At 65.8% G+C, this 113,258-nt stretch carries 102 protein-coding genes (2 of these 102 cut by a window edge); 83 read left to right on the top strand and 19 right to left on the bottom strand.

Annotated elements, in window-relative coordinates; all coding sequences use genetic code 11:
- A protein-coding gene (locus tag AC57B5_RS15715; RefSeq protein ID WP_496399884.1) for a M20/M25/M40 family metallo-hydrolase crosses the window boundary here: on the top strand, positions 1–825 show its 3' portion. The gene continues 717 nt to the left of window position 1, outside the view; only the last 825 of its 1,542 coding nucleotides appear in the window; its start codon lies beyond the left edge, outside the window; the stop codon is at positions 823–825.
- Between the two features lie 32 nt (positions 826–857).
- Here AC57B5_RS15715 and AC57B5_RS15710 read toward each other — a convergent pair whose 3' ends face one another.
- The gene (locus AC57B5_RS15710) at positions 858–1,547 is read right to left on the bottom strand and encodes a glutathione S-transferase family protein (protein ID WP_097203783.1); all 690 of its coding nucleotides are present in this window, start codon (positions 1,545–1,547) and stop codon (positions 858–860) included.
- Between the two features lie 97 nt (positions 1,548–1,644).
- Between AC57B5_RS15710 and queC the strand changes: the two genes are divergently transcribed.
- Positions 1,645–2,388, top strand: coding sequence for a 7-cyano-7-deazaguanine synthase QueC (queC, locus tag AC57B5_RS15705; protein ID WP_179217950.1), 744 nt, complete (start codon positions 1,645–1,647; stop codon positions 2,386–2,388).
- A gap of 115 nt (positions 2,389–2,503) precedes the next feature.
- On the opposite strand, the gene AC57B5_RS15700 is transcribed toward queC, so the two are convergent.
- Entirely contained in the window at positions 2,504–3,076 is a 573-nt protein-coding gene (locus AC57B5_RS15700) for a 5-formyltetrahydrofolate cyclo-ligase (RefSeq protein WP_088166002.1), read from the bottom strand.
- A 15-nt stretch (positions 3,077–3,091) separates the two neighbouring features.
- On the opposite strand from AC57B5_RS15700, the gene AC57B5_RS15695 reads away from it, so the two are divergent.
- Entirely contained in the window at positions 3,092–5,071 is a 1,980-nt protein-coding gene (locus AC57B5_RS15695) for a lytic transglycosylase domain-containing protein (RefSeq protein ID WP_496399883.1), read from the top strand.
- 107 nt (positions 5,072–5,178) lie between these two features.
- Complete coding sequence (locus tag AC57B5_RS15690; protein WP_496399882.1) at positions 5,179–5,742, top strand: DUF4124 domain-containing protein; 564 nt, start codon at positions 5,179–5,181, stop codon at positions 5,740–5,742.
- A 14-nt stretch (positions 5,743–5,756) separates the two neighbouring features.
- On the opposite strand, the gene AC57B5_RS15685 is transcribed toward AC57B5_RS15690, so the two are convergent.
- The 4 genes from AC57B5_RS15685 to AC57B5_RS15670 form a co-directional block, all read right to left on the bottom strand.
- Positions 5,757–6,437, bottom strand: a complete 681-nt coding sequence (locus AC57B5_RS15685) for a Fe2+-dependent dioxygenase (protein ID WP_496399881.1) — start codon at positions 6,435–6,437, stop codon at positions 5,757–5,759.
- Between the two features lie 79 nt (positions 6,438–6,516).
- Entirely contained in the window at positions 6,517–8,817 is a 2,301-nt protein-coding gene (locus AC57B5_RS15680; protein ID WP_496399880.1) for a catecholate siderophore receptor Fiu, read from the bottom strand.
- Between the two features lie 237 nt (positions 8,818–9,054).
- Complete coding sequence (locus AC57B5_RS15675) at positions 9,055–10,026, bottom strand: MBL fold metallo-hydrolase (protein WP_496399879.1); 972 nt, start codon at positions 10,024–10,026, stop codon at positions 9,055–9,057.
- Between the two features lie 85 nt (positions 10,027–10,111).
- On the bottom strand, positions 10,112–11,812 hold the full coding sequence (locus AC57B5_RS15670) for an AMP-binding protein (protein WP_034390222.1): 1,701 nt from the start codon (positions 11,810–11,812) through the stop codon (positions 10,112–10,114).
- A gap of 170 nt (positions 11,813–11,982) precedes the next feature.
- Between AC57B5_RS15670 and AC57B5_RS15665 the strand changes: the two genes are divergently transcribed.
- Complete coding sequence (locus AC57B5_RS15665) at positions 11,983–12,981, top strand: esterase/lipase family protein (RefSeq protein WP_496399878.1); 999 nt, start codon at positions 11,983–11,985, stop codon at positions 12,979–12,981.
- Here AC57B5_RS15665 and phhA read toward each other — a convergent pair.
- Positions 12,930–13,826 carry a phenylalanine 4-monooxygenase gene (phhA, locus tag AC57B5_RS15660; protein ID WP_063327318.1) on the bottom strand — a complete coding sequence of 299 codons (897 nt, stop codon included), beginning with the start codon at positions 13,824–13,826 and terminating at the stop codon, positions 12,930–12,932. The two genes, AC57B5_RS15665 and phhA, sit on opposite strands and share 52 nt — an antisense overlap.
- A 64-nt stretch (positions 13,827–13,890) precedes the next feature.
- A complete protein-coding gene (locus tag AC57B5_RS15655) occupies positions 13,891–14,973 on the bottom strand; it encodes a Bug family tripartite tricarboxylate transporter substrate binding protein (RefSeq protein ID WP_081816118.1) in 1,083 nt (360 codons plus the stop codon).
- A gap of 375 nt (positions 14,974–15,348) precedes the next feature.
- On the opposite strand from AC57B5_RS15655, the gene AC57B5_RS15650 reads away from it, so the two are divergent.
- The 10 genes from AC57B5_RS15650 to rfbC all read left to right on the top strand — a co-directional run bounded on the left by AC57B5_RS15650 (position 15,349) and on the right by rfbC (position 24,940).
- Positions 15,349–15,831 carry an Lrp/AsnC family transcriptional regulator gene (locus AC57B5_RS15650; RefSeq protein WP_012203199.1) on the top strand — a complete coding sequence of 161 codons (483 nt, stop codon included), beginning with the start codon at positions 15,349–15,351 and terminating at the stop codon, positions 15,829–15,831.
- Between the two features lie 136 nt (positions 15,832–15,967).
- Entirely contained in the window at positions 15,968–16,693 is a 726-nt protein-coding gene (locus tag AC57B5_RS15645) for a GNAT family N-acetyltransferase (protein ID WP_013804260.1), read from the top strand.
- A 105-nt stretch (positions 16,694–16,798) separates the two neighbouring features.
- Complete coding sequence (locus tag AC57B5_RS15640; RefSeq protein WP_013804259.1) at positions 16,799–17,680, top strand: CorC family transporter; 882 nt, start codon at positions 16,799–16,801, stop codon at positions 17,678–17,680.
- A 73-nt stretch (positions 17,681–17,753) separates the two neighbouring features.
- A complete protein-coding gene (lnt, locus tag AC57B5_RS15635) occupies positions 17,754–19,406 on the top strand; it encodes an apolipoprotein N-acyltransferase (protein ID WP_013804258.1) in 1,653 nt (550 codons plus the stop codon).
- A gap of 178 nt (positions 19,407–19,584) precedes the next feature.
- Complete coding sequence (gene fabA / locus AC57B5_RS15630; protein ID WP_012203203.1) at positions 19,585–20,109, top strand: bifunctional 3-hydroxydecanoyl-ACP dehydratase/trans-2-decenoyl-ACP isomerase; 525 nt, start codon at positions 19,585–19,587, stop codon at positions 20,107–20,109.
- A complete protein-coding gene (gene fabB / locus AC57B5_RS15625) occupies positions 20,106–21,329 on the top strand; it encodes a beta-ketoacyl-ACP synthase I (protein ID WP_012203204.1) in 1,224 nt (407 codons plus the stop codon). Before fabA ends, fabB begins: the two co-directional genes overlap by 4 nt.
- Before the next feature lie 164 nt (positions 21,330–21,493).
- Positions 21,494–22,564: a dTDP-glucose 4,6-dehydratase gene (rfbB, locus tag AC57B5_RS15620; protein WP_065345361.1), complete on the top strand. Its 1,071-nt coding sequence runs from the start codon at positions 21,494–21,496 to the stop codon at positions 22,562–22,564.
- Positions 22,561–23,463: a dTDP-4-dehydrorhamnose reductase gene (gene rfbD / locus AC57B5_RS15615; RefSeq protein ID WP_496399877.1), complete on the top strand. Its 903-nt coding sequence runs from the start codon at positions 22,561–22,563 to the stop codon at positions 23,461–23,463. Before rfbB ends, rfbD begins: the two co-directional genes overlap by 4 nt.
- Before the next feature lie 41 nt (positions 23,464–23,504).
- Entirely contained in the window at positions 23,505–24,395 is an 891-nt protein-coding gene (gene rfbA / locus AC57B5_RS15610) for a glucose-1-phosphate thymidylyltransferase RfbA (protein WP_012203207.1), read from the top strand.
- Positions 24,392–24,940: a dTDP-4-dehydrorhamnose 3,5-epimerase gene (gene rfbC, locus AC57B5_RS15605; RefSeq protein ID WP_496399876.1), complete on the top strand. Its 549-nt coding sequence runs from the start codon at positions 24,392–24,394 to the stop codon at positions 24,938–24,940. Before rfbA ends, rfbC begins: the two co-directional genes overlap by 4 nt.
- A gap of 6 nt (positions 24,941–24,946) precedes the next feature.
- Here rfbC and AC57B5_RS15600 read toward each other — a convergent pair whose 3' ends face one another.
- Positions 24,947–25,828, bottom strand: coding sequence for a LysR substrate-binding domain-containing protein (locus tag AC57B5_RS15600; RefSeq protein WP_012203209.1), 882 nt, complete (start codon positions 25,826–25,828; stop codon positions 24,947–24,949).
- A gap of 213 nt (positions 25,829–26,041) precedes the next feature.
- Here AC57B5_RS15600 and AC57B5_RS15595 point away from each other — a divergent pair, with 213 nt between their 5' ends.
- The 6 genes from AC57B5_RS15595 to AC57B5_RS15570 all read left to right on the top strand — a co-directional run bounded on the left by AC57B5_RS15595 (position 26,042) and on the right by AC57B5_RS15570 (position 33,470).
- Positions 26,042–27,493: an NCS1 family nucleobase:cation symporter-1 gene (locus AC57B5_RS15595; protein ID WP_012203210.1), complete on the top strand. Its 1,452-nt coding sequence runs from the start codon at positions 26,042–26,044 to the stop codon at positions 27,491–27,493.
- A gap of 10 nt (positions 27,494–27,503) precedes the next feature.
- On the top strand, positions 27,504–28,253 hold the full coding sequence (locus tag AC57B5_RS15590; protein WP_012203211.1) for a GntR family transcriptional regulator: 750 nt from the start codon (positions 27,504–27,506) through the stop codon (positions 28,251–28,253).
- 162 nt (positions 28,254–28,415) lie between these two features.
- Positions 28,416–29,459, top strand: a complete 1,044-nt coding sequence (locus tag AC57B5_RS15585; protein WP_496399875.1) for a putative 2-aminoethylphosphonate ABC transporter substrate-binding protein — start codon at positions 28,416–28,418, stop codon at positions 29,457–29,459.
- Positions 29,460–29,473: 14 nt separating this feature from the next.
- Positions 29,474–30,547, top strand: coding sequence for an ABC transporter ATP-binding protein (locus tag AC57B5_RS15580; RefSeq protein WP_496399874.1), 1,074 nt, complete (start codon positions 29,474–29,476; stop codon positions 30,545–30,547).
- On the top strand, positions 30,544–32,322 hold the full coding sequence (locus tag AC57B5_RS15575; RefSeq protein WP_496399873.1) for a putative 2-aminoethylphosphonate ABC transporter permease subunit: 1,779 nt from the start codon (positions 30,544–30,546) through the stop codon (positions 32,320–32,322). The genes AC57B5_RS15580 and AC57B5_RS15575 overlap by 4 nt, the downstream gene beginning before the upstream one ends.
- 32 nt (positions 32,323–32,354) lie before the next feature.
- Positions 32,355–33,470, top strand: a complete 1,116-nt coding sequence (locus AC57B5_RS15570; protein ID WP_496399872.1) for a TIGR03364 family FAD-dependent oxidoreductase — start codon at positions 32,355–32,357, stop codon at positions 33,468–33,470.
- 12 nt (positions 33,471–33,482) lie between these two features.
- Here the strand turns inward: AC57B5_RS15570 and AC57B5_RS15565 are convergent, their stop codons facing one another.
- Together AC57B5_RS15565 and AC57B5_RS15560 are read right to left on the bottom strand one after the other, a co-directional pair.
- Complete coding sequence (locus tag AC57B5_RS15565) at positions 33,483–34,658, bottom strand: TFIIB-type zinc ribbon-containing protein (RefSeq protein ID WP_496399871.1); 1,176 nt, start codon at positions 34,656–34,658, stop codon at positions 33,483–33,485.
- Positions 34,659–34,731: 73 nt separating this feature from the next.
- Entirely contained in the window at positions 34,732–35,853 is a 1,122-nt protein-coding gene (locus AC57B5_RS15560; RefSeq protein ID WP_496399870.1) for an SPFH domain-containing protein, read from the bottom strand.
- Positions 35,854–36,211: 358 nt separating this feature from the next.
- On the opposite strand from AC57B5_RS15560, the gene glyQ reads away from it, so the two are divergent.
- From glyQ to AC57B5_RS15530, 6 genes are all read left to right on the top strand, one after another.
- Positions 36,212–37,150 (top strand): glycine--tRNA ligase subunit alpha, encoded by a 939-nt coding sequence (gene glyQ, locus AC57B5_RS15555; protein ID WP_012203218.1) that lies wholly within the window; start codon positions 36,212–36,214, stop codon positions 37,148–37,150.
- A gap of 34 nt (positions 37,151–37,184) precedes the next feature.
- Complete coding sequence (gene glyS, locus AC57B5_RS15550; RefSeq protein ID WP_496399869.1) at positions 37,185–39,296, top strand: glycine--tRNA ligase subunit beta; 2,112 nt, start codon at positions 37,185–37,187, stop codon at positions 39,294–39,296.
- A 140-nt stretch (positions 39,297–39,436) separates the two neighbouring features.
- Positions 39,437–40,006, top strand: a complete 570-nt coding sequence (locus AC57B5_RS15545) for a D-glycero-alpha-D-manno-heptose-1,7-bisphosphate 7-phosphatase (RefSeq protein WP_012203220.1) — start codon at positions 39,437–39,439, stop codon at positions 40,004–40,006.
- Between the two features lie 150 nt (positions 40,007–40,156).
- Positions 40,157–40,897, top strand: a complete 741-nt coding sequence (locus AC57B5_RS15540) for a lysophospholipid acyltransferase family protein (protein ID WP_013804242.1) — start codon at positions 40,157–40,159, stop codon at positions 40,895–40,897.
- A gap of 16 nt (positions 40,898–40,913) precedes the next feature.
- On the top strand, positions 40,914–41,849 hold the full coding sequence (locus tag AC57B5_RS15535; protein WP_496399868.1) for a M48 family metallopeptidase: 936 nt from the start codon (positions 40,914–40,916) through the stop codon (positions 41,847–41,849).
- Positions 41,850–41,939: 90 nt separating this feature from the next.
- A complete protein-coding gene (locus tag AC57B5_RS15530) occupies positions 41,940–42,380 on the top strand; it encodes a rhodanese-like domain-containing protein (protein WP_496399867.1) in 441 nt (146 codons plus the stop codon).
- Positions 42,381–42,402: 22 nt separating this feature from the next.
- Here AC57B5_RS15530 and AC57B5_RS15525 read toward each other — a convergent pair whose 3' ends face one another.
- Entirely contained in the window at positions 42,403–43,338 is a 936-nt protein-coding gene (locus AC57B5_RS15525) for a LysR family transcriptional regulator (protein ID WP_199139023.1), read from the bottom strand.
- A 105-nt stretch (positions 43,339–43,443) separates the two neighbouring features.
- On the opposite strand from AC57B5_RS15525, the gene AC57B5_RS15520 reads away from it, so the two are divergent.
- Together AC57B5_RS15520 and AC57B5_RS15515 are read left to right on the top strand one after the other, a co-directional pair.
- Entirely contained in the window at positions 43,444–44,418 is a 975-nt protein-coding gene (locus AC57B5_RS15520; RefSeq protein ID WP_496399866.1) for a Bug family tripartite tricarboxylate transporter substrate binding protein, read from the top strand.
- Between the two features lies 1 nt (position 44,419).
- The gene (locus AC57B5_RS15515) at positions 44,420–45,178 is read left to right on the top strand and encodes a maleate cis-trans isomerase family protein (protein WP_099750831.1); all 759 of its coding nucleotides are present in this window, start codon (positions 44,420–44,422) and stop codon (positions 45,176–45,178) included.
- Between the two features lie 61 nt (positions 45,179–45,239).
- Here the strand turns inward: AC57B5_RS15515 and lysM are convergent, their stop codons facing one another.
- Positions 45,240–45,710, bottom strand: coding sequence for a peptidoglycan-binding protein LysM (gene lysM, locus AC57B5_RS15510; protein WP_013804236.1), 471 nt, complete (start codon positions 45,708–45,710; stop codon positions 45,240–45,242).
- A gap of 185 nt (positions 45,711–45,895) precedes the next feature.
- Between lysM and AC57B5_RS15505 the strand changes: the two genes are divergently transcribed.
- The 21 genes from AC57B5_RS15505 to AC57B5_RS15405 all read left to right on the top strand — a co-directional run bounded on the left by AC57B5_RS15505 (position 45,896) and on the right by AC57B5_RS15405 (position 67,251).
- The gene (locus AC57B5_RS15505) at positions 45,896–46,708 is read left to right on the top strand and encodes a type III pantothenate kinase (RefSeq protein ID WP_034390266.1); all 813 of its coding nucleotides are present in this window, start codon (positions 45,896–45,898) and stop codon (positions 46,706–46,708) included.
- 171 nt (positions 46,709–46,879) lie between these two features.
- A complete protein-coding gene (gene gspE, locus AC57B5_RS15500; RefSeq protein ID WP_043819858.1) occupies positions 46,880–48,586 on the top strand; it encodes a type II secretion system ATPase GspE in 1,707 nt (568 codons plus the stop codon).
- Positions 48,579–49,796 carry a type II secretion system F family protein gene (locus AC57B5_RS15495; RefSeq protein ID WP_199137461.1) on the top strand — a complete coding sequence of 406 codons (1,218 nt, stop codon included), beginning with the start codon at positions 48,579–48,581 and terminating at the stop codon, positions 49,794–49,796. The genes gspE and AC57B5_RS15495 overlap by 8 nt, the downstream gene beginning before the upstream one ends.
- Positions 49,797–49,828: 32 nt before the next feature.
- Positions 49,829–50,269, top strand: coding sequence for a type II secretion system major pseudopilin GspG (gene gspG / locus AC57B5_RS15490; protein ID WP_043819862.1), 441 nt, complete (start codon positions 49,829–49,831; stop codon positions 50,267–50,269).
- Between the two features lie 52 nt (positions 50,270–50,321).
- Positions 50,322–50,768, top strand: a complete 447-nt coding sequence (locus tag AC57B5_RS15485) for a GspH/FimT family pseudopilin (protein ID WP_192367260.1) — start codon at positions 50,322–50,324, stop codon at positions 50,766–50,768.
- Positions 50,768–51,172, top strand: a complete 405-nt coding sequence (locus AC57B5_RS15480) for a type II secretion system protein (RefSeq protein WP_225614092.1) — start codon at positions 50,768–50,770, stop codon at positions 51,170–51,172. The genes AC57B5_RS15485 and AC57B5_RS15480 overlap by 1 nt, the downstream gene beginning before the upstream one ends.
- Positions 51,172–51,843 carry a type II secretion system protein GspJ gene (locus AC57B5_RS15475; protein ID WP_192367258.1) on the top strand — a complete coding sequence of 224 codons (672 nt, stop codon included), beginning with the start codon at positions 51,172–51,174 and terminating at the stop codon, positions 51,841–51,843. Before AC57B5_RS15480 ends, AC57B5_RS15475 begins: the two co-directional genes overlap by 1 nt.
- Positions 51,844–51,881: 38 nt before the next feature.
- Positions 51,882–52,610: a type II secretion system minor pseudopilin GspK gene (locus AC57B5_RS15470; RefSeq protein WP_496399865.1), complete on the top strand. Its 729-nt coding sequence runs from the start codon at positions 51,882–51,884 to the stop codon at positions 52,608–52,610.
- Positions 52,611–52,736: 126 nt separating this feature from the next.
- Complete coding sequence (locus AC57B5_RS15465; RefSeq protein ID WP_252651505.1) at positions 52,737–53,846, top strand: PilN domain-containing protein; 1,110 nt, start codon at positions 52,737–52,739, stop codon at positions 53,844–53,846.
- Positions 53,843–54,436 (top strand): type II secretion system protein GspM, encoded by a 594-nt coding sequence (gene gspM / locus AC57B5_RS15460; protein ID WP_192367256.1) that lies wholly within the window; start codon positions 53,843–53,845, stop codon positions 54,434–54,436. Before AC57B5_RS15465 ends, gspM begins: the two co-directional genes overlap by 4 nt.
- Positions 54,433–55,095 (top strand): hypothetical protein, encoded by a 663-nt coding sequence (locus AC57B5_RS15455; protein WP_496399864.1) that lies wholly within the window; start codon positions 54,433–54,435, stop codon positions 55,093–55,095. Before gspM ends, AC57B5_RS15455 begins: the two co-directional genes overlap by 4 nt.
- Before the next feature lie 20 nt (positions 55,096–55,115).
- Entirely contained in the window at positions 55,116–57,608 is a 2,493-nt protein-coding gene (gspD, locus tag AC57B5_RS15450; RefSeq protein WP_496399863.1) for a type II secretion system secretin GspD, read from the top strand.
- A 68-nt stretch (positions 57,609–57,676) separates the two neighbouring features.
- Complete coding sequence (locus AC57B5_RS15445) at positions 57,677–58,105, top strand: hypothetical protein (RefSeq protein WP_496399862.1); 429 nt, start codon at positions 57,677–57,679, stop codon at positions 58,103–58,105.
- Positions 58,106–58,393: 288 nt separating this feature from the next.
- Positions 58,394–59,902 carry a cell surface protein gene (locus AC57B5_RS15440; RefSeq protein WP_496399861.1) on the top strand — a complete coding sequence of 503 codons (1,509 nt, stop codon included), beginning with the start codon at positions 58,394–58,396 and terminating at the stop codon, positions 59,900–59,902.
- Between the two features lie 82 nt (positions 59,903–59,984).
- The gene (locus tag AC57B5_RS15435) at positions 59,985–60,917 is read left to right on the top strand and encodes a peptidylprolyl isomerase (RefSeq protein ID WP_496399860.1); all 933 of its coding nucleotides are present in this window, start codon (positions 59,985–59,987) and stop codon (positions 60,915–60,917) included.
- Between the two features lie 208 nt (positions 60,918–61,125).
- Positions 61,126–61,926, top strand: coding sequence for an ABC transporter permease (locus AC57B5_RS15430; protein ID WP_017405937.1), 801 nt, complete (start codon positions 61,126–61,128; stop codon positions 61,924–61,926).
- Positions 61,923–63,203: an ABC transporter ATP-binding protein gene (locus AC57B5_RS15425; protein ID WP_353178779.1), complete on the top strand. Its 1,281-nt coding sequence runs from the start codon at positions 61,923–61,925 to the stop codon at positions 63,201–63,203. Before AC57B5_RS15430 ends, AC57B5_RS15425 begins: the two co-directional genes overlap by 4 nt.
- Positions 63,204–63,257: 54 nt before the next feature.
- A complete protein-coding gene (locus AC57B5_RS15420; protein ID WP_496399859.1) occupies positions 63,258–64,154 on the top strand; it encodes a class I SAM-dependent methyltransferase in 897 nt (298 codons plus the stop codon).
- Between the two features lie 31 nt (positions 64,155–64,185).
- Complete coding sequence (locus AC57B5_RS15415; protein WP_496399858.1) at positions 64,186–65,046, top strand: SAM-dependent methyltransferase; 861 nt, start codon at positions 64,186–64,188, stop codon at positions 65,044–65,046.
- 7 nt (positions 65,047–65,053) lie between these two features.
- Positions 65,054–66,097 carry an acyltransferase family protein gene (locus AC57B5_RS15410; protein ID WP_496399857.1) on the top strand — a complete coding sequence of 348 codons (1,044 nt, stop codon included), beginning with the start codon at positions 65,054–65,056 and terminating at the stop codon, positions 66,095–66,097.
- An 11-nt stretch (positions 66,098–66,108) separates the two neighbouring features.
- Entirely contained in the window at positions 66,109–67,251 is a 1,143-nt protein-coding gene (locus AC57B5_RS15405) for an acyltransferase family protein (RefSeq protein WP_447916750.1), read from the top strand.
- Here AC57B5_RS15405 and AC57B5_RS15400 read toward each other — a convergent pair.
- Complete coding sequence (locus AC57B5_RS15400) at positions 67,174–70,965, bottom strand: methyltransferase domain-containing protein (protein ID WP_496399856.1); 3,792 nt, start codon at positions 70,963–70,965, stop codon at positions 67,174–67,176. The two genes, AC57B5_RS15405 and AC57B5_RS15400, sit on opposite strands and share 78 nt — an antisense overlap.
- Before the next feature lie 344 nt (positions 70,966–71,309).
- On the opposite strand from AC57B5_RS15400, the gene AC57B5_RS15395 reads away from it, so the two are divergent.
- The 6 genes from AC57B5_RS15395 to slmA all read left to right on the top strand — a co-directional run bounded on the left by AC57B5_RS15395 (position 71,310) and on the right by slmA (position 77,337).
- Complete coding sequence (locus tag AC57B5_RS15395) at positions 71,310–72,083, top strand: glycosyltransferase family 2 protein (RefSeq protein WP_013804212.1); 774 nt, start codon at positions 71,310–71,312, stop codon at positions 72,081–72,083.
- A gap of 5 nt (positions 72,084–72,088) precedes the next feature.
- Positions 72,089–73,192: a glycosyltransferase family 4 protein gene (locus AC57B5_RS15390; protein WP_012203250.1), complete on the top strand. Its 1,104-nt coding sequence runs from the start codon at positions 72,089–72,091 to the stop codon at positions 73,190–73,192.
- Between the two features lie 110 nt (positions 73,193–73,302).
- Positions 73,303–74,193, top strand: coding sequence for an acetylglutamate kinase (gene argB / locus AC57B5_RS15385; RefSeq protein WP_012203251.1), 891 nt, complete (start codon positions 73,303–73,305; stop codon positions 74,191–74,193).
- 121 nt (positions 74,194–74,314) lie between these two features.
- Positions 74,315–75,034, top strand: coding sequence for a response regulator transcription factor (locus AC57B5_RS15380; protein WP_012203252.1), 720 nt, complete (start codon positions 74,315–74,317; stop codon positions 75,032–75,034).
- Between the two features lie 37 nt (positions 75,035–75,071).
- Positions 75,072–76,559 (top strand): sensor histidine kinase, encoded by a 1,488-nt coding sequence (locus tag AC57B5_RS15375; RefSeq protein ID WP_496399855.1) that lies wholly within the window; start codon positions 75,072–75,074, stop codon positions 76,557–76,559.
- 82 nt (positions 76,560–76,641) lie between these two features.
- Complete coding sequence (gene slmA, locus AC57B5_RS15370) at positions 76,642–77,337, top strand: nucleoid occlusion factor SlmA (RefSeq protein WP_012203254.1); 696 nt, start codon at positions 76,642–76,644, stop codon at positions 77,335–77,337.
- A gap of 103 nt (positions 77,338–77,440) precedes the next feature.
- Here the strand turns inward: slmA and AC57B5_RS15365 are convergent, their stop codons facing one another.
- The gene (locus tag AC57B5_RS15365; RefSeq protein ID WP_496399854.1) at positions 77,441–77,953 is read right to left on the bottom strand and encodes a Mor transcription activator family protein; all 513 of its coding nucleotides are present in this window, start codon (positions 77,951–77,953) and stop codon (positions 77,441–77,443) included.
- 146 nt (positions 77,954–78,099) lie between these two features.
- On the opposite strand from AC57B5_RS15365, the gene AC57B5_RS15360 reads away from it, so the two are divergent.
- The 19 genes from AC57B5_RS15360 (at position 78,100) to AC57B5_RS15270 (ending at position 100,463) form a co-directional block, all read left to right on the top strand.
- Entirely contained in the window at positions 78,100–78,714 is a 615-nt protein-coding gene (locus AC57B5_RS15360; protein WP_496399853.1) for a S24 family peptidase, read from the top strand.
- A gap of 441 nt (positions 78,715–79,155) precedes the next feature.
- Complete coding sequence (locus tag AC57B5_RS15355) at positions 79,156–79,641, top strand: hypothetical protein (protein ID WP_486640584.1); 486 nt, start codon at positions 79,156–79,158, stop codon at positions 79,639–79,641.
- 130 nt (positions 79,642–79,771) lie between these two features.
- Positions 79,772–80,698: a phage tail tube protein gene (locus AC57B5_RS15350; protein WP_012203258.1), complete on the top strand. Its 927-nt coding sequence runs from the start codon at positions 79,772–79,774 to the stop codon at positions 80,696–80,698.
- Positions 80,699–80,741: 43 nt separating this feature from the next.
- On the top strand, positions 80,742–81,197 hold the full coding sequence (locus tag AC57B5_RS15345; RefSeq protein WP_012203259.1) for a hypothetical protein: 456 nt from the start codon (positions 80,742–80,744) through the stop codon (positions 81,195–81,197).
- A 50-nt stretch (positions 81,198–81,247) separates the two neighbouring features.
- The gene (locus AC57B5_RS15340) at positions 81,248–81,523 is read left to right on the top strand and encodes a DUF1799 domain-containing protein (protein WP_496399852.1); all 276 of its coding nucleotides are present in this window, start codon (positions 81,248–81,250) and stop codon (positions 81,521–81,523) included.
- A gap of 63 nt (positions 81,524–81,586) precedes the next feature.
- Positions 81,587–86,572: a tape measure protein gene (locus AC57B5_RS15335; protein ID WP_496399851.1), complete on the top strand. Its 4,986-nt coding sequence runs from the start codon at positions 81,587–81,589 to the stop codon at positions 86,570–86,572.
- A complete protein-coding gene (locus tag AC57B5_RS15330; RefSeq protein WP_492385802.1) occupies positions 86,569–87,510 on the top strand; it encodes a hypothetical protein in 942 nt (313 codons plus the stop codon). The genes AC57B5_RS15335 and AC57B5_RS15330 overlap by 4 nt, the downstream gene beginning before the upstream one ends.
- 5 nt (positions 87,511–87,515) lie before the next feature.
- Positions 87,516–88,727: a hypothetical protein gene (locus tag AC57B5_RS15325; protein ID WP_496399850.1), complete on the top strand. Its 1,212-nt coding sequence runs from the start codon at positions 87,516–87,518 to the stop codon at positions 88,725–88,727.
- Entirely contained in the window at positions 88,724–89,425 is a 702-nt protein-coding gene (locus tag AC57B5_RS15320) for a hypothetical protein (protein WP_496399849.1), read from the top strand. Before AC57B5_RS15325 ends, AC57B5_RS15320 begins: the two co-directional genes overlap by 4 nt.
- Positions 89,426–89,439: 14 nt before the next feature.
- The gene (locus AC57B5_RS15315) at positions 89,440–89,979 is read left to right on the top strand and encodes a hypothetical protein (protein ID WP_496399848.1); all 540 of its coding nucleotides are present in this window, start codon (positions 89,440–89,442) and stop codon (positions 89,977–89,979) included.
- Positions 89,980–90,446: 467 nt separating this feature from the next.
- Positions 90,447–91,154 carry a TetR/AcrR family transcriptional regulator gene (locus tag AC57B5_RS15310; protein ID WP_013804200.1) on the top strand — a complete coding sequence of 236 codons (708 nt, stop codon included), beginning with the start codon at positions 90,447–90,449 and terminating at the stop codon, positions 91,152–91,154.
- A 63-nt stretch (positions 91,155–91,217) separates the two neighbouring features.
- A complete protein-coding gene (locus AC57B5_RS15305; RefSeq protein WP_099734680.1) occupies positions 91,218–93,023 on the top strand; it encodes an acyl-CoA dehydrogenase C-terminal domain-containing protein in 1,806 nt (601 codons plus the stop codon).
- Positions 93,024–93,103: 80 nt separating this feature from the next.
- Positions 93,104–93,544 carry a DUF2147 domain-containing protein gene (locus tag AC57B5_RS15300; RefSeq protein ID WP_012203268.1) on the top strand — a complete coding sequence of 147 codons (441 nt, stop codon included), beginning with the start codon at positions 93,104–93,106 and terminating at the stop codon, positions 93,542–93,544.
- Positions 93,545–93,597: 53 nt separating this feature from the next.
- Entirely contained in the window at positions 93,598–96,000 is a 2,403-nt protein-coding gene (locus AC57B5_RS15295; protein ID WP_496399847.1) for a 3-hydroxyacyl-CoA dehydrogenase/enoyl-CoA hydratase family protein, read from the top strand.
- A gap of 23 nt (positions 96,001–96,023) precedes the next feature.
- The gene (locus tag AC57B5_RS15290; RefSeq protein ID WP_043789926.1) at positions 96,024–97,220 is read left to right on the top strand and encodes an acetyl-CoA C-acyltransferase; all 1,197 of its coding nucleotides are present in this window, start codon (positions 96,024–96,026) and stop codon (positions 97,218–97,220) included.
- A gap of 176 nt (positions 97,221–97,396) precedes the next feature.
- Positions 97,397–98,299 (top strand): alpha/beta hydrolase family protein, encoded by a 903-nt coding sequence (locus AC57B5_RS15285; protein ID WP_016451807.1) that lies wholly within the window; start codon positions 97,397–97,399, stop codon positions 98,297–98,299.
- A 37-nt stretch (positions 98,300–98,336) separates the two neighbouring features.
- Entirely contained in the window at positions 98,337–99,167 is an 831-nt protein-coding gene (locus tag AC57B5_RS15280) for an acyl-CoA thioesterase (RefSeq protein ID WP_198820467.1), read from the top strand.
- Between the two features lie 16 nt (positions 99,168–99,183).
- The gene (locus AC57B5_RS15275) at positions 99,184–99,978 is read left to right on the top strand and encodes an enoyl-CoA hydratase (RefSeq protein WP_013804194.1); all 795 of its coding nucleotides are present in this window, start codon (positions 99,184–99,186) and stop codon (positions 99,976–99,978) included.
- The gene (locus AC57B5_RS15270) at positions 99,972–100,463 is read left to right on the top strand and encodes a thioesterase family protein (RefSeq protein ID WP_088166039.1); all 492 of its coding nucleotides are present in this window, start codon (positions 99,972–99,974) and stop codon (positions 100,461–100,463) included. Before AC57B5_RS15275 ends, AC57B5_RS15270 begins: the two co-directional genes overlap by 7 nt.
- 40 nt (positions 100,464–100,503) lie before the next feature.
- Here the strand turns inward: AC57B5_RS15270 and AC57B5_RS15265 are convergent, their stop codons facing one another.
- Both AC57B5_RS15265 and AC57B5_RS15260 read right to left on the bottom strand, forming a co-directional pair.
- Entirely contained in the window at positions 100,504–101,883 is a 1,380-nt protein-coding gene (locus AC57B5_RS15265) for an MATE family efflux transporter (protein ID WP_071954360.1), read from the bottom strand.
- Complete coding sequence (locus tag AC57B5_RS15260; protein WP_013804191.1) at positions 101,880–102,347, bottom strand: MarR family winged helix-turn-helix transcriptional regulator; 468 nt, start codon at positions 102,345–102,347, stop codon at positions 101,880–101,882. The genes AC57B5_RS15265 and AC57B5_RS15260 overlap by 4 nt, the downstream gene beginning before the upstream one ends.
- A 218-nt stretch (positions 102,348–102,565) precedes the next feature.
- Between AC57B5_RS15260 and AC57B5_RS15255 the strand changes: the two genes are divergently transcribed.
- The gene (locus AC57B5_RS15255) at positions 102,566–103,231 is read left to right on the top strand and encodes a bactofilin family protein (RefSeq protein ID WP_065345393.1); all 666 of its coding nucleotides are present in this window, start codon (positions 102,566–102,568) and stop codon (positions 103,229–103,231) included.
- A gap of 75 nt (positions 103,232–103,306) precedes the next feature.
- On the opposite strand, the gene AC57B5_RS15250 is transcribed toward AC57B5_RS15255, so the two are convergent.
- The gene (locus tag AC57B5_RS15250) at positions 103,307–103,783 is read right to left on the bottom strand and encodes an acyl-CoA thioesterase (protein WP_012203278.1); all 477 of its coding nucleotides are present in this window, start codon (positions 103,781–103,783) and stop codon (positions 103,307–103,309) included.
- A gap of 41 nt (positions 103,784–103,824) precedes the next feature.
- Between AC57B5_RS15250 and AC57B5_RS15245 the strand changes: the two genes are divergently transcribed.
- Positions 103,825–105,651, top strand: a complete 1,827-nt coding sequence (locus tag AC57B5_RS15245) for an ABCB family ABC transporter ATP-binding protein/permease (protein WP_496399846.1) — start codon at positions 103,825–103,827, stop codon at positions 105,649–105,651.
- Between the two features lie 44 nt (positions 105,652–105,695).
- Here the strand turns inward: AC57B5_RS15245 and AC57B5_RS15240 are convergent, their stop codons facing one another.
- Complete coding sequence (locus AC57B5_RS15240; RefSeq protein WP_496399845.1) at positions 105,696–107,588, bottom strand: S9 family peptidase; 1,893 nt, start codon at positions 107,586–107,588, stop codon at positions 105,696–105,698.
- A gap of 230 nt (positions 107,589–107,818) precedes the next feature.
- On the opposite strand from AC57B5_RS15240, the gene AC57B5_RS15235 reads away from it, so the two are divergent.
- The 6 genes from AC57B5_RS15235 to AC57B5_RS15210 all read left to right on the top strand — a co-directional run.
- The gene (locus AC57B5_RS15235; protein WP_016451803.1) at positions 107,819–108,577 is read left to right on the top strand and encodes a GntR family transcriptional regulator; all 759 of its coding nucleotides are present in this window, start codon (positions 107,819–107,821) and stop codon (positions 108,575–108,577) included.
- A gap of 116 nt (positions 108,578–108,693) precedes the next feature.
- Positions 108,694–109,785, top strand: a complete 1,092-nt coding sequence (locus AC57B5_RS15230; RefSeq protein ID WP_496399844.1) for a Rieske 2Fe-2S domain-containing protein — start codon at positions 108,694–108,696, stop codon at positions 109,783–109,785.
- 98 nt (positions 109,786–109,883) lie between these two features.
- Positions 109,884–110,357, top strand: a complete 474-nt coding sequence (locus AC57B5_RS15225) for a MarR family winged helix-turn-helix transcriptional regulator (RefSeq protein WP_012203283.1) — start codon at positions 109,884–109,886, stop codon at positions 110,355–110,357.
- 296 nt (positions 110,358–110,653) lie between these two features.
- Entirely contained in the window at positions 110,654–112,006 is a 1,353-nt protein-coding gene (locus AC57B5_RS15220) for an MFS transporter (protein WP_496399843.1), read from the top strand.
- Between the two features lie 30 nt (positions 112,007–112,036).
- Positions 112,037–113,110, top strand: coding sequence for a Rieske 2Fe-2S domain-containing protein (locus AC57B5_RS15215; protein ID WP_310637343.1), 1,074 nt, complete (start codon positions 112,037–112,039; stop codon positions 113,108–113,110).
- A 33-nt stretch (positions 113,111–113,143) separates the two neighbouring features.
- A protein-coding gene (locus tag AC57B5_RS15210) for a PDR/VanB family oxidoreductase (protein ID WP_310637342.1) crosses the window boundary here: on the top strand, positions 113,144–113,258 show its start. Its footprint extends 848 nt past the window's final position; only the first 115 of its 963 coding nucleotides appear in the window; it begins with the start codon at positions 113,144–113,146; its stop codon lies off the right edge, out of view.

Here is a 113,258-nt window from a genome sequence, read left to right as displayed (position 1 = left end):
GGCAACCGGGGCATTGCCCAGGCCACGCTCACTGTCTATGGCGCCAGCCAGGAACTGCACAGCGGCCACTACGGCAACTACGCGGCCAATCCGGCCCAGACCCTGGCGCGCCTGCTGGCCAGCATGAAGGGCGATGACGGCAAGGTGCTGATCCAGGGCTACTACGACGGCATCGAGTTCGATGCGCAGGCACGCGAGGTGATGCAGGCCGTGCCCGACGACGAGGCTGCGCTGCGCAAGCGCCTGGGCATTGCGAAGGCCGAGACCGTGGGTCGCAACTACCAGGAGTCCATGCAGTACCCCTCGCTGAACGTGCGCGGCCTGCAAAGCGCCGAGGTGGGCAGCAAGGCGCGTACCGTCGTGCCCTCCGTGGCCGTGGCCGAGATCGACATGCGCACCGTGCCCGAAACGCCTCCCGAGCGGCTGGAGAAGCTGTTGCGCACCCATATCGAGGCCCAGGGCTTCCATCTGGTCGATGGCCCGCCCACGGCCGAGCAGCGTGCCAGCCACCCCAAGCTGGCCACCCTCAAGCTGGGCGGTGTATCAGCCTCCGGCTCTGCCGTTCGCACACCGCTGGATGCCCCTGTCGGCCAGTGGCTGCGCAAGGGCATGAACAAGGCCTGGGACAGCGCCCCGGTGCAGATCCGCATGATGGGCGGCACCGTGCCCACGGGCGCGGCCGTGCAGGCGTTGAAGATTCCCTTCGTCATCGTGCCCCTGGTCAATGCCGACAACAACCAGCACAGCTTTGACGAGAACATGCGCCTGGGCAACTACTTCGATGGCGTGCACAGCCTGGTGCATCTGCTGGCCGAGCCGTTCTGACAGGCGGCAGACTGGCAGCAGACAGGCGGCACTCAGCCCGCCGCAGCCGTGCGGTACGGCTCCTCGAACGGCCGGAAATCATGCTCGGCCAGTGCGCCCTGCACCCAGTCCTGCACGCCGGGCAGGGCGCGCACGCGGCGCACATAGGCGTCGATGGCCGGTGCCACGGGCAGCTCATAGGTCGCCAGGCGCATGCACACGGGGGCGAAGAAGGCATCGACAATGCTGAACTGGTCGTACAGCATGGGGCCGCTGGCCGTGGACAGCAGCGGTTGCCACAGCTCGGACAGGTGCTGCACATCGTCGCGCAGTGCGGCGTTCTCTGCCCATAGCCGCGCGCCGACCTCGGGCAGCTGGGCCTCGATGTTCATCGGGCACAGCGAGCGCAGGGCGCCGAAGCCGCTGTGCATCTCGGCGCAGAGGCTGCGCGCGCGGGCGCGGTTCAGCGCCAGCGTGGGCCACAGGTGCTTCTCAGGGAATTTCTCGGCCAGGTACTCGCAGATGGCCAGGCTGTCCCAGATGGCCATGCCTTCATCCATGAGCACGGGCACGCGGCCCGAGGGTGATAGCGCGCGGGCGCGCTGCTTGAAGGCGGACTGCTCGTCGAAGCTGTCAAAGCGCAGCATGACCTCTTCGAAAGCAATGCCGGCCTGGCGCATCAGCACCCAGGGGCGCATGGACCAGGACGAATAATTCTTGTTGCCGATATAGAGCGTGAGCATGGCCGCAACCTCCGCGATAGGCCCTACAGCTTAGCAAGCATGGCAGGAAAACCCATGTAGGAGCCGGGCGCTGCCTGGGCGCGCTCTAATGCGTGCCATGCAAAACGATAGCTCTTCTCCCCAGGCGCCAGCGGCGCGCCACACGGCTGCGCTGGTCCTGTTTTCCGGCGGCCAGGATTCGACCACCTGCCTGGCGCAGGCGCTGTCACTGTACGAGCGCGTCGAGACCCTGGGTTTTGACTACGGCCAGCGCCACAGCGTGGAAATGCAGGTGCGCCAGCAGGTGCGCGAGCGGCTGGCCAGGGACTTTCCCCAATGGGCACCCCGCCTGGGCGATGACCATGTCCTCTCGCTGGACGTGCTGCAACAGATCGGCGGCTCCTCCCTGACCGAGGACGTGGCCTTCGCCATGCAGGCCGACGGCCTGCCCAACACCTTCGTGCCCGGCCGCAACCTGCTGTTCCTGACCCTGGCGGGCGCGCTGGCCTACCGGCGCGGCCTGTCGGTGATCGTCACCGGCGTCTGCGAGACCGACTACTCCGGCTACCCCGACTGCCGAGACGACACCATGAAGGCCATGCAGCTCGCCCTGAACCTGGGCCTGGAGCGGCGCCTGCGCATCGAAACGCCCCTGATGTGGATAGACAAGGCCCAAACCTGGCAAATGGCCCACGACCTGGGTGGCGACACCCTGGTGGACCTCATCCAGCGCGACACCCACACCTGCTACCAGGGCACGCGCGAGACGCTGCACGACTGGGGCTACGGCTGCGGCACCTGCCCCGCCTGCGACCTGCGCGCCCGCGGCTGGACCCAATGGCGGGCTGCCTGCTCCCCCTGAGCGGCTTACGCCGCTTCCCCCTCTCTCGCACGCGGGAGGGGGACGACACCCTCGGTGCGGGGCGGCCCTTCCTCGGTGTCTCTGGTTCGGGTGGCGCCAGTTTTATCCGACGCAGTTAAATCGGCCAGACGACTCCGTGGTCGTTCAAGATGGCGTCCAGGGGCAGGTCGTGCGGCTCGGGCTCGAACTCGTCCACATAGCCGCAGCCGTAGCCCAGGCCCACGGTGAAGGGCTTGGGCTGCAGTTCGGCCAGGGTGCGGTCGTAGAACCCCCCGCCATAGCCCAGGCGGTAGCCGCCGGCCGCGTAGCCCACGCAGGGCACGAACAGCAGGGTGGGGGTCAGGGTTTCGGTGTCCTTGGGCTTGGGAATGCCGTAGGCATCCTCTTCCATGGGACAGCCCGGGTACCAGGCGTGAAAGCTGAGTGTCTTACGCTGCTTGTCAATCACCGGCAGTCCGATTCGGCGCCTTTGTGGGGTACCCTGTAGCTCGCCATCTTCCTTCCAGCGGTGAAGCGCGGGCAGCGGATCGAACTCTCCCTTGATCGGCCAATAGGCGCCGATCACGGTGTCGGGCCGCTGTATCAGCCAAAAGCGCATGACCTGTTGCAGCGCGTCGGCGCGCTGCAGTCGGTCAGGAAGATTGAGGCGCTGGTCTATCAAGCTGCGGCGCAGGGCTGCTTTGTCCATCAGATAATTTCCTCCATGCACTGGCTGAAGATTTTGACACCGCTTTTGGCGGCTTCCCTCTGGACCACCGCAGCCACGCCTGCGCTGGCGCAAAACCGTGGCGACGATGTCTTGCTGGAAATGCAGCAGGCCTTCCGCAAAGGCGACAAGGCCAAGCTCACGCAGCTGCTGCCTTCTGCGCGTGGCCATGTGCTCGAACCTTGGGCCGCGTACTGGGAACTCAAGGCCCGGCTGGATGAAGCCAGTGCCGATGAGATTCTGGGGTTTTTCAAGCGCTGGCCCGGCACCTACCAGGAAGACCGGCTGCGCAACGACTGGCTGCTGCTGCTGGGGCAGCGTCGCGACTGGGGCATGTTCGACCAGGTGCATGGTGCGTTTCGCATGCGCGATGACCGCTCCGTCAGCTGCTACGCCCTGCTGATCGACAGCATCAAGGGCCAGCCTGCTGCCAACCTGGGCCAGCAGGTGCGCGACCTGTGGTGGGCCCAGCGCGACGCCGACGACGGCTGCACCTACGCCGCCGGCGAGCTGTACGCGGCCAAGCAGATCAGCGAACCCGAAGTCTGGCGCAAGGCGCGCCAGGCGGCCGAGGCCAATCGCCAAAAGGCCACGCGCGATGCGGTGGCCATCGTCGCTCCCGAGGCCTTGCCCCAGGTGGCGCAGGTCTTAGCCTCGCCCGCCAAGTACCTGGCCGGGCAGACGCGCGTGCGCGGTGCCGTGCCCAAGGAGCTGGCGCTGCTGGCGCTGATCCGCATGGCCTCCAGCGACCCGGCGGCGGCGGCCACCCAGCTCGAAGGCGGCTGGGGTGCCCGGCTGACGGCCGAGGAGAACAACTGGGCCTGGGGCGTGATCGGCAAGCAGGCAGCACTCAAGCTGCAGCCCGAGGCGGCGACCTATTTCGGCAAGGTGCGCAAGGACGGCGACCTCAGCGATGAACTGCTGGGCTGGAAGGTGCGCGCCGCGCTGCGCGCCGGCGACTGGCGCACGGTGCGCCGCGCCATCGACGCCATGGGTGCCGAGCGTACCGATCCCACCTGGACCTACTGGAAGGCGCGTGCCCTGCTGTCAGGCCGCCCCAGCGAGCAGGAGCGCTCCGAGGCGCGCCAACTGCTGGAGGACATGGCCGGCTCCGGCAGTTTCTACGAGCAGCTGGCGCTGGAGGATATCGGCCAGCGCGTGGCGGCGCCACCTCCGCCTGCGCCGCCCACGGCACAGGAGAAGGCCGCCGCCCGCGCCAACCCCAGCCTGGTGCGCGGCCTCTACGCCATCCAGAACGGCCTGCGCAGCGAAGGCGTGCGCGAATGGAACTACGCCACCAACCTGCACCAGGCCGGCGGCATGAGCGACCGAGAACTGCTGGCCGCCGCCGACCTGGCCTGCCAGCAGCAGGTCTGGGACCGCTGCATCAACACCAGCGAGCGCACCCGCAGCTTTGCCGACTGGAGCCAGCGCTTTCCCATGCCCTTCCACGACACGGTGCTGGCGCGCTCGCGCTCCATCGGCCTGGACCCGGCCTACGTCTATGGCCTGATCCGCCAGGAAAGCCGCTTCATCATGGATGCCCGCTCGGGCGTGGGCGCCTCGGGCCTGATGCAGGTCATGCCGGCCACGGCCCGCTGGACGGCGCGCAAGATCGGCATGACGGACTTTTCTCCGTCCATGATCAATGACCGCGAGGTGAACATCACCATCGGCACCGCCTATCTGAAGCTGGCGCTGGACGATTTCGACGGTTCCATGGCGCTGGCTGCGGCAGGCTACAACGCCGGTCCCGGCCGCCCGCGCAACTGGCGCAACGGCCCGGTGCTCGACGCCGCCATCTGGGCCGAGAACGTTCCCTTCACCGAGACGCGCGACTACGTGAAGAAGGTGCTGTCCAACACCACCAACTACGCGGCGCTCATCACGGGCCAGCCCCAGTCGCTCAAGAGCCGCCTGGGCACTATCGGCCCCCGCGATGCAGCCACGCCCGACCCCAGCAAGGACCTGCCCTGAGCCGCACTTGACATTCCTGCGGGGTGCAGCGTCGCCTGGCGTTGCTACACTTGGTTACCGACAGGCGGGCCGCATGCCGCGGCCCGGATACCGCAGGGGTTTCAACAATGACAACAACATGGAGCCGCGCGGCCTGGGCCGCGCTGGGTCTTGCATGGGCGTGCACGGCGGCAGCGCAGCCGGTCTACAAATGGGTGGACGCGGAAGGGCGCACGCACTACGGTTCGCAACTGCCCGTCGACCAGGCCGATGCCGGCCAGATCAAGGTATCGCCCAATGGCAGCTCGGGCGCAGGCTCGGGCCGGTTTGGCGAAGAGCGCAATCCCGACGGCACGAAGAAGCTGCCCAAGCAGGTGCGCGAGATGGCGGACGGCGTGGCCAAGGGCCTGAGCAAGGTCGACTCCAAGGAGGTGCCGCTGAACTGCGCCGCCGCCGTGGACAACATCCGCAGCCAGGTGGACACCATGGTCGAGAACGGGCAGAAGAACGTCAAGGGCGGCTACATCACCCAGGCGCAGTTCGATGCAACCGCCGGCAAGTTTCGCGAGGCGCGCACCCATGCCACGGTGGCCGACTGCCAGGCCGCCACGGGCCGCTCCAAGGCCATGTACCAGTGCATGTCCAGCAGCTACAACCACCTGATCGGCTGCGCGGAAAAGCACAAGCCCTGAAGCGATCCGATTCCTCAGGTCTCCGCCCACATGCGCAGCAGGTTGTGATATTGGCCCGCGAGGCTGAGGGTTTCATCGGTCTCGCCCAGTTTTTCGCGCAGGCGCTGGATGGTCTGGTCCATCTCGAACAGCATGGCCCGGCGTGTGTCGTCGCGCACCATGCTCTGCGCCCAGAAAAAGGAGCACACGCGCTCACCCCGGGTGACCGGTTCCACGCGGTGCAGGCTGGTGGAGGGGTAGAGGATGAGATCGCCGGCCGGCAGCTTGACCTCGTGCGTGCCGTAGGTGTCCACCACGACCAGCTCGCCGCCGTCGTAGTCCTCGGGATCGCAGAGGAAGAGGGTGCAGGACACATCGGTGCGCATCCACTGCTGCGCGCCTGACAGGCGCCGCGCCGCACCGTCCACGTGCAGGCCATAGGTTTCACTGTCCGCATAGCGGTTGAACAGCGGCGACATGGTGCGCGCGGGCAGGGCGGCACTGAAGTACAGCGCATTGGCCGCCAGCGCCTGCTCGATGATGCGGCCCTGCTCCAGTGCCACGGGCGAGTCTTCGGGCAACTGGCGGTTGCGCTTGACCCGGGCGCCCTGGCTGCCTGCCGTGGCACGGCCATCCACCCAGTCGGCGGCATCGATGGCCGAGCGGATGGCGGCAACCTGCTCGCGCGTGAGCACGTGGGGAATGTGCAGCAGCATGGTGTATGTCCTTGCATCGGGAAGCCCCGGCGGGGAGAGGGGCTGACGGGGGCGATGGCCGGGTGCCCGGCCCTTGCATTCAGAACTTCAGCGTCGCGACCAGTCTGGCCGAGCGTGCCGTACCCGGGATGTAGCGCGCGCCGCCGTTGTTGAGGCTGGCCACGTATTTCTTGTCGGCCAGGTTGTAGATATTGAGCTGAAGGCGCAGGTTCTTGCTGACCTCGTAGGCCATGAAGGCGTCATACACCCAGTAGGCCTGGGCGCTGGGCATATTGGTGGTGGCCTGCACGGCGGAGTTGCTGACCAGGCGTGCCATCCTGTCCATGTAGCGGGCTCCTCCGCCCAGGGTCAGTCCGTTGCCGAAGCGGTAGGTGCTCCAGCTGGTGAAGCTCAGCCTGGGCGACCAGTTCAGGTGCGCGCCGGTCTGGGAGGACGTGCCCTGCGCTATGTTGGTGTTCATGCGCGCCAGGCCGGCCGTGATGTTCCAGGCCGGCGTGATCTGGCCGACGGCGCCCAGCTCCATGCCCTTGACCTGCTTCTTGCCGTACTGGGTGACCACGCCCGTGACGCTGTCTATGGTGCCCAGGTCATTGCGCACCGTGGTCTGGAACAGCGCGGCCGTCAGCAGCAGACGCCTGTCCAGGATGTCCCACTTGGTTCCCACTTCCAGGTTGGTGGCCTTGGAGGGGTCCATGCTGGAGTGGTTGATGTTGCCCTCTGTGGCACTGAGCGCGAAATTGCTGCCGCCCGGTGGCTGCTGCGACGTCGAGAGGCCGGCATAGATGCTGCCGTAGTCCACAGGCTTGAAGACCAGGCCCAGTTTTGCGCTGAGCAGGCTGCCCCTGCTGCTCAACTGGGTGGTGGTCTGCGCACCCGTGCCGACATTGGGGGCCGTGGTGTTGTCGTTGGCGCTGCGGTAGCGGTCCCAGCGCAGGCCGCCGTTGAGTTGCCACTGTGGACTGAACTCGATGCTGTCGAAGACATACAGTGCAATGGTTTTGGTGTTGCCTTCGCTGATCTGGCCTGTGTAGCGGATGTCCTGGCCCGTGATTGGATCGTTGACGTTGGGGTCATAGAGGTTGGCGGGCGCCATGGTGCCGGCGCCCGTGCGTCCCCTGGAGGTCTGCTTCTCGTAGATCAGTTCCAGGCCCGCGCTCAGCGCGTGCTGCAGTCCGCCGGTCTTGAAACTCGATGAAAGATTGCTCTGGTTGGTGAGCAGTTGGTTGAATTGCCAGCGCAACTGGCGCGAGCGCGAGGCAGTCCAGGTGGCGGGGTCCGGGCGACCCACGGCGCTTGCGCCGCTTCCGTCGCTGACGATGCCCGAGGTGCCCGTGAGCAACTGGTCGATCTTGCTGCGTCCCACGCGCGTGATGTTGCGCACCGTGGTGCCGGGTGACAGGTCGTGCTCGAAGCGCACGGTGGCCTGGTTCAGCTCGGTCTTGCTGAAGTCGTCCAGGCTGCCGTAGAAGTTGGACGGGTCCACGGGCCGTATGTCTTTGATGCCCAGTATGGACAATGCGCCGTTGTAGAAGCCTGGAAGTCCCACGGTGGGCACGCCGCCATCGGGACGGTTGTCGTATTGCAGCAGTTGCATGTCGGCGATGAGGCGTGTGGGCGTGCCCAGCCCCAGGGCCAGCGATGGCGCCATGCCCATGCCCTGGTCGCGCACGAAGTCGCGGCCTGCGACACCACTGCTCTGGACCATGGCGTTCAGACGCAGGGCGGCGGTGTCGCCGAGCTGCCGGTTCAGGTCTGCAGTGGCGCGGTTGGTGTCGGCGGTGCCGGTGCCAAGGCGTATCTGCGACAGATCGCCCAGCATCGGCAGCTTGGTGCGCATGTTGATGCTGCCGGAAGGCGCGCCGCGCCCGTACTCGGAACCCGAGGCGCCCTTGACGATCTCGATGTCCTCGATGTTGAAGGTGTCGCGCACCGAGCTGCCCAGGTTGCGCACGCCGTCGATGAAGATGCTGCCTGTGGTGTCGAAGCCGCGCATGAAGATGTTGTCCTTGCTGTTGGAGTTGCCGCCTTCTCCCAGCAACAGGGTCACGCCGGGCGTGTTGCGCAAGGCTTCCTGCAAGGTGGTTGCTTCCTGTTCCTCCATGACTTCCCGGCGTATCACCGACAGGGTCTGGGGCGTGTCCACCAGCGGGCGGGTGAACTTGGGGGATGCTGCCTTTTGCGCCTTGTAGCCGCCGTCATGGCGGTCGCGGACCTGGACTTCCCCGAGTGTCTGGTCCAGCGGAGCTGGCGTGGCGGGCTGCGCCTGGATCTGCATCGGCAGGCTCAGTGCCATCAGCGTGGCGGCGATGCCCACGGCATGCGGCCGTGTCGCAGCCGCGCAGTGCTTGCGGCCGGTGATGTGATTGGTGTGGTGAGCCATGCCCGCCTCCCTCGCTGTGCATGATTGGATGCTGGCTGGCGGGGCGGCTGGACGCGGAGCGCGTCATGTGGCAGGCCTGAGGCTCGCTCTGATCAGCGCAGGCACTTGGCCTGCAGTGCGATTCCCGTGGACGTCAGGAGCGCCTTTTTGCTGATCAGCGAATGCTAGTCATTGCCATTTGTGAAATCTATCAGAGCATTCTTAATTTCTTTTACGTCTATCGCAGATCTGTTTCGTTCAGGCGTTGTGAACCCATTCGCCCTCGCGCTGCGCCGCGCCCGATTGCACCAGCGCATCCACCAGCGCGCGGCTCCAGTGCTCGGCGGTCTCGTGGCTGAAATAGCCTGCATGCAGCATGCCGAAGTAGGGCGTGGCGGCCAGCCAGGCCAGCAGATCGGTGGTGCGTATGCGCTGCCAGTCCAGCAGCCGGTACTTGAGCAGCACCTTGGCCGCGTAGAGCGCGTGGCGTTCGGGTGCGCGCACAAAGCCGTCCAGGCGGCGGCGCGCCGTGTCCAGCGCGGCGGCCACGCCCGTGAAAACGCCGCCGTGGCCGGGGACGATGGTGAGCGGTGCCAGGCCTTCGATCACGTCGAGCGTGGCGGCCACCTCGTCGAAGGCGCTCAGGCCCTCGATCTCGGGGAAGACCACGCCGAAGCCGTTTTCCCAGAGCGCGTCGGCCGAGATCAGGGTGCGGCTGGCGGGCTCGAACAGGATGATGGAGTGCGGATCGTGCCCGGGCGCGGCATGGATCTGCCAGTCGCGCCCCGACAGCCGCACGCTGGTGCCGGGCTGCAGCACGCCGGTCAGCGCAAATTGCGGGCATTCCTGGCCGGTGGGCGTGTAGCTCAGTGCAGCGGGGTTCCAGTCGCGCACGAAGGCGGCCTGGCCAGGTGCGGCGTAGGTTCTGGCCTGCGGCCAGTGCGCCTGCAAGGCAGCATTGCCGCCGCAGTGATCGCTGTGCAGATGGGTGTTGAGGATGCGTGCCAGCGGTTGGCCGGCCAGCGTCTGCTCGATCAGCAGCACGGTCTGCCCGGCATGGCTGACGTAGCCGGTATCGACCACGGCAGCGCCGTCGTCCTGCGGGTCGTCCACAGGGACATCGGCATCGGCGGCGAAGACGATGTTGTTGGCCGACAGCCAGCCGCGTTCCAGCACGGTCATGCCGGGGGGCAGCGCGGCGCTGTCGCTGGTTGGGGCGGAAGTTGTCATGAGGAGGTGGGCGGCTTTTGCCCAAGGCTAACAGCCGCAGGCAGCCACGGCTGACGCGTGGGCTACAGCTGAGGCCGTGCGGGTTTCAGGCGGGATCGCGCAGGGCGCGCCTGAGGATCTTGCCTACGTTGGTCTTGGGCAGTTCGTCGCGGAACTCCACCGTGCGCGGGCGCTTGTAGCCGGTGAGCTGGTCATGGCAAAAGCGCATCACCTGGTCCTCGGTCAGTGCCGGGTCGCTGCGCACCACGTAGACCTTGATGGCCTCGCCCTGGCGCTCGTCGGCCACGCCCACGGCTGCGCATTCGAGCACGCCGGGGCACATGGAGATCACGTTCTCCAGCTCGTTCGGATAGACGTTGAAGCCGCTGACCACCATCATGTCCTTCTTGCGGTCGATGATGCGGGTAAAGCCCTCCTGGTCCATCACGCCGATGTCGCCGGTGCGCATGTAGCCGTCGGCCGTGAAGGCCTTGGCGGTTTCGTCGGGCTGGTTGTAGTAGCCGCGCATGACGTTGGGGCCCTTGATGCACAGCTCGCCGGCCTCTCCCATGGGCAGGTCTCGGCCTTCGTCGTCCTTGATGGCGATGGAGATCCCCGGCAGCGGCAGGCCGATGGTGCCGCTGAAGGAGGTGGTGATGACGGGGTTGTTGGTGCCGATGGCGCAGGTCTCGCTCATGCCCCAGCCTTCGATCATCACGCTGCCCGTGACCTGCTGCCACTGGCGCGCCGTGCCCTCGCTGGCGGCCATGCCCCCGGCCTGCGACACGCGCAGTTGCGAGAAGTCCAGCTCTCTGAACTGGGCGTTGTTGAGCAGGGCGTTGAACAGGGTGTTGACGGCCGGCAGGATGTGGAAGGGCCGTTTTTGCAGCACCTTGACGAACTTGGGGATGTCGCGCGGATTAGGGATCAGGCTCAGGCTGGCGCCCATGCGCATGGCAAACAGGCTCACCGTGAGCGCGAAGATGTGGTACAGCGGCAGCGCCGCGATGATGTGCGTGTCCTGGGCCTTCACGCGGCCATGCAGCGCGGGCGTGAACCAGGCATGGGCCTGCAGCGTGGCGGCCACGATGCAGCGGTGGGTGAGCACGGCGCCCTTGGACAGGCCCGTGGTGCCGCCCGTGTACTGCAGAAAGGCCACCGAATCCAGCCCCGCCTGGCTGGGTCGCAGCTCTTTCTGGGCGCCGCGCGCCAGCGCCTGGGAAAAGGTCGTGACCTCGCGCACCGTGCCGCCCGCGCCGTCCAGCGGCAGGCTGTAGGCCGGCACCATCTTGGCCAGGTGGCGCACGGCGAAGGTGATCCAGCTGCCGTACATGCCGCCCAGCAGATCGCCCATGGCCGTGACGCAGACATGGCGTATGGCGCTGCGCTCGATCACGTCGGCCAGGGTGTGGGCGAAGTTCTCCAGGATGATGATGGCCGTGGCGCCCGAGTCCTTGAGCTGGTGCTCCAGCTCGCGCGGGGTGTACAGCGGATTGACGTTGACGCAGGTGTAGCCGGCGCGCAGCACGGCCGCCATGCTCACGGCGAACTGCGGCACATTGGGCAGCATGATGGCCACGCGCGCATCGGGCTCCAGGCCCAGTCCCTGCAGCCAGGCGCCCAGGCGGGTGGACAGCTGGTCCAGCTCGCGGTAGCTCATCCAGCGGTCCATGCAGACCGAAAAAGGCAGGTCCGCATGCTGGGTGAAGGCCTCCTCCAGCAGGTGTGTGAGCGAGCGGTATTGCTCGGGATGCACCTCGTGAGGCACATCGGCGGGATAGTTCTTGAGCCAGGGCGCAGCGTCCATGCAGGGTACCTTGGGTTGCTGGGAAGACAGGGGGACAGCGAAGTTGCAGGCGCCGGTCGGCCGGCCACCGCTGCGGCCGATTCTGGTCAGGCGGGTGCTTTGCGGTCTACACGGGGTTGTCCTAGGGCCTGTGCTACGTTGGCTTCTTTTTTCATTGGGGACGGGCTGCCGTGAACGCACGCATTCTGCAAATGGTGGCGCTGGGCACGCTGGCGGGCGCCGCGGCCTGGCTGGCATGGTGGTGGCCGCGTTCACCCGGGCTGGCGCTGGCGGGGGCGCTGCTGGGCCTGTGCTGGCCGGGCCTGCACCTGGGCCTGCAGATGCTGCTGATGCGCCGCGTGGTGCGCAAGGCGGGCGCGCCCGTGCCGTCGTGGCGCACGGTGGCGGCAGCCTGGCTGGCCGAGTGGCGGTTGGCCGTGCAGGTGTTTGGCTGGCGGCTGCCGTTTCGCGCCCGTGCCCAGGCCGATGGCTGGCCTGACGGCGGCACCACCGGCCAAGTGGGTGCGATGGGCCAGGTGGGCGTGGTGCTGGTCCACGGGTTCTTCTGCAACCGCGCGGTCTGGGCGCCCTGGCTGCGGCGGCTCAAGGACGGCGGCATTGCCTGCGCTGCCATGACGCTGGAGCCGGCGCATGGCGCATCCATCGACGCCATGGTGGCCGACCTTGACGCCTGCGCGCGCCGCATGGCCCAGGCCACGGGGCGCGCTCCGCTGATCGTGGCGCACAGCATGGGTGGCCTGGTGGTGCGGGCCTGGCTGGGGCACCTGTCGGCGCAGGAGCGCCCGCAACTGGCGGCCCACGTGGTGACGCTGGCCACACCGCACCGTGGCACCTGGATGGCGCGCTTCGCCCATGGCCTGCCGGCGCTGCAGATGCGCACGGACAGCGCCTGGTTGCAGCGCCTGGGGCCGCCGCCCTCGGACGTGCCCTTCAGCTGCTGGTGGAGCTGCTGCGACAACATCGTCTTTCCATTCCCCGTGGCCACGCTGCCGGGGCAGGATGCGCACCGCCTGGACGATGTAGCCCACGTGCAGCTGGTGTTCGACGAGCGCGTCTGGCGCTTTTGCCTGGCGCTGCGCGAGCGGCTTCAGGCTGCAGATTCCTGCAGCGCCGATTCCTACAGAGCGACCTCGCCCGGCAGCAGCGCATCTGCCGCGACGGTGGGCTGATCGCGCAGCTGGCGGTACAGCGGCTCGAAATCGGCGGCCGTGAGGTCGAACAGCTGCTGCAGGTCGTCGATCACGAAGTAGGTGTGCTGGTAGCTGTCGATCTTGTAGAGCGTGCGCATGGCGCGCTCCAGCGACAGCGGCAGGCGCTGCGGCTCGGGGCTGCGCACCGAGTAGTTGAGTTCGCCCGATGAACTGAGAATGCCCGCGCCATAGGCGCGCAGGCCGCCCTGCTCGCGGATCAGGCCGAACTCGATGGTGTACCAGTACAGGCGCGACAGCATCTCGCAGGCGCCCAGCTCGGCCGCCTTGAGTCCGCCCTGGCCGTAGGCCTGGATGTAGTCGGCGATGACGGGGTTGAACAGCAGCGGCACATGGCCGAAGAGGTCGTGGAAGACATCGGGCTCGACGATGTACTCGAACTCCTCGGGCTTGCGGATCCAGTCCGTGACCGGGAATTTGCGGTTGGCCAGCAGCGAGAAGAAGGGCACCTCGGGAATCAGCCCGGGCACGCCGACGATCTCCCAGCCCGTGGCGCGGCGCAGGCGCTCGTTGACTTCCTCGAAGCGCGGAATGCGGTCCTTGGCGCCCAGCGAGGGCAGGGCGTCGATGAAGTGCTGGCTTGCCAGGCCCGGCAGCAGGGCGGACTGGCGCTCGTACAGGCGCCGGTAGGTGTCGTGGTCGGCCTCGGTGTAGGCGTCGTAGTCCTGCGCGCAGGTGTAGTCGTCGCTGGCGCGGCTGTAGTCGCCGCGCGGGGGGCGGTCGGCCTGGCCGTAGACCACGGGTGCCACACCGGGGGCGTGGGCGGGGGCGTGGGACGAGGTGGGGGTCGCTGCGGTGCTCATCATGGTGCTCTCCAAGGATCTTGTCATTGCCGCCCCGGGCCGGGGGCAGGCAAGGCACCTGCGCGGCTCAGAGCTGGCGGATTCGGGCGGCCTGTACCAGCAGGCCGTATTTGCTGTGCTCGGAACGCACAAAGCGCGCGAACTCCTGCAGTTGCAGTTCTTCGGGCAGCACGCCCATGGCGGACAGGGTGTCCTGCACCGGGCGGCTGCGCATGGCCTGCGAGAACGCGGCGGCATGGCGCTGCGCCTGTTCCGCGGGCCAGCTGGCCGGCGCAAACAGGCCGAACCAGTTGGCCATGTTGAAGCCCTGCACCGTGTCGTTGAGGCTGGGCACCTCGGGCAGCAGGGGCGCGCGCTCCAGCGTGGTCACGGCCAGGGCCTGCAGCCGCCCTGCGCGGATATGCGGCAGCGAAGACGCCAGGCTGTCGAACAGCAGGTCGGCCGAGCCGTCGAGCAGGGCCGACAGTGCCGGCTGCGTGCCGCCGAAGGGCAGGTGCAGCAGCGGCAGCCGCGTGAGCATCTGGTACATCTCGCCCGACAGGTGGCCGCTGCTGCCCGGACCGCCCGAGGCATAGCGCAGCGGCTGGCGGTGCTTGGCAAGAAAGCGCTGCAGGTCCAGCGGCGTGCGTATGCGCCACTGGCGTGCCAGATCGCTGCGCATGACCAGCACATTGGGCATGCGCGCCACCAGCACCAGCGGCTGGAAGTCGCGCAGCGGGTCGTAGCCCAGCTGGGGCTGCAGCCAGGGCAGCACGGCATGGGTGGCGGCCGCGCCCATCAGCAGCAAGCGGTCCTGGGCGGTGGCCTGGGCCACCATGTTGGAGCCCTTGGCGCCGCCGTCGCCCGGCACATAGAGGATCTGGATGGCTCCCAGCTTCGCGGTGCTGGCCTCGACCAGCGGCCGTGCCGTGCGGTCCAGCGGGCCGCCGGCCGCATAGGGAACGATCAGGGTCAGGGAGTCGGACTTCGCATCGCGCGTCTGGGCGGCGGATGGCTGCTGGGCCTGCGCCGCCGCAGGCAGCCAGGGCAGGGCGGCCAGTGCTGCCAGCAGGCTGCGCCGCGCCAAACGGGCCGACGGCTGCGGGCCGGCTGGCGCAGGCGCACGGGCATGGCGTGACATGGCGCGGTTGGCGTCGTGGCGGGGCGTCATGGCGTGAAGCGAAATGGAGGCGATCCCCGCAGTATAGGCAGCGTGGGCAGGCCGGAAGGCGTGGACGATGCATGTCCCGTTGGCGCTTGACTGTTTGCGCGCAGGCCTGGGCGGCAGCCTGGTTCAGCGGGGCATTCATGGGGATCTCCGGCCAGTTCAGTGCAGGACAGTCGGACGGGCGCCATGGCCGGCGCCTGCGTCTTCTCGATCGGTGCTGTCACTGTAGGCGGGAGGGGCTTCAGCTTTTTGCCGTTTGCCCGTGGAGGGAAAATGCGAAATGCATGAAAATTGCGGAATTCTTTCGTTTATCGCAATTTAACTGGTTAATTCGGGTTAACCCTGAAGAAATCCGTACTTATTTACGAGTCCACCGCCATGAGCGCCACGCACAACATCGACAAACTGGATCGGGCCATTTTGCGCCGCCTGCAGGCCAACGGCCGGGAAACCTATGACGTCATCGGGGAGCAGGTCGGCCTGTCTCCCAGCGCCGTGCTGCGCCGGGTCAAGCGCCTGGAAGACGGCGGTGTGATCGATCGCTACGTGGCCCTGGTCCAGCCCGAGACGGTGGGCCTGGGGTTGACCGCCTATCTCAACGTGCGCCTGGAAAAGTACACCGAGACCAGCAAGCGCAACCCCATGGACGTGTTCCGCGCCAGCGTGCAGACTTGGCCCGAGGTGGTGGAATGCGTGTCACTGACCGGCGAAATGGACTACCTGATGCGCGTGGTCGTGGCCGATATGCAGCACTACACGCGCTTCGTCATGGACACCTTGCTCAAGCACCCCAGCGTGCAGGACTGCAAGACCAGCTTCGTGATGGACCGGGTGAAGGTGACCACGGCGGTGCCTCTGTAGCCACGAAGGCTCGGACAGGCGCCTGGCCGTCGAGAGGTGCAGGGAGGGAAATTGGTTTGCATGCCAAAACCTTACGGTTTTGTTGCATTGCAATATCTCCGTTGCTCGACATCGGGTTTTTACCTATATTTGAGCCATGAATGCATCCAAAGACTGGTTGAAGGCGTCCTGGCAGGCCGGCCGGGACATGTTGCGTGCGAGCGCAGGCCAGCCGCACCGTCCCGATGGGCGCTCCGCGTCCATGGTGCCCATTCGCTCGCTGGGCCCGTCCCACCGCGAGCGCGTGGTGGCGCATTTGCTCAAGCTCGATGAAGGCGACCGCTACCTGCGCTTCGGCTATGCCGCCAGCGACGAGCAGGTCCGCCGCTATGCCATGCAGCTCGACTTCGAGCGCGATGACATCTTCGGCATCTACAACCGCCGGCTCGAGCTGATCGCCATGGCGCACCTGGCCTTTGCCTCGCATCCCGAGCACAAGAGCTGCGCCGAATTCGGCGTCTCCGTGCTCAAGCAGGCACGTGGCCGTGGCTATGGCGGGCGCCTGTTCAACCGCGCCGTGATCCATGCACGCACCAAGGGCGTGTCCATGATGTTCATCCACGCGCTGTCGGAGAACACGGCCATGCTCAGGATTGCGCGCAAGGCCGGCGCCACCATCAAGCGCGATGGCTCCGAATCCGAGGCCTACCTGCAACTGCCGCCCGCCGGCATCGACACGCACATGGCGTCTCTGATGACCGAGCATATCGGCGAGGTGGACTACCAGTTCAAGAAGCAGGCCAAGCAGTTCTGGGATTTCCTGGCCGACGTGCAGGAAATCCGCCGTGGCGTGCAGGATGGCCGCCATCAGGCCGGCGAATAAGCGCAAAACGCCGCAAGGGAATTGGCGCAGCGCATGCAGGGGTGACGGAGCAATCCGCTATCCTTGCAGCTTGTTTCACTACCGCACGTCCTGCACTCCAAGACAGTGTCCGACCCCCATCCTGCGCGCTCTTCCGAGAAGGAAAGCAAGCGAAGCTTCCTGCAAAAGGTGGCCGAGTTCATTCACCCGGCCCCCGACTCTCCCGACGAGCTGATCGAGACCCTGGCCGACGCCGAGGACAATCAGGTCATCGGCCCCGAGTCGCGCGTCATGCTCGAACGCGTGATCCGCATGGCCGACATGACGGCCGGCGACGTCATGGTCGCAGCCCCTCGCATGGACCTGGTCAACATCGACGCGCCGTTCGATGAATTGCTGCACCAGGTCATCACCACGGCCCATTCGCGCTTCCCGGTCTACCAGGGCGAGCGCGAGAACATCATCGGCATCCTGCTGGCCAAGGACCTGCTCAAGCTGCAGCGTTCGCCGGACCTGAACATCCGCGCCCTGCTGCGCCCCGCCGCCTTCGTGCCGGAGAGCAAGGGCCTGAACGATCTGCTGCGTGAATTCCGGGGCAACCGCAACCACCTTGCCGTGGTCATCGACGAGTTCGGCCGCGTGGCGGGCCTTGTGACCATCGAGGACGTGCTGGAGGAAATCGTCGGCGAGATCGAGGACGAGTTCGACATCCCCGAGGACGAGGGCGACATCTTCGCCCTGGCCGACAACAGCTACCGTGTGGCGGGCGACACCACCATCGAGCATGTGAACGAGACCTTCGAGGTCGCCCTGCATGCCCGCGATCCCGACGATGAGTTCGACACCATCGGCGGCCTGATCGCCCACGAAATGGGCCATGTGCCCAAGCGCGGTGAGCAGATCCATCTGGCGGGCCTGGAATTCACCGTGCTGCACACCAAGGGCGGCGCCGTGCGCTGGTTCAAGGTGGTGCGTGATCCCGCCGCCGACAGCCTGCTGCGCAGCTGAGGCTGCGCCTGAACCTGCCCTTGGCTGGACCTCTCTCACCCGAGACCTACCTCTTTTTGCGCACAACCGGCCGATGCCCCTGTCCAGTTCTTCCGCTTTCTCGCAAGACGGCCGGCGCATGGGCCGGTTCGCCCATGGCGTGCTGCTGCTTGTGGCCGGTGCAGCGCAGGCCCTGTCACTGGCCTGGCCCTGGGCGCGCGGGCAAGGTGACGGGCCGTTGAGCCTCATCGGCGGCTATGGCCGCCCGCTGTGGTGGCTGCAGATTCTGTCGCTGGCCGTGCTGGCGCGCGCCCTGCAGACGGCGCAGCGTCCGGCCCAGGCGGCAGGGCGTGCCATGCTCTTCGCCACGGCCTGGCTGGTGGCCACCTTCTGGTGGCTGTTCATCTCCATGCATGTCTACGGCGGCCTGCCTGCGCCGCTGGCCGTTGCCGCCGTGCTGGCGCTTGCGGCGTTTCTGGGCAGCTACTACGCTGTGGCCGCCTGGGGCTGGCAAAGGCTGCGCCCTGCTGGTGCGGCGGGTGGCGCGCTGCTGTTTTCCGCCGTCTGGCTGCTGGCCGAGCTGGCGCGTGGCTGGCTGTGGACCGGCTTTCCCTGGGGCGCGGGCGGTTATGCCCATGTGGAAGGCCCCTTGTCCGTGCTGCCGCGCTGGATTGGCGTCTATGGCACGGGCGCCGTGGCGGCCTGGCTGGCATATGGGTTGGCGTATGGGCTGGCTGCCTTGCTGGACAGACAGGGTCTCCGGCCCGTCCGCCTGGTGGTCACTGCAGTGGCGCTGGTCCTGGCCTGGGGCGGGCTGTGGTGGCTTCGCGATGCCGCCATCAATGCACCGTCGGCCGAACGGCCGGCGCTGAGCGTGGCCTTGCTGCAGGGCAATATCCCGCAGGATGAGAAGTTCGAGGCCGGCAGCGGCATTCCGCTGGCGCTGGGCTGGTACGGGCGCGAGCTGCGCGCGGCCACCGCGCAACTGGTCGTGGCGCCTGAGACGGCCGTACCCCTGCTGCCCCAGCAACTGCCCGAGGAATACCTGGACCTGCTGCGCGAACCGTATCTGAAGAAGGACGGCCGGCAGGCTGCGCTGCTGGGCATTCCCCTGGGGTCGGAAGAGGCCGGCTACACGAACTCGGTCGTGGGCTGGCAGCCCGGCCAGATCCAGGACTACCAATACGACAAGCACCATCTGGTGCCCTTCGGGGAGTTCATCCCGCCGCTGTTCCGCTGGTTCACGCAGATGATGAACATACCGCTGGGCGACTTCAACCGTGGCGCGCTGGGTCAGCCCTCCATGGCCTGGGCCGGCGAGCGCCTGTCGCCCAACATCTGCTACGAGGATTTGTTTGGCGAGGAGCTGGGGGCGCATTTTGGCAACGCGGCGACGGCGCCGACGGTGCTGGTGAATTTCAGCAACATCGGATGGTTTGGCGACAGCGTGGCCATCGACCAGCATCTGGCCATCAGCCGCATGCGCGCCCTGGAATTCGAGCGCCCCATGCTGCGCGCCACCAACACCGGCGCCACGGTTGCCATCGACCACCGGGGTGTGGTCACGCAGGCGCTGGTGCCTTACGAGCGTGCCGTGCTGCAGGCCAGCGTGCAGGGGCGTGAGGCCTTGACGCCATTCGCGCGCTGGGTGCACGCGGCAGGTCTGGTGCCGCTGTGCCTGGCTGCCTTGGCGGTGCTGGCGGTGGCGTGGATCAGGCGCCGCAAGCGGCCGGTCCAGGGGCTGTAGCCAAGGCCCGCGACCTGGGTCGGCGTGGCTTTTGTGGCAGAGTTTTGATGCGGCCTCGGGGTTTTGTTGCAGTCTGGCAACGTTCAACCCCGATAATGCGCGGCTGCATGGTCCGCTGCGGGCCGCACCCATTCAGAGATAGAGGTGGCGTCAGTGCCGCCGTGGAGCAAGTTAGACAATGGCCGATTCTTTTTCGTATGAGCAACTGATCGCCTCGGGCGAAGGCAAGCTGTTTTCCGCAGACAGCGGACGTCTTCCCCTGCCTCCCATGTTGATGTTCGACCGCATCACGCACATCGACACCGATGGTGGCGCCCACGGCCTGGGCAAGATCGTCGCCGAACTCGACATCAAGCCTGATCTCTGGTTCTTCGACTGCCATTTCCGGGGCGATCCCGTCATGCCCGGCTGCCTGGGCCTGGACGCCATGTGGCAGTTGATCGGCTTTTACCTGACCTGGCTGCGCCTTCCCGGCCGTGGCCGCGCCCTGGGCGCCGGCGAGGTCAAGTTCACGGGCGAAGTGGGTCCTGACGTCAAGCTGGTGACCTACGAAATCAACATCAAGCGCGTGATCAAGCGCAAGCTCAACATGGCCATCGGCGATGCACGCCTGCTGGCCGATGGCAAGGAAATCTACGTGGCCAATGACCTGCGCGTGGGTCTGTTCCTGCGCGAGGGTGAAGGCCAGGGAACGGCAGCATGACCAAACGTCGCGTAGTCATCACCGGCGCGGGCATTGTCTCGTGCATCGGCAACGACCTCGATACCGTGGAGACCTCGCTGCGCGAGGGCCGCACGGGCATCAAGGCCATGCCGAAGTTCACCGAACTGGGCATGCGCAGCCAGGTGGCCGGTGTGCCGGAGATCGACGTCGAGGCACGGATCGATCGCAAGCAGCTGCGCTTCATGGGCGATGCGGCAGCCTATGCGCAGATCGCGCTGGAAGATGCCATCGCCCAGGCCGGCCTGGCTCCCGAGCAGGTCAGCCATCCGCGCACGGGCCTGATCATGGGCTCGGGCGGCGGCTCGCCGGCCAACCAGATCGAGGCGGCCGACACATTGCGCGAGAAGGGCATTCGCCGCGTCGGTCCCTACCAGGTCACGCGCTGCATGAGCTCCACGGTGTCGGCCTGCCTGGCGACCAATTTCAAGGTCAAGGGCATCAACTACTCCATCACCTCGGCCTGTTCCACCTCGGCGCACTGCATCGGTGCTGCGGCACAGCAGATTGCCTGGGGCATGCAGGACGTGATGTTTGCCGGTGGCGGCGAAGAGCTGTCCTGGGGCATGGCCCTGCTGTTCGACGGCATGGGAGCCATGTCCAGCAAGCACAACGACCAGCCCGAAAAGGCTTCGCGTGCCTATGACGCCAACCGCGACGGTTTCGTGATCGCAGGCGGCGGCGGTGCCGTGGTGCTGGAAAGCCTGGAGCACGCCCAGGCCCGGGGTGCGAACATCCTGGCCGAAGTCGTGGGCTTTGGCGCCACCAGCGATGGCGAGGACATGGTCGCGCCCTCGGGCGACGGCGCCATCGCCTGCATGCAGCAGGCCCTTGAAGGCATCGAAGGCGGCGTGGACTACATCAACACCCACGGCACCTCCACGCCTGTGGGCGACATGCAGGAAGTGCGCGCCATGCGCGCGCTGTTCGGCGACCAGGTGCCGCCGTTCTCCTCCACCAAGTCGCTGACCGGCCACTCGCTGGGCGCGACCGGCGTGCAGGAAGCCATCTACTGCATGATCATGATGAACAAGGGCTTCATCGCAGGCTCGGTCAACGTGGACACGCCCGATCCGGCACTGGGCGACATGCCCCTGGTCACCCGCACGCGCGATGCCCAGTTGAATACCGTGCTGTCCAACAGCTTCGGCTTCGGTGGCACGAACGCCTCGCTGGTGCTGCGCCGCTGGCAGGGCCAGTGAACACGCCCTGGTGTGTAAAAGGCGTGTCCTGAAGGAAAAAGCCCGCCTCCTGCGGGCTTTTTTACTGGCGAGCGCCGACAATGCCCAGGCCGGGCGGGAGGCTGCACCCCATGCTGCTGCCGGATCCCCGCCCCAAGAACAATGAAATTTTGCAAGGTTGAACCATGATTCTTGTCACAGGCGGCGCTGGCTTCATCGGCGCCAATTTCGTGCTGGACTGGCTGGCTGCCGGCGATGAGCCGGTGCTCAACGTGGACAAGCTCACCTACGCCGGCAACCTCAAAAGCCTGGAGAGCCTGCAAGGCGATGCGCGCCATGTCTTCGTGCAGGCCGACATCGGCGACGGCCAGACCCTGGCCCGCCTGCTGGCCGAGCACAGGCCGCGCGCCGTGGTCAACTTCGCGGCCGAGAGCCATGTGGACCGCTCCATCCATGGCCCCGAGGACTTCATCCAGACCAACGTGGTCGGCACCTTCCGCCTGCTCGAGGCCGTGCGTGGCTACTGGAGCGCGCTGGATGCCGAGGCCAAGGCGGCCTTCCGCTTCCTGCATGTCTCCACTGACGAGGTCTACGGCAGCCTGGCGCCTGCGGCACCGGCCTTCACCGAAGACCACCTTTACGAGCCCAACAGCCCGTACTCGGCCAGCAAGGCCGCCAGCGACCACCTGGTGCGCGCCTGGCACCACACCTACGGCCTGCCCGTGCTGACCACCAACTGCAGCAACAACTACGGCCCGCTGCATTTCCCCGAGAAGCTGATCCCGCTGATGATCGTCAACGCCCTGGCCGGCAAGCCGCTGCCCATCTATGGCGACGGCATGCAGGTGCGCGACTGGCTCTATGTGCGCGACCACTGCAGCGCCATCCGCCGCGTGCTGGAGGCCGGCAGGCTGGGCGACACCTACAACGTGGGCGGCTGGAACGAGAAGCCCAACGTCGAGATCGTGAACACGGTCTGCGCGCTGCTCGACGAGCTGCGCCCCAAGGCCGATGGCACCAGCTACAGCGCACAGATCACCTATGTGAAGGACCGGCCCGGTCATGACCGGCGCTATGCCATCGACGCGCGCAAGCTCGAGCGCGAACTGGGCTGGAAGCCTGCCGAGACCTTCGAGACCGGCATCCGCAAGACCGTGCAGTGGTACCTGGACAATCCCGAGTGGGTGGCCGATGTGCAGTCCGGCGCCTACCGCGAATGGGTCAACCGCCAGTACACCGACGGAGCCGGTGCATGAAGCTGCTGCTGCTGGGCCGCAATGGCCAGGTGGGCTGGGAGCTGCAGCGCAGCCTGGCGCCACTGGGCGAACTGATTGCGCTGGACCGCCAGGGCGACGCCGGTGGCCAGGGCCTGTGCGGCGATCTCTCGCGCCTCGATGAGCTTGCACGCACCGTGCGCGCTCTGCGTCCCGATGTCATCGTCAATGCCGCCGCCCACACGGCCGTGGACAAGGCCGAAAGCGAGCCTGACCAGGCGCGGTTGCTCAACGCGCTGGCACCCCAGGTGCTGGCCCGCGAGGCGGCGCAGACCGGTGCGCTGCTGGTGCACTACAGCACGGACTACGTCTTCGACGGCAGCGGCAGCGCCGCGCGCACGGAGACCGAGGCCACGGCGCCGCTGTCCGTCTATGGCAGCAGCAAGCTCGAAGGCGAGCAACTGATCCAGGCTTCGGGCTGCCGCCACCTGATCTTTCGCACCAGCTGGGTCTATGCGGCGCGCGGCGGCAACTTCGCCAAGACCATGCTGCGCCTGGCCCAGGAGCGCGAGGCGCTGAGCGTGATCGACGACCAATGGGGCGCACCGACGGGCGCGGACCTCATCGCCGACGTCACGGCCCACGCCATTCGCCAGCTGCAGCGCCAACCCGGCGACCAGGGCCTGTACCACCTGGTGGCCGGTGGCGAGACCACCTGGCACGCCTATGCCAGCCACGTGATCGCCCGCGCCCGCCAACTCGCGCCCGACCGGCCCTGGAAGGTGCAGCGCATAGCTGCCGTGCCCACCAGCGCCTTTCCCACCCCGGCGCAGCGTCCGCACAATTCCCGCCTGAACACCGACCGGCTGCAGCAGACCTTCGGCCTGCGCCTGCCGCACTGGCAGGCAGGCGTGGGCCGCATGCTGCAGGAAATCATCTGAGCGTGGCTGCGCGCTTCAGCAAGAACCCCAGGATCCAGGACATGAACCAGACACGCAAAGGCATCATCCTCGCGGGCGGCTCCGGCACCCGCCTGCATCCGGCCACGCTGGCCATCAGCAAGCAGCTGCTGCCGGTCTACGACAAGCCGATGATCTACTACCCGCTGAGCGCCCTCATGCTTGCGGGCATCCGCGAAATCCTCGTGATCAGCACCCCGCAGGACACGCCGCGCTTCGAGCAGTTGCTGGGCGACGGCTCGCAGTGGGGCCTGAAGCTGGAGTACGCCGTCCAGCCCAGCCCGGATGGCCTGGCCCAGGCCTTTCTGATTGCCGAAGATTTCCTGGCAGGTGCGCCCAGCGCCCTGGTGCTGGGTGACAACATCTACTACGGACACGATTTCCCCCGCCTGCTCGAACGCGCTGATGCGCGCAGCGAAGGTGCCACGGTGTTTGCCTACCATGTGCAGGACCCGGAACGCTATGGCGTGGCCGAGTTCGATGCCCAGGGCCGGGTTCTTTCCCTGGAGGAAAAGCCCAAGCAGCCCAGGAGCAACTACGCGGTCACGGGCCTGTATTTCTACGACAACCAGGTGGTGGAGCTGGCCAAGTCCATCAAACCCTCGGCGCGCGGCGAGCTGGAAATCACCGACCTCAACCGCCTGTACCTGGACAAGGGCCAGCTCAATGTGGAGCTCATGGGCCGTGGCTATGCCTGGCTGGACACGGGCACGCATGACAGCCTGCTGGAGGCAGGCCAGTTCATCGCCACGCTGCAGCAGCGCCAGGGCCTGAAGGTGTCATGCCCCGAGGAGATCGCCTTCCGCCAGGGCTGGATAGATCGCGCCCAGCTCGAGACGCTGGGCCAGGCCTTGGCCAAGAATGGCTACGGCCAGTACCTGCTGCAGATCCTCAAGGAAAAGGTGCACGCATGAAGGCAACACCCCTGGCCATCCCCGAGGTGATGCTGATCGAGCCCAAGGTGTTTGGTGACGATCGCGGCTTCTTCCTCGAAAGCTTCAACCAGCAGGCCTTCAACCAGGCCACCGGCACGGACCACCAGTTCGTGCAGGACAACCACAGCCGCAGCAAGAAAGGCGTGTTGCGCGGCCTGCACTACCAGCTGCCTCCCCATGCCCAGGGCAAGCTCGTGCGCGTGGTGCGCGGCGCCGTGTTCGACGTGGCCGTGGACATCCGCAAGGGCTCGCCGACCTTCGGCCAGTGGGTGGGCGCCGAGCTGACGGAAGACAACCACCGCCAGCTGTGGGTGCCCCCAGGCTTTGCCCACGGCTTCGTGGTGCTCAGCGACAGCGCCGACTTCCTCTACAAGGCCACGGCCTTCTACGCGCCCCAGGCCGATCGCGGCATTGCCTGGGACGACCCGGCCATCGGCGTGCAATGGCCGCAGCTCGATGTGGTGATGTCGCTGTCGGACAAGGATCTCAAGCAGCCGCTGCTGGCGGATGCCGAGCTGGCCTGAGCCGGTTCACATCTGGTCCGGCAGCACCCCGCCCGGCACGGCTTCCTCCAGAAAGCCGGCGATCAGCCGGGCCTGGCGGCGTTCGCGCAGGCAGTACAGGTATTCGGGCAGGCGCGGCACGGGGCCTGCGAAGGGCAGGACGACGATGTCGGGGTGGGCCGAGGCTTCATGCCGGGCGAAGACGCTGATGCCCATGTCGCGGATCACGGCCTCGCGGATGGCTTCGCGGCTGGCGATTTCCATGATGTGGCGCGGTGCCAGGCCGGCGGCGGCCAGCATCTGTTCGGTGAGCTGGCGCGTCATGGAGCCGCGCTCGCGCAGGATCAGCGTGTCGTGCACCAGATCGGACGCCTGCACCATGGTGCGCTGCGCCAGCCGGTGGCTGCGGTGCACCAGCAGGGCCAATGGGTCCTGGCCCAGCTCCACGCGCAGCAGGCGCGGATCACCTTCCAGGTGCGATGAGGTCGCCAGGTCCACCTGGTAGTCCACCAGCGCCTGCACCATCTGGCGCGAGTTGCCGCCCACGATGGCCACTTCCACCCGCTCGAAGCGCCGTTGGTAGCGCTTGACGATGTCCAGCACGTAGTAGGGCGCCGTCGCGCCTATGCGCAGCTGGCCCTGGCTGGCATCGCCCGAATGGCGCAGCGCCGACTCCAGCTGGATGGTCTGCAGCAGCAATTGCTCGACCTGGGGCAGCAGGCGCAAGCCGGCATCGGTGATGGACAGCCGTCCGCCCTGGCGATGGAACAGCTCCACGCCGTAGTGCTCTTCCAGCGCGCGGATCTGGGTGGTCACGGTGGGCTGGCTCAGTGCGAGCTGGCGCGCGGCTTGCGTGATGCTGCCAAGGCGGGCGACCCAGAAAAAGGACTTGAGCTGCGTGACGAACATGGCGGGGTTGGAGGGAGGGTAGGTCCGGCTCCATATTTCACCATGTCGCCGCAGCCTGAAGGCCTGCGGTGGCCGGGTATGTCCCGGGAAAAAACTCCTGCGCCGAAAGGCACACTTCTTGCATACCAGTTTGCGTGCCAGTTTGTGTGCCAGCTGATCATGGGTTTCGGCTGGTCTTGTGTCAGTGATTACTCGTGGTCAAGGAGCGCATCAATGGACATCCGCAACCCCTCGCCAGGTCTCTACAACGAAGATCTGGCGCCCACCAGGGACCGCCGCTGGGGCGCCTTCAGCATCTTCAACGTCTGGACTTCGGACGTGCACAGCCTCTGGGGCTACTACCTGGCGGCCAGCCTGTTTCTGCTGTGCGGCAGCTTCGTCAATTTTCTGATCGCCATCGGCATCAGTTCCCTGGTCATCTTTTTTCTGATGAACCTGGTGGGCTATGCGGGCGAGAAGACCGGCGTGCCCTATCCGGTGCTGGCGCGCGCCTCGTTCGGGGTCTGGGGCGCGAATCTGGCGGCGCTTGTGCGCGCCGTCGTGGCCTGCTTCTGGTATGGCGCGCAGACGGCGGCCGCCTCGGGCGCCATGGTGGCGCTGCTGGTGCGCAATGACGCCCTGCTGTCCTTCCACCAGACCACGCACTGGCTGGGCCATTCGGGGCTGGAGGTGATCTGCTACGTGGTCATCTGGGCCTTGCAGCTGCTGATCATCCAAAGGGGCATGGAGACCGTGCGGCGATTCCAGGACTGGGCCGGGCCTGCCGTGTGGATCGCCATGCTGGTGCTGGCCATCGGCCTGTGCGTGAAGGCCGGCGGCTTCAGCTTCGACCACGGCATTCCCATGGACGTGCTGCTGGACAAGACCAAGGATGCGGGGGTGAGCGGCGCGCCGGGCAGCTTCTGGGCGCTGATGGCCGTGGGCGCGACCTGGATCACCTACTTTGCGGCGCTGTACCTGAACTTCTGCGACTTCTCGCGCTATGCGAAGAACAAGGAAGCGGTCGCCAAGGGCAACCTCTGGGGCCTGCCCGTGAATCTGATCGCTTTCTCGCTGGTGGCCGGCATCACCACGATTGCGGCCTTCAAGGTCTATGGCGAGGTACTGCTGCACCCCGAGCAGATCTCGGCCAAGTTCGACAGCTGGGTGCTGGCCCTGCTGGCCGCCGTCACCTTTGCCGTGGCCACGCTGGGCATCAACGTGGTGGCCAACTTCGTCTCGGCGGCCTTCGATATTTCCAACGTGTTTCCCAAGCGCATCGATTTCAAGCGCGGCGGATACATCGCCGCACTGATCGCCCTGGCTCTCTACCCCTTTGCACCATGGGAGGGCGGCGCTGCCCACTTCGTGAACGCCATCGGCGCCACCATGGGGCCGCTGCTGGGCATCATCCTGGTGGACTACTACCTGGTGGCCAAGGGCAACATCAACGTGGCCGCGCTGTATGACGAACATGGCGAGTACCGCTACGAGGGCGGCTGGAACGTCAACGCGCTCATCGCCACGGGCATCGGCAGCGTGTTCTCCACCATCCTGCCCAACTTCACCAGCCTGCTGCCGGTCTGGTGGGGCACCTACGGCTGGTTCTTCGGCGTGCTGATCGGCGGCGGCGTGTACTGGGTGATGGCCACGCTGCGCCCGCGCCGCATTCCGGCCGCGGCCTGAGGAGGCCGCCATGTCCGAGCCGCAGGATGCGCCGGCCACCGGGCCGGCCTTGATCGCAGAGCGTGTCATGCGCTCCATCGTCGAGCGCAAGCTGCGCCCTGGCGAACGCCTGGGCGAAAAGGAACTGGCCGAGGTCTTCGGCGTGAGCCGCACCATGGTGCGCGAGGCGCTGATGCAGCTGCAGGCGCGCGGCTTCGTCGAGGTGCGCTCGCGCCAGGGCTGGTACGTGGTCGAGCCCTCGTTCGAGGAAGCCCAGGAAACCTATGCCGCGCGCCGCGTGCTGGAGTCCGGCATGCTGCGCGACGCGGGCCGGCCGCTGCAGGCGGCCATACGCACGCTGCGCGAGCATGTGGCACAGGAGCGCGGCGCCATCGCCGAGGCCGACAACGCCGGCCAGCGCAGCGTGCTGCTGGCCGACTTCCACGTCTGCCTGGCCGAGCAGATGGGCAACCGCTTTCTCACGGCCATGATGGCCGACCTCTCGGCGCGCACCACCCTGGTGTCTGCGCTGTACCAGTCGCAGACCGAAGCCCAGCACTCCAATGCCGACCACGAGGCCATCGTCGATGCGCTGGCGGCCGGCGACATGGCGCGCGCCGAGCAACTGATGCGCGAGCACATCGACGCGCTGGCCGCGCGGCTGGATGAGAACCTTGCCCACCGCGCGCGCCTGCAGGACCGGCTGCTGGATGCGCTGCAGCCCCAGGCGGCCCAGGCCGCCCAGGCAACGCGCACAGGCAGGGGCAAGCCGCGCGGCTGAAGAGACGGGGTGGGCGATGGGTGGGGCACCCAAATCCGCCAATACCCGCTTCGCCAAATTTCCGTTGTGTGACACGGGCGTTTCACCTGCGCTTCCTAAAGTGGGTGTCAGAGGTGGTGAACCTGCCACCTGTCCACGAACCCACAACGGAACTGCCACGCCATGCGCCACACCCTTGCCTCCCTGGGCCGCCGCCTCGCCATTGCCTCTGCGGCGCTGACCGTCGCCTCCTTCGCATCCCTGGCCCACGCGGCCAAGACCGAGCTGCTGGTCTACAGCGCGCTGGAAGCCGACCAGATCAAGGCCTACAAGAGCGGCTTCGAGAAGGCCCATCCCGAGATCGAGCTCAAGTTCGTGCGTGACAGCACGGGCATCATCACGGCCCGCCTGCTGGCCGAAAAGGCCAATCCCCAGGCCGACGTGATCTGGGGCGTGGCCGCCACTTCGATGATGCTGCTGGACAAGCAGGGCATGCTCCAGCCCTACGCGCCCAAGGGCCTGGACAAGGTGCGCGCCAACATGCGCGATCCGCGCGCCCAGCCAACCTGGGTGGGCATGGACCTGTGGTCCTCGGCCATCTGCTTCAACACCGTGGAGGCCGGCAAGCGCAAGCTGCCCGTGCCCGCCAGCTGGGCCGACCTGGTCAGGCCCGAGTTCAAGGGCACGATCACCATGCCCCACCCGGCCTCCAGCGGCACGGGCTACCTGATGGTCGCGGCCTGGCTGCAGATCATGGGCGAGGAAAAAGGCTGGGCCTACATGGACGGCCTGCACCAGAACATGGGCGTGTACACGCACAGCGGCTCCAAGCCCTGCCGCCAGGCGGGGGCCGGCGAGTTTCCCGTGGGCCTGAGCTTCGAGTACCGCGCCAGCAAGACCAAGAAGGACGGCGCGCCCATCGACATCGTCTTCCCGCAGGAAGGTCTGGGCTGGGACGTGGAGGCCACGGCCATCCTCAAGACCAGCAAGAAGCAGGAAGCCGCCAAGGCCCTGGCCGACTGGGCCGTGACGCCAGAGGCCAACAAGCTGTACGCCGCCAACTTCGCCGTGCTGGCCTTGCCCGAGGCGCAGGAGAAGCTGGAGTTCATTCCCGCCGATCTGGAAAAGCGGTTGGCGAAGAACGATTTCAACTGGGCCGCCGATAACCGCGACCGCATCCTGGCCGAGTGGAGCCGCCGCTACGAAGCCAAGGCAGAGAAAAAGTAAGCCGGAGCCACGCCATGCTGCGCATAGACCATATCGCCAAGCGCTACCGCGAGCAGCAGGTGCTGCGCGGCATTGACCTGAACGTGGAGGCGGGCGAGTTCGTCAGCCTGCTCGGCCCTTCGGGCTGCGGCAAGACCACGCTGCTGCGCATCGTCTGCGGCATCGACATGCCTGACGAGGGCAGGGTGCTGTTCCAGGGCGATGACATCACGTGCTGGCCGGCCGCACGCCGTGGCTTTGGCGTGGTGTTCCAGAGCTATGCGCTGTTTCCCAATCTCACGGCCGCGCAGAACGTGGCCTTCGGGCTGAACGGGCAGCCTGCGGCGCAGGCGCGCGAGCGTGTGGCCGAGATGCTGTCCCTGGTGGGCCTGGGCGCGCAGGCCCAGCGCTACCCGGCCCAGCTGTCGGGCGGCCAGCAGCAGCGCGTGGCCCTGGCCCGTGCGCTGGCGCCCCGGCCGCGCCTGCTGCTGCTCGACGAGCCGCTGTCCGCGCTGGACGCCCAGGTGCGCACCGAGCTGCGCAGCGAGATCCGCCAGTTGCAGCGCCAGCTGGGCATTGCCTCCATCATGGTCACGCACGACCAGGAAGAGGCCTTGTCCATGGCCGACCGCGTGGTGCTCATGCACCAGGGCCGCATCGAGCAGCAGGGCTCGCCCGAGCAGCTCTATGCCCGGCCCGTGAGCCAGTTCGCGGCCGGCTTCGTGGGCCGCATGAACCTGCTGCCGGCCACGGCCCAATCGGCGGACCAGGTGCGCATTGGCGAGGCCAGCCTGCGCTGCGCGCTGGCCGGTTTCGAGCCTGGCGCTGCCCTGCTGGTGGGCGTGCGGCCCGAGAGCGTGGTGCTGCACCCGGCCCAGCCCACGGCATTGGCCAACCTGTTCCGCGCCCGTGTGGTGGAGACCTCCTTCCTCGGATCGATGGCCCTGGTGCGCCTGTTCAGCCCCACGCTGCAATGCCAGGTTGACGCCCAGTGGCCCCTGCGCCACGACGTGGGCCTGCCCGACTGGCTGCAGGGCGAGGTGCTGATGGAACTGCCCGCCGCCGCGCTGCAGCCGCTGGCGGCGCCCGATGCGAGGAAGGCCGCATGAGCGCGCATCCCATGGACACGGCCATTTCCGTGCCTGTGCCCGTCCCCGTGCCGGTGGACCGCTCCGTTCCCGCCCGCCGCAGCGCGCCTGCAGGGCCCGCGCGTCCGCAGGGGCGCAGCGCAGGCTGGGAGCGCTGGTGGCTGGGAGCCCTGGTGCTGGGCGCACTGGCCTGGCTGCTGGCCACCATCGCCCTGCCGGTCGCCAGCCTGCTGGGCAGGAGTTTCTGGGACGACACGGGCCGCTTCACGGGCCTGGCCCAGTTCATCACCTATGCGCGCATGCCGGGCGTGGCGCAATCGCTGTTCAACAGCCTGTGGCTGTCGGCCGTGAGCAGCACGGTCTGCGTGCTGCTGGCCTATGTCTACGCCTATGGCGTGGTGCGCAGCTGCATGCCGCTGGCGCGCTGGTTCCGGGGCCTGGCCCTGGTGCCGCTGCTGGCGCCTTCGCTGCTCATGGCCATCAGCCTGATCTACCTGTTCGGCAGCCAGGGCCTGCTCAAGGGCTGGCTGCAGGGGGGCTCGGCCTACGGGCCCTTCGGCATCATCGTGGGCTCGGTGCTCTGGACATTTCCGCATGCGCTGATGATTCTGTGCACCACGCTGGCCTCGGGCGATGCGCGCCTGTACGAGGCGGCCGCCACGCTGGGCGCCAGCCGCTGGCGCAGCTTCCGCCAGGTCACGCTGCCGGCCAGCCGCTACGGGCTGATGATTTCCTGGATCGTGGTCTTCGTGCTCGTGGTGACCGACTTCGGCGTGCCCAAGGTCATTGGCGGCAACACGGCCATGCTGGCCACCGATATCTACAAGCAGGTCATAGGCCAGCAAAAGCTGTCCATGGGTGCCGTGGTGGCCATGCTGCTGCTGGTGCCTGCGGGCCTGGCCTTTGCGGCAGAGCGCCATTTGCGTGCGCGTCAGGCGGCGACCATGGGCGTGCGCTCCGTGCCGCTGGTGCCCCAGCCCCATGCGCCGCTGGACCGCGCGTTGCTTGCGTACTGCGCGCTGGTGGCGCTGGCGCTGCTGGCCGTCATGGGCACGGCCGTGCTGGCCTCCCTGGTCAGCTACTGGCCCTACAACCTCACGCTGACATTCAAGAACTACCGCTTCGACATGATGGACGGCGGCGGCTGGGCCAGCTATGGCAACTCGCTGTCCATGGCGCTGGCCACGGCCGTGCTGGGCGCGGTGCTGAGCTTTGTGACTGCCTACCTGGTGGCCAAGCCACAGCGCTGGGCACGCACGCGCCAGTGGCTGCATGCCGTGGCCACGCTGCCCATGGCCGTGCCGGGGCTGGCGCTGGGCCTGGGCTACATCCTGTTCTTCAATGCCCAGGGCAATCCGCTGCATTTTCTGTACGGCAGCATGGCCATCCTGGTGCTGTGTTCGGTGGCGCATTTCTTCTCGGTGGCGCACATCACGCAACTGGCCGCGCTGCAACAGCTCGATGCCGAATACGAGCGCGTGGCCGATTCCCTGGGCGTGGCCTTCTGGACGCTGCTGTGGCGCGTGCACCTGCCGGTGTGCATGCCCGTAGTGATGCAGGTGGCCGGTTACTTCTTCGTCAACGCCATGACCACGGTATCGGCCGTGGTGTTCCTCTACTCGCCCGAGACCACGCTGGCCTCGGTGGCAGTGCTGGCCATGGACGACGCGGGCGACACCGCGCCGGCCGCCGCCATGGCCACGCTGATCTTTGCCACCGCCGCCACGGGCCGGCTGCTGATCGCGGCGCTGGATGCCTGGGTGCAGCGGCGCACGCAGCGCTGGCGCCAGCGCTGATCCCTTCTCTCTTCCTCCCTCCGTTTTTTCCCATGAAGAACTACGACCTGATCGTGGTGGGGGCCGGCATTGTCGGCCTGGCCCACGCCTATGCGGCTGCGCGCCGTGGCCGCAGCGTGCTCGTCATCGAGCGCGACGCGGCCTGCATCTCCGCCTCCATCCGCAACTTCGGCTTTGTGACCGTCACGGGCCAGCAGGCCGGTGCCCACTGGCGGCGTGCCATGCGCTCGCGCGACACCTGGGCCGAGATCGCGCCGCAGGCCGGCATCGAGGTCGTGCACCGCGGCCTGTGGCTGACGGCGCGCCGCCCCAGCGCCGAGGCCGTGCTCCATGCCTTCCTGAGCACCGCCATGGGCGAGCGCTGCGAGCTGCTCACGCCGGCCCAGGCCGCCGAGCGCCATCCTGCACTGCGTACCGGGGATTTGTCCGCCGTGCTCTACAGCCCGCATGAACTGCGCGTGGAGTCGCGCACGGCCATTGCCCGGCTGGCGCAGTGGCTGGAGCAGGCCATGGGCGTGGATTTCCGCTTTGGCGAGGCCGTGCTTGACGTGGCCGCGCCCCGGGTGCGCAGCACGCGCGCCAGCTACCACGGCGAACGCGTGGTGGTCTGCAACAACGCCGACCCGGGCGGCCTGTTCGCCGGCCTGTGGGCGCCGCACCGCATCCAGCTGTGCCAGCTGCAGATGCTGCGCGTGCGGCCGCAGCCGGGTTTGCAGCTCAAGGGCTCGGTCATGGGAGACCTGAGCATGGTCAGATACGAGGGCTACAGCGCCCTGCCCGAAGCTGCCGCGCTGCGCGCCGAGCTGGAGCGGGAGGAGGGCGAGAGCCTGGCCCACGGCATCCACCTGATCGCCGTGCAAAGCGCGGACGGCAGCCTGGTGGTGGGCGATTCCCACCACTACGGCGCAGCGCCCCAGCCCTTTGCCAGCGAAGCCGTGGACCGCCTGATGCTGCGCCACATGAACGAGGCCCTGAACCTGCGCGATGCGCAGGTGGTGGAGCGCTGGGTGGGCGTCTACCCGAGTGCGCAGGACGCGCCCTGCGTGGTGCATGCGCCCGACGAGGCCACACGCGTGGTCGCTGTCACGGGCGGGTCCGGCGCCAGCACGGCGTTCGGTCTGGCCGAGGAGGTCTGGAGCGCGTGGTGAGCGGCAGCCGGCCTACTTGCCGAACATCACCCACAGCAGCGCCAGCACCATGATCGTGGCCAGCACGGCCAGCGTGATCTTGAGGGCGCTGTAGGGGCGCTCGCCCGCGATCTGGCCGGTGTAGCCGTTGGCGATGATCTGGAAGGTCTTGCTGCCGTAGGTGTAGCCCACCAGCCAGACCGGCACGAGGATGTGCTTGAAGGTGCGGCCCTGGTACTCGCGCTGCATCTGCAGGTTGCGGTAGGTGTCGCCGGGCACCTGGCGCGCACACAGGGCGCGCAGCTGCTCGTCCATGTCCTGCACGTTGACCTGGGCGGCCTTGCCCAGGTCGATCTGGTAGCGCTCCACCGTCCAGCCGCGCACGAACTCGGGCGTGTAGGGCTTGAGGTCGGTGGTCGTGGGAAAGGGCTCCACCTGGCGCAGCAGGTTGGCGTGCACGCCCACGGTGCCGGGCACCAGTTCGTCGTCGAAGAAATGGGCGAGGCTGCCCGAGGCCGGCTCCCAGCGCACATGGCGCACCTGGCGCGTCTGCACGTTGCCGTTGCTGTCGCGGTAGGACTCGGTGGTGTAGTAGTAGAAGCCCGCCTCGGCCTGCCAGTCGGCGCTGGCGTGGGCGTCGAAGGTCCAGTAGGGCAGGTAGACGCCGTGCAGCGTGTCGGTCAGCGCGGCGGACTTCAGGCGGTTGGGCGCGAACCAGCGGCTGCCGTACCACTGGCGGATGCGGTCGCGGATCTGGCCGTCGCTGATCTTGAAGGGCAGGATGCTCTGCGGCGTGATGGCATCGCCCTGCTCCTCATGGGCGACGATGGAGGGCGAGCCGCAGAAGTCGCAGCGCTGGGCCACGGTGCGGTTCACGAAGACCGAGATCGCGCGGCAGTTCTGGCACTGGACCTCGTAGCGGTCCTCCGTGCCCCAGCCCCGGCCGGACTTGGGGTTGCGCAGCGCCTCGGCTAGGTCCTGCTCGACCACATCGCGGCCCAGTTCCTCGCGCGTTTCCTCGCTCCAGGACACCGTGGTGCCGCAGTACGGGCACTTGAGCGCCTGGGCCTGGGCATTCCATTCGAGGTTGGCGCCGCATTCGGGGCAGGGGTGCTTGCGCACCATGGCCGGCGCGGCGGCTGCGGCCTCCCAGGAACCGGAGGCGGGGGAAGTCGAGGTGCTGGAGGAACTGGAGGAGGGCGCGCTCACGGCATCGGTCCTGGAAAACGGGACGCGGCGCCAGGCAGGGCCTGGCGCCGCAAAGGGTCAAGACACGGAAATGTCAGCCGCGCAGGAACTCATCGAGTGCGGCTTGCGCAATGCGCCACTGGCTGCCGATCTGGCGCGCCTTGAGGTTGCCGGCCTGGATCTCGGCCAGCACATCGGCCTCGCTCACACCCAGCACCTGGGCCGCCTGCGCCGGGGTCAGCACCTGCAGTCCACCGGCGGCGGGCGCTGCGGGGGCCTGGGCCGCCTGTGCGGCAGCGGGCGAGAACGGATCGGACGCCTGGCCCTGGCCGGCCGGTGCGCCACCGCCGCCGCCGCCACCGCTTTGCATGCTCTTCATCATCTCCTGCGCCATGCCGAAGCCCATGGCCATGGTGGCGGGCAGGGTGGCTGCGGCAGCGCCTTCGCCGCCCGTGGTCATGGCCTGGCCCATCTGGTATTTGACGTAGTCGTTGAGGTTGCCGATGGCCGTCATGCTGGAGCGCTTGTCGATGGCCTGCTCCACCTCGGGCGGCACGGACACGTTCTCCAGCACGAAGCTGGTGATCTCCAGGCCGTACTTGTCCGTCATGGCCGGGTTGATCAGCGGCAGCAGCGCATCGCCCAGCTCGCCATAGCGCTGGGCCACGTCCAGCACGGGCACCTGGGCCTTGGCCAGCGACTCGGTGAACACGCTGATGATGCGCGAGCGCATGGTGTCGGCGAACTCGTCGATGCGGAAGTTCTGGTCCGTGCCCGCCACTTCCTTGAGGAACTTGGCCGGCTCGACGATGCGGAAGTCGTAGGTGCCGAAGGCGCGCAGGCGCACGGCGCCGAAGTCCTTGTCGCGCACCATCACGGGGTTGGAGGTGCCCCACTTGTTGCCCGTGAACAGGCGCGTGTTGATGAAGTAGACATCGCACTTGAACGGCGAGTTGAAGCCGTACTTCCAGCCCTGGATGGTGGACAGGATGGGAATGTTCTGCGTGGTCAGCGTGTGCTTGCCGGGGCTGAACAGGTCGGCGTACTGGCCAGCCGAGACGAACTGCACCTGCTGCGACTCGCGCACGATGAGCTGGGCGCCGTTCTTGATTTCCTTGTCGTCGTCGGGCCAGCGGTAGGAGAGCGTGTCGCGCGAGTCATCGGTCCACTCGATGATCTCTATCAGTTGCTTGGTGATGATGTTCATCAGGTTCATGGCAGGCTCCGGGGCGGTGGTGGTCCACGACAAAAAAGGTCAGTGGGCCATTCTAGGGGGCGTGCATGGCGGCGTGGCGATCGGCCACCGGCCGCTGCCCTGGTGAATTGTCAAAAAATGATCCTGCCGGGCCTTGCAAGGCCTGTTTCCAGGCGGTCACGCGCCATGGCCTTTGCCTGTATGCACTGCGTGCTCCGTTTTTTGATGCAGATCGCGTGGCGGCGCTGCCGGCGTGGGGCCGCAGGCCGGCAGCACGGCGCAGGGCCGGGCGGCGCCTTAAAATCGTCGTTTGCGCGGCGCGAGCCGCCTCTCATTCACCGGCGCGGCCCCGGCCTGCGTGCGACGCCTGAAACAAGTCATGCTCACTTTCCAACAAATCATCCTCAAGCTGCAGTCCTACTGGGCCGACCAGGGCTGCGCGCTGCTCCAGCCCTATGACATGGAAGTGGGCGCGGGCACCTCGCACACCGCCACCTTCCTGCGCGCCCTGGGCCCCGAGCCCTGGAAGGCCGCCTACGTGCAGCCCAGCCGCCGCCCCAAGGACGGCCGCTATGGCGACAACCCCAACCGCCTGCAGCACTACTACCAGTTCCAGGTGGTGCTCAAGCCCGCGCCCGACAACATCCTGGAGCTGTACCTGGGCTCGCTCGAAGCCCTGGGCTTCGATCTGAAGAAGAACGACATCCGCTTCGTCGAGGACGACTGGGAAAATCCAACGCTGGGCGCCTGGGGCCTGGGCTGGGAAGTCTGGCTCAACGGCATGGAGGTGACGCAGTTCACCTACTTCCAGCAGGTCGGCGGCATCGACTGCAAGCCCGCCACGGGCGAGATCACCTACGGCCTGGAGCGCCTGGCCATGTACCTGCAGGGCGTGGACAACGTCTACAACCTGACCTGGACCGACGGCCTGAGCTACGGCGACGTCTACCACCAGAACGAGGTGGAGCAGTCCACCTACAACTTCGAGCATTCGGACGCCGACTTCCTGTTCACCGCCTTCGGCGCCTACGAAAAGCAGGCCAACCACCTGATCGGCGAACAGCTGGCGCTGCCGGCCTACGAGCAGGTGCTCAAGGCCGCCCACACCTTCAACCTGCTCGATGCGCGCGGCGCCATCAGCGTGACGGAGCGTGCCGCCTACATCGGCCGCATCCGCAACCTGGCCCGCGCCGTGGCCAAGGCCTATATGGACAGCCGTGCGCGCCTGGGCTTCCCCATGGCGCCCAAGGCCCATGCCGACGAAGTGCTGGCCGAGCTGGCCAAGGCCGCCGAACAACAGGGCAAGAAGGCCGCCTGAGGCGGACACCGCTGCACCGAGAGAACACCAGACCATGAACGCATCGAATCTTCTTGTTGAACTGTTTGTCGAAGAGCTGCCCCCGAAGGCGCTGCAAAAGCTGGGCGGCGCCTTCGCCGGCGTGCTGTTCGAGCAGCTCAAGGCCCAGGGCCTGCTGGCCTCCAGCGAAGCGCGCCTGACGGCCTATGCCTCGCCGCGCCGCCTGGCCGCCCACATCACCGAAGTCCTGCCCCAGGCCGAGGACAAGGCCGTGTCGCAAAAGCTCATGCCCGTCTCCGTGGGCCTGGACGCCGACGGCAAGCCCACGCCCGCCCTGATCAAGAAGCTGGCCGCCCTGGGTGCCGGCGAAGAAGCCGTTGCCGGCCTGACCCGCCAGGGCGAAGGCAAGGCCGAGGCCCTGTTCCACGCCTCCACCGTGCGCGGCGTGATGCTGGCCGACGGCGTGCAAAAGGCGCTGGACGAAGCCATTGCCAAGCTGCCCATCCCCAAGGTCATGCGCTACCAGCTGGCCGACGGCTGGAGCAGCGTCCATTTCGTGCGCCCGGCCCACGGCCTGGTGGTGCTGCACGGCACCGAGGTGCTGATCGGCGTCAAGGCCCTGGGCCTGACGGCCGGCACGGCCACGCATGGCCACCGCTTCGAGGCGGCGGTCGATCCCGTGGTCATCCGCTCCGCCGATGACTACGCCGCGCAGCTGCGCGAGGAAGGCGCCGTCATCGCCAGCTTCGCCGAGCGCCGTGCCGAGATCGCGCGCCAGCTGCAGGCCGCTGCCGAGCGCGTGGGCGGCGGTGTCCGTCCCATCGAGGACGAGGCCCTGCTGGACGAAGTCACGGCCCTGGTCGAGCGTCCCAATGTGCTGGTCTGCGAGTTCGAGAAGGAATTCCTCGACGTGCCGCAGGAATGCCTGATCCTCACCATGAAGGCCAACCAGAAGTACTTCCCGCTGCTGGACGCCGCCGGCAAGCTGACCCACCAGTTCCTGGTGGTCAGCAACATCAGCCCCCAGGATGCCAGCGCCGTCATCGGCGGCAACGAACGCGTGGTGCGCCCGCGCCTGGCCGACGCCAAGTTCTTCTTCGACCAGGACCGCAAGAAGACCCTGGCCTCGCGCGTGGACGGGCTGGGCAAGGTGGTCTACCACAACAAGCTCGGCACCCAGGGCGAGCGCGTGGAGCGCGTGCGCTCCATCGCCAAGAGCATTGCCCGCCAGCTGGGCGACACGGGCCTGGCCCAGCAGGCCGACCTGGCCGCGCAACTGGCCAAGACCGACCTCGTGACCGACATGGTGGGCGAGTTCCCCGAACTGCAGGGCACCATGGGCCGTTACTACGCGCTCAACGACGGCCTGGACGTGGCCGTGGCCGATGCCATCGAGGACCACTACAAGCCCCGCTTTGCGGGCGACGAACTGCCGCGCGGCAACGCCGGCGTGGTTGTGGCCCTAGCAGACAAGCTGGAAACCCTGGTCGGCATGTTCGGCATCGGCAACCTACCCACGGGCGACCGCGACCCGTTCGCGCTGCGCCGCCATGCGCTGGGCGTGATCCGCATGCTGGTCGAGAAGGACCTGGCGCTGGACCTGGAAACCCTGCTGGTCAGCGTGCTGCCTGCCTTCGGCGACAAGATCGAGGACGCCACGCCCCAGCTGGCCGACTTCATCTACGACCGTCTGGCCGGCAACCTGCGCGAGCAGGGCTTCTCGGCCCAGGAAGTGGACTCCGTGCTGGCCCTGCGCCCGCAGCGCCTGTCCGACGTGCAAAAGCGCCTGGAGGCCGTGCGCGCCTTCGGCGAGCTGCCCGAGGCACCGGCCCTGGCCGCCGCCAACAAGCGCGTGGGCAACATCCTCAAGAAGGCCGACCAGGCCGTGCAGGCCCAGGTCGACGCGGCCGTGCTGGCCGAGGTGGCAGAGAAGGACTTGTACGCGGCCCTGCAATCGGTGGCGCCCAAGGCGCAGCAGCAGTTTGCTGCCGGCGACTACACGGCCAGCCTGCAGACCCTGGCCGCGCTGCGCGCCCCGGTCGATGCCTTCTTCGAGCATGTGATGGTCAACGCCGAAGACCCGGCGCTCAAGGCCAACCGCCTGGGCCTGCTGGCCACGTTGCACGAAGCCATGAACCGCGTGGCGGACCTTTCGCGACTGGCGTAAATGGAGCACCCCCTGAGGCGCTTTGCGCTACTTGCTTCGCAAGGGAGGGGGACGACACCCTCGGTGCGGGGCGGCCCTTCCTCGGTGTCCCTCGTCTTGGGACGCGCGCAATTGAGTTCTGACATTCTTGGGACCCGACCATGAAAATTGCGATCCTGGACCGTGACGGAACCCTCAACCAGATCGGTGAGGAGGGCTTCATCGGCTCTGCCGAGGCCTGGAAGGCCCAGCGCGGGGCGCTGGAAGCCGTGGCGCGCCTGAACCGGGCGGGCTGGCATGTGGTGGTCGCCACCAACCAACCGGGCCTGGGCCGGGGCCTGTTCGACGTGACCGAGCTCAATGCCGTGCACGCGCGCATGCACCGCGAAATGGCGGCGGCAGGCGCGCGCGTCGATGCGGTTTTCTACTGCCCCCATGCGCCGGACGAAGAATGCCATTGCCGCAAGCCCGGCACGGCGCTGTTCGAGCAGATTGCCGAGCGCTTCGGCGTCGAGGGGCACCAGCTGTGGGTGATTGGCTCCTGCGTGGCCCACCTGCAGGCCGGCGCCGCCATGGGCGCGCGCCTGCACCTGGTCTGCACGGGGGCCAGCGCCGGAGTGTCTCTGGACGGGGCGCTGCCGCCCGGACTGCCGCCCGGCACCCAGCGCCATGCCAGCCTGGCCGCGCTGGCCGATGCGCTGGTTCCGGCAGATGCCGCACCCGCGCCCTGAGCGCCTGAACGCCCGAACGGCGCTTTGCCCATGCGCCGCCGGCCTGCCGTCCTGCGCACAATGCTATCTTTGTGAATTCCGATTCCTGAGGGCGCAAGGCCCGGGCCTGCCGCCCGGCCGCTGCGCCGCTTTCTGCACCACACTGCCGCCATGTCCCTGATCCGCTCCACCCTCCACATGCTCTGGATGGGCATCACCGTGATCCCCTACACCCTGGCCGTGCTGCTCACGCGCTGGCTGGGCGGCGGGCCGCGCCGCGTCTATGCCGTGGCGCGCGCCTGGCTCAAGCTGTCGGTGGACAGCGCCCGCGTCATCATGGGCGTGCGCCACCGCGTGCAGGGCATGGAGAACCTGCCCACCGACCCCAAGCAGGGCGTGGTGCTGCTGGTCAAGCACCAGTCCACCTACGAGACCTTCCTCATGCCGGCGATCATGCCGCGCCCGCTGGCCTATGTGTTCAAGAAGGAGCTGCTCATGGTGCCCTTCTTCGGCTGGTCCATCGGCAGCATGGACATGATCCACATCGACCGCAAGCACGGCTCGCGCGCCTTCCACAAGGTGGTCGAGCAGGGCAAGCGCCTGTTGGGCCAGGGCACCTGGGTGATCATGTTTCCCGAAGGCACGCGCATCCCGCGCGGCCAAAGGGGCGAGTACAAGACCGGCGCCACGCGCCTGGCCATCATGACCGGCGTGCCCGTCGTGCCCGTGGCCGTCACCTCGGCCAAGTGCTGGCCGCGCAAGGCCTTCATCAAGACGCCGGGCGTGGTGGATGTCTCCATCGGCAAGCCCATTCCTTCCGTGGGCCGCAAGCACGAGGAGCTGATGGTGGAAGTCGAAAACTGGATCGAGGCCGAAATGCAGCGCCTCGACCCCGAGGCCTACCGCGCCTGAGGCGCCGGAGAGCGGCATGGCGGACCCGGCACAGCGCAGTTGGGATTGGCTGCTGCCACCTGCCGTGCAAACGCAGGACGGCGGGCTGAAGCCGCGCCGTGACAGGGCCGCTTCCCCCGCGCAGCCTTCGTCCGCGCCTCTTCTTCCTTCTCCTCCATCTCTCCCACCTCCATCCACCATCCCCGAGCCCAGTCCCCGCATCCACCCGGAGGCCAACCAGCAGGCGGTCCTCCAGGGGCAGGTGCTGCATTACCGGCTGCAGCGCTCGCGCCGGCGCACCATAGGCTTCACCATCGGCGCGCAGGGGCTGGTGGTCAGCGCACCTGCCTGGGTCAACTTGGCTGCCATCGCGCAGGCGCTGGAGGCGAAATCGGGCTGGATACTGCGCAAGCTGCATGAGGCCGGCCAGCGCCAGCAAGCCCAGCATGCGGCACGCATCCGCTGGGAGCACGGCGCAGAGATCGGCTATCTGGGCCGCCCCTTGCAGCTGTGCCTGACCGGCGGCGAAACCCAGCCGCTGCGCACGCGCCAGGTACACCGTGAACAGGCGGCCGACGGCAGCCAGTCCCTGCACCTGCCGCTGGCGCCCGGGGCATCGGCCGCCGAGGTGCGCGCCTGCGTGCAGGCCTGGATGCTGCGCGAGGCGCGCTCCTGGTTCACGGCCAGCCTGCAGCGCCACGCGCCGCTCCTGGGCGTGCAGTGGACCAGCCTGAGACTGACCAGCGCAAGCACGCGCTGGGGCAGTGCCAACACGGCCGGCGCCATCCGGCTGAACTGGCGGCTCATGCAGCACGCGCCCGAGGTCATCGACTACGTGGTCGTGCACGAGCTGTCCCACCTGCGGTACATGGACCACAGTCCGCGCTTCTGGGCCACGGTGGCCAGCGTGATGCCGGGCTGGGAGGCGCAGCGCCAGGTGCTGCGCGACAGGCTGCTGCCTCCCTGGGAATAGGCGATTCGGGCACCGGCGAGCCGGCGCCAGTCGGGCTGGACGGTTATTCTTGCCGGGCACACAACCGCGTCCTATCAAGAAAGCCAATCCATGTCCGCAAGCGCTCCCGTTCCCCCAGCCATTCCCCTGACCGTCCAGCCCGCACCGGGCTATGCAGGCGACATTCCTCCCGAACTTGCCTGGCAATGGCTGCAATCCGGCGAAGCCGTGCTCGTCGATGTGCGCACCGATGCCGAGCGCGACTGGGTGGGCCGCGTACCGGGTGCCGTGGCCGTGGCCTGGAAGCAGTGGCCGTCCATGGCGATGAACCCCGATTTCGACAGCCAGCTGCGTGCCGCCGTGCCTGAAGGCGGCAAGGTGGTCCTGCTGTGCCGCAGCGGAGTGCGCTCGGTGGCCGCTGCCCAGCGCGCGGCGCAACTGGGCATCGAGGCCTACAACATCCTCGAAGGCTTCGAGGGCGATGTGGACGCCAACGGCCAGCGCGGCCATGTCGGCGGCTGGCGCCTGCGCGGCCTGCCCTGGCGCCAGTAAGCCGGCGCCGACCTGGCGTCGTTCAGAGCTGCGGCTCCGCGAATCCCAACGCCGCCGCCCGGGCAGCCACCATGTCCACCAGGGCCTGGGCCGGTCCTGACAGCGTGGCCTGCGAGCGCATGGCCAGCAGCAGCCGGCGCCGGGTATTGAGCGCCCCCAGCGGGCGCAGCCGCAGTGCCCGCGCGGCCAGGTGCGGCGCGGTGGCCGCGCGCGGCAGGATGGCCAGGCCCAGGCCCACCGAGACCATGTGGCACATGGCGTCGAAGCTGCGCACCTGGATGCGGATCCGCACGGGCCGGTTGATGGATTCGGCCTCGGCCGCAATGCGCCGCATCAGCGAGGTGGAGCGGGCCAGGCTCACGAAGTCGTGGTCCAGCACCGTGGCCAGGGGCACGGGTGAGGCGTCGTCCGTGTCCAGCGCATGGCCGCGCGGCATGACCAGCACCAGCTCGTCCACATCGCAGACCTGGGTGCTCAGCCCTTCCAGGGGCGTGTTCTCCCCGATGATGGCCAGCTCGGCCACGCCGCTGAGCACGGCGCGCACGGACTCCTCGCTCAGCGCGTCCTCCAGGTCCACCGACACACCCGGGTGGGCGGCCATGAAGTCGGCCAGCAGCCGGGGCAGAAATCCCGCAAATGCGGAGTTGTTGGCCCACAGGCGCAACTGGCCCGTGGCGCCGCTGCGAAAGTCGTCCATGGCCAGGGCCAGATGCTCCAGCCGGGCCACCACGTCCACGGCATGGTGGTACATGCTCTGGCCGGCGGGCGTGGGCGTGACGCCGCGCTTGCTGCGCACCAGCAGGGTCACGCCGCAGTGCTGTTCCAGCTCGGCTACGCGCTTGCTGGCGGCTGCCAACGACAGCCCCAGCGTGCGCGAGCCCGCCGTCAGGCTGCCGGCATCGACCACGGCCACATACAGGCGCAACGTCAGCAGATCGAATCGGTGCAGGTTGATCATTCCCATCCTCCACCGCAGACGAAGGATGGATCAACGAGATACGGCTGTTCGGCCGCGTGCAGGCCCGCAAGAATGCGCCGGTACAAAGAGAACATGGAGACAAGCATGAATCGACGCATTGTGCTGCAGGCCGCCGGCCTGGCAGCGGCCGCCCTGCTGGGCGCAGGAACCGTCCAGGCCCAGGCCTTTCCAACCAAGTCCATCACCCTCGTGGTCCCCAACCCGCCCGGCGGCGTGGTGGACACGGCGGCACGCCTGGCGTCCGACCCGCTGTCGCGCCTGCTGGGGCAGTCGGTCGTGGTGGACAACCGGGGCGGCGCCAGCGGCAACATCGCCTACCAGATGGTGGCCCGGTCGCCCAAGGACGGCTACACGCTGCTGGCCTCGTATTCGGCCTACCACGTGGGCAATCCGGCACTGTTCCCCAAGCTGCCCTGGGCGCAGTCCGAGTTGGCGCCCGTGGGGCTGATCGTGGCCGCCACCAATGTGATCGCCGTTCATCCTTCGGTGCCGGCGAACAATCTGCAGGAGTTCATTGCCTATCTGCGCAAGAACCCTGGAAAGGTCAATTACGCGTCGCAGGGCAATGGCTCACTGTCCCATGTGGGCACGGCCGTGTTCGCCCAGGTGACCCAGACCCAGATCACGCATGTGCCCTACAAGGGGTCCGGCCCTGCCATCCAGGACGTGCTGGGCGGCCAGGTGCAGATGTTCATCACCACGCCGCCTTCGGTGCTGGGCCATGTGCAGACGGGCAAGCTCAGGGCCCTGGCCGTGACCAGCAAGACGCGCCATCCCATGCTGCCCGATGTGCCCACCACGGCCGAAGCGGGCCTGCCGGGCTTCGAGCTGGAAGCCTGGGTCGGCCTGTTCGCACCTGCGGGCACGCCGCCCGACGCCATCGCCAGGCTGTCGGACGCGCTCAAGACCTCCCTGGAGTCGCCCGACGTGCAAAAGCGCGCGGCCCTGCAGGGCGTGGAGCCGCGATTCCTCGGCCCGCAGGCGCTGGCCGCCCTGGTCCAACGCGAGACGGACCACTGGGGTAAGGTCATCAAGGCCAACCACATCACGGTGGATTGACATGACAGCCAAAACCCATTTCCGCATCGGGCAGATCGTGCCCAGCTCCAACACCACGATGGAGACCGAGATCCCCGCCATCCTGCGCGCCCGCGAGGCCCTGGCGCCCGAGCGTTTCACCTTCCACTCCAGCCGCATGCGCATGAAGCATGTGACCAAGGAGGAACTGGCCGCCATGGACGGCGACAGCGACCGCTGCGCGCTGGAACTGTCGGATGCGCGTGTCGATGTGCTCGGCTATGCCTGCCTGGTGGCCATCATGAGCATGGGGCGCGGCTACCACCGTGTCTCGCAAGCGCGCCTGCACCAGCGCACCGTGGACAACGGCGGCCCCGCGCCCGTGGTCACCAGCGCCGGCGCCCTGGTCGATGGCCTGCACGCCATCGGCGCGAAGAAGGTGGCGCTGCTGGCGCCCTACATGAAGCCGCTGACGCAGCTGGTCATCGACTACATAGAGAACGAAGGCATCGAAGTGGTGGACAGCATCTCGCTGGAGATTGCCGACAACCTGCAGGTGGGCGCCCAGGATGCGCGCGCACCCATCGAGATCACGCGGCGCCTGAACACGGCCAACGCCGACGCGGTCATCGCCTCGGCCTGCGTGCAGATGCCCTCGCTGGCCTCGGTGCAGCCCATCGAGGACCGCGTGGGCCTGCCGGTACTGTCTTCCTCGGTGGCCACGACGTTCATGATGCTCAAGCGCTTGGGCTTGCCGACAGCCGTTCCGGGATTCGGTGCGCTGTTGAGCGGTAAATACTGACTACTGACTGAGCCCACGAAAAAACCGCCCGAAGGCGGTTTTTTTCACGGAGGCAAAGAGATCACAGCGCCGGAATGCGCAGCTTCTGGCCGGGATAGATCTTGTCGGGGTGGCTCAGCATGGGCTTGTTGGCCTCGAAGATCACCGGGTACTTGTTGGCATCGCCATAGAACTTCTTGGCAATGGCCGACAGCGTGTCGCCGCGCACCACGTCGTGGTACTGGGCCTCGGGCTCGGGGTTGGTCACCGTCATCTGGTTGTCCACCGACTGCACGCTGGAGACGTTGCCGCAGCACAGCGTCACCTTTTCCTTGACCGCCTGGGTGGGGGCCGTGCCCAGCACCGTGACCTTGCCCTGCGAGCCGTCGAACTGCACCTTCACGTCGCTGACGCCCAGGTTCTGCGTGCCGATATAGGTCTCGATGGCCTTGGCGGCCTTGGCATTCAGGTCTTGCGCAGGCTCGGCTGCCTGTGCGGCGCTGCCGCCGAACAGCTTTTCGCCGGCTTCCTTGATGAAACTGAAAAGTCCCATGGGTGACTCCTGTTGGTGGGTGGAAAAACGGAAAGGCCAATGTAACGCCTAACAGTGGCAGCGCGCGCTGCCGGGCAGGAGCGCTCCCGGATTTTTGACATTTGCGCCATTCTTGCGTTCACGTCCTCACTCAGTTGTCGTCCATGGCTGACGCTATCCTCCGGAAAACTCCGATAATCGCGCCCATGACTTTTTTGGCCATAGACATCGGCAACACCCGCTTGAAATGGGCGATGTACGACGCGCATCGGCCTGGCGCCGCTTTGCTGGCGCACGGCGCGGAGTTCCTGGAGCACATCGAGCACCTGGCCGAAGGGCCGTGGAGCGACCTGCCCACGCCTACGCGCATGCTGGGCTGCGTGGTGGCCGGCGACACGGCGCGCCGGCGCGTGCACGACCAGATCGACATGATGCTGGGCTGGGATTTCGAGCCGCAGTGGGCCGTGCCCGGCGCGGCCGAGGCCGGAGTCACCAATGGCTACGACTTCCCCTCGCGCCTGGGGGCGGACCGCTGGGTGGCCATGATCGGCGCGCGCCAGCACATCCTGCAGCGCGGGCCAGAGCGGCCCCTGATCGTGGTCATGATCGGCACCGCCGTCACCGTGGATGCGCTGGACCAGCACGGCCACTTCATGGGCGGCCTGATCCTGCCGGGGCACGGCATCATGCTGCGCGCCCTGGAAAGCGGCACGGCTGGCCTGCACGTGCCCACGGGTGCGGTCACGCCATTCCCCACCAACACCAGCGACGCGCTGACCAGTGGCGGCACCTACGCCATCGCCGGGGCCGTGGAGCGCATGTACCAGCATCTGTACATGCACTGCAGCATGGAGCCCGCCTGCGTCATGGCGGGCGGTGCAGGCTGGAAGATGGTGCCCAGCATGACGCGGCCCTTCGAGCTGGTGGACAACCTCATCTTCGAAGGCCTGCTGGTCATGGCGCAGCGCCGCTGGGGCGATGCCAGCGGCCTGCCTGCCGACGCGGTCAAAGCGGCCTGAAGCCACTTCGATCGTGCGGCGCAACATCGCGCCGTTATATCCGTTGCGTAACATTTGATGACAGCGCTGGTGCCGGGTGCAGGGGCGGCCGTGGACCCCGCATCCGGAGCCTTTCGCGGGGGATGCGGCGACAGTGGATAATCCGCGGCAATGTCTTCCACCAATCACGTCATGGAACCGATTGCCGGTGTCGAAGCCCCGATCAAGGGGCGGCTGGGCGAACGCCTGCTTTCCGCCGGCAAGCTGAACGAGCGCGATCTGCAAAACGCCCTGCAGGCGCAGCAGGAGCTGGGCGGCTACCTGGGCCAGGTGCTGGTCCAGCTGGGCGTGGTGGCGGAAGCCGACGTGGCCCAGGCGCTGTCCGAGCAGCTGCACATGCGCTGGCTGCGCGCGGAAGAGTTTCCCGACCTGCTGCCCGATGTGCCGGGCCTGCTGGCCAGCTTTCTGGATGCGCAGTGCGTCTGCCCCATTTCGCTGCAGGACGGCGTGCTGGAAGTGGCCATGTCCGTGCCGCAGGATCCCTTCATCACCAAGGCGCTGCGCCTGGCCACGGGTCTGCAGATCAAGCCCGTGCTGGCGCTGGAAGCCGACATCCGCAAGGCCCTGTCCGAAGCCGGCCAGGAACCCGAAGGCGAAGAAGGCCAGGACTGGGAGTCGGACGCCACGGGTGGCGACTTCGTCGAGCACCTGAAGGACCTGGCCAGCGAGGCGCCGGTCATCCGCTTGGTCACAGGCATCATTTCCCGCGCCATCGAGCTGCACGCCTCCGACATCCACCTTGAGCCCTTCGAAGCCGGCCTGCAGGTGCGCTACCGCATGGACGGCGTGATCCATGCGGCCGAACTCGTGCCGCCCCGGCTGAGCGCAGCCGTGGGCTCGCGCGTCAAGCTGCTGGCTCATCTGGACATTGCCGAGCGGCGTCTGCCGCAGGACGGCCGCATCAAGACCCGCGCCAAGGGCCGCGAACTGGACCTGCGTGTCTCCACCGCACCCACGGTGCATGGCGAGAGCATCGTCATGCGGGTGCTGGACCGCGCCAACGTGCGCCTGCGCCTGGAAAGCATGGGCTTCGAGGTCGATACGCTGGAGCGCTTCAACACCTTGCTGGCCAAGCCGCACGGCATCGTGCTGGTCACTGGGCCCACGGGCTCGGGCAAGACCACCACGCTGTACGCGGCCCTGTCCAAGATCGACGCGGTTTCCAACAAGATCATCACCGTCGAGGACCCGGTCGAGTACCAGCTCGACGGCATCAACCAGATCCAGGTCCATCCGCAGATCGACCTCACCTTTGCCAACGCCCTGCGCTCCATCCTGCGCCAGGACCCGGACATCATCATGATCGGCGAAATGCGTGACGGAGAAACCGCGCAGATCGCCGTGCAGTCCGCGCTGACGGGCCACCTGGTGCTGTCCACGCTGCACACCAACACGGCCGCAGGCGCCGTCACCCGCATGCGCGACATGGGAGTGGAAAGCTACCTGATCACGTCCTCGGTCAACGGCGTGCTGGCCCAGCGCCTGGTGCGCACGCTGTGCTCGCATTGCAAGCAGCCCGACACGCTGCCGGCCGCCGCCGTCGAGGGCAGTGGCCTCAAGCGTTTTTTGCGCGAAGGCTCGCCCATCTACCGCGCCGTCGGCTGCGAGCATTGCCGGGGCACGGGCTACAAGGGCCGTACCGGCATCCATGAACTCATGGTCATCGACGAGCCGCTGCGCCGCGCCATCATCGAAGGCCAGGACGCCAACGCCCTGCATGCCATGGCGGCCAAGAGCGGCATGCTGAGTCTCTACGACGACGGCCTGCGCAAGGTGGCCTCGGGCGCCACCACGCTGGACGAAGTGCTGCGCGTGACCCAGGACCAGAGCGATGCCTGATTACAGCTGGGAGGCCGTGGACAGCCGCGGTCAGATGGTCAAGGGCACCTATTCCGCCGCAGCCGTGGCCGAGGTGGTGGTGCACCTGCGCAAGAGCCGCCTGTCGCCCATCAAGGTCGAGGAAGCCGCAAGCCTGGGCAACGTGCCGCTGGCGGCGCGTGCGCTCAAGAAGGGCCGCATCAAGGCCGACGACATCCAGGGCATGACCACCGAGCTGGCCATCATGATGCGTGCCGGCCTGTCGCTGGACAACGCGCTCAAGGTCCTGGTCGAGATGAGCCACAAGGTGCAGATGCAGGCCATGCTCCAGTCCGTGCTCGACAGCGTCAAGGCCGGCATGCCGCTGAGCCAGGCACTGGGCAAGCACCATGACCTGTTCGGCGACTTCTATATCAACATGGTGCGATCGGGCGAAGCCAGCGGCCAGATGTCGGGCGTGCTCAACCGGCTGGTGGAACACATGGCGCGCCAGCGTGCCCTGCGCGACAGCGTGGTCTCGGCCACCATCTATCCGGCCATCCTGCTGGGCGTGGCTGTGCTGTCCCTGGTGGCCATGCTGGGCTTCGTTGTGCCGCAGTTCGAGCAGCTTTTCAACGACATGGGTGACGCGCTGCCCCTTCCCACGCAGTTCGTGATGGGGCTGGGCCATGCGTTTCGCAGCTACGGCTGGGCGGTGTTCATCGTGCTGGGCGCGCTGGGCTGGGTCTTCGCCCGCTGGGCCAAGAGTCCCAAGGGCCGCCAGACCTGGCAATCGTGGCTGCTGGGCCTGCCGGGCCTGGGTGGCGTGGTGCGCAAGTACCAGCTCACCCTGTTCAGCCGCTCGCTGGGCACGCTGCTGGGCAACGGCGTCACGCTGCTGACCGCACTGCGCATTGCCAGCGACACGGTCTCCAACGTTGCCATCCGCGAGCGCCTGGAAAAAATGGGTCCCATGGTCAAGGAAGGTCATCGCATGGCCCATGCCGCCCAGAAAACCGGAGAATTCGAGCCCCTGGCCCTGAATCTGGTGCGGGTCGGCGAGGAAACCGGCCGCCTGGGCGACATGATGCTGGAGCTGTCCAACATATTGAACCGAGAGGTCGAAAACGCGATCAAACGCCTCCTGACCATGCTGGAGCCGGCGCTGATCCTGGTCCTCGGTATCCTTATCGCCTCCATCATCGTGTCGATCCTGCTCGGAATCCTGTCCGTCAACGATCTGGCCGTCTGATGAATCTGAATTGACTGAAAGGTATGTAGAAGATGATGCGCATGCAAAAGCAACTGTCCTCCCGCGCCCGCAAGCGTGGCTTCACGCTGATCGAACTGCTGGTCGTGCTGGCCATCCTGACCCTGCTGGCCGGCCTGGTCGGCCCCAAGGTGCTGAACCAGTTGGGTGGAGCAAAGACCAAGACGGCAGGCGTGCAGATCGCCGACATCGAAAAGGCGCTGGAGCTGTACAAGCTCGACGTGGGCCGCTACCCCACCTCGCAGCAGGGCCTGGACGCGCTGGTCAAGCAGCCTGCCGGCGTTGCCGGCTGGGCGGGGCCCTACCTCAAGGGCGGCGTGCCGAATGATCCCTGGAACAACCCTTACCGCTACACCTACCCGGCTGCCAATGGCGACCTCGAAATCCTCTCGCTGGGTTCCGATGGCACACCCGGTGGCGACGGCGAGGCCTCCGATATCCGCAACACCAAGTAAGTTGCTGGTCTGACGCCGTAGTGCAACGCTGCCTCCGTGCCGGGAATATGTCTTGAAGCGCGCCCATGGTTTCACGCTGATCGAGTTGCTGGTGGTCTTCGGCATCCTTGCCGCGATCATCGGCATCGTGCCGCCCGCCATGGGCAAGCTGCGGGATGCCGTCGCCTACCGCCAGACCGTGCAGGACGTCACGGCCCTGCTGCGCAAGGCTCGGCAGCAGGCGACGCTGCAGGGCATGCCCGTGGCGTTTGCCTTCAACACAGTGAGCCAGCAATACGGTATTGCCGGGCAGGCATCTGCGAAAGTACCCGAAGGCCTGAAGGTGCAGCTCGTCACGGCGGCCGGCGCCGCACTTGCCGACGGCAGTCAGACCATTGTTTTCCTGCCCGAGGGAGGCGCGACGGGCGGCAGCATCTCGTTGATACGAGGTGAAAGCGGTGGTGGCGTGCGCTTGCGGGTGGACTGGCTGTCCGGCCAGGTCACCAAAGAGACACTGTGATGCCGCAACGCTCTGGCTCCCGCGCTGCGGCGCGGGGTATGACCCTGCTGGAACTGCTGGTCGCCCTGACCATCATGGCCATATCGGTCGCTTTGATCTATCGCGCCGTTGGCGGTTCTGCGCGTGGCGTGGCCAAGCTGGAGCAGACCCAGGGCGTGGCCATGCTGGCCGAATCGCTGATGGACGCTTTTCCCATGGTCGATCCCGGCGGAAACCAGGCCTCCGGGCAGGATGGTTCGTATGCCTGGCAGGTGATTTCGGCGCCATTTTCGCCAGGTGATTTGCCGGAAACTGCGGCTCCTTTGCATGCCCTGCGTATCACCATACTTTTTGAGGGGCGCACTTGGGTGTTCGAGACACTTCGTCCTCAGCGGCCGCTGCAACCTGGCGAGGTGACAAGGTGATGAGGAGGTTCAAGGCACCTCGTCCCCGTGCGCAAGGTTTTACGCTGGTGGAGCTTCTTGTGGCCATGGTGCTGCTGTCCATGCTCACCCTGGGGTTGGCCTCGGTCATGTCAACAGTCTCGCAGACGCAGGAACGTGTGGATGCCCGGCTTGACCGCATGGACCATCAGCGGGTGTCGATCGGGTTCTTGCGCTCTGTGCTGGGGCAGATTTCCGCTGCCCAGAGGCAGACCGGTATGCGAAAGCAGGGAGAGAGCGAGTATTTCTTTGAAGGCGGACCCAAGGGAATGCAGTGGCTGGGAATCATGCCGGCCCGGTTTGGCATGGGTGGGCGAACCCATTTCCAGTTGGCCTTGGACGGTGACGCCTTGGTGCTGCGCTTCGCTCCCTGGAAAGGGGTGGACGTCGCTCCTGACTGGGGGCAGGGCCAATCCTATGTCCTGGAGCGGGCCGTCACGGCCTTCGTGCTGAGCTACCAGAACGCGAAATCGGGCGTTGCGCAATGGCAGCCGCAGTGGGTTGATGACAAGGAGCTGCCTTCTGCGGTCCAGATTCAGCTGGAATCGGCCGGTGGTGTCTGGCCGTTGATGGCGATTGCCTTCTACACCCCTCCTGCCACCAACCGAAGCTCTGGCAGCGGCGGCGCCGTATTCGGTGGGAGCCGCCGATGAGCCGGCAGTACGCAGGCGGGATGAAGAGACACCAGGGCATGGCGTTGGTGCTTGTACTTTGGATCGTTGCAGCACTTTCCATTTTTGCCACCAGTTTGGGTAAGGTGGTCCGCCAGGAGGCGTCGGTGGTGGGTGTCACGCGCAACTTGTCCGTCGGACGAGCCCAGGGAGAAGCAGCCATCTATCAGGTTTTGCAGCAGATTGCACTCAAGCCCCAGGAATTCAGCGAACGGAGGGTGGAGCAGGTTCCTTGGGGCGGACAGATAATAGAGGTCGAAATTCTGCCCTGGAGCGGTCTGGTCAATATCAATGCGGCTTCGCCGGAATTGTTGGGTTCACTGTTCACACGCATGGGCTTGGGGCAGGGCGCGGCGCTTGCGCAGGCCTTGGTCGAGTTCCGTCAGGCAGGAAAAGGGGTGGTCAATAGCGTGGCGTGGGAGGCGCCCGAAGATCTGCTGCAGATTCCTGGGGTGACCTATGGCATCTACGCACAGATTCGACCCTTCATCGTGGCAGATACCGATGGGCGCACTGGCATCAACCCCAAGGCGGCACCTGCTGCTCTTTTGGCCGCGCTGGATGGCGCCGGCGGCGCAGCCTTTCAGGAGAGTCTTTCCAGTCCCCGCTATCGTCTGACCGCACGGGTGGTGTTCGATGGTGGATCGGTCATGGTGGTGCGGGACGCCGATGTCATCGGCGGTGGCAGTCGGGGCTCGTTGCCCTGGACGTTGCTTTCGGCCACGCAGTCCTGGGTGGGTCGTATATAGCGAGGCTTTGGGCATTTCCTTGGGGTAGGCGCTGCCAGGTGCCTGTTTCAATGGTGCTGCAGGAGCAAGAAGGAAGAAAGAATTGAAAGCAATGTTGTTCAACGGATGCGGCGTTTTATGGGACTGATGACATCCGATGCCAAGCTGTTTGGGCTGGATCTGCGCGAACTGACTGCGGAGCTGCACGATGCGTTCCACAAGCTGGTGCGCCTGCCCTGGCTGCGCAGAGCCATGCCCGTTACCCTTGTGAAGGTGGCTGGCGATGCAACAACCATCGCTGGCGCCAGAGCCCAGGGTATGCACATCGAATGGACCGATTTGTCCAGCGATGTGCTCGAGCGCGTCACTCATACCGCAGTTCTGCTGGATTCCGAGCAGGTGTTGCAGCGTTCTCTGACGCTGCCTCCGATGGCACCGGCAGCCCTGCGCAGCGCCATTGAACTCGACGTGCAGACCATGACGCCATTTGCGCCCCAGGACACGCTTTGGTCGTATGTCCAGCGTCCTCTGGCGAAAGCCCAGGGTCGGCAGCGGGTCGAGGTGGTGATCGCATCGCGAAACCAGGTGGAGCAGGTGCTGCGCCTTCAGTCGGCAAGGTTGCCTGGAGATGGCCATCCCGAAGTCTGGGCTCCTGCCGGCGCGGAGCTGGTTGTCTTGCCGGGCTTTGGCGAGCCTGCGCGCCTGCGCAGCGAAGCCAAGCGACGCAACTGGATCTTGATGGGCCTGGGCATCGTGCTGGCATTGGGCGTGGCATTGGCTGTTACTCCATCACTGCAACTGAGGATGAGGGCCATCGATGCCAGTCAGCAGTTGGCCGCATTGACGAAGACATCGGCCGAGGTCATGGCCCAGCGCCAGGCGCTGGTCGAAGGTGGGGAGAATCTTGGCAAGCTGCAGGAGCGACTGCAGCAGCAACTGAATCATCTGCAGGTGCTGGCCGTGTTGACCAAGGTGCTGCCCGATGATTCAGCGGCCCAGCGCGTAGTGCTCCGAGGAACCAAGTTGACGGTCCAAGGCCTGACCAGCAACGCATCCAATGTCGTGGCCTTGCTGGCCAAGACTCCCGGGTTCCTGGATGTGCGTCTGCCCACGGCGGTGACGCGTGCACCAGGATCGGGCAAGGAGAATTTTGTGCTTGAAGCCAACATTGATCCCAATGTGCTGGGCCTGCTGGCCAAGGCTGCAGAGGAAAAACCGTCTGTTGAGGGCGATGCGGATCCCAAGGAGGCGCAATGACCGCCGGTTCGCAGAAACTCACGCCTCGCCAGTGGTTGCTGCTGGGAGGAATCGGCTTGATTCTGATTGTGCCGCTTGCCGCCTTGAGCTCCTGGGTTTACTCCAAGCATGTATGGGCCCAGGAGCAAGTGGAGACCCTTGAGCCCCGCTACGCAAGACTTGCCGGTATTCAGGAGCAGGCGCAGGAAATCCAGGAGGCGCTGGAGCAGATAGAGACCGTGAAGGCGCTGCATATCTATCCAGCTGAGCAAGACAGCACGCAAACGGGCAATGCGGTTCAGCAGCGACTGCGGGCGCTGCTCGACAAGGCGGGCCTTTCTGTGGTGAGCAGCCAGGTACGGCCCTCCTCGGAGTCGGAAGACCAGAGTCAGAGTCTGGGTCCGTATGAGCGCATAGCAGTTTCCATGACGGCGGAAGGTGGATGGCCTGCAATCCAGCTGGCCTTGCTGTCCCTGCGGGACGTCTCCCCCACCGTGTGGCTGGATGACTTGCAGCTCAATCTGCTGGGCAATCTTGAAAGCAACAATCCCAAGGTGGCGCCAAAGCTCAGCGCGCAATTCACTTTCAGCATTCTGCGGAGCAAGCCGTGAACCAGCGCATTCTTTGGACCACGGGACTGGCTCTGCCTGCGGCGTTGCTGGGGGGAGCGCTGGCCTGGGCATGGCTGACGCCTGAGCTGCAACTGAAAAACATTGCGTGGATACCGCCGCAGCCCCTGAAGGCGGACATCAAGGCGCTCGTTCCTCCTGCAAACGTACCTGAAGACCAGAGCAAGCGCGACGAGCAGCAATTGCTGGAAATGCAGGAGAGGCCGCTCTTCGCCATCAGCCGCAAACCACCACCACCTCCGCCACCGCCAGCTCCAGAGAAAAAAGCGCAACAAGAAGTGCCCGATATCTGGCAGCAGGCCCGCGTCACTGGAATTTTTGAAGGGCAGGTCAGCGGAATCATTTTCTCGCTGGACGGCAAGGAGCGGCGTTTGCTGCTCAACCAGAATTTTGCAGGCTGGAAGTTGCAAAGCCTGCAGGGCCGCAATGTCGTTCTGGAAAGCAACGGACAGACGCGTACGTTGCAACTGGTGAAGGCTGCGGTGGACAAAGGGCCTAACATCCCTGCCGGCATGAGGGTGCCACCTGTGCTGCGGGTCCCCGCTCAGGCGCAGGAGCCTGAGGGCGCCTCCGATACCTCAGCCAAGCCTGAGGAGCCGCAAGCCGTCTTTGGCGGATCCAGTGTGCCCGCCAAGAAATGAGAAAGACTGGTCAAAAAACCATGAAATTGCATAACCGTCCCATCCGTACCGCAATGGCGTTGGCAGTCTGTCAAATGCTGCTGGCATGCGCCCAGCCCGCCAAGAATAATTTCGTCAGCCACTTCGGAGCGGATGCCTCGCAGAGCTATGTTTTCAACGAGGAAGCCCCTCCCAAGAGCAGCACCGACAAAGAGGACAAGGCGGAGCCGCGTATCCTGACAGGTACTGGAAAACTGCTGGGAGAGGCCAGGCCGGTGCCAGCAGTGAAAGAAGCCTTGGTCAAGCTGAGCTTCGAAGATGCTCCCCTTTCGCAGGTCGTGCGCACCGTGCTGGGCGACATCCTTGGTTTGGACTACGTACTGCATCCGCCCATCGGTGGCACAGTGACTCTTAGCACGCAGAAGAACATCCCGGGTGACCAGGCCCTCTATCTGTTGGAGACTGCCTTGCAGGCCAATGGCTTGGCTATGGTTCGTGATGCCAGGGGTACCTATCACGTAGGACGGGCCGATGTACTCAAGAGCCTGGGAGCATCAGTGCGGCAGGCTTCCCAGTCCACTGCGCTGGCTCCTGGTTTTGGAGCCATCGTTATTTCCCTGAACTATATCGGTGCCAACGAAATGGCCGCCATCCTGCGGCCCATGGTGCCGGCCGATGCCATATTGCGCGTAGATGCGGTGCGCAACGTTCTGGTGATGTCCGGTTCGCGTGCCCAGGCCGAAGGCTGGCTGGAAATGGTGCGCACCTTCGACGTGAACTTGCTGGAAGGCATGTCGGTCGGGGTATTTCCGCTCAAGTATGTATCCATTCAGGAAGTCAGCACGGCGCTGCAGTTGATGAGCGGCGGTGGTGGGGCGGCGGCTCAACCGGGAGCTTCCGTGCCAGGGGGCGCATCCGCGGGCAGGCCTGCTGCCGCGGGCGCTGCGCCTGCAGCAGCGGCTCTGGGGGAGGGGAACCCCTTGTTCGGAGCATTGCGCATCATGCCGATCGAACGGCTCAACAGCATTCTGGTCATCACGCCGCGCGCTGCGTATCTGGACGAGGCGCGCCGCTGGATTGCCAAGCTTGATCAGCCTGGTTCGGGCGGTGCGCTACCGCAACTGAACATCTATCGCGTGCAAAACGGGAACGCCAGGCATCTTGCAAGCGTGTTGTCCGGCATCTTTGGTGGAACAGGTGGTGGCATCACGGCCAATAGCGGCGTCGCTCCTGGCCTGGGCACCTCCACCATGGGGACCAGCGGGTTCGGGAGCAGCAACACTTTCGGCGGCACCAGTGGCTTCGGCAATACCAGCGGTTTTGGCAACAGCGGCTTTGGCAGCAGCGGCAGTTTCGGTAGCAGTGGTTTCGGAAACAGTGGTTTTGGAAACAGTGGTTTTGGAAACAGTGGTTCCGGCACGCGCTTAGGCGGCACCTCCTTCGGGCAGTCCGGGACTATGAGCCAGACTGGAGGTGTGCAAGGCGCATCTCCTGTGGCGGCCAGCATCGGCAGCATCCGCGTCATGGCCGACGAGCTCAACAACTCCGTGCTGGTCTGGGGCACGTCTGCGGAGTTCGAGCGTATCGAGAATGCTCTGAAGAAGCTGGATTTGCCACCTACCCAGGTGCTGATTGAGGCCAGTATCGTGGAGGTCACGCTCAATGACACGCTGCGGTATGGCCTGCAATGGGCATTCAGTGGTGATGTGGGCAACAAAGGCTATAGCGGCAACGGAGGACTGTTGGCAGCTGGGGGTGAGGGGGCGACTCCCGGAGCATCCGCCTTGGCTGACAGCGGAGGACTGGGGGGGGTAGCGCTTGGTGCAGGCTTCAATTACACGCTCAAGAATTCATTGGGCAATATCAAGGCTGTTCTAACGGCTCTCGCTGGTAAAACTGAAGTTAAGGTCGTGGCCAGTCCTACGCTAATGGTGCTTGACAATCACCCTGCCGCAATTGCAGTAGGCACACAGCAACCTTATAAGTCGGGAACGACGATTACTGGCACGTCTGGGACCACCGTCGACAACTTCGCGTACAAGGACACTGGCGTGAACCTGCAGGTTGTACCGTCGGTAAACGCAGGTAACATTGTTACCATGACCGTTAACCAGTCGGTAACCGATATAGGGGCTCAGGACGATATCACTAGGCAGCGTGCATTCCTGCAGCGGCAGATTTCAAGTCGCGTGGCGGTGCGCTCGGGCGAGTCCATCGTCATGGGGGGGTTGATCCAGGAAAATTCCAGTTCCGGACGCTCGGGAATTCCTTATTTGTATGACTTGCCATTCGTCGGTAACTTGTTTGGCGCTACCAATAACTCTGGCGCACGCACAGAACTGATCGTCATCATCACGCCGCGCGTTGTGCGCTCGGACATCGATGTGCGCGAGGTCAGCGACGATCTGCGGGAGAAGATGCGGGCCTTGACGCCCATGCTCAAGACGTCGGCCTCGGCACCTGCTCCTTTTGATGAACAAAGCGGCGGCAAGGCCTCCGTGGAAATCGGTCCCCTTACGCCCGAGCGTCGTTAGAGGCACGCATTGGCCGGAACATTCGGCCTTGAAGTTGTTCCAACGTTTTTTTTGGAGTTCAAATACATATGAGCAAGTCGACAAAGCATGCTGTGCCCTCGCGCCCGCACTGGCTGACGTGGGGCCTCGGCCTAGCCTGTGCTGCCGTCTTGGCAGGCTGCGCCTCCATGGGCAGCACGACGCCTGAAGAAGCAGTGACCCAGCGATCCAACGCCTTCTGGAAGGCGCGTATGGCTGGTGAACTCGCTAAGGCATATGCCTTCACTACACCTGGATACCGTGCGGTGAACGATCAGGAAAAATACCGCCTAAACTATGGGGTTTTTCCGTCGGTCAAGGGCGGGGATCTTGTGTCTGTGACATGCGAGCCGCTGCGATGCGAGGTGCGCAAGAATTTCACGACATCTGCCCCGATGATGCCGGGTGTCAGCATCCCGATCGCGATGAGCGAGGTCTGGATCAAGGAAGATGGACAGTGGTGGCTGTTCGTGCAGTAAACAGGTGCCGGCCAACCCCTGCTCAGGGGCGGGCGGGTGCCGCTGTTGCCATGAGAGGAGCACTGCTCAGGCAACAAAAAGGTCGGCAGGGATAGGCGATGAGTTCATTGTTTGTAATAATTCGCCGTCCCTGATCCGGTGCTCGCTAGGGAAGTGTTGTTTTTTTTCAAAACAAGACTTGGGCGCCTCCGAAAAGCGGTATGGGGGCCTAACCGGCTGTGCTACGATTCCCTGGCGATCAATCGTGGTGGTTGCAACTACCTTATCTTTTTACTGGAGATAGTTCTTATGAAGAAAAATGTTCTGGCCCTGAGCATTGCTGCCATGGTTGGTGGCCTGGGCTTTGCGGGCGCTGCTGCTGCCCAGTCGACTCTGACCGTGAACGAAAGCGGCACGGGTCACATTCTGGTGGTGCCTTACTACACCGCTCAGAACGGCAACATGTCCGTGTTCCACCTGACCAACACCGACACCGTCCGCGGCAAGGCCGTGAAGGTGCGTTTCCGCGGTGCTTCCAACTCTGACGACGTGCTGGACTTCCAAGTCTTCATGTCGCCTGGCGACGTCTGGACCGCTGCCGTGACGGCTGCTGACGATGGTCGTGCCCAACTGGTCACGAACGACAGCACCTGCACGCTGCCCAAGATCGCTGCTGGCGTGCCCGTCAAGTTTGTGACCGACCGCCTGACGAAGAAGGGCTGGACGGACGCAAACAAGGCTGAGCAGACCCGCGAAGGCTATGTTGAAATCCTGAGCATGGCTGACGTGCCCCAGGGCGGTTCGCTGTACACGGCTATCAAGCACAAGAACGGCGCAGCTCCTGACTGCACCTCTTCCGTGCTGAACGCCACGCTGACTGTTTCGCCTGTCAAGGCCAACACCGGCAACTACACGCTGAGCACGACCACTGGTGCCAATGTTGACCTGACTCCCTCGCGTGGTGGTCTGACGGGCTCCTGGTACCTGATGAACGTGGCACAAACCACGACGTTCTCCGGCGCTACCCCCGCAATCGTGGCTGGTGCAACGCCTTACAACGTGTTCTCGCCCCAGAAGACCGGCGGCGCTCTGCTGGACACGGCGGATCCGCTGATGATCGGTCAAGTGCTGACTGCTCAACACTACGACGTGCCTGACCTGTCGACTCCTTACGCTGGTGCAGCTACTGCTGCTGCTCAAGCTATCGAGCTGACGAACGCTCTGGCCCGTACCTCGGTGATCAACCAGTACGCCAATGACACGTCCATCTCGGCCAAGACCGACTGGGTGTTCTCCATGCCTACCCGTCGTTACACCGTCGCTGCTAACTACGCTGCTGGTGACGTGAACCAGGCCGTGGCCACCATCCCCGCAACTGGTGCTGTCGGTGACAAGACTGCCTATCGCTTCCTGAACGCAGGCGTGTCTGGCAACATCTTCAGCGCTGCTGGCAACACGTCTGTGAACACGCAAGGTCAGATCTGCGTGGAAGCACAAAGCCAGACCTTCTTCGATCGTGAAGAGCGCTTCCAAGAAGACGGCGCCATCTTCTCGCCCGGCACGGTCAGCAAGACCCAGCTGTGTGGTGAAGTCAGCGTGCTGGCCTTCTCGACCGACAACTCGTCGCTGGCCGCTTCGGTTGCTCGCCAAAACGTGGCAGCTCCCTACACCAACGGTTGGGGTATTGTGAACTTCAGTGACGCTACTCCCGTTCTGGGCGCGGCTTTCCTGAAGCTGACGAACCCCCAAGCTTCGGCTGGCACGTCGGGCACCTACGGCATCACTTGGCCCCACGCCTACGTGAACGCTGCTCAGTAATCGGGCACTTTCACACATCCGTGTGATCTAGAAAAGGCGGGAGGAAACTCCCGCCTTTTTTTTTTATCTACGCGAAGGACTTATGACTGTTTTCACTCGACGTTTAAGTGCCGTCTCTTTGATGATGGCGGCGGTCTGGGGAGCCCAGGTCACACATGCTGCAGATGCGACAGCAGGGGCAAACGCGACTACCATTGCACAGCCCCAGGCGATGGTAGAAGGTAAGGGTATTGCCATTACGAAGCAGGATGTGCAGGCAGACGCTCAGCGCATACCGCCTGATGTTCGTCCGTTGATCCTGGCTCGACCGCAAAACGTCAGGAAGATGGCATCTGACTTGTACGTGCTGCGAAGCATGGGTCAAATGGGGTTGCAGCTGGGCATGGACCGTGATCCCAAAGTCGCGGCAGCCCTTCAGGTGGCCCGTGACAAGGTACTGGCCGAGGCTTGGCTTGCTGCTCTGGATGAGAAGAACATGCCGAGCGTTGAAGCAGCAGAAAAAAAAGCTCGCAGTGTCTACCTTGCCCAGCCTGAGCGCTTCCAGGCCGGGGAGCAGGTTCGTGCGCGCCATATCCTGATCAGCAGCAAGGATGCCGATGCGCGCACCCAAGCTGAGCAATTGCTTGACGAGATTAAGAAGGGTGCCGATTTTGCCGTTCTGGCCAAGGAGCGTTCGGCCGATACAGGAAGTGCCGCGCGTGGTGGCGATCTGGGATTCTTTGAGCGAGGACGCATGGTGCCCGAGTTCGAGCAGGCTGCCTTCGCGTTGAAAAAGCCGGGTGAACTCAGCGGTGTCGTGGAATCCAAATTTGGCTTCCATATCATCCAACTGGAGGCGTTGCGCCCGGCAGGTCTCAAGCCTTTCGAGGAGGTTCGCGATGACTTGATCAAGACCATTCGTTCTTCTGTGGCACAGGATGCGCGCGTTACGGCAGCCGATGAAATCCGCAAGGGTCTGGTGACCAATGAAGCGGTGGTAGATGCGTTTGTATCGGAGAACACGCCCAAGCCCTAAACGAGAGTTCTCAGGGAGAGATCTCTTGCCCTCGGTGTCCGCGTAGGACGTGGGCAAGTCCAGCGGAAGGGGCCCTCTCTTGCAAGCGTTTGAAAGCTTTGTCGTCGAGGCGAGCACATGACGTCGTGATAGGCGAAAATGCCGGGTTTGGCATGAACTGAAGTGCCGCCGCCGTCTCTGGCGCGCGGCACTTGTCGCATAACAACGCATGTACTCTTTACTCGGCGAATGCCGCGCGCTGTGGCAGGCCCGCAGCCTGCTGTGGGTGATGACCCGGCGCGAAGTAGCTGCCCGCCACGCAGGCACGGCCGCGGGCGTGCTCTGGCCCTATCTGCAGCCGCTGCTCACCGTGGCGGCCTACTACCTCGTGTTCGACGTGGTGTTCTCGATGCGCCTTGGCGACAACGCACCCACGCATGCCGTGGGCGCGTTTCTTGTTGTGGGCGCCTTGCCGTGGATGGCGTTTTGCGACGCTACGGCACGTGGCATGAACAGTCTGGTCGAGGCGGGTGGCATTCTGCAAAAGAATCCGTTGCCGCCCGTGCTGTTTCCCATGCGGGCGGTACTGGCCAGCAGTGTGATCTTCGGACCCTTGTTGTTGCTGGTGGCCTTGGCTTATCTGCCCCAGCACGGCTTGACCTGGTCGCTCGTGGCACTCATCCCCCTGTTGCTGGGCCAACTGCTGCTGTGCGCCCTGCTGGCTTATGCGCTGGCTATTCTGACGGCGGCACTGCGCGATGTGGGGCAGCTTGTGACCTTCTTTCTGTCCGTCGGTATCTATCTCTCGCCCATTCTTTTTCCGCTGGCCTTGTTCCCTGAGCGCTGGCGCTGGGTGCTATGGGCCAATCCCATGACGGCGTTGGTTCTTGGCTACCAGAATGTGCTGCTGCAGGGGCTGTGGCCTCAAATGGCGGTCTGGGCGGCTTTGGGCCTCTGGATTCTGGTTTTGGCTGTGCTGCTCAATGGCTTGGTGCGACGCAGCCGTGATCAACTGGTGGACTGGCTATGAACGCCAAGCATGTCGAATTGCCTGATGACCTGGTACTGCGTGTGCGCAATCTGGGCAAGGAATACAAACTTTATCCCTCGCCGCGAGCGCGCTTCAAGGCCTTGCTGACCGGTGTTGCCACGCACCGAAGCCATTGGGCATTGCGGGATGTGTCATTCGAATTGCGCCGAGGCCAGTGCATTGGTGTGATTGGCGACAACGGTGCAGGCAAGAGCTCGCTGCTCAAGCTGCTGGCTGGCACCTTGCAGCCCAGTTGCGGGCAAATAGAGCGTGTGGGTCGGGTCACGGCCATTCTGGAGTTGGGCGCGGGATTTCACCCTGATTTCAGCGGACGCGACAATCTGTATTTCGGTGGCAGCCTGATTGGCATCTCCCCTGAGCGCATGCGTGAGCTGGAGCCCGAAATCGCCGCCTTTGCGGAGTTGGGCGAAGCACTGGAGCGGCCGGTCAAGACCTACTCTTCGGGGATGGCGGTGCGCCTGGCGTTTGCACTGGTGACGGCTGTGCAGCCCGATGTGCTGATCATTGACGAGGCGCTCGCTGTAGGCGACCAGCATTTCCAGAAGAAGTGCATTGAGCGCATCATGGCCTTCCGCAACAGCGGCTGCACCATCCTGTTTTGTTCCCACAGCCCTTATCACATCCGCCATCTTTGCGATGCAGCCCTGTGGCTGCGCGGCGGGCATGTGGCGCAGTTCGGTGCGACCGAGCCAGTGCTGGCCGCCTACGATGCACATACCCGCGAGCGGCAGGAGCGCGAGCAAAGGGCTTTGTGCGGCGAGATGCTGCCTGCTGAAGGGGAGTCCGCTGTGCCAGCGCCTGCTGCGGATGAAGTGCCTCCCGCGCCGGTCGCTGCCGTGGACAGCGGCACAGCCTGCATCCTGTCCGTGGATGTGAAGGATCTGGCCGAACCCGTGGGGGATCAGCCAGGGTTGCTGCAGAGCCAGGATCTGGTCGTGACCATTACCGCGAGAGGACGTGGCAACGAGCGGCCGCACATCGGCTTCATGATCGAGCAGTCCAAGGGCGTGGGCATCACTTCGCTGGCAACGCATGAGGATGGTGCGGCACCGCGGCAATTGCCAGACGGCAGCTGGCAGACCGTGCTGACCTTTCCCGAGTTGCCTCTGCACAGCGGAGACTATGTGATCAGCGCCTTTCTGTTCGATGAAACCGGGCTGGCCGTCTATGACGAATGGTTCCAGTTCCTGCACCTGCGCTTTATTTTCCCCAAGCCCCTGCCTGGACTGGTGCGCCTGCCTCACCACTGGAGCTGAGCGGTTCCGCCACGCCCGCGCAAGCGGCTCGGCTGTCTCCCTATTCCATACCCCATGACATCTGACAACTCTTCTACTCCCATCAGCGATGGGCAGCGTTTGCTGAATGAAGCCCTGCAATTGCTGGCAAGCGGCGACCGGGCTGGTGCGGCACAGGTCCTGGCCCGTGCCCGCGAAATGGACGACAGCCTGTTGGAGGCGCATTCCCTGATCGAGGCCAATGGTCTTGTGGGCTCGTTTTCCAACATGACGGGACTCGATTGCCGGATTTCTGCGCAGGACGATATCTTCGGCTTCTTCCGTGGCCACCCTTCCAGCGTCAATCCCCTGCGCGACTACTTCGCTGACGGTTGGCGCACGCTGTCGGAACTGATGCTGCTGTTGGAAGCTGTGGACAGACCCTTGCTGCGCACGGCCAGCGTCCTGGAGTTCGCCAGCGGTCACGGACGCTTTACGCGGCACCTGGTCAAGGCGCTGGGGGCGGAACGGGTCGCAGTCTCGGACATCGTGGTCGATGCTGTGGATTTTTCGCAGCAGACCTTCGGCGTGAAGGGCTTTGCGTCGGCCAGCGTGCCAGAGCAGGTACGCTGGCCGCAGCAGTACGAACTGGTGTTCGTGCTCTCGCTGTTCAGCCATCTGCCGCGCTCGACCTGGACGCGCTGGCTGCAGGTGCTGCGCGATGCGGTGGCTCCTGGCGGGTTGCTGGTTTTCAGCACGCACGGCATGAAGGCCGCAGATTTCGACAGCGTGAAGCTGGATGACGAGGGATTTTTCTTTGCCCCGTCCAGCGAGTCGAATGCCATCGATTCCAATGAGTATGGAACGGCGTTCACTTCTGAGCAATTCGTCTTGGATCGCATTGCCGAAACCTGGGGCGCCGATGCGCTGCGCCATCGATCACTTGTGCATTTCTGGAACCACCAGGATGCCTATGTGCTGCAGCGGCTGTAAGCGCTGTATATAGAACAGAGAGGACGATTGCATGAGTTGGATGCTGCGTTTGCAGGAGAGGCTGTTCGGCCTGGCACCATGGGATGCTGGCAAGATCACCGATGAGTGGTTCCGTGCGCATTTCAACTATGCGGCGGATCTGGTCCATGACTGGTTGGGACGGTCGCTGGATCTGTCCCAAGCCAGATTGCTGAATTTTGGCTGTGGTGACGGAATCACCGACCTAGCCTTGGTATTGCGCCATGGGGCGACCTCCATCCATGGCATCGATATCCGCCAGGAGTACGCCAAGCTGCCGCGCATTGCACGCGAGCAGTTGGGCATGTCGCGCATTCCCGCTGCGCTGAGCTTCGAGACCATCGAACCGAATTCGCCATTGGCCGGCCGGCATGCGAACTATGACGGATTGCTCAGCTGGTCTACCTTCGAGCATGTGCAGCGCGACAAGGTGCTGCCGATCCTGTCCGACCTGCATGCCTGCCTGCGCCCGGGAGGCGTGTTCTTCCTGCAGATCGAGCCCTTGTTTCATTCTCCCTGGGGCTCGCACCTGCGCCGCTACGACGATGTGCCCTGGCACCACTTGCTGGCGTCGGAGGAGGAACTGTGGAGCATCATCGAAAAGCATGAAGGTCCGCTAGACGCCGCCGAGGTGGACTTCGGCTTTGCCGATTTCGGTGTCGATGGCTACAAGCGCTTTGTCTTCAAGGAGTACCAGGCGCTGAACCGGTTGACGGCAGACGAGCTCGTAGATATCGCTCGTCAGGCCGGCTTTGAGGTGTTGCGCGAGGAGCGGCGCCAGGTGGACATGGCCATTCCCGAGACGCTGGTGGGGCGCTACCCCGAGGAGTGGCTGCGCAACAACGAGATTTTGCTGCTGTTGGGCAAGACCTGACGAAGCCATGCAGGAGCCGGCCCCCACGATCTCTTCACCCGTGCGGCCTGCATATTCCAATGGCTTTGATGCACTGCGTATAGCCGCTGCATCTGCAGTCATTTACAGCCATCATTTCCATATCACGGGCACCAGACCGCCATCGTGGCTGCATGCGGACATGGTGGGCGGCGTGGCAGTGATGACTTTCTTCACGATCAGCGGCTTTCTTGTCACGTTGAGTTGGCTGCGTGATCCTCGGGCGGCGGCCTTCATGGCCAAGCGTCTGTTGCGGTTGTGGCCGGGCATGCTGGTGGCTGTTGTGGCTGGCGTGCTGCTGTTCGGCCCGGCATTTACTTCATTGCCACTGAAGGAGTTCTGGCTTCATCCGCAGACCCTGGATCACTGGCGCAATCTGCTGCTGATCAAGGACTACGCCTTCATGCCGGGCGTGTTTTCCTCCAATCCGCTGCCAGGGTTGATGAACGGCCCTTTGTGGACCATCCCCATGGAGCTGATGTGCTACGTGGTGCTTGCTGCACTGGGCATATCGGGCGTGATGCGGTCCAGGCTTCTTGCCAGCCTGGTCGCAGCCGGATATCTGGTCTTTTTCCTGACACAGCGCAATGCCGATTTGGCTGGAACCATGTTTCATTGGTTCGAGTATCCGGCCTATTTCGCCTATGGCTCGCTGATCGCGCTGTTGCAGCCTGCCTTTGCTGCCCATAGTCGAAACTTGCTGTTGATCCTGGCGCCTGTGGCTGGGGTGCTTTTCTTTGGCTTGAAGCTGGAGCACTCTGCCGGCCTGCTGCTGCTGCCGCCGCTGCTCATCTATTTGGGTTCCATGCGTTCTAGGGTGTTTTCCGGGTTGCATCGACTCGGAGATCCTTCTTATGGTGTCTACGTGCTGGGTTGTCCCATCCAGCAAGCAGTTCAGGCACTGTGGCCTCAGCTGCCATTCCACTCCAGTCTGGCGCTTGCATGGCTGCTTGCGCTGGCTGCTGGTTATGCCTCCTGGCACTTGGTCGAGTCGCCGATGCTGCGGCTCAAACACTTGGTGTTCCGCACCTAGAAGGGAGTGTCATGCGCAGCGTTGAAGAGAGGGGGAACCGCTTTGACATGCTGCGCTTGACGGCGGCGCTTGCAGTGTTTGTTGCGCACGGAGAGTTTCTTTACCGCCTGCGTCTTGCCGAACCCTTTGCCGGCCACAGCCTGGGGTCGCTTGCGGTCTATGTATTCTTCTTCATGAGCGGGTATCTGGTATGCCAGAGTTGGATGCGCGAGCCGGTCTGGCATGCCTTCTGGCTGAGGCGGCTGATGCGGATTTTTCCGGGCCTGATCATGGCCGTGGTTTTCTCGGTTTTCGTCATCGGCTGGGCGATGACCTCGCTTGATTCGCTGCAGTACTGGCAGTCACCGCAAACCTGGAGTCATCTGATCAACAACATGACAGGGCAGGCCACGGTTCAGATACTGCCGGGCGTATTCGAATCCAATCCCTTTGCCTATACGGTCAACGGGTCCCTGTGGACGTTGCGGTATGAGCTGGCGATGTACCTTGTGCTGGCCACCTTGGCATGGCTTGCAAGAGGCAAGCGCTGGATTCATCCCCTCATGGCTGGCGTACTGGCGATCTTGTGGCAGATGGCCAGAGTCAAGGGGTGGGACCAGGGCCTGGATGCCATCCACACCCCGCTGGTCGATATGTTCCGCTGGCGGGACTTCTGCGGATTTGGTGTTCCCTTTTTTCTGGGAAGCACGATGGCTGCCTATGGCATACGCCATCGCACATGGATGGCTGCAGCCGCGCTGGTGCTGGCTGTCTGCGCATTGCTCACCGCCAGCACCTGGATGCGCCAGGTGGCAGTATGGGGATTGGTGGCCTGCGCAAGTTTTTATCTTGCCCATGCAGGCCATGTGGCCGCAAGCCACCGTTGGCGCACCGATCTTTCTTATGGCGTCTACATCTACGCCTTCCCCGTCCAGCAGGCCATGACGGCCATTTGCCTGCGTGAGGGCTGGTCATTGGGCATCTGCATGCTGCTGTCGCTTGCCTTGACATTGGGCCTGGCCTTGATGTCATGGTATGGCGTGGAGCGGCCCTGCATCCGGATGGTGCAGCGATGGCTGGCGTTGCCTGGGCGTCGCCTAGGCCTGCAGCCAATTCTTGACCCGGCGCTGCCAGTGAGCGGGAATGCGCCTGGCCACGCCGCGCAGGATGGGTAGCGAGCGCAGATGGGCCAGCAGGATCAAGGCCCCCGATCTTGCCGCATGGTCCTGGCGTTGCAGGCGATGTGTGGCCAGGAAGGCCGCATCCAGTGGCTGGAGCAGGGCCTGATCGCGCGGCTGCAGCCCCTGGAGATAACCGTCGCCATAGAAAGTGGCTCCCGGCTGGGCGGCCGCACTCCCTGTCGCGGTGGGTTGCTGCGGTGGCTGCCCTTCAATGAAGTGGCGTTCGCGTATTTGCGCGAAGAAGTCCAGCCATTGGGCGGCGCTGGCGTCCCAGGGCATGACCCAGGACCAGTCGCGGCCCGCCAGCCTTTCGGGGAAGGCCCCTATGTCGGGCGCGACGATGGGCAGTCCGGCGGCCAGGCAGGCGCTGAGTGTGTAGCTGTAGGTCTCCGGCCATTGGGCGGGGAACCAGGCCAGGTCGGGCTGCAACCACTGCAGCAGAGCAGGCAGTTCTTCTTCCTTGTAGCCGCCGTGCACGGTCAGGCGTGCGCGCGGCTGGGTCTGCAGGCTGCGGTAGCCATAGCCCAGCAGATGGAATTCCACAGGAGCTCCCCGCTTGGCGGCTTCGATCGCCACGGCTTCCAGTACGTCTGCGCCCTTGATGGCGCTCATGGCTCCCAGTACGACGATCTTGAGCGGGGCCGTGGCGGCCAGCGGGTGTGCCACCGGGGCCGGCAACTGTGCCGGCAGGTCGGTGTGGGCAACCGCCTGGACGCGGGCACCGGGCACGAAACCGGAGATCCGGCTGGCCGTGTCTTGGCTGGGGGCCAGCACATGGCGCGCGTTGTTCAGCAGCAGCGCATTGCGGTGGCGCCACTGGGCCACGGTGCCGGCATAGGGGGCTGTGTCCGTGGGTTCGCAGCAGCCGCACTCCCCCGCGCGGGGCGGCACGACGTAGCGGTTGTCGATGCCGGTCAGCGAGATGTTCTTGCAGTAGGTATAGAAATCATGGGCCGTGAAGTCATGGGCCGCACCCAGACGGGCGGGAAGGTCCAGGATGGCTTCGCTATGGCCCAGGAGATGCTGGTAGTGCACATGCACCACGCCCAGCTGGCGCAGGGCCTGCACCAGTTCCTCCATCTGGTCGTTGATGCGGAAGGCGAGCTCGAATGCTTCCTTCTCCTCGGCACGGCGCAGGACCACGACTCCACCTGCGGCCGGGGACAGCATGAGGAACAGTGCCTTGCCTTGCAGGAACTGCGCCAGTTCGCGCACATGGCGCACTGTGCCGCCCGCCCGGTCGTGGAGCACGGCCAGCACCACAGGCTGGTATGCGGCCTCGGCCTGCAGGCGTGCCACATCCAGCGCCAGGCGTGCCGTGCGCGCAGGGTCGGTCTGGACGAAGGCCATGACATCGGCTTCGTAGCGCGGATGCAGGCGGCGCAGGGTTTCCATGGCGGCACGTTCGCGCGGGCTCTTGCTTTCGCCGAAGCTCACGCCGCCCGTGTGCAGCACGAAGGTGTCCAGCAAATGCAGGTTGCGCCAGCCAGCCTCTGCGGCACGCTGGCAGAAGTCGTTTTCCTCGCCATAGCCCTTGCCGAAGTGCTCGGTATCGAACAGGCCGACGGCGTTCAGGCTGTCGCGGCGGATATACATGCAAAAGCCCACGCCGGTGGGCACGTCCACCACCTGGCCGGGGTTGGTGCGCGCGCACAGTGCGTCGATGGCGGCCGTATCCATGCCGGGCGGCAGGTCGTTGCCCTCGCAAAAGCGCGGGTAGCTGCAGATGGTGGCGTTGTTGGAGAACGGAGTGACGGAGGCGATGCGTGCATCGCCGTAGGCAGCCTGGCGGATGCGATCCAGCCAGTCATTGGCGACCACGGTGTCGCTGTTGAGCAGCAGCACGTCATGGGCGGTGTTCAGCGCCATGCCCCGGTTGACGGTACCGACGAAGCCGAGGTTCTCCTCGTTCTCCAGCAGGGTGATGCGGGGCTCTTGTGCCGTCTTCTCGCGCAGCCAGGCCGTGACTTCGGGCTCCGGGCTGGCATCGTTGATGACCACGAGTTGCCAGTGCGTGCGGCAGGGGCTGGCCAGAACGGATTCGATGCAGTTGCGCGTGTCGTCCAGGCCGCGGTACACGGGCACGATCACATCGACGGGCTGCTGCGGCATCGGCTGGGGCACGGGTGTGTGGAGGACAGGGGCAGGCACGGGCGTGCGGCCTAGCAGGCGGTCAATGCGCATCTTGGCGTGGACGAGAGGGCGCGTGGCCCGGAAGACTGTGGAGTTCTCGATGTCGCGCAGGTGCTGTTCCAGCCGTGCGAAGTCCCGCTGTACGCGGGTGGCTTCCTGTTGCCAGATGGCGCGTTCCTTGCTCTGTGACTGGTGGCTGTCTTCCAACAGGGCGTTGCGGTGCTGCAGGCGCTGAATCGAAGCACTGCGTTCCTCCAACTGCTGGACATCCTGCGCATGCTGCTGCTCAAGCAGCATGCGCTGTGTGTGCCACTGATCCTGCAGATCATTGGCCCTGCTGCGTTCCTGCGCGATCTGCCGCTCAAGCGGCTGCACGGCCCCAGCCAGTGCCAGATAGTCGGCCGACATGGGCCATCCCATCTCGATCTCCAGTGAGGCGCCACGCAAGGGGGCCAGGGTTTCTGCGGGAATGGGAAGTTCGAACCAGGGGTCATCGCCGGTCAGCAGCAGCATCAGCGCGAAGGCGCCTGCCGGATGGGGCCCGTTCCACACCAACTGATGGTGGGGGCGTTGCCCCAGCAAGGCGGCATCCGAATCCTCGGGGCGCCATTGCCAGACGACGGCGCCTTGCCCATCCAGCAAGGCCAGCCGGTACAGGTGGACGAAGCCCGGCCGGTCGGCAAGGTCCAGGCGCAGATGGCTCAGCGAAGTGTTGTGGTCGGGCAGTGCAAAGCGCAATGTCTGACGTGCCTGGCCAATGATGCCGGTGGTGGAGAGCTTGCTCTCTTCCTCATAGCGGCCAGCGCGCGCCATGTAGAGCTGGGCCGTGAACAGCGCATGCCCCTGGGGGTAGTTCAGCGGCGGCTCGATGGGCAGCGCCTGGGCGGCGGGCGCTGCACTGGCGATGAACTGGTAGGCCAGTGCATCGGGCGTGGCCAGCAGGTGGCGGGCAACGGCAGGGGGCAGGCTGTCGTAGGCGACGCGGAATTCGGATTCGGGTAGCGCCCGCTCGATGGTGTCGATGTCGTCCACCTGCCAGCCTTGCTCGGCCAGAAAGCGCGACAGCGAGCGCCGCGTGAAAAAGCGCAGGTGGGTGCGGTCCAGCAGGCCTTCTTCGCGGTAGCGGAATTCGCCGTGCAGCAGTTCTGCCACCAGGCCGCTGTAGCCTGCATTGGGCACGGAGATCAGCAGACGGCCTTCGGGTGTCAGCCGCTTGCGGCAGGCAGCCAGGATGCGCTCGGGCTGGCGCAGGTGCTCGAGCACGTCGGCGCAGACGATGTAGTCATAGCGCGCGTCGCCGAAGAGCTGGTCCAGGTCGCAGTCCTCCAGGTCGGCCACATGGACATGGCGGTAGAAGGGCGCGGCATGGCGAGCCTCTTCCTGGCTCAGGGTGACGCCGTCGCAGACGCATTGCTTGTGCTCGGCGAGGAAGGCGCCCAGCGCGCCGCTGCCGCAGCCCAGATCCAGTATGTGCGCCTGGGCCCGGACATGGCCGGCCAGCACGGACAGCGACGTGCGCTCGTTCAGATCGACGGTGCGCAGGTAGACGTGGGGATCGGGAATGGGTGTGGTCATAGGAAATGAGGTGCCAGGCGCGGTCCGGGCAGGGATCGATCGCCCGTCATATTCATCTGCGCCAGTCGACCGTGGCCGGTCCGCAGAGAGCGGCGGAGCACGTCCACGCCAGGCGCAAAAAATCCCGGAAGTCCGGGCGGCAGATTGTCGCGCATCATAATCCCGGCCACTGCAGTGATTGCATGGCATGGCGGGTTAATGACATTTTGTGCGGCTGTTGCATTTCCTTGCATCACGGCATACCCGCTGACGCCTTCCGGGCGCCTTCCGCTGAATACTCGGAGCCGCCGTTTTTTCGGCGCAGGTAAGCGGGTTGGAATTTGAAGATCTGAAGGGCGGCATTGATGGGTTCATCGTTGGTCGTGTCGGTGGTGAGCCACGGACATGGCGCTCATATACAGAGGCTGCTTGAATGCCTGGGGTCGGCGCGCCTGGCGCCGATGTCCCGCGTGGTGCTGACGCTCAATATTCCCGAACCGGAGCCCCTGGCTCCAGCGACCGGCTGGCCTTTTGTCCTTGAGATCCGGCGCAATGCGCAACCCCTGGGTTTTGGCTGCAACCACAACCGGGCGCTGGCGAATGCCCGGGAGGCGTTTGTCTGCGTGATCAATCCTGACGTGTACTGGGGAGCGCAGGAAGAGCCGCTGCAAGAGCTTCTGGCGCTGGCGGCCCGGCCGGGCTTGGCCCTGGCCTATCCCCCGCAGATCGGCGAAGACGGCACGCTGCAGGATTTCGAGCGGGAGCTGCCATCTTTCTGGAATTTGCTGCGACGCAAGCTGCACGGGCGTGTGGAGCAGCGTGTGGAATGGGTCAATGCGGCCTGCCTGGTGCTGGGCCGGGATAGCTGGATGCGGCTGCGTGGGTTTGACGAAGGTTTCTATATGTATTGTGAGGATGTGGATCTGTGCCTTCGCCTGCGGGTGCTGGGCGGAGAGCTTCGGCGCGGTGAGTTGCCTGTCGTCCATGCGGGTCAGAGGGCGAGCCGGCGCAGCCTGCGCCATGGCGCATGGCACGTGGCCAGCCTGCTGCGGCTGTGGAGCCGTCCGGCCTACCGCAAGGCCCGAGCCCTGCCGCAGGCAGCGCCCTCGCTGCGCAGCCTGCACGGGGAGCCATCGTGATCTGGATGGCGGTATTGGCCTTCATGGTGTCTTGCACCGGCTGTGCACTGCTGGTGCGCTGGGCCGGGCGGTCCTCGACGTCCTCTTACGGATACGACAAGCCGCAGCGCTTTCACATCGGCGAGGTACCCCGGCTTGGGGGCGTGCCGATGTATCTCGGGCTGGCTGTCTCCTGGGGTGTGGGCACCTGGCTGAGCATGCGCGGAGATCCTTCCTCGCTGCGCATGCAGCTGTGGGTGGTTGTGTGCCTGGCCGCCATGCTGCCGGCCGTGGTCGGCGGCGTCATCGAGGATGTATCGCAGCGCCTGAGCGTGCGTTACCGGCTGGTGCTCACCCTGCTGAGCGCTGTGCTGGCGGTTTTGCTGTGCGGCCTCACCGTGCCCCGGCTCGGCTGGCCCTGGCTGGAACAGGCACTGGGTCCGGCCATGCCCTGGCTGGGCATGGGCCTGGCCGTGCTGGCCCTGACGGGCCTTCCCCATGCCTTCAACATCATCGACGGCTACAACGGGCTGGCCGGGATGGTGGCCACCATCATCTGCCTGGCGCTGGCCCACGTGGCACTGCAGGTGGGGGACCGGACCCTGGCCGCCATGCTGGTGACGCTGGCCGCCGCCACCTGCGGCTTCCTGGTCTGGAACTACCCGCGCGGCATGATGTTTGCAGGTGATGGCGGGGCCTATGTCTGGGGGCTGGCGATTGCCCTGGCCAGCATTGCCCTGGTGCAGCGCAATTCCGCAGTCTCGCCATGGTTTCCCATGCTGCTGCTGATCTATCCGGTCTGGGAGACGGTGTTTTCCATTTACCGCAAGCTGATGCGCGGCATGTCGCCGGGCATGGCGGATGCCCTGCATTTCCACCAGTTGATCTACCGGCGCATCGTGCGCGGCGTGTTCGACGACGATCTGGCACGGCGCATGCTGCGCCGCAATAACCGGACTTCGCCCTACTTGTGGGCCTTCACGCTGCTGACCGTGGTGCCGGCATTGCTGTTCTGGAGCAACACGCCCGTTCTGGTGGGTTTTTGCCTGCTGTTCGTGGTCAGCTATGTGATCGCCTATCTGGCCATCGTGCGCTTCAAGCTGCCGGGCTGGATGCAGAACAATGGATGATGGCCGGGCGCCAGTGGGCGTTCCGTCATCAGGGCATGCAACACTGCCGCGCAGTTGCGGCACAATGCCCGCCTTGTTGTTGACTACTTCCACGCCCCCGGGCTAGCACCATGAACGATATCCTCTCGATTGCCCCCCGCGACAAGGCCGAAATCCTCGCCCAGGCCCTGCCCTATATCCGCAAGTTCCATGGCAAGACCATGGTCATCAAGTATGGCGGCAACGCCATGACCGATCCGGCCCTGCAGGCCGACTTCGCGGAAGACGTGGTGCTGCTGAAGTTGGTGGGCATGAATCCGGTGGTGGTGCATGGCGGCGGGCCGCAAATCGAGACGGCCCTCAACCGCCTGGGCAAGAAGGGCGAGTTCATCCAGGGCATGCGCGTGACCGACGCGGAAACCATGGAAGTCGTGGAATGGGTGCTGGCCGGCGAGGTGCAGCAGGACATCGTGGGCCTGATCCACCAGGCCGGTGGCAAGGCCGTGGGCCTGACAGGGCGCGATGGTGGCCTGATCCGCGCACGCAAGCTCAAGATGGTCGACAACAAGGATCCGAACATCGAGTACGACGTGGGCCAGGTGGGCGACATCGTCTCCATCGACCCCAGCGTGGTGCGCGCGCTGCAGGATGACGCCTTCATCCCCGTGATCAGCCCCATCGGCTTTGGCGAGGAAAACGAGAGCTACAACATCAACGCAGACGTGGTCGCCAGCAAGCTGGCCACGGTGCTGCAGGCCGAAAAGCTCGTGCTGCTGACCAACACCCCCGGCGTGCTGGACAAGGCCGGCAGCCTGCTGACCGACCTCACGGCACGCGAGATCGACGCCCTGTTCGCCGACGGCACCATCTCGGGCGGCATGCTGCCCAAGATCAGCGGCGCCCTGGATGCCGCCAAGGCCGGCGTCAATGCCGTGCACATCATCGACGGCCGCGTGCCGCATGCCATGCTGCTGGAAATCCTGACCGACCAGGCCTACGGCACCATGATCCGCAGCCATTGAGGCCCGATGGCGCGGACTTTGCGGTTCGCGTTACCATCGCGCATGGCCCGGGCGTGGTCTGACGGCCTGGGCCGGTTTGCTGCAAGCCGCCTTTGGGCGGCTTTTGTTTTTTAGGTTTGATATGCGTTTGCTTCTTGTGGAAGACGATGTGATGGTGGCCAGCGGCATCAAGCTGGGGCTGTCCGATGCGGGGTATGCCGTGGATTGGGTCGGCAGTGCCGAGCGCGCCCTGGAGGTGCTGGCCCAGGAAGCCTTCGACCTGGCCGTGATCGACATCGGCCTGCCGGGCATCGACGGGCTTGAACTCACACGCCGCCTGCGCAGCAGCGCGGTGGAGAGCTCGGCCATGCCCGTGCTGATCCTGACGGCGCGCGATGCGCTGCAGGACCGCGTGCAGGGCCTGGATCAGGGCGCCGACGACTACATGGTCAAGCCCTTCGAGCTTCCCGAGCTGCTGGCCCGGCTGCGCGCGCTGCTGCGCCGCTCGCAGGCAGCCACATCGGCCGTCCTGAGCTTCGGTCCCATCGAGCTGGACACGGCAGGCCGCCGCGCCGGCGCGCGCCAGCCTGCGCAAGACGATGAGAGCGAGGGAAAGCTGCTGCCCATCGACCTGGGCCCGCGCGAGTGGACCGTGCTGGAGTACCTGCTGATCCACGCGCCCAAGCCCGCCAGCAAGGACAAGCTGCTGCAGGCGCTCACGGGCTGGGACCGCGAGATCACGCCCAATGCGGTCGAGGTCTATGTCTCTCGCCTGCGCAGCAAGCTGGAGCCGCATGGCGTGGCGCTTCGTTCCATCCGGGGCTTCGGCTATCGGCTGGAACTCTCGCATACCGCCGCCTGATGCGGACATGGCGCATGGCCCCAGGCGCTGACCGCCCATGACAGCCAATCTGCGCCTTCGCCTGCTGGTATTGCTGGTGGTGCCGCTGACGCTGCTGGCGCTGATGGGCGGCTGGTTCGGCTATCGCTCGGCAGACGAAGCCTCCACCCAGCATGACCAGCGCCTTTTGCGCCTGCTGCCTGCGCTGGCTGATTCGGTGCTGGCGCCGTCGATCGCCGAGGGAACGCCGCCCCTGGTGGCGCTGACGCCCGCCATCGAGGACGTCTTGCGCCAGCGCGGCGACGACGTCGGATATGCCATAGGTGACCTGCAGGGCCATGTCGTTGCCGGCGACACCTGGATCCGCTTCGACGTGCCTTCCACGCCGCTGGCCGAATTCCACAGCCAGGAGCATGACGGCCTGACCTATCGCGTGGCCGTCATGCGCGCCGAAACCTATGGCGCCGGTGAAATGGTGCTGGTGCTGGCCGATGGCGGCGATGTGCGCCAGCAATGGGTGCGCCAGTTGCTGCTGCATGTGCTGCTGCCCAGCGTGCTGCTGATCGCGGGTGCCGGCATTGCCATCTACTGGTCGGTCAGCCGGGCTTTCCGGCCGCTTCTGACCCTGACCCAGGCAGTGGAGCGGCGCTCGCCGCGCGACCTCAGTCCCATCTCGGAGCACAGCTCGCCGGCCGAAGTCCGTCCGCTGGTGCGCTCGCTCAATCGCCTGTTTGCACTGGTCAACGCACAGGCCGAAGGCCAGCGGCGCTTTGTGGCCGATGCGGCCCATCAATTGCGCACGCCGCTGGCGGCCTTGCAGGCCCAGGTCGAGGCCTGGGCGCTGAGCGCGCAGGCTGCCCAGGCCGAGGCGCGGCGCAAGGGCACCGAGGCCCAGGTGGTGCTCAGCGTGACGCAGATCGAGCAGTTGCGCGATGCCACGCGGCGCACCTCGCAGCTGGCACGCCAGTTGCTGGCGCTGTCACGTGCCGATGCCCGCAATGCCGAAGTCCAGCCGCTGCAGAAGGTGGACCTCAAGGACCTGTGCGAAAGCATGCTGGAAATGTTCTTCGACCAGGCCAGCGCCAAGGGGCTGGACTTCGGCCTTGACGTTGCTCCGGCCAGTGTCTGGGGCCACAGCTGGCTGCTGCGCGAACTGGTGTCCAACCTCGTGGACAACGCCATCAAGTACACGCCGCCCGGCGGCAGCGTCACGCTGCGCTGCGGCATGTACCATGGCGCGGCACAGTCTGCGGATGAGCCGCAAGGCTGGGCCTTCCTGGAGATCGAGGACGACGGCCCCGGCGTGCCCGAGGCCGAGCGCTCGCAGATCACGCAGCGCTTTTACCGCGCGCAGGGCGCGGCCGGCGACGGCACCGGGCTGGGATTGGCCATTGCCGAAGAAATCGCCCTGCTGCACCAGGGCACTCTGGCCTTTGGCGCCACAGCGCAGGGCAAGGGCCTGCTGGTACGCTTGGAGCTTCCATTGCAAATGCCGGCCATGCTCTCGGAAACAATAGCAGCGCAAGCAACAGGCAAGCGATCCTGACGGTTGCGCTCATGGGGACAGCTTTGTGCGGAGTTGCCGCCGAGGGCTGTGAGAGAATTACTTACAAATAGTTGATCTGCTTATGTCCGAGTCTGAAGTTCTGTCGCCTTTATCCGCTCCTGGCGCTGATGTCGTTTCCGACGAAGCCGCCTCCGCTTCCGCCCCTACGCCTGCGCGCAAACGCCCCAAACCCGGGGAGCGGCGCGAGCAGATCCTGCAGGCGCTTGCGGCCATGCTGGAGAAGCCGGGCGCAGAACGCATCACCACGGCAGCGCTGGCAGCCCATCTGGGCGTCAGCGAGGCAGCCCTGTACCGCCACTTCGCCAGCAAGGCCCAGATGTTCGAAGGACTGATCGAGTTCATCGAGCAATCCGTCTTCACGCTGGTGCAGCAGATCGTCGGGCGGGATGTGCCGGAGGAAGAGCGGCCCGCAGTGGATGGCATGCGCCAGGCCAGCCGCGTGATCTCTCTGGTGCTGCAGTTTGGCGAGCGCAACCCCGGCATGGTGCGCGTCATGGTGGGCGATGCCATCGTCTTCGAGCACGAGCGCCTGCAGGCCCGCATGAACCAGTTCTTCGACCGCATCGAATCCACGCTGCGCCAGTGCCTGCGCCCCGCCGCCGGTGCGCTGGGCTCCTCCGCCCCGACGGTCGATGCACAGGTGGCCGCCAGCGTGCTGACATCGTTCGCGCTGGGCCGCCTGCAGCGCTACGCGCGCTCGGGTTTCCGCCGCCTGCCGACCGAGCATCTGGAAGCCAGCCTGGCCTTGATGGTCTGAACATGGCCTAGCGGACCCCAGGGTCCGCATTGCAGCAAAGCCACCCGCTTGTGCCGGTGGCTTTTTTTGCGACCAGGGCCTTGCTTCGTCGCGGTGGCTGTGCTCAGCCCACGAGATTGCGCCGCCGCCTGGCCGGTGCTGTCACGCCCAGCGCCGCAACGATGCGCCCCACCTGGCCTTCCGTAATCCCATGCTCGGCAGCCAGTTGCCGGGCCGTCTTGTCCGTGGCGTAGTCTGCGGCGATGCGCTGGTTGCGCAGTGCCTGCAGTGCACGCGCTGCCCTGGGCAGCTGGAAGTGGGGCAGGCCTCCATACTCACGGGCGAGCTGGAGCAAGGCTGGCACGCCGATGGTGGCCGCATAGGGATGCTCGGCTGTGACCTTGTCCGGCGTGGGAACGTAGATGCGCAGTCCACCCCAGCGCTGCACCAGGGCCATCGTGGGCTGCAGCCCGATCAGGCGCTCGAAGTCCTGCAGCAGCGGCGGAAGCAGATCGCTGCAAGGGCCATGGTGCGGGTCCAAGGCAGCTGCCACGGGCGTGTGCATGCCGATGGTGGGGGGCAGGGCAGCAGGCCGAAAGCCCTGGAAGACAGGTGCCGGATGGTGTTCGGAATGCATTTTGGCTGTACGCTCTTGGTTCAAAAGGAAACGGTTCAATTTGAACCATATTCTTGGTCCATAACGAACCACTGTCAAGATTCGCCATGCCTGCAAAACCTGTGACTGATGCGCTTACATCCAACGTTGATGAGGTACTGGCGCGCATGGCTGAAGCCTTGGGACCCGACTGGATGGCGGGCATGGAGGTGCAGCCTGAAACGGTGCGGACCTGGCGCAAGCGCGGGGAAGTGCCCGCACGGCAACTGCTGCGGGCCTCGCAGCGAGCGGGCCGGCCGCTGGAGTATTTCAACGGCACGGGCGCGGCGAAGCCTGTCGCTCGACATGGTGGGACGGCCGAAGACGAGTTCACGCAGATCGAGATGCTCGATGCGCACGTCAGCGCAGGGCATGGGGCCGTCAACGGCCCCGACGAGGTGATAGGCCGCTTCGCCTTCCGTTCGTCCTGGCTGCAGTCCAAGGGACTGGGCAGGCACAACGCCAAGATCGTGCGTGCCCGTGGAAGATCCATGGCGGACCGCATCAACGATGGCGACATCCTGCTGGTCAACACCTCGGTCGATACGCTGACCCAGGATGGCGTCTATGTGATCGAGCTGGAGGGTGAGAACTACGTCAAGCTGCTGGAGCGCGACTTCAGCACGGGCGGTGTGCGCATCGTCAGCTACAACCCTGCCTATCCGCCCCAGGTTCTGGAAGGCGAAGCGGCCAACCGGCTGCGCATCTGCGGCCGGGTCCTCTGGCACGGCGGAGAACTCTAGCCCCAGGGCCGTGCCGCCCGGTACCGCTCCAGAGACTTTGCCGCAGGCCTGAGGCGAGCCTGGGCGTTTCCGTCTTCTCCCAGCCTTTCCTGTCCTCCTCTTTCGTGCGTCCGTGCCTGCCCGAGCGGCAGGACGTTTGCGCTTGCCTGGCCGTTGGGATGTGCCGGGCCAAGGCACATGTGGCTGGCATCCAGGTCCGCTGCGCCTGAGAAGGCGCGCGCCTGTGGACGCTGAAACCGGGCCTGCATATGCAGGCCTTATTCATTTTTGCCTGCCTCGGCACAGTCACTCCATCGCAACGACGCATCTTTTTCTGCGTCCCCCAACGGAGTGACCCATGTACGCCATCGCACAACTGTTCCTGCTCTTTGCCGCTCATCTGCGGCCCATCGTGGCCGAGGCTGCGGCGAGTGTGGCGGCGGCCTTTCCGGTGCTGCGCTCATGAATGCACTGGCCCAGCATCGCAACGCCATCGTGGCCATATTGGCCTCGGTGCCGCAGATCGGCGTTGTCCAGGACCGCGAACGCCATGCCGCCAGCGATGCCGAGCTGGCCGCCCTGTTCACGTATACGCCGCTTGCAGCAGGCACGGCCCATGTCCGCGGCTGGTGGCTGCGCAGAAGCAGCACGGCCGAGCACGGCAGCAGCACGGCCCGCACGGTAAGCGTGCACCAGTGGACGCTGCATGGTTACCTGGCCATCGCCGACGCCCAGGCCAGCGAACTGCTGCTGGACGACCTGGTCGAGCAGTTCCGCGCCCTGGTGCGAGCCGATCCGACCCTGGGCGGCGCGTGCCAGCCCGGTCCCCTGGCAGGCAGCGACGACAGCACCGATGGCGTGCAACTCGTGCGAGCCGAGCCTGTGGATTTCGCGGGAGTGCGTTGCCACTCCGTTGTCCTGCAACTCAGAACCTGGAGCTACCTGTGACCTGCACACCACCAAACCGGGCCTAGACCGGACACCTCGCACCTTTCCCGCAACCACTGTGGCCCGCGGCGCTGGAGAACGGCGCCCAAGGCCGCGAAACATCTCTTCATCTCTTCAAAGGATTTTCCAAATGGCAGCAAAGATCATGCGCAAGATGGCCCTCCTGGCCCTGGTTGAAACCGTTGTCGGCACGGCCGTCGTACCGCTGGCGGCCAATGCCATGCTGGTCAGCGACGTGACCCTCACCCCCATCGAGGGCGACGTGGTCGAGCGCAACAACATCCGTCCCTTCTTCGGCTCCAGCGGCAGCACCCTGGTCACCGAATACCAGAAGGTGGCGTTCTCCGTGGAATTCGCGGGTGTGGCCGCAGCGGGCGAGCGTCCCGGCGTGACCGACCTGTTGCGTGCGTGCGCCGCCAGCGCCAGCACCGAGACTGGCGTGAAGACAGTCTTCTCTCCCGTGACCGACGGCATCCAGAGCGTGACCATCTACGGCAACGTGGACGGCACCCTCTACAAGATGCATGGCGCACGCGGCGAGGTGGAGTTCAGCACCGATGCCAAGGCCATTCCCAAGTGGAAGTTCGAGTTCACGGGCTCCTTTGTCCCCGCCGTGGATGAGGCCCTGCCGGCAGTGGACTACAGCGACTTCGTCGCTCCCCTGGGCGTCAACAAGACCAACACCCAACTGACCCTCGACGGCTTGGCGGTGGCCTGCAGCGCCTTCAGCTTCAAGTGCGGCAACCAGGTGGTCAAGCGCGACCTGATGAATGTGGACACAGTGGAAATCACGGACCGCAAGTCCACGGGCAGCGTCACCTTCGAGAACACCAGCGTGGCCACCAAGGACTGGATCGGCCTGGCGCGTGCCAGCGCCATCGTGCCCGTCACGCTCAAGCACGGCCCCGGCGCCACCAACACCGTCAGTTTTAAGAGCGCGCGCGCCCAGATCGGCAAGCCGACCTACAGCGACAGCGATGGCGTGCAGATGATCACCATCCCCCTGTCGTTCATTCCCTCCGACGCGGGCAACGACGAATGGTCCATCGAGATCTGACGCCTCACCTCCCTGCCTGACAACTACACATCCAAGGATCACCATGGCCGTCAAGATTTCCGGGCTCAAGCCCACCATCTCCGTTCCCGCAACGCTGTACCTGCCCGTCGATGAGGGCAGGTTCGGAGCCCATCACTTTGCCGTCGTGTTCAAGCGCCTGGGCAAGGCGCGGCGTGACGAGATCAATGAACTCATCGTCGTCGGCAAGCCCGCCACGCAGCCCGATGGCTCGCAGGAGGTACGGCGCATGACCATCCCTGAACTGCTCGACGAAGTGGTTGTGGGCTGGGAGGGGATGCTGGGCGACGAAGGAACACCCGTGCCCTACAGCCGCGACGAACGCCTGGCGGCCGAGGAGGCCTATCCGGGACTGGAGCAGGCCATGGCCGTGGCCTGGTTCGACGGACTCAACGTGCACCAGCGGGATGCCGCCACAAAAAACTCCGTGGCGCTGTCCGGCATCACCTCGGCCTCGACAGCGCAGACCGCTATCTCGTAGACGACGAGCTGCGCGCCCAGTGCGCGCAGATGGGGATCGACCCCGACCGGATGGTGCCCGGCGATCTGCAACGCCAGCACCCCGAGGACTACGAACTGTGGCCCGAGCATGCGATGGCCTGGAGCGTGTACCTCGGCTGCTCCACCCAGTGGCGCAGGACGGCCACGCCCTGGGGCCAGTGGCACTGGGACGGGCTGGACTACGCCGGGGTCGAGATCGTGATGCGCCGCTACGCGGTGCCCGCCGCGCAGCGCGGCGAGGTGTTCGCGCAGTTGCAGGTACTGGAGGCGCAGGCGCTGCGCCAGCTCAACCGGGCTGAGGCATAGGGGCCTCAGCTCCGGCCTTTCAAGACAAACACAAGCAGTCAAGCATACCGAACAGAGATCAGCATGAGTACAGCGGTCAAAAGCATAGGCATCGCCGAGACGCCCAGCCTGAGCGAGCTGCGTGCGCAGAATGCCCAGTTCTCCCAGGAGCTCGACAAACTCCACGGCAAGCTGCAGCAGGCGTATGCCGGCATGTCGCAGTTCGCAGGTGCCTCAACGGATACGGGACTTGTATCGGCGCGTGCCAGCGTCGATGTCGAGAGCCTGTCTATTTCCATGGGCAAGATTGCAGGCCGCGCCAATGCCCTGCTGGAGGTGGCGGGTTCGGCGGCCAAGGTGGGAGAGGCCCTCTACACGGCCAGTGCCCAGACAGAGAATCTGCGTACGCGGCTGGACCTTGCCACCGGCGGCAAGGGCGCGCAGGAACTGGCCTATGTCACGACCCTGGCCGATCGGCTGGGCCTGCAGCTCAATGCCACCGGCCAGGCCTACGCCGACTTCGCCACCAAGGCGCGTGGTACGGCGCTGGAAGGCGCGCAGGTGCAGACCATCTTCACGGGGATTGCCTCGGCCAACGCGGCCATGGGCCTTTCCGTGGAGCAGGGCAATACCTCGTTGGCAGCCGTACTCGACCTGATGGGCAAGGGGACGATAGGCGCGTCGGACTTCAGCGAGAAACTGGGACATATCCCGGAGGCGGCGCTGGTCGGCGCTCAGGCCCTGGGTGTGACACAGGAGCGGTTCTCCCAGATGCTGCAGACCGGCGAGGTCGTGACGCAGGACTTTCTGCCCCGTTTCTCGCAGGCGCTGCAAAGCTCCCTGGGAGAGGGGACGGACAAGGCGGCGGACAGACTGGATGCCGGCACCCAACGCATGGCCAACGCCTGGGACAAGCTCAAGTCCGCCGTGGGAGATTCCGGCATCAGCCAGATGATCTCCTTTGGCATGAATGCAGCGGCCAACGACATGAACGCCTTTTCGGAGTCCATGTCGCGCGCGCGTGACAACGGGTCGGGCTTCCTGGGCCAGATCAGCAGCGGGCTGGGAAACATCGCCGGGCGCGCGGTGGGCTTGCAATATGTCAGCACGGCCTTCCAGTCGAATGCGGAAAAGGCAGCCTATCTGGCCAAGGAGCTTCCGCGCGCCAGGGCTGAACTGGAGATGCTGCAGGCCAAGGGGGCAGCGACATCGCGCAATGTGTGGGTGCGCACGGCCCATGACGATGCCCAGCGCCTGGTCGAAAAACTGCAGCAGGTGCAGCGCGAATTGATGGCGGCACAGGGTCAGCGCAATGCAGGCGGCGGCCGCGGGTTCATCAATCCGCCGCTGGTGGGACAGCCACAGCCGCAGGAGCAAAGCAAGAAAACCGACGCGCCTGCGCAGAAGAAAGAGCCGCCTGCGGTACCCCGCACCGTCAGCTACGCGCCACCGGCCGTGCCAGCCAGAACGCAGCAGGACAATGAGGAGCTCAAGCGCGATCAGGAACTGCAGAAAAGGCAGCAGGAGGTGGCGCAACTCGTCAAGGAACACCAGGCCAAGGCCGAACTGGCTGAAAAGAACCTGGACCTCGCCCGGCAGGAAACGCGCGCGATTGGCCTGACCGGTGAGGCGTTGGGACAACTGCGCCAGGAGCAGGTCGAGAAGACCATCGCGGAGATGGAAGACAACGCGGCCGGGCAAGAGAGTGTCCGCTGCTCCAGGGAGGTCGCCGAGGCCGTTGGCAAAGAGGCCGAGGCCACGCGCGAACTCGCCCGGGTCAAGGGCTACAACGAGTCTGCCAGCAAGGTGGACGAGTACACCAAAAGCGTGAAGGCGGCCAGTGAGGCGGTGCAGTTCGAGCAGTCTCTGGCAGCCATGTCGGAACGCGACCGCAAGATCGCGCTGGAGCAGTACCAGGTCGCGATCGAGCTCAAGAAAAAGCTCGAAGACATCTCGGCCAAGAATCCGGATGATGCGGCTGGCGCCCAGAAACTCAAGGACGACGCCACGGCCGCAGCCAACCAGGCCAAGGCCAATGTTGCCGAACGTGTCCGCATGCAGGAGACCCAGAAATCGGTCGACCAGATGGACGAGATGTTCCGCAAGGGCTTCACGGACATGCTGGCCAACGGCACCGAAGGCTGGCGTACCTTCACCAAGAGCCTGAGTGCGACGTTCAAGGCCTCTGTGGCCGATGAGATGTACAAGGCGTTTGCGCGGCCGTTTCTCGTGCCTGTCTTCGCTCAGCTCAGGGGGTTCGTCGGCAACTTCCTCGGTCAAGGCGGTGCTCCGGGAACAGCGGGCGCTGGTGATGCGCAGGGCACGGGCCTGGGCGGTGGATTGACGGACTGGTCCACCTGGGGCACCTCGGCGCAGAAGTACCTGAATGAATCCGCACTCAAGCTCATGTCCAATGGCTGGAACATGGCTGGTGAAGCACTGCAGGACCTGGGCAAGACCGTGGGCCGGTTCGACACCTGGCTGAAAGACATTCCCGGTTTCCAGGGCGGGATTGGCTCTGCTGCCGGTTACCTGGGAAGCCTGTACAGCCTGTCCCAAGGACAGTACGGAGCCGCTGTGGGTCAGGCGGTGGGAACCTGGATTCTTCCGGGCATCGGCTCGATGATCGGCAGCTTCCTCGGTGGAGCGCTCGACAAGGCCTTCGGCTCCCGCGGCGCCAACCATGGCGGCGCGGCCTACAGCACGGCCGGCATTGGCAATGACAAGGCGGCCGAGCAGCTGTTTGGCCGCGCGGCAGGCGACTGGTACGACGATCTGACACGCCGCCACAGCGATGGCATCGAAAAGCAGCTCAAGACCAGTCTGGACGGACTGGCCCTGGTCTACGGATCCCTGGGCAAGTACGCCACGGGCGGAGTGCGCGACATCGACTTGGTGGGCGGCTTTGCCGCCAACGGAAAGTACACCGACGAGGACGCCTACGGCTACGCCAAGATCATCGACAAGACGACCGGCATGATCCTGGCCGGCTTCGAGAACCGCTCGCTGGGCAACAACCCGGAAGAGGCCTACAAGGCCTTCCTGGGCCAGACCGGTTCCCTGCTGGTGTCCGAACTCAAGAAGGCGGACCTGCCCAGCTGGATGCGCACCACGCTGGACTCGCTGGGCGAAGCACCCAATGTCGAGGCTCTGCAGGCAGCCTTCCAGACCATCGACCTGATCGGCCGCTCCTTCGAGGAACTGGGCAAGAAGATCACGGGCTTTGCCGACCTGACCGACCTGGCCTTCGAGTCCCTGATCAAGGCCTCGGGCGGCATCGAGGCGCTGAACGCCAACGCCGGCAGCTTCTACCAGAATTTCTACAGCGAGGACGAGCGCAAGACCATCGCCAAGCGCGAGATGGGCAGCAAGCTCAAGGACTTGGGCGTGGACATCGACCTGGATGCCGACGACGCCCAGGCCCGGTTCCGCAAGCTGGTGGAGGACAAGCTCAAGGCAGCCAACTCCGAGGAGGCGAATGCCAAGGTATTGAAGGACGCCATCTCGAAGGTCCAGGGCACGCAAGGCCTCAAGGACATGGCCAAGACTGGCGCCTTCAAGGACTGGGCCAGCACCACCCTGGGAGAAGGTTCGGGCGATATCGGAAAACTCGCGGCCGACCTTGAAAATCTGGCAAACACCAGCGCGTCGCTGGCCGACTTCACTGCCGGCGTGGACAAGCTGGTCGGCACCCTTGGCGGTACCGGCAAGTCCTCGGCCGAGACCGTTGCCGAACTGCTCAAGCTCAACGACACGTTCAAGGCCGTTACCAAAACCTCCGAGGAGGCCGCAGCGGCCACGGCCAAGGAGGCCGATGCGAAGGCGAAGGCGGCTGAGGACGCGAAAAGAAAAGAAGAGGACGCACGCAGGACTGCTGTTGATGCCGCCTATGGCAATCTCCAGGCGGCTGTAGAACGCGAGCGTGAGGGCCTGCAGCAGCGCCTAGAGGGTGTGCGCCAAATCCAGGACTCGCTCACCACTGTTGTGGAGGCTGCTGGGAGTGCCGTGCGAGAGCTGCGCGGCAATGTGCAGGTCACAGCCGCAGTCCAGACTCGCCAGGCCATGGCCACGATCGACGGCACTCTTGCTGCCCTGCGTTCGGGAACAAGCCTGCCGGCGGACAGCGCTGCCCTGGCGGAAGCCATCTCGGTCGCGCGGGGCAGCCTCACCGAGTCTTCGTTTGCTTCGGTGCAGGACTACGAACGTGCCCAGTTGGCGCTGGCCAACAAGCTGGCGGGCATTGAAGACCAGGGCGGCAAGCAGCTCACCGACGTCCAACGCACGGCCGAGGGGATAGAGCGCCAGATCGCGCAAAACGACAAGGCTCTGGATTACTGGCGCAGGCAGATCGACGGAACGACGAAAAACATAGACGCCACGCTGAGCGTCGTGGGGGCGATCACCAAGCTCGAGTCGCTGCTGTTTCCCGGCGGGAAGCCAGGTACGGGGACTGGTTCGGGAAAAGACCAGGGCGGAGCTGTATTTGGGCCTGGCGGAACTCCGGACACGGCTCCCAAGGATCCGCCGAAGTATGTGCAGCCCCGGCCGGACGGATCCGGCAACACCTGGTACGAGGGCATCACGGACCAGGGGCGCATACGGGAGCTGGACAAGTATCACGACGGATACCACGCGTTCGATGGGACAGGGGATGCCGAAGGTCTGAACAAGTGGATCAAGGACAACAACCTGTCGCCCAAGGACCTTGCCGATCTATCCGGTTTGTACGAGAGGGACTGGGTCAACTGGTTCAACAGCAACCGCATCCCCGCCTATGCAGACGGGGGACAGCACTGGGGCGGGATTCGGCTGGTCGGTGAGCGCGGCCCCGAGTTGGAGATGACCGGGCCGGCGCGCTATTGGAGCGCCGATCAAACCCGCTCCATGCTGGGTGGCCAGGCTTCAGGCGTGGACATCTCTCGCCTGGACGCACTGTTCTCCCAACTGCTGCAGGAGAACCGCCTGTTTCGCGAGCTTCTGGTGCGCATTGCTGGCGATGGACAGCGTTCGCGGGAAGCCTTGGAGGGCGCTGCCCGTGGTCAATTTGAATTCGCTGTGAGGATGCAATGAGCTTTCGTGTAATTGAACCGTATGCCATCGGCGATGCCCAGATCCTGTCGTCGAGTGTGGCTGCCCTGGACCCGAGCCGCCTTTGGGCCGCACAGCAGGCTTGGGCCAAGGATGAGCTGTGCCACCGCGCAGAAACACGGCGCGTATACAAGCGAGTCACGGCGGGTACCGACAGTTCTGGCGCGCCACCACCCGAGAGCGCCCCCGAGGTCTGGCAGGACGTTCGTGCCTGCAACAAGTTCGCGGCTTTCGTATACACAGAGAGCACCGCGACCACTCAGAAGGACGGCCAGCCGCTGCGCATCAAACTGCGTGTGGGCAAGCGTGTGGACACGCTGGGTCTGTACGGTGTTGTCGGCCGACGTGCAACCGTGACCGTGCGCCAGGCCGGTGCCGTCGTGCACGGGCCTCGCGTCGAGAATCTTCTGCGTCGCGAGGTGCATGGCTGGTACGACTGGTTCACCGCCCCATTCCTCCAGCGCGGCGCCGTGGCTTTCGTGTCCCTGCCACCGCTATCGGGCAGCGAGATCGAGATCGAAATCTCGCCCGCATCGGGCACAGCCAGCGTGGGCTACGTCGTTGTGGGCCGGGCCGAATATCTGGGTGACCTGCATTGGCGCCCGAACATCACAGGCTCGAACTTCAGCCGCATCGAGCGCGAGTTTGACGGCTCGCTGCGGCCGGGCGTATCGCTGATCCAGCGCCGTACGGTTCCAGGCTATTCCGGTGCGTTTCAGGTGCCGGCAAACAACGTCGACAGGGTACGACGCGTACGTGACCACCTCAACGCCATTCCGGCGCTTTGGGTGGGCCTGGCAACGCAGCCCAACAGTCCCTACTACGAGAGCGTGTTGCTGTTTGGCGTCTACAGACGCTTGGAGTACACGCCCGACAACGTGCACAACGCAGAAGCAACCATTGACATTGAGGAGCTTTGAAAACCATGGCCACTATTCCGACGAACCCAGTCCCGCCGATCCCCTCGGTGGCGCTGCCCGTGCCGCCCACCCTCAGTGACCCCGGCAATTTCGACGAGCGGGGCGATGCCTTCGTGCTCGCGTTGCCTGCTTTCCAGCAGGGGATGAACGCCCTGGGCGAAAACGCTTATGTCAACACGCAGGTGATCTTCGGCAAGGCCGATAGCGCTGCGCAAAGCGCCAGCACCGCCAGCGTCCAGGCCAGCCAGGCCATGGGGTATCGCAACGATGCGGGGGGGTATGCATCGACGGCGCTGGCTGCGCGAGATGCTGCCCAGGGCCATGCCGCATCCGTGAGTTCAAGTCTGGCAACTGTGGATTCACGCCTTCTGGGTGGGCGGGCCTTGCCTCCCACGACAAACAACCAGGGAGGGACGATTGCGGTGGGGGCGATGTACTACAACATCGGTGTCGACCCCGCGCTCAAGGATCGTTGGTACATCTGGAGCGGGACGGAGTGGAAGTTGGGGCCTGGCGACTACACGGGGGCGTTCTTGCCGCTGGCCGGCGGCAAGATGCTCGGCTCCCTCAAGGTCCGGCCTGGAGCAGCTGGCGAGGAAGCGCCACAGGTCCAGGAGGTGCTGCCGCGAAAGGTCGTAAACCTTGCTACGGCCACTACCGACGTGAATTTGTTGCCGCATGAAGTGATGTTCGCGGATGGTGCAGATGTGGTGAACGGGCCGGCATCCGGCGATGCATGGCATTACTTCTTTCAGATTCCGCACTCTTCATTGGGCTACAAGCTGCAGATATCTGCGGGACTTACAGCGAACACACCTCTATTTTTTAGGCGTCAGGTCAATGGAAGCTGGAGCACCCCCGGTGGTTGGCGGCGCGTGCTGGACGCTATGGATTGCACACCCGATGCCAAAGCCGAAGCAATCGCTGCTAGCGTGACAGACTGGGAAATAAATGCGGGCGCAGGGGCAATCCAGCAGATCTACATATCTGGACCGACCAAATTTTGGATAGCTCCCCATCGACGACCTTCCGAAACTGTGGTTTTGAAAGTGCAGTTTCTGGGAGGTGCCCATGCCATTGCTTTCGATGACCACATCATCCCGCCAAAAAATCCTATTCCCACATACGCTGCCAATGAAGTGCTGACCATGCTGCTGATGCACCGAGTGGGCACAAGCCGGTTCGACCTCTATTACTGCGGGGTGAACGCACCATGATGCATCTGTATCTGCTGGCTGCGACGACAAAAGCGGCCGTCGTGAACATCAATTCCCATAGCTGGAAGCCAAATGTTCTAGCCCTTGCGCAAGGTGCTGGCTGGCGCGTTGGGATGATGCTGCAGGTGAATGTAGCGGCGGGGGTCAACGTCTGTAGTCTAGTCTTCACCGGCTTTCCGCATGACATCGTCACGCTCACAAATCGGGGTGATGTTGGCGGCGAGCGCAACAGCGGCACTGGTCTCAAGACGGATGTACGCATCCGAGTGAACAACCTCAATCGCATCTTTGGTGGAGGCGGGGTCGGAGGTAGCGGTGGCGGGGCATCGGGCAGCTACAGCAATAAATCTCTTCACGGTTATGGGGGAGCCCAAGGCGATGGGGCCGGCTTTTACCAGACCTCTGGCAACTCTTTTGTGATGGGTAGTGCGCAAAGCGGCGGCTGGGGAGGGTATGACCCATACAGCGGGGCTTTGTTCGGCGGGGACACCATGCCTTGGGTGTCGGGCGGGGGAGGCGGCAGCGGTGGAGCGCTGGGACAGCCCGGCAACTATGGTGGCCCTGGCAGCTATGGTGGCTCCATCTGGAATCCTGCAGCAGACAACGGATGGGAGGGCGGCCGTGCGGGGTATGCAGTTGAGGGCAACGCACTGATTACATGGATCGCCCTGGGAACGATCACCGGTCCCCGGATTTAAGGAAGCATTTATCTATGAACTACATCGACAAAGAAACGAGCGGATGGCCGCTGACAGCAGATGCAATCGCACAAGCCCAACCAGGCTGGGCCAACCCATGGCTCCTGCCGCGCTACGCGGCCATCACAGAGGTGGAATCCCCTGACCATGATCGCCTTACACAAAAGCTAGTCCGTAAAACAGAACTGGATGTGATCGACGGAGCGTATGTCTGGGATTGGGAGGCTGTGCCGTTGGACGCCCGGGAACTGGTCGAGGTGCAGGCCCAAGAGCAAGCCCGCAGGCTGGCCCAGCTTGAGGCCACACGCTTGGCGCGCCGCGTCACGAAACGCCAAGCACTGCTTGCCCTGTGGGATCTGTGCGAAATCAGGGAGGCCGACATCCTTGCCGTCATCAATTTGGAGGACGACGAAAGCGTGCGCTACAGGATGCAGATTGACTGGCAGGGGGCTGTGTATGTCGAGCACGACAGCCCGACAATGTTGCTGCTCGCTCAAGCGCTGAACATCACGCAGCGGCTGGGAGAGTTGTTCGACTACGCAGCGAAACAATAGCAAAAAGACGGGCGACCCGGCCAAGTGCCACGAACACTTGGCCGAGCCCCAACCTGCAGAATGTGCCTGCAGGCCGGCGCAGCTCGACACCCTGCACAGGGTGCGGCCGCAGATACGGTAGAAAAGGCTTGCAACGGAAGACATAAGGGCTACTGCTTCTGCCTCTGCAAGTTGGGCGAAGGAGTTTCTCCCGCCTCGCTATCAAGTGCCCCGTTGTGACGCCAACCGCGCCGAGCGTGGGGCGCTTGTGATCTGTGGCTGAGGGTCGGCTGACTAAACAGCCGGGCTGTCCTAGGCTCTAAGCCCCGTGCGTACTACGCCAATTCCGCGCGAATTTGTGCCAAAACTCGCACGACGCCACCGCATTATTGCTGCCTCTGGGACTAGGTGTTTTCCCCCGCATGTCTTCGCCGCGACAAGCTTTCCATGCAAAATAGCACGAACGTTCGTTTTAACAAGAATTTCGCATGTCCAGCGTTTCCGCCCCACGCCGCACCACCCGTTTGACCGCTGACGCCACGGCCGATCCCAAGGCGGGCTCTTCCGTGCACGAAGCCGCTGCGCCCGCGCCGCGCCGCGCGCTGCACAAGGGGCAGCAGACCAAGGCCACCATTGTGGAGGCTGCCCTCAACCTGGCCACGCACATCGGGCTTGAGGGTCTGTCCATCGGCGCTCTGGCCGAGCTGACGGGCATGAGCAAGTCGGGCGTGTTCGCGCATTTTGGCTCGCGTGAGGAGCTGCAGATTTCCGTGGTGCATGAGTACCACGACCGTTTCGAGCAGGAAGTGTTCTTTCCCGCGCTGGAGGCGCCGCGCGGCGTGGCGCGTCTGCGGGCGCTGTTCGACAACTGGATGAAGCGCACTTCGATCGAGCTGGACTCGGGCTGCATCTATATCAGCGGCGCCGTGGAGTTTGACGACCGCACGGGGCCGGTGCGCGATGCGCTGACGGCCTCGGTCCAGACCTGGCATGCAGCCATGCGCCGCACCATCGTGCAGTGCCGCGAAAGCGGCGACCTGCGTGCCGACCTTGACGAGAACCAGCTGCTGTTCGAGATCCACGGCCTGATCCTGGCCCTGCATTACGAGGCGCGCTTTTTGCGCAACGAAGGCTCCATGCAGCGCGCCATCGACGGCTTCGAGAGCATTCTGGCGCGCTACGCCAGCCCGGCCTGATTTTTTCGCTTCCACCGTTTTCACCGCATCCACCGCAAACCCCGCCATCACAGGAGAAGACAAATGCCCAGCTACAACCCGCCCCTGCGCGACATGCAATTCCTCATGCACGAGGTGTTCAAGGTCACGGACGACTACCAGCAGATGACGGCGCATGCCGAGGTCGATGCCGACACCATCAATGCCGTGCTCGAAGAGGCGGGCAAGTTCGCGGCCAACGTGACGTTTCCGCTGAACATCAGCGGCGATGCCGAAGGCTGCGTGCTGAACAAGGAAACCCACGAGGTCACCACGCCCAAGGGCTTCAAGGAGGCCTACCAGAAGTATGTGGAAGGCGGCTGGCCTTCGCTGTCCTGCGATACGGCCTACGGCGGCCAGGGCCTGCCCTTTGCGGTGAACTCGGCGGTGTACGAGATGCTCAACAGCGCCAACCAGGCCTGGACCATGTACCCGGGCCTGTCGCACGGCGCCTATGAAGCCCTGCATGTGCACGGCACGGAAGAGCAAAAGAAGCTGTACCTGCCCAAGCTGACCAGCGGCGAGTGGACCGGCACCATGTGCCTGACCGAGCCCCATTGCGGCACCGACCTGGGCCTGCTGCGCACCAAGGCCGAGCCCGTGGCCGGCGCGCCCGAGGGCACCTACAAGATCACGGGCAACAAGATCTTCATCAGCGCGGGCGAGCACGATTTCACCGACAACATCGTCCACCTGGTGCTGGCCCGCCTGCCCGATGCGCCGGTCGGCTCCAAGGGCATCAGCCTGTTCGTGGTGCCCAAGTTCGTGGTCAAGGCCGATGGTTCGCTGGGCGAGCGCAACCCCATCTTCTGCGGCGCGCTGGAGCACAAGATGGGCATCCACGGCAATGCCACAGCACAGATCAATATCGACGGCGCCATCGGCACCCTGGTGGGCCAGCCGAACAAGGGCCTGCAGGCCATGTTTGTGATGATGAATGCCGCCCGCCTGGGCGTGGGCAACCAGTCGCTGGGCCTGACCGAGGTGGCCTACCAGAACGCCCTGGCCTATGCCAAGGACCGCCTGCAGATGCGCAGCCTGTCGGGCACCAAGGCCAAGGACAAGCCGGCCGACCCCATCATCGTCCACCCCGATGTGCGCCGCATGCTGCTGACGGCCAAGGCCTATGCCGAAGGCGGCCGCGCGCTGGTGACCTATTGCGCCTTCCTGATCGACAAGGAGTTCAACCACCCCGACGAGAAGGTGCGCAAGGACAGTGCCGAGCTGGTGGCGCTGCTGACGCCCATCGTCAAGGCCTTCATCACCGACAACGGCTGGACGGCCACCACCATGAGTCAGCAGGTTTATGGCGGCCATGGCTTCATCACCGAATGGGGCATGGAGCAGTTCGTGCGCGATGCGCGCATCAACATGATCTATGAAGGCACGAACGGCATCCAGGCGCTGGACCTGCTGGGCCGCAAGGTGCTGGGCAACCAGGGCGCATCGCTCAAGAAGTTCGGCAAGCTGGTGGCGCAGCTGGTGGAGGAAGAGGGCGTCAACGAGAAGATGGCCGAGTTCATCAACCCCATCGCCTACCTGGGCGACCAGATGACCAAGTTCACCACCGAGATCGGCTTCAAGGGCATGCAAAACCCCGACGAGGTGGGTGCCGCGTCCGTGGACTACCTGCGTGTGGCGGGCCACCTGGTGTTCGGCTACTTCTTCGCCCGCATGGCCCAGGTGGCGCTGCGCGAAATAGCCAAGGGCAACACCGACCCGTTCTACCAGGGCAAGCTGCAGACCGCGCGTTTCTACTTCGCCAAGCTGCTGCCCGAGACCGCCACGCTGATGCGCACGGCCCGCGCGGGCAGCAAGTCCCTGATGGACACGGACGCAGCGCTGGCCTGAACGGCTTCACTCCAACATGGGAGCGCGGGCTGTGCGCATCAGCGTGGCCTGCGCACCTTTCTAGGCGAAGGGGGTTTGAAATGAAGGCATATCAAGCACTGGCAGCAATGGTCCTGGGCCTCACGGCTGCCGCAGCGCAGGCGCAGATGACGCCCGTGGGCCTGTGGAAGAGCGTGGACGACAAGAGCGGCGAGGCCAAGTCCGAGATCCGTGTGGCCGAGAACGACGGCGTGGTCACGGGCCGCATCGAGCAGATCCTGCGCAAGGGCGCCGATCCGGCCGCCACCTGCACCGAATGCTCGGACGACCGCAAGGGCCAGCCGCTCAAGGGGCTGGAGATCATCCGCGGCGCCAAGAAGGCCGAGGGCAAGGACGTCTGGGAAGGCGGCAAGATCCTCGACCCTGAAAACGGCAAGACCTACACGCTGCGCCTGACGCCCATCGAAGGCGGCGCCAAGCTCGAGGTGCGTGGCTCAATCGGCCCCTTCGGCCGCACCCAGACCTGGGTGCGCGTGCAGTAACCATTCCGGAGGGCGGCCGCAGCGGCCTCCTTCCTCCCACTTGTGGAACTTCCATGTCCCGATTCAATGTGAAGAAAGTCGCCGTGCTCGGCGCTGGCGTGATGGGTGCGCAGATCGCCGCCCATCTGGTCAATGTCAAGGTGCCCGTGGTGCTGTTCGACCTGCCTGCCAAGGAAGGCCCGAAAAGCGGCATTGCCGAGCGCGCCATCGCCAACCTCAAGAAGCTCAAGCCTTCGCCCATCGGCGTGGCCGAGGACGCGGACCTGATCCAGCCCGCCAACTACGAGGAGCACCTCAAGCTGCTCAAGGGCTGCGACCTGATCATCGAGGCCATTGCCGAGCGCATGGACTGGAAGCTCGATCTGTACACCAAGATCGCGCCCCATGTGGCCAAGCACGCCATCGTGGCGTCCAACACCTCGGGCCTGTCCATCACCAAGCTGTCCGAGGCGCTGCCCGACGCGATCAAGCCGCGCTTTTGCGGCATCCACTTCTTCAACCCGCCGCGCTACATGCCGCTGGTGGAGCTGATCGCCACGCCGACCACGCAGCCCGTGGTGCTGGACCAGCTCGAAGCCTTTGTCACCAGCGGCCTGGGCAAGGGTGTGGTGCGCGCCAAGGACACGCCCAACTTCATCGCCAACCGCATCGGCATCGCCGGCATGCTGGCCACGATGAAGGAGGTCGAGAACTTCGGCCTGACCTTCGACGTGGTCGATGACCTCACCGGCAAGAAGCTGGGCCGCGCATCCAGCGGCACCTTCCGCACGGCCGACGTGGTGGGCCTGGACACCATGGCCCATGTGATCAAGACGCTGCAGGACAACCTCAGCGCCGAGACCGATCCCTTCTACGCCAGCTTCGGCACGCCGCGCGTGCTGGCCAAGCTGATCGAGCTGGGCAATCTGGGCCAGAAGGCGAAGAAGGGCTTCTACAAGAAGGTCGGCCGCGACATCCTGCAGTTCGAGCTGGACAGCGAGGACTACGTGCCCGCCGGCGGCAAGGCCGACGAGGTCTATGGCCGCATGCTCAAGAAGCCCGCTGCCGAGCGCCTGAAGCTGCTGCGCAATGCCGAGGGCGCGCAGGGCCGCTTCCTGTGGGCCATCCTGCGCAACAGCTTCCACTACGCGGCCATCCACCTGGAGAGCATTGCCGAGTCCGCACGCGACGTGGACCAGGCCATGCGCTGGGGCTTCGGCATGAAGCAGGGCCCGTTCGAGCTGTGGCAGGAAGCCGGCTGGCTGGAAGTGGCGAAGATGGTCCAGGAGGACATCGATGCCGGCAAGGCATTGAGCAAGGCGCCCCTGCCCAAGTGGGTCTTCGAAGGCCCCGTGGCCGAGGCCGGCGGCGTGCACACGGCGCAGGGCTCGTGGAGCCCTGCCAAGGGCCAATTCGTGCCCCGCCGCGTGCTGCCCGTCTACGAACGCCAGATCTTCCCCGAGAAGCTGCTGGGCGAAGACAGCCTGCCCGACTGGAAGACGGCCGGCACCACGATCGCCGAATCCAAGGCGCTGCGCACCTGGACGCTGGACGGCCAGATCCTGATCGCCAGCATCAAGAACAAGATGCACGCCATCAGCCCCGAAGTCATGGAAGCGCTGATGGAAGCCGTGGACGTGGCCGAGACCGACTTCCAGGGCATGGTCATCTGGTCGGGCGATGCGCCGTTCAGCGTGGGCGCCGACCTGGAAGCCACCATGCCGGCCTTCGTGATCGGTGGCGCAGACGCCATCGAAAGCGTGGAGCAGGAGCTGCAAAACCTGATGCTGCGCATCCGCTACGCCCAGGTGCCTGTGGTTGCGGCCATCCATGGCATGGCGCTGGGCGGTGGCTGCGAGCTGGCCGTCTACAGCGCGCGCCGCGTGGCGCACATGGAAAGCTACATCGGCCTGGTGGAAGTCGGCGTGGGCCTGGTGCCCGGCGCGGGCGGCCTGACCTACATCGCGCGCCGCGCGGCAGAGAACGCCGCCGCCAGCACGGGCAAGGACCTGCTGCCCTTCCTGACCGAAGGCTTCACGGCCGCGGCCATGGCCAAGGTGGGCACCAGTGCCATCGAGTCGCGCAAGCTGGGCTACCTGCTGGACAGCGACCTCATCGTGCCGCACAAGGACGAGCTGCTCTTCGTCGCCATCAACGAGGCCAAGTCCATGGCCGCAGGCGGCTGGCGCGCGCCGCTGCCGCGCAGCTTCCCTGTGGCGGGACGCAGCGGCGTGGCCACCATCAAGGGCTCGCTGGTCAACATGCGTGACGGCGGCTTCATCAGCGAGTTCGACCAGCATGTGGCCAGCCTGATCGCCAACGTGGTCTGCGGCGGCGACGTGGATGCGGGCACCCTGGTGGACGAGGCCTATCTGATGAAGCTCGAACGCAAGGCGTTCTGCCACCTGATCGGCCATCCGAAGACCCATGAACGCATTCTCGGAATGCTCAATACGGGCAAGCCCGTCCGCAACTGAGGCCGACCGAGGAGAGACAAGACATGAAACAAATCCAAGACGCCTACATCGTCGCCGCCACGCGCACGCCCATCGGCAAGTCGCACAAGGGCTTTTTCCGCAACTACCGTCCCGACGACCTGCTGGCGACCACGCTGAAGGCCGCGCTGGCCCAGGTGCCGGGGCTGGACCCGGCTGCCATCGAGGACATCATCTGCGGCTGCGCCATCCCCGAGGCCCAGCAGGGCCTGAACGTGGCGCGCATCAGCGCCGTGCTGGCGGGCCTGCCCACCAGCGTGGGCGGCATCACCGTGAACCGCTTCTGCGCCTCGGGCCTGTCGGCCGTGGCCATGGCGGCGGACCGCATCCGCGTGGGCGAGGCCGACGTGATGATCGCGGCCGGCGTCGAGAGCATGAGCATGGTGCCCATGATGGGCAACGCGCCCTCGCTGTCGCCGTCCATCTTCGAGCGCGATGGCGACGTGGGCATTGCCTATGGCATGGGCCTGACGGCCGAGAAGGTGGCCCAGCAGTGGAAGGTCTCGCGCGATGCGCAGGACGCCTTTGCGCTGGAGTCGCACCGCCGTGCCCTGGCCGCGCAGCAGGCCGGCGAGTTCAAGGACGAGATCACGCCCATCGAGGTCACCGACCGGGGCCTGGACCTGGCCAAGGGCGAGCCCGTGGTGCGCACGCGCACCGTGGAGCTGGACGAGGGAGCACGCCCCGACACCAGCCTGGAAGGCCTGGGCAAGCTGCGCACCGTGTTCGCGGCGCGCGGCTCGGTGACGGCCGGCAACAGCTCGCAGACCAGCGATGGCGCAGGCGCGCTGATCCTGGCCAGCGGCGCTGCCGTGCAGCGCTTCGGCCTCACGCCGCTGGCGCGCTTCGTGAGCTATGCCAGCAAGGGCGTGCCGCCGGCCATCATGGGCATCGGCCCCATCGAGGCCATCCCGGCAGCGCTGCGCTATGCGGGCCTCAAGCAGGACGACATCGACTGGTTCGAACTCAACGAAGCCTTTGCCGCCCAGTCGCTGGCCGTGGTCAACACGCTGGGCCTGGACCCCGCCAAGGTCAACCCCATGGGCGGCGCGATTGCCCTGGGCCACCCGCTGGGCGCCACGGGCGCCATCCGCTCGGCCACCGTGGTGCATGCGCTGCGCCGCAAGCAATTGCGCTACGGCATGGTGACCATGTGCGTCGGAATGGGCCAGGGCGCCGCCGGCATCTTCGAGAGGATGTAGCACCCCCTGAGCGGCTTTGCCGCTTCCCCCGTTGCACGGCGCCTCTCTACTCGCTGCGCGAGGGAGGGGGACGACACCCTCGGTGCGGGGCGGCCCTTCCTTGGTGTCTCTGGCGTGGGGCCGCGCCGGTTTTTGACTTGGTGTCAGCACATTGCGGCACCGACCAGGAGACAGCCATGGAACAACACCAACTCAGCAGCGATGGCGCCACGCTGGCGCTGCGCGTCTACACGCCCGCTGGCCCGCCGCGCGCCAGCGTGGTCATCGGCGGGGCCATGGGGGTACGCCAGGCCTTCTACGAGGCCTTTGCCACCTGGCTTGCGGGCCAGGGCTATCGGGTGACCAGCTTTGACTACCGGGGCCATGGCGATTCCCTGCAAGGCTCTTTGCGCCAGGTGCGTGCCGACCTGTGCGACTGGGCGCGCGATTACGAGGCAGTCATCGCCCATGCCAAGGCGCAGTTGCCGGACCAGCCGCTGTTCCTGATCGGCCACAGCCTGGGCGCCCAGCTGCCGGGCCTGCTGCGCTCCCCGCAGTTGGTGGACGGCCTTTTGAGCATTGCGGCCGGCAGCGGCTACTGGCGCGACAATGCGCCCCGCCTCAAGCGCATGGTTCCCTATTTCTGGCATGTGCTGGTGCCCGTGGCCACGCGCCTGTGCGGCTACTTTCCGGGCCGGCGCCTGCGCAAGGTGGGCGACCTGCCGGCCGGCGTCATGCTGCAGTGGCGCCGCTGGTGCCTGAATCCGCGCTACAGCGTGGGTGCCGAGGGCGAGGCCGCCGCGCGCAGCTACGCCGCCGTGCGCTTTCCGGTGATGGCGCTGTCCATGAGCGACGACGAACTCATGACCTGGCGTGGCACCGAGCACCTGTTCGCGCTCTACGCCAATGCCCCCAGCCGCATCGAGCGCATCGAGCCCAAGGCGCTGCAGTTGCGGCGCATAGGGCATTTCGGCTTCTTCCGTGCCGATATGCGCGACGCGCTCTGGGGCCGGGCCGTGGACGTGTTCTCGGGCTGGACCAAGGCGCCGGCCGCCGCGGCCCACCCGCGCTTTCCCTCACCCGCAGAGTCGCCGGCTTGACGGACGCGGGCGACGCTTGCCATCACACTCGTTTGCCATGAGCACAGACATCCATCCTCTCGACCAGGCCGTGGCGCTCACGCCCACCGGCGCCGTTGGCCACTACCAGGGCCAGACCACGCAGGACTACTGGAACATGGTGGGCCCGTACGGCGGCATCACCGCCGCCGCGCTGGTGCAGGCCATCCAGCAGCATCCGCTGTGCCTGGGCGATCCGCTGTCCATCACCGTCAACTACGCGGCCGCGCTGGGCGCGGGGCGCTTCGACATCGAGGCCCGCCCCGTTCGCACCAACCGCTCCACCCAGCACTGGCTGCTGACCATCACCCAGCCTGACCAGGACGGTGATGCCCAGGTCGTCACCACGGCCACGGCCGTCACGGCCGTGCGGCGCAGCACCTGGGGCGGCACCGACCTGGCCATGCCCGAGGTGCCGTCGCCCGCCACCGTGCCGCGCGTGCCGCCTCTGGGCGGCGTGGAATGGCTCAATCGCTACGACATGCGCTTTCTCGACGGCATCATTCCCCAGACCTGGGATGGCCGCGAGACCGACAGCCTCACGCGCCTGTGGGTGCGCGACGAGCCGCCGCGCGCACTGGATTTTTGCGCGCTGGCCGGCCTGGCTGACGTATTCTTCCCGCGCGTGTGGCTGCGCCGCGCACAGCGCACCCCGGCGGGCACGGTGTCCATCACCGTCTACTTCCATGCGGGGCGCGAGGAACTGGCCGCCGCAGGCACGGGCCACTTGCTGGCCCAGGCGCGCGGCCAGGAATTTCGCAACGGCTTCTTCGACCAGAGCGCCCAGCTGTGGAGCGAGGCCGGCGTGATGCTGGCGAGCAGCCACCAGATCGTGTATTTCAAGGAATAAGCAAGGCAAGACCATCATGAGCGAAACCACCCAGGACATCCTCGTGCACACCGAAGCCGGTGTCTGCACCATCACCTTCAACCGCGCAGACAAGAAGAACTCCATCACCGAGGCCATGTACGCCAGCATGGCCGATGCGCTGGCCCAGGCCGGAGAAGACGCCGCCGTGCGCTGCGTGGTCTTCCAGGGCGACATGGCCATCTTCAGCGCGGGCAACGACATTGCCGACTTCCTCAAGCAGTCGGCAGGCGGCGCCGCCAGGCCGGAGGGCGAGCAGCGCCCCGTCTGGCGCTTCCTGCACAACATCGCCGCCTTTCCCAAGCCCGTGATCGCCGCCGTCTGCGGCCCGGCCGTGGGCATCGGCACCACCTTGCTGCTGCACTGCGACCTGGTCTATGCGGGCGACAACGCGGCCTTCTCGCTGCCCTTCGTGAACCTGGGCCTGTGCCCCGAAGCGGCCTCCAGCCTGCTGCTGCCCCAGATGCTCGGCTACCACCGCGCGGCCGAGGCCCTGCTGCTGGGCGAGCCCTTCCTGGCCGAGGCCGCCCTGGAAGTGGGCCTGGTCAACCGCGTCGTGCCGCCCAGCGAATGCAATGCGCTGGCCCAGGCCCAGGCCAGGAAGCTGGCGGCCAAGCCGCTGTCGGCCCTGATCGAGACCAAGCGCCTCATGAAGGCCGGCCAGTCCGGCCTGGTGCGCGAGCGCATGGCCGAGGAGGGCGCGAGCTTCGGCAAGCTGATGGGCGGGCCTGCTGCCAAGGAGGCGTTCACCGCGTTCATGGAGAAGCGCAAGCCGGACTTCAGCCAGTGCTGAAATCCACGAAGGTCTCTGAGGCTCCCGTGCAGTTCGAGCCCGAGTTCATCGCCGGGCTGCGCGAAGTGTTCGAGCGCCAGATCGCCTTCAACCAGGTGCTGGGCCTGCGCATCACCGAAGTGCTGCCCGAGCGGGTTGAAGGCCGCATCACCATGCGGCCCGAGCTCATAGGCCACGCGGCCTACCAGCGCATCCACGGCGGCGTGATCAGCGCCGGCCTGGACTCCATGGGCGGCCTGGCCGTCATGGCCGCCATCGGCGCCAAGCACATGGACGATGCGCCGCTGCAGCGCCTGCACCGCTTCTCGCGCCTGGGCACCATCGACCTGCGCGTGGACTACCTGCGCCCCGGCATAGGCAGCGAATTCATCCTGCGCGCCGAGGTGCTGCGGCTGGGTTCGCGCGTGGCCAATACGCGCATGGAATTCCTGGGGGCCGATGGCAGCTTGCTGTCCACGGGGACGGCAGCGTACATCGTTTCTTGAAGCATGGCCCGCTGACTGCGGGCCTTCTTTTTGCGTCTCTTCACCCCCAGCGCGCGCGCCACACGGCCCAGGCCGTGCCGGCGCCATAGGCGGCCATGGCCACGGCGACCAGGATGAACAGCGACTGAGCGCTGCCCAGGCCGCTGGACATGAGCCAGCCACCGCCTACCACCACGATCAGCAGGCGCACCGTGCCGGCCAGCACGGGAGCCCAGACGCGGCCTGCGCCCAGGGAGGCGAAGTACAGCACCAGTCCCAGGCCGAACAGCCCGAAGGCCGGGCCCACGGTGCGCAGGTAGAGGTCGGCGTAGGCGCGCACGGCCGGGTCGCCGGTGAAGATGCCTGACCACAGCTGCGGCCAGACCATAACCACCAGCCCCAGCACGCCCAGCAGGGCGGCGGCCATGGCGCCGCCCGACCAGGCCACGCGGCGCGCGCGGGCGACCTGGCCGGCGCCCATGGCCATGCCCACCATGGGCACGGCGGCCATGCCCACGCCGAAGGCCATGGGGATCAGCAGGAACTCCAGCCGCTGGCCTATGCCGTAGCCGGCCAGGGCCAGCGGGCCCAGGCGGGCGACCATGCCTGTCAGCAGCAGCGCGGCCAGCGCCGTTTGCACGGGGGACAGGCAGGCCAGGGCGCCCACGCGCAGGATGTCGCGGAACATGGGCCAGGCCAGGCGCGGCGTGCGCCAGTCCAGCTGCAGGCGCTGCTGGCCCCACTGCAGGTAGGCCAGAAAGGCCGCCACGGCCAGCACCATGGCCACGATGTTGCCCACGGCCACGCCCGGCATGCCCCAGCGCGGCATGGGTCCCAGGCCCAGCCCCAGCGTGCCGCCCACCACGATCTGCACCAGCGAGGCCGCAAAGATCACGGCCGACGGCATGCGCATATTGCCCGTGCCCCGCACCACCGAGGCCAGCGTATTGCACAGCCACACCAGGATGGCGCCGCTGAACAGCACGGCGCCAAAGCCCGTGGCCGCTGCCAGCACCTCGCCGCGCCCGCCCAGCCAGCCGTAGAAGGTGGCGCCGCAGAGCACGAAGATGAGCGAGTACAGCAGGCCTGCGATGGCGCCGATCACGATGGCGTGCAGGGCCAGTGCCGAGGCACGCGCGCCGTCGCCCGCGCCCAGCGCGCGGCTGATGGCCGAGGACACGCCGCTGCCCATGGCGCCGTTGCTCATCATCTGCGTGAGCATGGCCAGCGGAAACACCAGGGCCATGGCCGCCAGCGATACGGTTCCCAGCTGCCCCACGTAGTAGGTCTCGGCCACGGCGACCAGCACCGACATGCTCAGCGCCACCATGTTGGGCACGGCCAGGCGCATCAGGGTGGAAGCGATGGGGCCGCTGACCAACGGATGCGCTGACCCGCTGGCCGCAGCGCCAGGGGCTGCGGAGGGCAGGGCGGCGCTCATTCCGCGCTCTCCTGCGTGGCCGTTTCCAGCACGGGCAGCATGCCCAGCACCAGGCTTTCCAGCGCGCCGATCTGCTCGCTGCCGCACAGCTCGCGCACGCGCTGCTGGGCCTGGCGCCACAGGGCGGCAGCCTCGCGGATGCGGGCGCGGCCTTCGGGCGTGACCACCACGCAGCGGCTGCGCGCATCCGCGCCGGGAACCAGGTCGATGAAGCCGGCCTGCTGCAGCGTGCGCAGGTTGCGCGTCATCGTCGTGCGGTCGGTGTGCAACTGCTCGGCCAGGGCCGAGACCGTGGGCGGGCCGTCGGGCGCATTGCGTGCCTGCACCAGCAGGCTGAACTGCGTGCCGCGCAGGCCGCTGGGCGCCAGCGTGTCGTCATAGAGCTGCGAGATCTTGCGCGACAGGCTGCGCACCATGAAGCAGGTGCAGACCGGACTGGCGGCGCTTGAGGTGGAGGAGGTCATGGGGCGTGGGGCAGGTGGGCTGGAATGGAAATGAGTGTAGATGCACCTATTGATTTGCGCATGTCCGCTGCGCGACCTGCGCATGCGCGGTGTGTGATCGAGAAAGGCTTGCAAGCACATGAAACGGGAGAACCATCTCGTTACCGTTCTTGCGAGATGCCGGCATTTGTTGCCAGTTCGTGTGCGTAGCATCGGATTTTTCCGAAGGAGACCCACCCATGGCTGTTCAGAACCCGTTCTTTGGCAAGCGCGACAACGATGCTTTCACCTCCCGCAACACCCTGGGCAGCGGCACAGGCGCCGCCAGCACGGGCGGCAGCCCTTCGGGAGCCGTCATGCCCAGCTCCAGCGTGACCAGCCCGGCATCCACCCAGCGCCAGGCCTCGCCTGTGTCGCAGGACTCTCCGGGCAGCAAGCTCACCGTGGGCCCCAACATCAAGCTCAAGGGCGTGGAGATTACCGATTGCGACACGCTGGTGGTCGAAGGCACGGTGGAGGCCACCATGGACTCGCGCGTGATCCAGATCGCCGAGCAGGGTGCCTTCCATGGCACGGCCGAGATCGATATCGCCGAGATCCATGGCGTGTTCGACGGCACGCTGACCGTGCGCGAGAAGCTGGTCATCTACGGCACGGGCAAGGTCAGCGGCAAGATCCGCTACGGCAAGGTGGTGATCGAAGAGGGCGGCGAGCTCACGGGCCAGATCGAGGCCGGCTCCTCGCCGCGTTCATCTTCGGGTTCGGCCGTGGCGTCCAGCGCCTCCAGCCTGTCCTCTTCCTCGTCGGCCGTCTCCAGCGACAGCGCCGCCAGCAGTTCCGCCGCCCTGGCTGCGGCCACCGCAGCGGCCTCGCTGCAGCCGCGCGTCACGCCGTCGCTGGCATGAGCCATCTCTGCTGCCGGAAATGAAAAAGCGACCTGCGAAGGTCGCTTTTTTCATGGCTGCAGAGGCGGGGCGGGTTCAGCCGGCCTGCTGCTGCTTGCGTTCTGCATTGCGCTCGGCCGCTGCGCGCCAGGAGCGCACCTGGTCGTTGTCCGGCAGCGACTGGGGCTTGCCCTGGCCGTCGATGGCCACGTAGGTCAGCAGGGCTTCGGTCACCTTGACGAAGCGGCCCTGGTCGGCAAAGCGCTCGGCATAGACCTCGACATCAACCGTGACCGAGGTGCGGCCCACGCGCTGCACGCTGGAGTAGAACGACAGGATGTCGCCCACGCGCACGGGCTGCTTGAAGATGAACTCGTTCACGGCCACGGTGACCATGCGGCTCTGGCCCAGGCGCGAGGGCAGCACGGAACCTGCCAGGTCAACCTGCGCCATGACCCAGCCGCCGAAGATGTCGCCATTGGCGTTGACATCGGCGGGCATGGGAATGACCTTGAGAACCAGCTCCTTGTCTGCGGGCAAGGGATGGGGCGGGAGGTCGGGGCGGGGTGGCATGGGCACAATCGGGTCAATATAACAACCGAGAATTGTCTTTCATGCGACGCGAGAGCGCTTCCCCTACGGATTTACCCTTAGTCCCAACCCCGGCACCGTCGCGGGACTGGAACGCGCTGCGGCGCCTGCTGCCCTACCTGTGGCAATACAAGTGGCGCGTGCTGGCGGCGCTGGGCTTCATGATCGGGGCCAAGCTCGCCAACGTGGGCGTGCCGGTGCTGCTCAAGCACCTGGTCGATGCGCTGGATCTGAAGGCCGGCGATGCCCGCGCGGTGCTCGTCGTGCCCGTGGCCCTGTTGCTGGCCTACGGGCTGCTGCGCTTTTCCAGTTCGCTGTTCACCGAGCTGCGCGACCTGGTCTTTGCCAAGGCCACGCAGGGCGCCTCGCGGGCGATTGCGCTGTCCACCTTCGAGCACCTGCATGCGCTGAGCCTGCGCTTTCACCTGGAGCGCCAGACCGGCGGCATGACGCGCGACATCGAGCGCGGCGTGCGCAGCACCGAGTCGCTGATCTCGTATTCGCTCTACAGCATCCTGCCCACCTTCATCGAAATGGCGCTGGTGCTGGGCATCCTGGCGCTGCGCTTCGACATCTGGTTCGCGGTCATCACGCTGGCGGCGCTGGTGTTCTACATCACGTTCACGGTCACGGTGACCGAGTGGCGCACGCGCTTTCGGCGCGAGGCCAATGCCCAGGAGTCGGCGGCGCACACCAAGGCCATCGACTCGCTGCTGAACTACGAGACCGTCAAGTACTTCGGCAACGAGGGCTTCGAGGCGCGGCGCTATGACGAGAACCTGGAGGCGCTGCGCCGCGTGCGTCTCAAGAGCCAGACCACGCTGAGCATGCTCAACTGCGGGCAGCAGCTGATCATCGCCACGGCCCTGGTCGCCATCCTCTGGCGCGCCACGCAGGGCGTGGTGGACGGGCGGCTGTCGCTGGGCGACCTGGTCATGGTCAATGCCTTCATGATCCAGCTCTACATCCCGCTGGGCTTTCTGGGCGTGATCTACCGCGAGATCAAGCAGAGCCTGACCGACCTGGAGCGCATGTTCACCCTCATGGACAAGGAGCGCGAGGTGGCCGACGCGCCCGGCGCCCGGCCCCTGCCGGCCGACGGCGCACCGCCCGAGCTGCGCTTCGAGCATGTGGACTTTGCCTATGACCCCGAGCGGCCCATCCTCAAGGACGTGAGCTTCACCATTCCGGCCGGCAAGACCGTGGCCGTAGTCGGCCCTTCGGGCTCGGGCAAGAGCACGCTGGCGCGGCTGATCTTCCGCTTCTACGACGTGCAGTCCGGCCATGTGCGCATTGCCGGGCGCGACCTGCGCGAGCTGACCCAGGACAGCGTGCGCGGCGCCGTGGGCATCGTGCCGCAGGACACGGTGCTCTTCAACGACACGGTGGAATACAACATCGCCTACGGCCGCCCCGGCGCCAGCCGCGACCAGGTGGTGGCGGCCGCACGCGCCGCGCGCATCCACGACTTCATCAAGGCCACGCCCCAGGGCTATGCCACGCGCGTGGGCGAGCGCGGCCTCAAGCTGTCGGGCGGCGAAAAGCAGCGGGTGGCGATTGCGCGCACCCTGCTCAAGGACCCGCCCATCCTGATCTTTGACGAGGCGACTTCGGCGCTGGACTCGGCCAACGAGCGCGCCATCCAGGCCGAGCTGCAAAGCGCCGCGCGCAACAAGACGGCGCTGGTGATTGCCCACCGCCTGTCCACCGTGGTCGATGCGCACGAGATCCTGGTCATGGATGCGGGCCGCATCGTCGAGCGCGGCACCCACGCCCAGCTGGTCGCGGCGGGCGGGCGCTATGCGGACATGTGGGCGCTGCAGCAAAGCGGGGAGCCCGCCGTGCTGTAGCGCGGGGCGGCAGGGCGACCGGGTGGCTCGGCGCCCGGGTGGCTTCAGGGCTTGAGGTGTGTGACCAGGAACTGCTCCATGGCCTCGTAGAACTCGAACTTGTTCTCGTCGTTGTGAAAGCCGTGGCCCTCGTTGTCCTTGACCATGTACTGCACCTCGACGCCGCGCTCGCGCAGCGCCTTCACCACCTGGTCGCTCTCGTCCTTGTTCACGCGCGGATCGCGCGCGCCCTGGGCGATGAACAGCGGGGCCTTGATGCGGTCCACATGCAGGGCTGGCGAGGTGGAGGCCAGGCGCTCCCTGTCGCGCTCGGGATCGCCCACCATGGCGTGCATCTGGTCCAGCAGCGGCTTCCAGTAGGGCGGAATGGTCTTCATGAAGGTGAACAGGTTGGACACGCCCACATAGTCCACGGCCGCCGCATACAGGTCGGGCGTGAAGGCCACGCCGGCCAGCGTGGCATAGCCGCCATAGCTGCCGCCGTAGATGCCGATGCGCGCAGGGTCGGCAATGCCCTGGTCGATCAGCCAGTGCACGCCATCGGTGATGTCGTCCTGCATCTTCAGGCCCCATTGGCCGAATCCCGCTTCCCAGAACGCGCGGCCATAGCCCGTGGAGCCCCGGAAGTTCACCTGCAGCACGCAGAACCCCCGGTTGGCGAGGAACTGCACCTCGGGGTTGTAGCCCCAGCCGTCGCGGGCCCAGGGGCCGCCGTGCGGGTTGATGATGCAGGCCAGGTTCCTGGGCTCGCGGCCGGCCGGCAGGGTCAGGTAGCCGTGGATGGTCAGGCCGTCGCGGCTGGTGTAGCTGACGGGCTGCACGCGCGACATGGCGGACTCGGGAATGGCCGGGTTGATGTCGGCCAGCTTGGTCAGCGCATCGGCGGCCGCGTCGTAGATGTAGCGCGCGCCCGGCGTGCGGTCGTTGAAGGCGGCAACGATGAACTTGTCCTCGGCGCGGTTGGCGCCCTGGATGGCGAAGTCGTAGCCCGGCAGCTGCGCGGCCAGCCGGCCGTACAGGGCTTCGGTCTCGGCATCGAAGAAGCGGTACTGCGGCTTGTCGGTCTGGTAGGCGGCCAGGGTCAGCACGCGGCGCTTGCGCGAATAGGCCGCCGCGCCCAGATCGACTTCTTCGGGCACGAAGATTTCCTCTTCCTCGTCGGGCCGGGCCGGGTCGATGACCACCAGGGCCAGCTTGTCGCGGCCCCGGTTGGACAGGGCGTAGAGCCTGCGGTCATCGAAGGTGAAGAAGGCCGGGCTGACGCTGGTGCGGTAGTCGGTGGTGATCAGGGGCTGGAACTCGCCGGCCTCGTCGTCGCGGTAGAGCAGGGCGCTGTTCAGGCCGTCGCTGGCCACGGCGGCCCGCACGCGGCCCGCATGGTCGGTCTGCCAGCCGACGATGTTGCCGGGGTTCTGCGCCACCAGTTGCGCCGCGCCCGTGTGCACGTTCACGCGGTACACGTCGAAGACCTCGGCATCGCGCTGGTTGTGGCTGATCAGCACATGGTCGGGGTCGTCTTCCAGGTCGTCCTCGATGCTGGCGCGCACGCCGTCCCAGGGCGTCAGGTCGGTGGCTTCGCCGCTGCGCGCGTTGACCGCCAGCACGTGGAAGTTCTCGTCGCCGCCGAAGTCCTTCTGGTAGAGCACCACATCCGAGCCCTTCCAGAAGAAGTTGCTGATGTCGCGCTCGGTCTCGGCCGTGATGCGGCGCGGCTCGCCCACAGGGGTGCTGCCCGCCAGCGCCTGCACATGGATGTTCATGCGCGCCGGATGGCCGTCCACGCTGACGGGCTGCATGAAGCCCAGCATGCTTCCGTCATCAGCCAGGCGGAAGAAGCCGCGCTCCGGATTGCGGAAGAAGTCCTTGATGGGATAGGCCTGCGGGGCCTGCGCATCGGCGCTGGCATCCCGTGCCAGGTTGAGGATGTGGGCGGCCATGGCGGGGTGTCGGGAAAACGTCGGCAAGGGTGACCTCCTGGGTTGCAGCGGCAGGGGAAAAAGGGAGCCGGCCATGATGCCATGGCGCTGTATACAAACAGGCGGGTCACTGTCTTTGCTGGGATTGGTTGTATACATTTGATTGGTGTTTTCCCGTGTTTTTGCGGAAAAATACACCATGAATCGCCTTGGATGTATACATTCACGCCATTCCATCCAGACAAAGCCCCATGAGCCCCCAGCTTGCCCCCGCCGCCTCCGAAGCAGAAAGCCACTCCCAGGTCATCAAGGCCCAGCTGCAACTGCGCGAGATGATTCTTGCGGGCGAACTGCCCGCAGGCGAGCGCATCGCCGAGCTCACCGTGGTGCAGCGCCTGGGCATCTCCCGCACGCCGGTGCGCGCCGCGCTGATGCGGCTGGAGCAGGAAGGCCTGCTCGAAGCCATGGCCGGCGGGCGCGGCTACCGCGTGCGGCTGTTCTCCGAGGCCGATGTGGCCGATGCCATCGAGCTGCGCGGCACGCTGGAAGGCCTGGCCGCGCGCTGGGCGGCCGAGCGCGGCGTGGCCGAGCCGCTGCTGGCCCAGGCCGGCCGCTGCCTGGATGCCATCGACCGTGTGCTGGAGACGCCTGACTGGGGCGATGAGGCCTTCTCGCGCTATGTGGCGCTGAACTCCGAATTCCACGACCTGCTGCACTCCATGGCCGGCAGCAGCGTCATGCAGCGCGAGCTGGAGCGCGTGGTGCGCATGCCCTTCGCCTCGCCCTCGGGCTTTGTGCTGGCGCGGGCCGAATCGCCGCGTGCGCGCCACAGCCTGATGGTGGCCCAGGACCAGCACCGCCAGGTGCTGGACGCCATTGCCGCGCGCGAGGGCGCCCGGGCCGAGGCGCTGATGAAAGAGCACTCGCGCATCGCGCGCCGCAACCTGCGCGAGGCCGTGAGCGAGCCCGGCAGCCATGCGGTTCCTGGCGTGCAGTTGATCCGAGCCTGATTCGAGTCTGATCCGCGCTTGATCTGCGCTTGATACGCGCCGGCGGCCTCGGCCGCCCGTGCCCCAGCCACCGCAGCGCCAAGGACTGCGGACCCCACCCATAAAGGAGACCCCCCATGAGCACATTTCCCAAGAACACCTGGTACGTGGCGGCCACGTCCGACGAGATCCAGGACAAGCCGCTGGGCCGTCGCATCTGCGGCGAGCGCATTGCGTTCTACCGCGCGCAGCACGGCATTGCCGCCGTGGAGGATTTCTGCCCGCACCGCGGCGCGCCCCTGTCGCTGGGCTTTGTCTGCGAGGGCAAGCTGGTCTGCGGCTACCACGGGCTGGAGATGGGCTGCGACGGCAAGACCATTGCCATGCCGGGCCAGCGCGTGCGCGGCTTCCCGGAGATCCGCAGCTATCCCGTCGAGGAACGCCACGGCTTCATCTGGGTCTGGCCCGGCGACAAGGCGCTGGCCGATGCCGCCCTGATTCCGAAGCTGCCCTGGCACGACAACCCCGAATGGGCCTACGGCGGCGGCATGTTCCACATCCAGGCCGACTACCGGCTGATGATCGACAACCTCATGGACCTGACGCACGAGACCTATGTGCACGCCAGCTCCATCGGCCAGGCCGAGATCGACGAGACGCCCTGCAAGACCGAGACGCGCGGCGAGGGCGCCGATGTCGAGGTCGTCACCAGCCGCTTCATGAACGACATCCCCGCCCCCCCGTTCTGGAAGATGGCGCTGCGCAGCAACGGCCTGGCCGACGAGGTGCCCGTGGACCGCTGGCAGGTCTGCCGCTTCACCCCGCCCAGCCATGTGCTGGTCGAGGTCGGCGTGGCCCATGCAGGCCACGGCGGCTACGACGCGCCCGACGAACACAAGGTCTACAGCATGGTGGTGGACTTCATCACGCCCGAGACCGAGGAATCCATGTGGTACTTCTGGGGCATGGCGCGCCGCTTCAATCCGGGCGATGCCGAAGTCACCGACCGCATCCGCGAGGGCCAGCACAAGATCTTCAGCGAAGACCTGCAGATGCTGGAGCTGCAGCAGCGCAACCTCAGTGCCCACCCCGACCGCAAGCTGCTCAAGCTCAACATCGATGCGGGCGGCGTGCAGTCGCGCAAGGTCATCGACAAGTGGATTGCGCAGGAGCAGCAGGCGGCGGCGGTGGGCGCAGCAGCGGCCCAGCCTGCCGCCGCCGTGGCCTGAGGCTGCCGGCATGGCCAGGCCAGCAGGCGCGGGCGGCGCCGGGGATGGGGTAACCTCGGCGGGCTTCAACCCCAGGGCCGCAAGGCCTGCCGCCACCGATGGTCCACTCCGCCTCCGATCCGCTTTCCATCGACCTCTACGACCAGCCGGGCCACCTGATCCGGCGCGCGCAGCAGATCGCGGCGCAGCTGTTCCGCGACGTGCTGGGGCCGGACGTGACGCCCGTGCAGTACGCCATCCTGCGCATGCTGCAGGAAAAGCCGGGCATCGACCAGGTGACGCTGGCGCGGCTGGTGGCGCTGGACAACTCCACCACGGCCGACATCGCGGCGCGCCTGGAGGCCAAGGGCTGGGTGCTGCGCGAGATCCTGCCCCGGCGCCAGCGGCGCCTGACGCTCACGGCCGAGGGCGAGACCATGCTGGCCGGCTTCGTGCCCAATGTCCACGAACTGCACGAGCGCATGCTGGCCGCGCTCGAACCCCAAGAGCAGGCCGAGTTCAAGCGCCTGCTGCGCAAGTTCGTGCAGCTGCACGACGCACGCGACACCCTCGACGCGTCCTCATCCGACTGACGGCGGCCCGGCCGCGTCCGCATCTGCATCTGCATCTGCATCTGCATCTGCATCTGCATCTGCATCTGCATCTGCGCGGCTCCGCCTGATCGGGGAAATCCCGGTATCTGGTGCAGATTTTCATTCAGTAAACTGAATCACATTCAGCATACGTAATGATGTGCTGAGAACACAAGAAAGCTCCCACAGAGCTTCAACCCAAGGAGACCCACGATGACTGCCTCTACCCCTGTCCCATGGCTGCAGCGGCCTTGCGCCGCCGCATCGTCCAACTGCCCGTTGCGGGAGCTGCGGCCATGAGCGCCGACCTGCGTGCAAGCGTCGACCAGCGGCCGATGACGCGCTTCCAGTGGTTGGTCATAGCCCTGTGCATGGTGCTCAACATGATCGACGGCTTCGACGTCCTGGTCATGGCCTTCACGGCCTCGGCCGTGTCGGCGCACTGGCAGCTCAGCGGCGCCCAGCTGGGCTTTCTGCTCAGTGCGGGCCTGTTCGGCATGGCGGGCGGATCGCTGCTGATCGCGCCCTGGGCCGACCGGCTGGGCCGCCGGCCGCTGATCCTGGCCTGCCTGGCCCTCTCGGGCGTGGGCATGCTGGGCTCGGCCTTCAGCCACAGCGCCATCCAGCTTGCGGCGCTGCGCGTGCTCACGGGCCTGGGCGTGGGTGGCATCCTGGCCTGCAGCAACGTGATTGCCAGCGAATACGCCTCGCAGCGCTGGCGCAGCCTGGCCGTCACCCTGCAGTCCACGGGCTATGCGTTGGGCGCCAGCATTGGCGGCTCCATCGCGGTGTGGCTGCTGGGGCGCCATGACTGGCGCGCCGTCTTCCTGTTCGGCGGCTGCGTGACGCTGGGCGTGCTGGTCCTGGCCTGGTGGCGCCTGCCGGAATCCATGGACTTCCTGCTGGCGCGGCGCCCGGCCGGCGCGCTGCAGCGGCTCAACGCCCTGGTCGGCCGGCTGGGCTTGCCCACGCTGGTGGCGCTGCCGCCTGCCGCGCCCGCATCGGCGGGGCCGGTGCGGCGGGGGCCGCTGCAGCTGTTCGCGCCGGGCCTGCGCCGGCCCACGCTGCTGGTCTGGCTGTCGTTCTTCGCGGTGATGTTCGGCTTTTACTTCGTCATGAGCTGGACGCCCAAGCTGCTGGCCGCCTCGGGCCTCACGCCCGAGCAGGGCGTGACCGGCGGCGTGCTGCTGAGCCTGGGCGGCATCCTGGGCGCCACCTTGCTGGGCCTGCTGGCGGCGCGCTATCCCGTGCACCGCGCACTGGCCGGCTTCATGCTGGCCACGGCCGTGCTGCTGTGCTTCATCGTGAGCAATCCGGGCTCGCTGTTGCTGTCGTATGCGCTGGCTTTTCTGATCGGCGTCTTCGTCAACGGCTGCGTGGCGGGGCTCTATGCCATCGCGCCCATGGTCTATGGCGGCGAGGTGCGTGTGACCGGCGTGGGCTGGGGCATAGGCATAGGGCGCATCGGCGCCATCGTCTCGCCCATGGTCGCGGGCTCGCTGCTCGACGCCTCCTGGTCGGCCAGCCAGCTGTACGTGGGCTATGGCGCGGCCTTCGTGTTCGCGGCCTGCATCGTGTCGCTGCACCGGCTGCAAGGGCCCGAAGCCGGCAGGCCCGCAGCCACGGGCCGCACGCTGTCGGCGCATTGAGCGCGGCTTGCAGACAAGAAGGAGAACCCCATGACCGAATGCACCACCGCACCCTCACCCGTGCCCGCCTTCCCGCTGGACCAGTGGTATGTCGCCGGCTTTGCCTGGGAGCTGCAGGACGCGCCACTAGCCCGCACCCTGCTGGGCCGGCCCGTCGTGCTGTTTCGCACGCCCGATGGCAGCGTCGCCGCGCTGGAAGACCGCTGCTGCCACCGCGAGCTGCCGCTGTCCTGCGGCACGGTGGAGCCTCGCGGCCTGCGCTGCGGCTACCACGGCCTGCTGTTCGACCGCGCCGGGCAGTGCCTGGAGATTCCGGGCCAGCAGCGCATACCGCCCAAGGCCTGCGTCAAGTCCTTCGACCTGCGCGAGCGTGACCAGATCCTCTGGATCTGGATGGGCGCCACGCCCGATTCCGTGCCCGCGCAGGAGCCGCCCGCCTATCCCGTGCACGGCGATGCGCGCTACCGCTTCGGCGGCGATGTCTACCACTACGACGCGCCCTACCAGCTCATCCACGACAACCTGCTGGACCTCAGCCACCTGGGCTATGTGCACCTCAAGACCATTGGCGGCAATGCCGGCGTCCACATGAATGCCGAGCTCAAGGTGCGCCAGGAGGGCGACAGCGTCACCGTGCTGCGCTGGATGCCCGACTCCGACCCGCCGCCCACCTATGCGGCGGCCTGGCCGTTCGCGGGCCGCATCGACCGCTGGCAGGAGGTGGAGTTCCACCCCTCGCATGTGCGCATCTGGACCGGCGCCATGGACGCAGGCAGCGGGCAGCTGGACGATCCGCAGCGCGAAGGCTTTCACATGCGGGGCTTTCACGGCGTGACGCCGGAGACCGAGCATTCGGCCCACTACTTCTGGACCATTGCCACCAACCCGCATCCCGGCATGCAGGACACCACGCGCCTGGTGATCGACCAGACGGCCGCCACCTTCGAGGAAGACAAGGTCGTCATCGAGGCCCAGTTCCGCAACCAGCAGCGCTTTGGCGCGCGCCCCGTCATCGACATCCACGTGGACGCGGGCCCCAACCGCGCGCGCCGCGTGATCAGCCGGCTGCGCGAGGCCAGCGCCCAGGCGCTGGCGGCGGCCTGATTTTTCCGAACCCCTCCATTCCCACGTTTCCCCATGCAAGCCAACCCCATCCTCCAGGTGCGCGTCGCGCGCAAATGCGCCGAGGCGCAGGACATCTGCAGCCTTGAACTCGTGCCGCTGGACGGCCAGAGCCTGCCCGCCTTCACGG

It is taken from the genome of Delftia sp. BGA-UO-ETr-SB1 (assembly GCF_059567865.1).
This window is presented reverse-complemented; position numbering and strand designations above follow the sequence as displayed.

Coding starts and splice junctions, on each gene's coding strand:
- AC57B5_RS15545 (WP_012203220.1), top strand. CDS start 39,437: ATGAAAATTGCGATCCTGGACCGTGACGGAACCCTCAACCAGATCGGT.
- AC57B5_RS15300 (WP_012203268.1), top strand. CDS start 93,104: ATGAAGGCATATCAAGCACTGGCAGCAATGGTCCTGGGCCTCACGGCT.
- AC57B5_RS15255 (WP_065345393.1), top strand. CDS start 102,566: ATGGCTGTTCAGAACCCGTTCTTTGGCAAGCGCGACAACGATGCTTTC.
- AC57B5_RS15245 (WP_496399846.1), top strand. CDS start 103,825: ATGCGACGCGAGAGCGCTTCCCCTACGGATTTACCCTTAGTCCCAACC.
- AC57B5_RS15240 (WP_496399845.1), bottom strand. CDS start 107,588: ATGGCCGCCCACATCCTCAACCTGGCACGGGATGCCAGCGCCGATGCG.
- AC57B5_RS15570 (WP_496399872.1), top strand. CDS start 32,355: ATGAAGAACTACGACCTGATCGTGGTGGGGGCCGGCATTGTCGGCCTG.
- AC57B5_RS15330 (WP_492385802.1), top strand. CDS start 86,569: ATGAGCTTTCGTGTAATTGAACCGTATGCCATCGGCGATGCCCAGATC.
- AC57B5_RS15260 (WP_013804191.1), bottom strand. CDS start 102,347: ATGACCTCCTCCACCTCAAGCGCCGCCAGTCCGGTCTGCACCTGCTTC.
- lnt (WP_013804258.1), top strand. CDS start 17,754: ATGCCCCTGTCCAGTTCTTCCGCTTTCTCGCAAGACGGCCGGCGCATG.
- AC57B5_RS15595 (WP_012203210.1), top strand. CDS start 26,042: ATGGACATCCGCAACCCCTCGCCAGGTCTCTACAACGAAGATCTGGCG.
- AC57B5_RS15430 (WP_017405937.1), top strand. CDS start 61,126: ATGTACTCTTTACTCGGCGAATGCCGCGCGCTGTGGCAGGCCCGCAGC.
- AC57B5_RS15525 (WP_199139023.1), bottom strand. CDS start 43,338: ATGATCAACCTGCACCGATTCGATCTGCTGACGTTGCGCCTGTATGTG.
- AC57B5_RS15335 (WP_496399851.1), top strand. CDS start 81,587: ATGAGTACAGCGGTCAAAAGCATAGGCATCGCCGAGACGCCCAGCCTG.
- AC57B5_RS15415 (WP_496399858.1), top strand. CDS start 64,186: ATGAGTTGGATGCTGCGTTTGCAGGAGAGGCTGTTCGGCCTGGCACCA.
- rfbD (WP_496399877.1), top strand. CDS start 22,561: ATGAAGCTGCTGCTGCTGGGCCGCAATGGCCAGGTGGGCTGGGAGCTG.
- AC57B5_RS15360 (WP_496399853.1), top strand. CDS start 78,100: ATGGCTGAAGCCTTGGGACCCGACTGGATGGCGGGCATGGAGGTGCAG.
- AC57B5_RS15695 (WP_496399883.1), top strand. CDS start 3,092: ATGCACTGGCTGAAGATTTTGACACCGCTTTTGGCGGCTTCCCTCTGG.
- AC57B5_RS15280 (WP_198820467.1), top strand. CDS start 98,337: ATGAGCACAGACATCCATCCTCTCGACCAGGCCGTGGCGCTCACGCCC.
- phhA (WP_063327318.1), bottom strand. CDS start 13,826: ATGATGAGCACCGCAGCGACCCCCACCTCGTCCCACGCCCCCGCCCAC.
- AC57B5_RS15590 (WP_012203211.1), top strand. CDS start 27,504: ATGTCCGAGCCGCAGGATGCGCCGGCCACCGGGCCGGCCTTGATCGCA.
- AC57B5_RS15495 (WP_199137461.1), top strand. CDS start 48,579: ATGCCTGATTACAGCTGGGAGGCCGTGGACAGCCGCGGTCAGATGGTC.
- AC57B5_RS15445 (WP_496399862.1), top strand. CDS start 57,677: ATGAGCAAGTCGACAAAGCATGCTGTGCCCTCGCGCCCGCACTGGCTG.
- rfbA (WP_012203207.1), top strand. CDS start 23,505: ATGAACCAGACACGCAAAGGCATCATCCTCGCGGGCGGCTCCGGCACC.
- AC57B5_RS15220 (WP_496399843.1), top strand. CDS start 110,654: ATGAGCGCCGACCTGCGTGCAAGCGTCGACCAGCGGCCGATGACGCGC.
- AC57B5_RS15650 (WP_012203199.1), top strand. CDS start 15,349: ATGAGCGCCACGCACAACATCGACAAACTGGATCGGGCCATTTTGCGC.
- gspG (WP_043819862.1), top strand. CDS start 49,829: ATGATGCGCATGCAAAAGCAACTGTCCTCCCGCGCCCGCAAGCGTGGC.
- AC57B5_RS15265 (WP_071954360.1), bottom strand. CDS start 101,883: ATGAGCGCCGCCCTGCCCTCCGCAGCCCCTGGCGCTGCGGCCAGCGGG.
- glyQ (WP_012203218.1), top strand. CDS start 36,212: ATGCTCACTTTCCAACAAATCATCCTCAAGCTGCAGTCCTACTGGGCC.
- AC57B5_RS15685 (WP_496399881.1), bottom strand. CDS start 6,437: ATGCTGCTGCACATTCCCCACGTGCTCACGCGCGAGCAGGTTGCCGCC.
- AC57B5_RS15675 (WP_496399879.1), bottom strand. CDS start 10,026: ATGACAACTTCCGCCCCAACCAGCGACAGCGCCGCGCTGCCCCCCGGC.
- AC57B5_RS15645 (WP_013804260.1), top strand. CDS start 15,968: ATGAATGCATCCAAAGACTGGTTGAAGGCGTCCTGGCAGGCCGGCCGG.
- glyS (WP_496399869.1), top strand. CDS start 37,185: ATGAACGCATCGAATCTTCTTGTTGAACTGTTTGTCGAAGAGCTGCCC.
- AC57B5_RS15380 (WP_012203252.1), top strand. CDS start 74,315: ATGCGTTTGCTTCTTGTGGAAGACGATGTGATGGTGGCCAGCGGCATC.
- AC57B5_RS15465 (WP_252651505.1), top strand. CDS start 52,737: ATGACATCCGATGCCAAGCTGTTTGGGCTGGATCTGCGCGAACTGACT.
- AC57B5_RS15480 (WP_225614092.1), top strand. CDS start 50,768: ATGCCGCAACGCTCTGGCTCCCGCGCTGCGGCGCGGGGTATGACCCTG.
- AC57B5_RS15575 (WP_496399873.1), top strand. CDS start 30,544: ATGAGCGCGCATCCCATGGACACGGCCATTTCCGTGCCTGTGCCCGTC.
- AC57B5_RS15680 (WP_496399880.1), bottom strand. CDS start 8,817: ATGGCTCACCACACCAATCACATCACCGGCCGCAAGCACTGCGCGGCT.
- AC57B5_RS15580 (WP_496399874.1), top strand. CDS start 29,474: ATGCTGCGCATAGACCATATCGCCAAGCGCTACCGCGAGCAGCAGGTG.
- AC57B5_RS15395 (WP_013804212.1), top strand. CDS start 71,310: ATGGGTTCATCGTTGGTCGTGTCGGTGGTGAGCCACGGACATGGCGCT.
- AC57B5_RS15440 (WP_496399861.1), top strand. CDS start 58,394: ATGAAGAAAAATGTTCTGGCCCTGAGCATTGCTGCCATGGTTGGTGGC.
- AC57B5_RS15320 (WP_496399849.1), top strand. CDS start 88,724: ATGATGCATCTGTATCTGCTGGCTGCGACGACAAAAGCGGCCGTCGTG.
- AC57B5_RS15235 (WP_016451803.1), top strand. CDS start 107,819: ATGAGCCCCCAGCTTGCCCCCGCCGCCTCCGAAGCAGAAAGCCACTCC.
- AC57B5_RS15505 (WP_034390266.1), top strand. CDS start 45,896: ATGACTTTTTTGGCCATAGACATCGGCAACACCCGCTTGAAATGGGCG.
- AC57B5_RS15315 (WP_496399848.1), top strand. CDS start 89,440: ATGAACTACATCGACAAAGAAACGAGCGGATGGCCGCTGACAGCAGAT.
- AC57B5_RS15655 (WP_081816118.1), bottom strand. CDS start 14,973: ATGACGCCCCGCCACGACGCCAACCGCGCCATGTCACGCCATGCCCGT.
- slmA (WP_012203254.1), top strand. CDS start 76,642: ATGTCCGAGTCTGAAGTTCTGTCGCCTTTATCCGCTCCTGGCGCTGAT.
- AC57B5_RS15390 (WP_012203250.1), top strand. CDS start 72,089: ATGGCGGTATTGGCCTTCATGGTGTCTTGCACCGGCTGTGCACTGCTG.
- argB (WP_012203251.1), top strand. CDS start 73,303: ATGAACGATATCCTCTCGATTGCCCCCCGCGACAAGGCCGAAATCCTC.
- AC57B5_RS15470 (WP_496399865.1), top strand. CDS start 51,882: ATGGCGTTGGTGCTTGTACTTTGGATCGTTGCAGCACTTTCCATTTTT.
- AC57B5_RS15325 (WP_496399850.1), top strand. CDS start 87,516: ATGGCCACTATTCCGACGAACCCAGTCCCGCCGATCCCCTCGGTGGCG.
- AC57B5_RS15475 (WP_192367258.1), top strand. CDS start 51,172: ATGAGGAGGTTCAAGGCACCTCGTCCCCGTGCGCAAGGTTTTACGCTG.
- fabA (WP_012203203.1), top strand. CDS start 19,585: ATGGCCGATTCTTTTTCGTATGAGCAACTGATCGCCTCGGGCGAAGGC.
- AC57B5_RS15310 (WP_013804200.1), top strand. CDS start 90,447: ATGTCCAGCGTTTCCGCCCCACGCCGCACCACCCGTTTGACCGCTGAC.
- AC57B5_RS15230 (WP_496399844.1), top strand. CDS start 108,694: ATGAGCACATTTCCCAAGAACACCTGGTACGTGGCGGCCACGTCCGAC.
- AC57B5_RS15365 (WP_496399854.1), bottom strand. CDS start 77,953: ATGCATTCCGAACACCATCCGGCACCTGTCTTCCAGGGCTTTCGGCCT.
- AC57B5_RS15520 (WP_496399866.1), top strand. CDS start 43,444: ATGAATCGACGCATTGTGCTGCAGGCCGCCGGCCTGGCAGCGGCCGCC.
- AC57B5_RS15225 (WP_012203283.1), top strand. CDS start 109,884: ATGGTCCACTCCGCCTCCGATCCGCTTTCCATCGACCTCTACGACCAG.
- AC57B5_RS15535 (WP_496399868.1), top strand. CDS start 40,914: ATGGCGGACCCGGCACAGCGCAGTTGGGATTGGCTGCTGCCACCTGCC.
- AC57B5_RS15420 (WP_496399859.1), top strand. CDS start 63,258: ATGACATCTGACAACTCTTCTACTCCCATCAGCGATGGGCAGCGTTTG.
- AC57B5_RS15305 (WP_099734680.1), top strand. CDS start 91,218: ATGCCCAGCTACAACCCGCCCCTGCGCGACATGCAATTCCTCATGCAC.
- AC57B5_RS15290 (WP_043789926.1), top strand. CDS start 96,024: ATGAAACAAATCCAAGACGCCTACATCGTCGCCGCCACGCGCACGCCC.
- AC57B5_RS15700 (WP_088166002.1), bottom strand. CDS start 3,076: ATGGACAAAGCAGCCCTGCGCCGCAGCTTGATAGACCAGCGCCTCAAT.
- AC57B5_RS15215 (WP_310637343.1), top strand. CDS start 112,037: ATGACCGAATGCACCACCGCACCCTCACCCGTGCCCGCCTTCCCGCTG.
- AC57B5_RS15285 (WP_016451807.1), top strand. CDS start 97,397: ATGGAACAACACCAACTCAGCAGCGATGGCGCCACGCTGGCGCTGCGC.
- AC57B5_RS15600 (WP_012203209.1), bottom strand. CDS start 25,828: ATGTTCGTCACGCAGCTCAAGTCCTTTTTCTGGGTCGCCCGCCTTGGC.
- AC57B5_RS15425 (WP_353178779.1), top strand. CDS start 61,923: ATGAACGCCAAGCATGTCGAATTGCCTGATGACCTGGTACTGCGTGTG.
- rfbC (WP_496399876.1), top strand. CDS start 24,392: ATGAAGGCAACACCCCTGGCCATCCCCGAGGTGATGCTGATCGAGCCC.
- AC57B5_RS15540 (WP_013804242.1), top strand. CDS start 40,157: ATGTCCCTGATCCGCTCCACCCTCCACATGCTCTGGATGGGCATCACC.
- AC57B5_RS15350 (WP_012203258.1), top strand. CDS start 79,772: ATGGCAGCAAAGATCATGCGCAAGATGGCCCTCCTGGCCCTGGTTGAA.
- AC57B5_RS15560 (WP_496399870.1), bottom strand. CDS start 35,853: ATGAACCTGATGAACATCATCACCAAGCAACTGATAGAGATCATCGAG.
- lysM (WP_013804236.1), bottom strand. CDS start 45,710: ATGGGACTTTTCAGTTTCATCAAGGAAGCCGGCGAAAAGCTGTTCGGC.
- gspE (WP_043819858.1), top strand. CDS start 46,880: ATGGAACCGATTGCCGGTGTCGAAGCCCCGATCAAGGGGCGGCTGGGC.
- AC57B5_RS15585 (WP_496399875.1), top strand. CDS start 28,416: ATGCGCCACACCCTTGCCTCCCTGGGCCGCCGCCTCGCCATTGCCTCT.
- AC57B5_RS15530 (WP_496399867.1), top strand. CDS start 41,940: ATGTCCGCAAGCGCTCCCGTTCCCCCAGCCATTCCCCTGACCGTCCAG.
- AC57B5_RS15435 (WP_496399860.1), top strand. CDS start 59,985: ATGACTGTTTTCACTCGACGTTTAAGTGCCGTCTCTTTGATGATGGCG.
- AC57B5_RS15710 (WP_097203783.1), bottom strand. CDS start 1,547: ATGCTCACGCTCTATATCGGCAACAAGAATTATTCGTCCTGGTCCATG.
- AC57B5_RS15405 (WP_447916750.1), top strand. CDS start 66,109: ATGCGCAGCGTTGAAGAGAGGGGGAACCGCTTTGACATGCTGCGCTTG.
- queC (WP_179217950.1), top strand. CDS start 1,645: ATGCAAAACGATAGCTCTTCTCCCCAGGCGCCAGCGGCGCGCCACACG.
- AC57B5_RS15340 (WP_496399852.1), top strand. CDS start 81,248: ATGGTGCCCGGCGATCTGCAACGCCAGCACCCCGAGGACTACGAACTG.
- AC57B5_RS15295 (WP_496399847.1), top strand. CDS start 93,598: ATGTCCCGATTCAATGTGAAGAAAGTCGCCGTGCTCGGCGCTGGCGTG.
- AC57B5_RS15690 (WP_496399882.1), top strand. CDS start 5,179: ATGACAACAACATGGAGCCGCGCGGCCTGGGCCGCGCTGGGTCTTGCA.
- AC57B5_RS15375 (WP_496399855.1), top strand. CDS start 75,072: ATGACAGCCAATCTGCGCCTTCGCCTGCTGGTATTGCTGGTGGTGCCG.
- AC57B5_RS15515 (WP_099750831.1), top strand. CDS start 44,420: ATGACAGCCAAAACCCATTTCCGCATCGGGCAGATCGTGCCCAGCTCC.
- gspM (WP_192367256.1), top strand. CDS start 53,843: ATGACCGCCGGTTCGCAGAAACTCACGCCTCGCCAGTGGTTGCTGCTG.
- AC57B5_RS15275 (WP_013804194.1), top strand. CDS start 99,184: ATGAGCGAAACCACCCAGGACATCCTCGTGCACACCGAAGCCGGTGTC.
- AC57B5_RS15345 (WP_012203259.1), top strand. CDS start 80,742: ATGGCCGTCAAGATTTCCGGGCTCAAGCCCACCATCTCCGTTCCCGCA.
- AC57B5_RS15250 (WP_012203278.1), bottom strand. CDS start 103,783: ATGCCACCCCGCCCCGACCTCCCGCCCCATCCCTTGCCCGCAGACAAG.
- AC57B5_RS15400 (WP_496399856.1), bottom strand. CDS start 70,965: ATGACCACACCCATTCCCGATCCCCACGTCTACCTGCGCACCGTCGAT.
- gspD (WP_496399863.1), top strand. CDS start 55,116: ATGAAATTGCATAACCGTCCCATCCGTACCGCAATGGCGTTGGCAGTC.
- AC57B5_RS15670 (WP_034390222.1), bottom strand. CDS start 11,812: ATGGACGCTGCGCCCTGGCTCAAGAACTATCCCGCCGATGTGCCTCAC.
- AC57B5_RS15410 (WP_496399857.1), top strand. CDS start 65,054: ATGCAGGAGCCGGCCCCCACGATCTCTTCACCCGTGCGGCCTGCATAT.
- AC57B5_RS15355 (WP_486640584.1), top strand. CDS start 79,156: ATGAATGCACTGGCCCAGCATCGCAACGCCATCGTGGCCATATTGGCC.
- rfbB (WP_065345361.1), top strand. CDS start 21,494: ATGATTCTTGTCACAGGCGGCGCTGGCTTCATCGGCGCCAATTTCGTG.
- fabB (WP_012203204.1), top strand. CDS start 20,106: ATGACCAAACGTCGCGTAGTCATCACCGGCGCGGGCATTGTCTCGTGC.